This is a genomic window from Virgibacillus sp. 6R, from assembly GCF_001895305.1.
GTDB classification, from domain to species: domain Bacteria; phylum Bacillota; class Bacilli; order Bacillales; family Amphibacillaceae; genus Virgibacillus; species Virgibacillus pantothenticus.
Genome location: NZ_CP017762.1, coordinates 1,326,445 through 1,441,787, shown reverse-complemented (window position 1 = coordinate 1,441,787; position 115,343 = coordinate 1,326,445). Strand labels below are relative to the sequence as shown.

107 protein-coding genes, 8 pseudogenes and 2 riboswitches (1 of these 117 running past the window's edge) are annotated in these 115,343 nt (G+C 36.0%); of the genes and pseudogenes, 91 read left to right on the top strand and 24 right to left on the bottom strand.

Annotation, left to right across the window (positions count from 1 at the left end; all coding sequences use genetic code 11):
* A protein-coding gene (locus BKP57_RS06555; protein ID WP_072741206.1) for a type 1 glutamine amidotransferase family protein crosses the window boundary here: on the top strand, window positions 1–40 show its 3' portion. It extends 599 nt beyond the left edge of the window; only the last 40 of its 639 coding nucleotides appear in the window; the start codon falls outside the window, past its left edge; its stop codon occupies window positions 38–40.
* 69 nt (window positions 41–109) lie between these two features.
* Window positions 110–364, top strand: a complete 255-nt coding sequence (locus tag BKP57_RS06550; protein ID WP_072741205.1) for a hypothetical protein — start codon at window positions 110–112, stop codon at window positions 362–364.
* 218 nt (window positions 365–582) lie between these two features.
* Here BKP57_RS06550 and BKP57_RS06545 read toward each other — a convergent pair whose 3' ends face one another.
* Both BKP57_RS06545 and BKP57_RS06540 read right to left on the bottom strand, forming a co-directional pair.
* On the bottom strand, window positions 583–1,779 hold the full coding sequence (locus tag BKP57_RS06545; protein WP_072741204.1) for a serine hydrolase domain-containing protein: 1,197 nt from the start codon (window positions 1,777–1,779) through the stop codon (window positions 583–585).
* A gap of 53 nt (window positions 1,780–1,832) precedes the next feature.
* Window positions 1,833–2,267 carry a MarR family winged helix-turn-helix transcriptional regulator gene (locus BKP57_RS06540; protein WP_050351773.1) on the bottom strand — a complete coding sequence of 145 codons (435 nt, stop codon included), beginning with the start codon at window positions 2,265–2,267 and terminating at the stop codon, window positions 1,833–1,835.
* A gap of 153 nt (window positions 2,268–2,420) precedes the next feature.
* Between BKP57_RS06540 and BKP57_RS21650 the strand changes: the two genes are divergently transcribed.
* The 4 genes and pseudogenes from BKP57_RS21650 to tnpA (BKP57_RS06530) all read left to right on the top strand — a co-directional run bounded on the left by BKP57_RS21650 (window position 2,421) and on the right by tnpA (BKP57_RS06530) (window position 3,569).
* Complete coding sequence (locus BKP57_RS21650) at window positions 2,421–2,522, top strand: MerR family DNA-binding transcriptional regulator (protein WP_082240923.1); 102 nt, start codon at window positions 2,421–2,423, stop codon at window positions 2,520–2,522.
* A gap of 52 nt (window positions 2,523–2,574) precedes the next feature.
* Complete coding sequence (locus tag BKP57_RS21645) at window positions 2,575–2,796, top strand: hypothetical protein (RefSeq protein ID WP_156875287.1); 222 nt, start codon at window positions 2,575–2,577, stop codon at window positions 2,794–2,796.
* A complete protein-coding gene (locus tag BKP57_RS21970; RefSeq protein WP_156875286.1) occupies window positions 2,793–2,939 on the top strand; it encodes a hypothetical protein in 147 nt (48 codons plus the stop codon). The genes BKP57_RS21645 and BKP57_RS21970 overlap by 4 nt, the downstream gene beginning before the upstream one ends.
* 160 nt (window positions 2,940–3,099) lie before the next feature.
* Window positions 3,100–3,569: pseudogene (tnpA, locus tag BKP57_RS06530) on the top strand (IS200/IS605 family transposase).
* A gap of 365 nt (window positions 3,570–3,934) precedes the next feature.
* On the opposite strand, the gene BKP57_RS06525 reads toward tnpA (BKP57_RS06530), so the two are convergent.
* Window positions 3,935–4,969: a YheC/YheD family endospore coat-associated protein gene (locus tag BKP57_RS06525; protein WP_050351771.1), complete on the bottom strand. Its 1,035-nt coding sequence runs from the start codon at window positions 4,967–4,969 to the stop codon at window positions 3,935–3,937.
* Window positions 4,938–6,182 carry an ATP-grasp domain-containing protein gene (locus BKP57_RS06520; RefSeq protein ID WP_050351770.1) on the bottom strand — a complete coding sequence of 415 codons (1,245 nt, stop codon included), beginning with the start codon at window positions 6,180–6,182 and terminating at the stop codon, window positions 4,938–4,940. Before BKP57_RS06520 ends, BKP57_RS06525 begins: the two co-directional genes overlap by 32 nt.
* Before the next feature lie 318 nt (window positions 6,183–6,500).
* Between BKP57_RS06520 and BKP57_RS23300 the strand changes: the two are divergent.
* From BKP57_RS23300 to tnpA (BKP57_RS06480), 10 genes and pseudogenes are all read left to right on the top strand, one after another.
* Window positions 6,501–7,017: pseudogene (locus BKP57_RS23300) on the top strand (MerR family transcriptional regulator); the annotation flags it as partial.
* A 166-nt stretch (window positions 7,018–7,183) separates the two neighbouring features.
* Entirely contained in the window at window positions 7,184–7,321 is a 138-nt protein-coding gene (locus BKP57_RS23295) for a hypothetical protein (RefSeq protein WP_156875285.1), read from the top strand.
* Window positions 7,322–7,351: 30 nt separating this feature from the next.
* Window positions 7,352–7,840: pseudogene (locus BKP57_RS23290) on the top strand (ABC transporter permease); the annotation flags it as partial.
* Window positions 7,841–8,473: 633 nt separating this feature from the next.
* Window positions 8,474–9,796, top strand: a complete 1,323-nt coding sequence (locus BKP57_RS06505) for a 6-phospho-beta-glucosidase (protein WP_072741202.1) — start codon at window positions 8,474–8,476, stop codon at window positions 9,794–9,796.
* A 127-nt stretch (window positions 9,797–9,923) separates the two neighbouring features.
* The gene (gene licT / locus BKP57_RS06500) at window positions 9,924–10,763 is read left to right on the top strand and encodes a BglG family transcription antiterminator LicT (RefSeq protein WP_072741201.1); all 840 of its coding nucleotides are present in this window, start codon (window positions 9,924–9,926) and stop codon (window positions 10,761–10,763) included.
* Between the two features lie 203 nt (window positions 10,764–10,966).
* Window positions 10,967–12,880 carry a beta-glucoside-specific PTS transporter subunit IIABC gene (locus BKP57_RS06495; protein WP_072741200.1) on the top strand — a complete coding sequence of 638 codons (1,914 nt, stop codon included), beginning with the start codon at window positions 10,967–10,969 and terminating at the stop codon, window positions 12,878–12,880.
* Window positions 12,881–13,095: 215 nt separating this feature from the next.
* Window positions 13,096–13,248: a hypothetical protein gene (locus tag BKP57_RS21960; protein ID WP_156875284.1), complete on the top strand. Its 153-nt coding sequence runs from the start codon at window positions 13,096–13,098 to the stop codon at window positions 13,246–13,248.
* A 111-nt stretch (window positions 13,249–13,359) separates the two neighbouring features.
* A complete protein-coding gene (locus tag BKP57_RS06490) occupies window positions 13,360–14,799 on the top strand; it encodes a glycoside hydrolase family 1 protein (RefSeq protein WP_072741199.1) in 1,440 nt (479 codons plus the stop codon).
* Between the two features lie 120 nt (window positions 14,800–14,919).
* The gene (locus BKP57_RS06485) at window positions 14,920–15,756 is read left to right on the top strand and encodes a Cof-type HAD-IIB family hydrolase (RefSeq protein WP_232231340.1); all 837 of its coding nucleotides are present in this window, start codon (window positions 14,920–14,922) and stop codon (window positions 15,754–15,756) included.
* A gap of 144 nt (window positions 15,757–15,900) precedes the next feature.
* Window positions 15,901–16,181: pseudogene (gene tnpA, locus BKP57_RS06480) on the top strand (IS200/IS605 family transposase); the annotation flags it as partial.
* Window positions 16,182–16,583: 402 nt separating this feature from the next.
* Here the strand turns inward: tnpA (BKP57_RS06480) and BKP57_RS06475 are convergent.
* Window positions 16,584–17,216 carry a CatA-like O-acetyltransferase gene (locus tag BKP57_RS06475; protein WP_072741198.1) on the bottom strand — a complete coding sequence of 211 codons (633 nt, stop codon included), beginning with the start codon at window positions 17,214–17,216 and terminating at the stop codon, window positions 16,584–16,586.
* A 217-nt stretch (window positions 17,217–17,433) separates the two neighbouring features.
* Window positions 17,434–18,072: a pentapeptide repeat-containing protein gene (locus BKP57_RS06470; RefSeq protein ID WP_072741197.1), complete on the bottom strand. Its 639-nt coding sequence runs from the start codon at window positions 18,070–18,072 to the stop codon at window positions 17,434–17,436.
* Window positions 18,073–18,646: 574 nt separating this feature from the next.
* On the opposite strand from BKP57_RS06470, the gene BKP57_RS06465 reads away from it, so the two are divergent.
* The 9 genes from BKP57_RS06465 (at window position 18,647) to BKP57_RS06425 (ending at window position 29,247) form a co-directional block, all read left to right on the top strand.
* A complete protein-coding gene (locus BKP57_RS06465) occupies window positions 18,647–18,952 on the top strand; it encodes a hypothetical protein (protein WP_072741196.1) in 306 nt (101 codons plus the stop codon).
* Window positions 18,953–19,251: 299 nt separating this feature from the next.
* A complete protein-coding gene (locus tag BKP57_RS21955; RefSeq protein WP_232231338.1) occupies window positions 19,252–19,431 on the top strand; it encodes a hypothetical protein in 180 nt (59 codons plus the stop codon).
* A 291-nt stretch (window positions 19,432–19,722) separates the two neighbouring features.
* On the top strand, window positions 19,723–20,553 hold the full coding sequence (locus BKP57_RS06455; RefSeq protein WP_072741194.1) for a PRD domain-containing protein: 831 nt from the start codon (window positions 19,723–19,725) through the stop codon (window positions 20,551–20,553).
* Between the two features lie 105 nt (window positions 20,554–20,658).
* Window positions 20,659–22,581 carry a beta-glucoside-specific PTS transporter subunit IIABC gene (locus tag BKP57_RS06450; RefSeq protein ID WP_072741193.1) on the top strand — a complete coding sequence of 641 codons (1,923 nt, stop codon included), beginning with the start codon at window positions 20,659–20,661 and terminating at the stop codon, window positions 22,579–22,581.
* A gap of 693 nt (window positions 22,582–23,274) precedes the next feature.
* A complete protein-coding gene (locus tag BKP57_RS06445) occupies window positions 23,275–24,741 on the top strand; it encodes a sulfatase (RefSeq protein ID WP_072741192.1) in 1,467 nt (488 codons plus the stop codon).
* 264 nt (window positions 24,742–25,005) lie between these two features.
* Window positions 25,006–26,451, top strand: a complete 1,446-nt coding sequence (locus BKP57_RS06440) for a glycoside hydrolase family 1 protein (RefSeq protein ID WP_198035029.1) — start codon at window positions 25,006–25,008, stop codon at window positions 26,449–26,451.
* Between the two features lie 15 nt (window positions 26,452–26,466).
* The gene (locus tag BKP57_RS06435; RefSeq protein ID WP_072741190.1) at window positions 26,467–27,588 is read left to right on the top strand and encodes a radical SAM/SPASM domain-containing protein; all 1,122 of its coding nucleotides are present in this window, start codon (window positions 26,467–26,469) and stop codon (window positions 27,586–27,588) included.
* Complete coding sequence (locus BKP57_RS06430; RefSeq protein WP_072741189.1) at window positions 27,588–28,361, top strand: sulfite exporter TauE/SafE family protein; 774 nt, start codon at window positions 27,588–27,590, stop codon at window positions 28,359–28,361. The genes BKP57_RS06435 and BKP57_RS06430 overlap by 1 nt, the downstream gene beginning before the upstream one ends.
* 16 nt (window positions 28,362–28,377) lie before the next feature.
* Window positions 28,378–29,247 (top strand): formylglycine-generating enzyme family protein, encoded by an 870-nt coding sequence (locus tag BKP57_RS06425; protein ID WP_072741188.1) that lies wholly within the window; start codon window positions 28,378–28,380, stop codon window positions 29,245–29,247.
* 898 nt (window positions 29,248–30,145) lie between these two features.
* Here BKP57_RS06425 and BKP57_RS23415 read toward each other — a convergent pair.
* The 6 genes from BKP57_RS23415 to BKP57_RS06395 form a co-directional block, all read right to left on the bottom strand.
* The gene (locus BKP57_RS23415) at window positions 30,146–30,379 is read right to left on the bottom strand and encodes a CPBP family intramembrane glutamic endopeptidase (RefSeq protein ID WP_072741186.1); all 234 of its coding nucleotides are present in this window, start codon (window positions 30,377–30,379) and stop codon (window positions 30,146–30,148) included.
* A gap of 8 nt (window positions 30,380–30,387) precedes the next feature.
* Window positions 30,388–30,666, bottom strand: a complete 279-nt coding sequence (locus tag BKP57_RS22470) for a hypothetical protein (protein ID WP_198035028.1) — start codon at window positions 30,664–30,666, stop codon at window positions 30,388–30,390.
* 969 nt (window positions 30,667–31,635) lie between these two features.
* A complete protein-coding gene (locus BKP57_RS22465) occupies window positions 31,636–31,779 on the bottom strand; it encodes a type II toxin-antitoxin system RelE/ParE family toxin (RefSeq protein WP_198035027.1) in 144 nt (47 codons plus the stop codon).
* 23 nt (window positions 31,780–31,802) lie between these two features.
* Window positions 31,803–32,861 carry a methyltransferase domain-containing protein gene (locus BKP57_RS06405; protein WP_072741184.1) on the bottom strand — a complete coding sequence of 353 codons (1,059 nt, stop codon included), beginning with the start codon at window positions 32,859–32,861 and terminating at the stop codon, window positions 31,803–31,805.
* Window positions 32,862–32,879: 18 nt separating this feature from the next.
* A complete protein-coding gene (locus tag BKP57_RS06400) occupies window positions 32,880–33,764 on the bottom strand; it encodes a permease (RefSeq protein WP_072741183.1) in 885 nt (294 codons plus the stop codon).
* Between the two features lie 89 nt (window positions 33,765–33,853).
* Window positions 33,854–34,174, bottom strand: a complete 321-nt coding sequence (locus BKP57_RS06395; protein ID WP_072741182.1) for an ArsR/SmtB family transcription factor — start codon at window positions 34,172–34,174, stop codon at window positions 33,854–33,856.
* A 518-nt stretch (window positions 34,175–34,692) separates the two neighbouring features.
* On the opposite strand from BKP57_RS06395, the gene BKP57_RS06390 reads away from it, so the two are divergent.
* The 19 genes and pseudogenes from BKP57_RS06390 to BKP57_RS06300 all read left to right on the top strand — a co-directional run bounded on the left by BKP57_RS06390 (window position 34,693) and on the right by BKP57_RS06300 (window position 50,977).
* Window positions 34,693–35,013, top strand: coding sequence for an ArsR/SmtB family transcription factor (locus BKP57_RS06390; protein ID WP_072741181.1), 321 nt, complete (start codon window positions 34,693–34,695; stop codon window positions 35,011–35,013).
* Window positions 35,010–36,299 (top strand): arsenite efflux transporter membrane subunit ArsB, encoded by a 1,290-nt coding sequence (gene arsB / locus BKP57_RS06385; protein ID WP_072741180.1) that lies wholly within the window; start codon window positions 35,010–35,012, stop codon window positions 36,297–36,299. Before BKP57_RS06390 ends, arsB begins: the two co-directional genes overlap by 4 nt.
* 19 nt (window positions 36,300–36,318) lie before the next feature.
* Complete coding sequence (gene arsC, locus BKP57_RS06380; RefSeq protein WP_072741179.1) at window positions 36,319–36,720, top strand: arsenate reductase (thioredoxin); 402 nt, start codon at window positions 36,319–36,321, stop codon at window positions 36,718–36,720.
* Between the two features lie 1,062 nt (window positions 36,721–37,782).
* Window positions 37,783–38,235 (top strand): RNA polymerase sigma factor, encoded by a 453-nt coding sequence (locus tag BKP57_RS06375; RefSeq protein ID WP_198035026.1) that lies wholly within the window; start codon window positions 37,783–37,785, stop codon window positions 38,233–38,235.
* On the top strand, window positions 38,228–38,968 hold the full coding sequence (locus tag BKP57_RS06370) for a hypothetical protein (RefSeq protein ID WP_083547206.1): 741 nt from the start codon (window positions 38,228–38,230) through the stop codon (window positions 38,966–38,968). Before BKP57_RS06375 ends, BKP57_RS06370 begins: the two co-directional genes overlap by 8 nt.
* Complete coding sequence (locus BKP57_RS23090; protein WP_443089116.1) at window positions 38,950–39,270, top strand: ATP-binding cassette domain-containing protein; 321 nt, start codon at window positions 38,950–38,952, stop codon at window positions 39,268–39,270. The genes BKP57_RS06370 and BKP57_RS23090 overlap by 19 nt, the downstream gene beginning before the upstream one ends.
* The gene (locus BKP57_RS06365; protein ID WP_250637877.1) at window positions 39,152–39,838 is read left to right on the top strand and encodes an ATP-binding cassette domain-containing protein; all 687 of its coding nucleotides are present in this window, start codon (window positions 39,152–39,154) and stop codon (window positions 39,836–39,838) included. Before BKP57_RS23090 ends, BKP57_RS06365 begins: the two co-directional genes overlap by 119 nt.
* Window positions 39,835–40,977, top strand: coding sequence for an ABC transporter permease subunit (locus BKP57_RS06360; protein ID WP_072741178.1), 1,143 nt, complete (start codon window positions 39,835–39,837; stop codon window positions 40,975–40,977). The genes BKP57_RS06365 and BKP57_RS06360 overlap by 4 nt, the downstream gene beginning before the upstream one ends.
* 884 nt (window positions 40,978–41,861) lie before the next feature.
* A complete protein-coding gene (locus BKP57_RS06355) occupies window positions 41,862–42,734 on the top strand; it encodes an ABC transporter ATP-binding protein (protein ID WP_050351750.1) in 873 nt (290 codons plus the stop codon).
* Window positions 42,731–44,848, top strand: a complete 2,118-nt coding sequence (locus tag BKP57_RS06350; RefSeq protein WP_072741177.1) for an ABC transporter permease — start codon at window positions 42,731–42,733, stop codon at window positions 44,846–44,848. The genes BKP57_RS06355 and BKP57_RS06350 overlap by 4 nt, the downstream gene beginning before the upstream one ends.
* Window positions 44,845–45,537, top strand: a complete 693-nt coding sequence (locus BKP57_RS06345) for a hypothetical protein (RefSeq protein ID WP_072741176.1) — start codon at window positions 44,845–44,847, stop codon at window positions 45,535–45,537. The genes BKP57_RS06350 and BKP57_RS06345 overlap by 4 nt, the downstream gene beginning before the upstream one ends.
* Window positions 45,527–46,078, top strand: a complete 552-nt coding sequence (locus BKP57_RS06340; RefSeq protein ID WP_050351747.1) for an RNA polymerase sigma factor — start codon at window positions 45,527–45,529, stop codon at window positions 46,076–46,078. The genes BKP57_RS06345 and BKP57_RS06340 overlap by 11 nt, the downstream gene beginning before the upstream one ends.
* Window positions 46,062–46,865, top strand: a complete 804-nt coding sequence (locus BKP57_RS06335) for a hypothetical protein (protein WP_072741174.1) — start codon at window positions 46,062–46,064, stop codon at window positions 46,863–46,865. The genes BKP57_RS06340 and BKP57_RS06335 overlap by 17 nt, the downstream gene beginning before the upstream one ends.
* A gap of 29 nt (window positions 46,866–46,894) precedes the next feature.
* Complete coding sequence (locus tag BKP57_RS06330; RefSeq protein ID WP_072741163.1) at window positions 46,895–47,584, top strand: ATP-binding cassette domain-containing protein; 690 nt, start codon at window positions 46,895–46,897, stop codon at window positions 47,582–47,584.
* A 294-nt stretch (window positions 47,585–47,878) separates the two neighbouring features.
* Window positions 47,879–48,559, top strand: coding sequence for a hypothetical protein (locus BKP57_RS06325; RefSeq protein WP_072741172.1), 681 nt, complete (start codon window positions 47,879–47,881; stop codon window positions 48,557–48,559).
* Between the two features lie 503 nt (window positions 48,560–49,062).
* Window positions 49,063–49,293 carry a DNA cytosine methyltransferase gene (locus BKP57_RS21950; protein ID WP_072741170.1) on the top strand — a complete coding sequence of 77 codons (231 nt, stop codon included), beginning with the start codon at window positions 49,063–49,065 and terminating at the stop codon, window positions 49,291–49,293.
* 196 nt (window positions 49,294–49,489) lie between these two features.
* Window positions 49,490–49,615 (top strand): helix-turn-helix domain-containing protein, encoded by a 126-nt coding sequence (locus BKP57_RS23410; protein ID WP_082240922.1) that lies wholly within the window; start codon window positions 49,490–49,492, stop codon window positions 49,613–49,615.
* Window positions 49,616–49,745: 130 nt separating this feature from the next.
* Window positions 49,746–50,046: pseudogene (locus BKP57_RS23405) on the top strand (transposase); the annotation flags it as partial.
* 655 nt (window positions 50,047–50,701) lie between these two features.
* A complete protein-coding gene (locus BKP57_RS06300) occupies window positions 50,702–50,977 on the top strand; it encodes a ThiF family adenylyltransferase (protein WP_050351741.1) in 276 nt (91 codons plus the stop codon).
* Between the two features lie 116 nt (window positions 50,978–51,093).
* Here the strand turns inward: BKP57_RS06300 and BKP57_RS23285 are convergent, their stop codons facing one another.
* Window positions 51,094–51,441 carry a Y-family DNA polymerase gene (locus tag BKP57_RS23285; protein ID WP_311997918.1) on the bottom strand — a complete coding sequence of 116 codons (348 nt, stop codon included), beginning with the start codon at window positions 51,439–51,441 and terminating at the stop codon, window positions 51,094–51,096.
* A gap of 40 nt (window positions 51,442–51,481) precedes the next feature.
* Window positions 51,482–51,676, bottom strand: coding sequence for a hypothetical protein (locus BKP57_RS23280; RefSeq protein ID WP_050351739.1), 195 nt, complete (start codon window positions 51,674–51,676; stop codon window positions 51,482–51,484).
* Window positions 51,677–52,129: 453 nt separating this feature from the next.
* On the opposite strand from BKP57_RS23280, the gene BKP57_RS06285 reads away from it, so the two are divergent.
* From BKP57_RS06285 to BKP57_RS06275, 3 genes are read left to right on the top strand one after another with little or no spacing between them, the layout of a single operon-like run.
* A complete protein-coding gene (locus BKP57_RS06285; RefSeq protein ID WP_050351738.1) occupies window positions 52,130–52,696 on the top strand; it encodes a bifunctional transcriptional activator/DNA repair enzyme AdaA in 567 nt (188 codons plus the stop codon).
* A gap of 27 nt (window positions 52,697–52,723) precedes the next feature.
* Window positions 52,724–53,992, top strand: coding sequence for an ATP-grasp domain-containing protein (locus BKP57_RS06280; RefSeq protein ID WP_072741168.1), 1,269 nt, complete (start codon window positions 52,724–52,726; stop codon window positions 53,990–53,992).
* Complete coding sequence (locus BKP57_RS06275; protein WP_050351736.1) at window positions 53,985–55,142, top strand: MFS transporter; 1,158 nt, start codon at window positions 53,985–53,987, stop codon at window positions 55,140–55,142. The genes BKP57_RS06280 and BKP57_RS06275 overlap by 8 nt, the downstream gene beginning before the upstream one ends.
* A gap of 26 nt (window positions 55,143–55,168) precedes the next feature.
* Here the strand turns inward: BKP57_RS06275 and BKP57_RS23400 are convergent.
* A pseudogene (locus BKP57_RS23400) lies at window positions 55,169–55,369 on the bottom strand (formyltetrahydrofolate deformylase); the annotation flags it as partial.
* Between the two features lie 169 nt (window positions 55,370–55,538).
* Window positions 55,539–55,886 carry a hypothetical protein gene (locus BKP57_RS06265; protein ID WP_050351735.1) on the bottom strand — a complete coding sequence of 116 codons (348 nt, stop codon included), beginning with the start codon at window positions 55,884–55,886 and terminating at the stop codon, window positions 55,539–55,541.
* 196 nt (window positions 55,887–56,082) lie between these two features.
* On the opposite strand from BKP57_RS06265, the gene BKP57_RS06260 reads away from it, so the two are divergent.
* The 9 genes from BKP57_RS06260 to BKP57_RS06220 are packed head-to-tail and all read left to right on the top strand — an operon-like array spanning window position 56,083 to window position 66,075.
* Window positions 56,083–56,745 (top strand): helix-turn-helix domain-containing protein, encoded by a 663-nt coding sequence (locus tag BKP57_RS06260; protein WP_050351734.1) that lies wholly within the window; start codon window positions 56,083–56,085, stop codon window positions 56,743–56,745.
* Window positions 56,738–58,042: a SidA/IucD/PvdA family monooxygenase gene (locus tag BKP57_RS06255; protein WP_050351733.1), complete on the top strand. Its 1,305-nt coding sequence runs from the start codon at window positions 56,738–56,740 to the stop codon at window positions 58,040–58,042. The genes BKP57_RS06260 and BKP57_RS06255 overlap by 8 nt, the downstream gene beginning before the upstream one ends.
* Window positions 58,039–59,325, top strand: coding sequence for an aspartate aminotransferase family protein (locus BKP57_RS06250; RefSeq protein ID WP_050351732.1), 1,287 nt, complete (start codon window positions 58,039–58,041; stop codon window positions 59,323–59,325). Before BKP57_RS06255 ends, BKP57_RS06250 begins: the two co-directional genes overlap by 4 nt.
* Window positions 59,315–60,475, top strand: coding sequence for an NAD(P)/FAD-dependent oxidoreductase (locus BKP57_RS06245; RefSeq protein ID WP_072741167.1), 1,161 nt, complete (start codon window positions 59,315–59,317; stop codon window positions 60,473–60,475). Before BKP57_RS06250 ends, BKP57_RS06245 begins: the two co-directional genes overlap by 11 nt.
* Before the next feature lie 53 nt (window positions 60,476–60,528).
* Entirely contained in the window at window positions 60,529–61,587 is a 1,059-nt protein-coding gene (locus BKP57_RS06240) for an SIS domain-containing protein (RefSeq protein ID WP_198035025.1), read from the top strand.
* Complete coding sequence (locus BKP57_RS06235) at window positions 61,580–62,662, top strand: ABC transporter substrate-binding protein (RefSeq protein WP_050351729.1); 1,083 nt, start codon at window positions 61,580–61,582, stop codon at window positions 62,660–62,662. The genes BKP57_RS06240 and BKP57_RS06235 overlap by 8 nt, the downstream gene beginning before the upstream one ends.
* Window positions 62,662–63,477, top strand: a complete 816-nt coding sequence (locus BKP57_RS21625; protein WP_050351728.1) for a cupin domain-containing protein — start codon at window positions 62,662–62,664, stop codon at window positions 63,475–63,477. Before BKP57_RS06235 ends, BKP57_RS21625 begins: the two co-directional genes overlap by 1 nt.
* Window positions 63,478–63,490: 13 nt before the next feature.
* Complete coding sequence (locus tag BKP57_RS06225; RefSeq protein WP_128743403.1) at window positions 63,491–65,095, top strand: class I tRNA ligase family protein; 1,605 nt, start codon at window positions 63,491–63,493, stop codon at window positions 65,093–65,095.
* Complete coding sequence (locus BKP57_RS06220; RefSeq protein ID WP_050351726.1) at window positions 65,092–66,075, top strand: amino acid kinase family protein; 984 nt, start codon at window positions 65,092–65,094, stop codon at window positions 66,073–66,075. Before BKP57_RS06225 ends, BKP57_RS06220 begins: the two co-directional genes overlap by 4 nt.
* Before the next feature lie 89 nt (window positions 66,076–66,164).
* Here the strand turns inward: BKP57_RS06220 and BKP57_RS06215 are convergent, their stop codons facing one another.
* Window positions 66,165–67,058, bottom strand: coding sequence for a DNA-3-methyladenine glycosylase family protein (locus BKP57_RS06215; protein ID WP_072741165.1), 894 nt, complete (start codon window positions 67,056–67,058; stop codon window positions 66,165–66,167).
* Window positions 67,059–67,496: 438 nt separating this feature from the next.
* Between BKP57_RS06215 and BKP57_RS22715 the strand changes: the two genes are divergently transcribed.
* Window positions 67,497–67,718: a methylated-DNA--[protein]-cysteine S-methyltransferase gene (locus tag BKP57_RS22715; protein WP_128743528.1), complete on the top strand. Its 222-nt coding sequence runs from the start codon at window positions 67,497–67,499 to the stop codon at window positions 67,716–67,718.
* A 240-nt stretch (window positions 67,719–67,958) separates the two neighbouring features.
* Window positions 67,959–68,456 (top strand): annotated as a pseudogene (locus tag BKP57_RS06205) (IS30 family transposase); the annotation flags it as partial.
* Here the strand turns inward: BKP57_RS06205 and BKP57_RS23395 are convergent.
* Window positions 68,416–68,721, bottom strand: coding sequence for a helix-turn-helix domain-containing protein (locus BKP57_RS23395; protein ID WP_072741164.1), 306 nt, complete (start codon window positions 68,719–68,721; stop codon window positions 68,416–68,418). The pseudogene BKP57_RS06205 and the gene BKP57_RS23395 overlap by 41 nt on opposite strands.
* A 204-nt stretch (window positions 68,722–68,925) precedes the next feature.
* Between BKP57_RS23395 and BKP57_RS23105 the strand changes: the two genes are divergently transcribed.
* The 7 genes from BKP57_RS23105 (at window position 68,926) to BKP57_RS06170 (ending at window position 75,264) form a co-directional block, all read left to right on the top strand.
* The gene (locus BKP57_RS23105; RefSeq protein ID WP_257786701.1) at window positions 68,926–69,060 is read left to right on the top strand and encodes a hypothetical protein; all 135 of its coding nucleotides are present in this window, start codon (window positions 68,926–68,928) and stop codon (window positions 69,058–69,060) included.
* Entirely contained in the window at window positions 69,060–69,323 is a 264-nt protein-coding gene (locus BKP57_RS06195; RefSeq protein ID WP_050351723.1) for a hypothetical protein, read from the top strand. The genes BKP57_RS23105 and BKP57_RS06195 overlap by 1 nt, the downstream gene beginning before the upstream one ends.
* A 17-nt stretch (window positions 69,324–69,340) precedes the next feature.
* Window positions 69,341–69,601, top strand: a complete 261-nt coding sequence (locus BKP57_RS06190) for a hypothetical protein (RefSeq protein WP_050351722.1) — start codon at window positions 69,341–69,343, stop codon at window positions 69,599–69,601.
* A gap of 28 nt (window positions 69,602–69,629) precedes the next feature.
* Entirely contained in the window at window positions 69,630–70,319 is a 690-nt protein-coding gene (locus BKP57_RS06185) for an ATP-binding cassette domain-containing protein (protein ID WP_072741163.1), read from the top strand.
* Window positions 70,320–71,076: 757 nt separating this feature from the next.
* Window positions 71,077–72,210, top strand: a complete 1,134-nt coding sequence (locus BKP57_RS06180; protein WP_072741162.1) for a flagellin N-terminal helical domain-containing protein — start codon at window positions 71,077–71,079, stop codon at window positions 72,208–72,210.
* 421 nt (window positions 72,211–72,631) lie between these two features.
* Window positions 72,632–73,387 (top strand): class I SAM-dependent methyltransferase, encoded by a 756-nt coding sequence (locus BKP57_RS06175; protein ID WP_072741161.1) that lies wholly within the window; start codon window positions 72,632–72,634, stop codon window positions 73,385–73,387.
* Between the two features lie 192 nt (window positions 73,388–73,579).
* Window positions 73,580–73,679: riboswitch (purine riboswitch) on the top strand.
* 250 nt (window positions 73,680–73,929) lie between these two features.
* Window positions 73,930–75,264: an NCS2 family permease gene (locus BKP57_RS06170; protein ID WP_050351717.1), complete on the top strand. Its 1,335-nt coding sequence runs from the start codon at window positions 73,930–73,932 to the stop codon at window positions 75,262–75,264.
* Between the two features lie 555 nt (window positions 75,265–75,819).
* Here the strand turns inward: BKP57_RS06170 and BKP57_RS06165 are convergent.
* From BKP57_RS06165 to msrA, 3 genes are all read right to left on the bottom strand, one after another.
* Window positions 75,820–77,520 (bottom strand): methyl-accepting chemotaxis protein, encoded by a 1,701-nt coding sequence (locus BKP57_RS06165; protein ID WP_050351716.1) that lies wholly within the window; start codon window positions 77,518–77,520, stop codon window positions 75,820–75,822.
* Between the two features lie 409 nt (window positions 77,521–77,929).
* The gene (locus BKP57_RS06160; RefSeq protein ID WP_050351715.1) at window positions 77,930–79,105 is read right to left on the bottom strand and encodes an MFS transporter; all 1,176 of its coding nucleotides are present in this window, start codon (window positions 79,103–79,105) and stop codon (window positions 77,930–77,932) included.
* A gap of 516 nt (window positions 79,106–79,621) precedes the next feature.
* Window positions 79,622–80,149: a peptide-methionine (S)-S-oxide reductase MsrA gene (msrA, locus tag BKP57_RS06155; RefSeq protein ID WP_050351714.1), complete on the bottom strand. Its 528-nt coding sequence runs from the start codon at window positions 80,147–80,149 to the stop codon at window positions 79,622–79,624.
* Window positions 80,150–80,320: 171 nt separating this feature from the next.
* Here msrA and BKP57_RS06150 point away from each other — a divergent pair, with 171 nt between their 5' ends.
* A complete protein-coding gene (locus BKP57_RS06150) occupies window positions 80,321–81,100 on the top strand; it encodes an MOSC domain-containing protein (RefSeq protein WP_050351713.1) in 780 nt (259 codons plus the stop codon).
* A 469-nt stretch (window positions 81,101–81,569) separates the two neighbouring features.
* Here BKP57_RS06150 and BKP57_RS06145 read toward each other — a convergent pair whose 3' ends face one another.
* Window positions 81,570–82,034 (bottom strand): Hsp20/alpha crystallin family protein, encoded by a 465-nt coding sequence (locus tag BKP57_RS06145; protein ID WP_232231337.1) that lies wholly within the window; start codon window positions 82,032–82,034, stop codon window positions 81,570–81,572.
* Between the two features lie 447 nt (window positions 82,035–82,481).
* On the opposite strand from BKP57_RS06145, the gene BKP57_RS06140 reads away from it, so the two are divergent.
* From BKP57_RS06140 to purD, 13 genes are all read left to right on the top strand, one after another.
* A complete protein-coding gene (locus BKP57_RS06140; protein ID WP_050351712.1) occupies window positions 82,482–83,093 on the top strand; it encodes a DUF2179 domain-containing protein in 612 nt (203 codons plus the stop codon).
* A gap of 136 nt (window positions 83,094–83,229) precedes the next feature.
* Window positions 83,230–83,330, top strand: a riboswitch (purine riboswitch).
* A gap of 638 nt (window positions 83,331–83,968) precedes the next feature.
* Window positions 83,969–84,454, top strand: coding sequence for a 5-(carboxyamino)imidazole ribonucleotide mutase (gene purE / locus BKP57_RS06135; protein WP_050351711.1), 486 nt, complete (start codon window positions 83,969–83,971; stop codon window positions 84,452–84,454).
* The gene (gene purK / locus BKP57_RS06130) at window positions 84,441–85,568 is read left to right on the top strand and encodes a 5-(carboxyamino)imidazole ribonucleotide synthase (protein WP_050351710.1); all 1,128 of its coding nucleotides are present in this window, start codon (window positions 84,441–84,443) and stop codon (window positions 85,566–85,568) included. Before purE ends, purK begins: the two co-directional genes overlap by 14 nt.
* Window positions 85,568–86,863: an adenylosuccinate lyase gene (purB, locus tag BKP57_RS06125; protein WP_050351709.1), complete on the top strand. Its 1,296-nt coding sequence runs from the start codon at window positions 85,568–85,570 to the stop codon at window positions 86,861–86,863. Before purK ends, purB begins: the two co-directional genes overlap by 1 nt.
* 10 nt (window positions 86,864–86,873) lie before the next feature.
* Window positions 86,874–87,587, top strand: a complete 714-nt coding sequence (gene purC, locus BKP57_RS06120) for a phosphoribosylaminoimidazolesuccinocarboxamide synthase (protein WP_050351708.1) — start codon at window positions 86,874–86,876, stop codon at window positions 87,585–87,587.
* A complete protein-coding gene (gene purS, locus BKP57_RS06115) occupies window positions 87,584–87,832 on the top strand; it encodes a phosphoribosylformylglycinamidine synthase subunit PurS (protein ID WP_050351707.1) in 249 nt (82 codons plus the stop codon). The genes purC and purS overlap by 4 nt, the downstream gene beginning before the upstream one ends.
* The gene (gene purQ, locus BKP57_RS06110) at window positions 87,832–88,515 is read left to right on the top strand and encodes a phosphoribosylformylglycinamidine synthase subunit PurQ (protein ID WP_050351706.1); all 684 of its coding nucleotides are present in this window, start codon (window positions 87,832–87,834) and stop codon (window positions 88,513–88,515) included. The genes purS and purQ overlap by 1 nt, the downstream gene beginning before the upstream one ends.
* Window positions 88,499–90,727, top strand: coding sequence for a phosphoribosylformylglycinamidine synthase subunit PurL (gene purL, locus BKP57_RS06105; protein WP_050351705.1), 2,229 nt, complete (start codon window positions 88,499–88,501; stop codon window positions 90,725–90,727). The genes purQ and purL overlap by 17 nt, the downstream gene beginning before the upstream one ends.
* Entirely contained in the window at window positions 90,703–92,121 is a 1,419-nt protein-coding gene (gene purF / locus BKP57_RS06100; protein WP_050351704.1) for an amidophosphoribosyltransferase, read from the top strand. Before purL ends, purF begins: the two co-directional genes overlap by 25 nt.
* Window positions 92,122–92,303: 182 nt before the next feature.
* Window positions 92,304–93,323, top strand: a complete 1,020-nt coding sequence (gene purM / locus BKP57_RS06095; RefSeq protein WP_050351703.1) for a phosphoribosylformylglycinamidine cyclo-ligase — start codon at window positions 92,304–92,306, stop codon at window positions 93,321–93,323.
* The gene (gene purN, locus BKP57_RS06090; protein WP_050351702.1) at window positions 93,320–93,895 is read left to right on the top strand and encodes a phosphoribosylglycinamide formyltransferase; all 576 of its coding nucleotides are present in this window, start codon (window positions 93,320–93,322) and stop codon (window positions 93,893–93,895) included. Before purM ends, purN begins: the two co-directional genes overlap by 4 nt.
* Entirely contained in the window at window positions 93,892–95,424 is a 1,533-nt protein-coding gene (gene purH / locus BKP57_RS06085; RefSeq protein ID WP_050351701.1) for a bifunctional phosphoribosylaminoimidazolecarboxamide formyltransferase/IMP cyclohydrolase, read from the top strand. Before purN ends, purH begins: the two co-directional genes overlap by 4 nt.
* Window positions 95,425–95,442: 18 nt before the next feature.
* Window positions 95,443–96,735, top strand: coding sequence for a phosphoribosylamine--glycine ligase (gene purD / locus BKP57_RS06080; RefSeq protein WP_050351700.1), 1,293 nt, complete (start codon window positions 95,443–95,445; stop codon window positions 96,733–96,735).
* Between the two features lie 430 nt (window positions 96,736–97,165).
* On the opposite strand, the gene BKP57_RS21940 is transcribed toward purD, so the two are convergent.
* Window positions 97,166–97,327 carry a hypothetical protein gene (locus BKP57_RS21940; RefSeq protein WP_156875283.1) on the bottom strand — a complete coding sequence of 54 codons (162 nt, stop codon included), beginning with the start codon at window positions 97,325–97,327 and terminating at the stop codon, window positions 97,166–97,168.
* Window positions 97,328–97,897: 570 nt separating this feature from the next.
* Between BKP57_RS21940 and BKP57_RS23390 the strand changes: the two are divergent.
* The 9 genes and pseudogenes from BKP57_RS23390 to BKP57_RS06040 form a co-directional block, all read left to right on the top strand.
* A pseudogene (locus BKP57_RS23390) lies at window positions 97,898–98,106 on the top strand (transposase zinc-binding domain-containing protein); the annotation flags it as partial.
* 64 nt (window positions 98,107–98,170) lie between these two features.
* Complete coding sequence (locus BKP57_RS06075; protein WP_072742377.1) at window positions 98,171–99,409, top strand: MFS transporter; 1,239 nt, start codon at window positions 98,171–98,173, stop codon at window positions 99,407–99,409.
* A gap of 1,210 nt (window positions 99,410–100,619) precedes the next feature.
* Entirely contained in the window at window positions 100,620–102,404 is a 1,785-nt protein-coding gene (locus BKP57_RS06070; RefSeq protein ID WP_232231333.1) for an adenine deaminase C-terminal domain-containing protein, read from the top strand.
* Between the two features lie 210 nt (window positions 102,405–102,614).
* The gene (locus tag BKP57_RS06065) at window positions 102,615–103,634 is read left to right on the top strand and encodes a DUF3048 domain-containing protein (protein WP_050351698.1); all 1,020 of its coding nucleotides are present in this window, start codon (window positions 102,615–102,617) and stop codon (window positions 103,632–103,634) included.
* Window positions 103,635–103,652: 18 nt separating this feature from the next.
* Window positions 103,653–103,949, top strand: coding sequence for a YerC/YecD family TrpR-related protein (locus tag BKP57_RS06060; RefSeq protein WP_050351697.1), 297 nt, complete (start codon window positions 103,653–103,655; stop codon window positions 103,947–103,949).
* A 496-nt stretch (window positions 103,950–104,445) separates the two neighbouring features.
* The gene (locus BKP57_RS06055) at window positions 104,446–105,132 is read left to right on the top strand and encodes a heptaprenylglyceryl phosphate synthase (RefSeq protein WP_072741160.1); all 687 of its coding nucleotides are present in this window, start codon (window positions 104,446–104,448) and stop codon (window positions 105,130–105,132) included.
* A gap of 19 nt (window positions 105,133–105,151) precedes the next feature.
* Entirely contained in the window at window positions 105,152–107,371 is a 2,220-nt protein-coding gene (gene pcrA / locus BKP57_RS06050) for a DNA helicase PcrA (RefSeq protein WP_050351696.1), read from the top strand.
* Window positions 107,372–107,383: 12 nt separating this feature from the next.
* Window positions 107,384–109,402 (top strand): NAD-dependent DNA ligase LigA, encoded by a 2,019-nt coding sequence (gene ligA, locus BKP57_RS06045; protein WP_050351695.1) that lies wholly within the window; start codon window positions 107,384–107,386, stop codon window positions 109,400–109,402.
* Complete coding sequence (locus tag BKP57_RS06040) at window positions 109,399–110,508, top strand: CamS family sex pheromone protein (RefSeq protein WP_050351694.1); 1,110 nt, start codon at window positions 109,399–109,401, stop codon at window positions 110,506–110,508. The genes ligA and BKP57_RS06040 overlap by 4 nt, the downstream gene beginning before the upstream one ends.
* A gap of 229 nt (window positions 110,509–110,737) precedes the next feature.
* Here BKP57_RS06040 and BKP57_RS21935 read toward each other — a convergent pair whose 3' ends face one another.
* On the bottom strand, window positions 110,738–110,875 hold the full coding sequence (locus BKP57_RS21935) for a hypothetical protein (protein WP_156875282.1): 138 nt from the start codon (window positions 110,873–110,875) through the stop codon (window positions 110,738–110,740).
* 491 nt (window positions 110,876–111,366) lie between these two features.
* On the opposite strand from BKP57_RS21935, the gene BKP57_RS06035 reads away from it, so the two are divergent.
* The 3 genes from BKP57_RS06035 (at window position 111,367) to putP (ending at window position 114,992) form a co-directional block, all read left to right on the top strand.
* On the top strand, window positions 111,367–112,635 hold the full coding sequence (locus BKP57_RS06035) for a helix-turn-helix domain-containing protein (protein WP_072741159.1): 1,269 nt from the start codon (window positions 111,367–111,369) through the stop codon (window positions 112,633–112,635).
* 23 nt (window positions 112,636–112,658) lie between these two features.
* The gene (locus BKP57_RS23100) at window positions 112,659–112,793 is read left to right on the top strand and encodes a hypothetical protein (RefSeq protein ID WP_257786700.1); all 135 of its coding nucleotides are present in this window, start codon (window positions 112,659–112,661) and stop codon (window positions 112,791–112,793) included.
* Window positions 112,794–113,474: 681 nt separating this feature from the next.
* On the top strand, window positions 113,475–114,992 hold the full coding sequence (putP, locus tag BKP57_RS06030) for a sodium/proline symporter PutP (protein WP_072741158.1): 1,518 nt from the start codon (window positions 113,475–113,477) through the stop codon (window positions 114,990–114,992).
* The last annotated feature ends 351 nt before the right edge of the window (window positions 114,993–115,343 follow it).

The following is a 115,343-nucleotide window of genomic DNA, read 5'->3' as shown; positions in this document are numbered from 1 at the left end:
TGAACTTATGCAAACTCTACCATCTAACAATAAAAATTAAACTATTTTTGTTATTATCAAAACCTTAAAAAGAGATTACTAAATGTGCTAATCTCTTTTTGATATTTTTATGTCCAGTAAATTAATTAATGAGTTTAATACTGATGTATTAGTTGTATCACGCAGATTAGGGCATAGCTCACCATTAAAACATTATGCGCACTTATGGAGTAGAAATGATGAACCACTTGCAGAAAAAATGAAAGGGAATATTAAACTTAATTTTTCTAAGGAAACTTATATTGATTTCAATGGAAATCAAGACATTAGAATGGAATTGGTTCCCTACCAAAAACCCTACCATATGGGAGAGGAATTAAGCTAAAAGCAGTGGTAGCAAGGCTTCTAATTAGTCTATCTACAGTTAATGTTGGAATAAGACTACAACTTAATTTGAAGAGAGAACTCCTATTTAACAGCATTTGTCCTAAGCTGAAATGGACAAAATAAGATGAAAATAAGATAGTTCCCTACCAAAAACCCTACCAAGAATAATTTTTGGTAGGGAATTTTGTTTTAATATTAAATTTTGTAGGGAACATCTCAATTAACTTTTTGATAAGGTACTTCAACACCTTCATCGATAAATAATTGATTCTTAACATCTACATAACTCATCGTATTGCGTACCCAATAATACGATTCATCTATTTTAAAGAGTTGCACACATAACTGATGTTCAAATGCAATCATAAATTGTCTATCCTTTATGATTGCAAACCTTGTGCCAAGTTCATCTGCTAATTCATATTGACCTGTAATATCATCCTTATTAGAGAGTGGTGAAATTTCTATATGTTTTGGCGCTTCTACAGAATATTGTAATCCCATTAAGTAATTCATAATTTCCTGTTCATATTGCGGAAACACTTCTTGATTCGTTGCTAAAACAACAATATCCTTTGTGGATGTATTAATAAAAGCTTGTGCTGAACATCCAAACCATCCTCCTGTATGACCAACCCAGTCATCTTGAATGATAAAACCATAACTATAATACTCGGCTAATTTTGTTGGCGTTATCATGGATAGCACAATCTCTTTGCTATTGTACTGACCTTGCAAAAATGCTTTTAAAAACTTTGCTACCTCCGACACTGTTGCATAAATACCACCGTCACCATATTCATTATTATATTTTTCATTTTTGTTTAAATATGAGTCATTATTTTCCTTTTTATATCGTTGTTCTTCATAATCATATGTATGACCTTGTGCTTTGTATTGTTTTTTAGGCTGTGTTGTTGTATTAGTAAGATTTAATGGTCTTGCAATATATTGTTGTAAATATGTTTCATACGATAAGCCACTTACTTCCTCAATGATTTTTGCAAGTAAAACATAATTCGTATTGCTATAAGACCAATGTTCATTCGGCTTATGTTGTGGTAGCGCAATTTCGGCAAATGTTTCAACACTGATTGTAGAATTTTCTGCAATATACTCAGGTATACCAGATGTGTGTGTAAGTAATTGTGCAACTGTCACATTTGTAAAATGAGGGACGTTAAACCAATTTGTAATTTTATCGTTTAACCGTAACTGTCCTTTTTCGATTAGTTGAAATATCATTACTGCTGTATACATTTTACTTAACGAAGCAAGATTAAATTGTGTATTTTTAGTAATAAGGTATTGCTTTGAGATATCTTGATAGCCATGATAATACTGTTTGATTTGTCCATTTTTCTTATAATATACTGCACCATTAAATGATATAGTTTTAAGTAAACTTTCCATTTATTAACCTCCTAAATAAATTAGATAACTAACATATTAGGTATGAAGAAATTTTATAATTCCTTCATCGCAATCTCCTTTAATTTTTCAACAATGTGTTCTAATGCGTCTAACTCATTTGATGAAAGATTGCTGTAAATTTTATCTGCGATTTGTTTTTCAACATAATCTTGTTTCGAAAAATACTTCAATCCATTTTCATCTAACGTTATAAATACTTCACGTCGGTTTTCTAGATTAATTTCCCGTTTAATATATTTTTTCTTTTCTAACTTTGCTATTAATTGGCTTACTGCACTAGAACTAATATCCATTTCAATCGCAATTTCACCGACTGTAATCCGTTTTGCTAAGTATACAATATCTAATACAACTGCTTGTTGTGTTGTAATGCCGTTATTTAAATAATGCTTATAATGTTTATATATCAAGCGGTTTATTGTATATTCTGCTTCATTAATACGCTTAACCTGTTCATACAAACTCAAAAAATCACCTACTAATATGTTAGATGTCTAATATATTATCAAGTGACTTGTCAAACGTCAATCTTATATAATTCAATTTATTTTGCAAGGTTGACCCTAACATGGTGTCATGGTTTATGATAGTGCTACAGCAAAAGGTTAAGGGGAGCGAAAATGAAAATCGGAGAATTGTCAAAGGAAACGGGAGTAAGTATTCGTTCGTTACGATATTACGAACAGAAGAATCTGATTAGAAAATGGATATCGGGAATTTGAGAAATCTGATATTGAAAAAGTAAAAGCTGTTCAATTGTTTTTTAAAATAGGAATGAATACAGATGAGATTTATCATGTATTATCTTGTGATGTTTTCCATCTCACTGAAAATAATGGGTGTGCTCGTATTGCTGTAGAGCTTTACTCTGAGCGGTTAACAAATGTACGTCAGCAGATAAATTACTTGCAAAAGATTGAACACCAGCTAGAAAACCTTGTGGACTATTGGGAAACGGTGAAAGAGAGAGAAAAATTAGAAAGTAAAATTAAATGAATTATCGACTTCTTATCTTAGTACTTGGGACATTCATCATAGGGACAGATGATTTTGTTATTGCAGGTTTATTACCTCATATTGCTGATGATATGAGTGTTACAATAGTCGCAGCTGGCAATTGGTTACTGCATTTGCCATAGCTTATGCTGTAGGGGCACCTCTTTATAATGGTTTCGAAAACCCCTGGCTATGCCAGGGGTTCCGTAAAGCTTTCAGCGTGGGTTAAATAAAAATGCCTCCCTTGTAAGATAAGGTTGGTTTCCCGACCACCAAATTTCACCGTAGAAGGGGGCATGTCCCATGAAGGACAAGAATAGTTTAGCACATACAACATGGAATTGTAAGTATCACATCGTTTTTGCACCAAAGTATAGAAGACAGATTATTTACGGAAAGTATAAAAGAGTATTGGGCAGATTATTCGAGATCTATGTGAACGAAAAGGTGTAGTTATTCATGAAGCCAATGCTTGTTCCGATCACATCCATATGTTAGTTAGTATACCACCTAAATTAAGTGTATCCCAATTTATGGGGTATTTAAAAGGAAAAAGTAGCCTCATGATTTTCGACCGCCACTCCAACCTAAAATATAGATATGGAAATCGGAAATTTTGGTGTAGAGGATTCTATGTTGATACAGTGGGAAGAAATAAAAAACAAATTCAAGAATATATCAGGAATCAGCTCAAGGAAGATTATATGAGTGACCAATTAACATTATTTGAAGAGTTCGATCCATTTACAGGACAAAAAAATAAGAAGAAATAAGAGATTTTTTTAGAATTAGCGAGTGAATGTGGTGCAAGAGGGAAACTCGATCGGTGAGCCTTTAAGGCCGATGCCGGTAATAAAGGCTTTCAGCCGCAGAGCAAACCACCAGTTCACACTGGTGGTTTTGATTTAGATAAAATGAAGATAATTTCGTTAAAATTTTTAAAATAGTTAATATATTATATGTTAATTTGTGAAATATTGTACTTAAACTAACTGAGCAGGATAGCTGAAGATGGATAGTACTCCAAGTCACTCCTAAGAGCCTGTTTATATAAAAAACAGGCTCAATTAATAATAGCTTATTAAAACAGATTCCCCAGTTTACGTTTACATGTTTTTGGATATTAGTTAAATTTCTTTCAACTCTGCATTAATCGCGCTTTTTGGAGTTGTAAATAGCATGCATAGCGAATCATACGTTTGGTAACATCTTGTTCTAGACTAAACAGTATAGGGGGGCCTGGTCGCCAATTGACTTCGAAAATCCAAATTTTTCGGTTAGCATCTATTCCAATATCAATCCCCAATTCATCAAGTGGTTCATTATACAAACCGTCAAAATGAGTAGAAAAATGAACGGCAAAATGCTCCAAGGTTCTTTTGACATCATAAAATTTTTCTTCAAATTCATGTTTTAAAAAACTTTCGAATATGGCTGAATAGCCGCCACCGCTCAAGTTCGCAACAACCCCTTCCCCAGCAATTCTTGGATAAATAGTTGTCAATGTCCACTGTCCTTCACCATCTTTTTGAGTGTGCAACCTAAAATCGTAGGATAACCCGTTATTCGTTTTACTTTGTATAAAGGGCTGAGATAGGAAGGCATCATTCTTTATAATATTTTCTATGAACTGCTTGAGTTCTATTTTGGTTAGAACTTGTTTTAACTGATTTTGATAAATAGTGTACTGATCATCTTCTTGTTGGATATAAACAATACCTATTCCTTTTGCACCTGACGCAGGTTTAACAATGATCTCTTGATATTCATTTAAAAGATCGTTTACAACATCGAATTTAGTAATATCTACTGAGGGGATCAAATAGTTTGAAAAGGTTCCATCTTTTTTAATTCGATTGTAGACACTCATTTTGTCGCCAATGGGGTTACTCGTAAAAGGAATATCTTGACGCAATGCTTCAACAATTACTTCCTGCTTCTCGGTTATTGGTGGACTTGAATTGTAAATGACGTCTGGAAAAGGGACAGTTTTTTCTATCCATTCTCCCATTACGTAAACCCATCCAAGGATTGTTTTTTCTTTGAGATTAACTCTCCCAGGGGAAAAGAAGAAAAATTCAACCCCCTCCATCTTTGCAGCTGCTGCATAAGCATAAGACTTAAAGACAGTTTTTGGATCATTACGGTGAGAAAGCATTCCGATTGTTGTCATGTTTTTCCTCCTCTAAATGAAAATGCAGTTCTTTTGCTGCGGTTTGAGCGTTTATTTTTGCTTGTTCTGACGTATCACCTTTTGCTATTACATAGGCATATCGTTTTCCCATAGAAACAGGCGGGGCAATCATCGTACCTTTTCTTGGTTTCACATAAACTTGCTCCACCCCTTGGCACCTTGCAGCTCTATTACGCCCTGTTACCTTTAATAATTTCCCTGACTTGTTGACGGTTACATAGTGAGTGTAAATATTTGTTTTCCATTGACTAGTCAATTCAGGTGTTTGTCCTAAATAAAGCCGTATCGTTTGCTCAACTAGGTTGATTCCATAGGCTTTTTCAATCATAGCATTCATGGCTCCTCCGGAAATCCGTGGATTGATTTCTATGAGTTTCCATTTCCCATAAACAAACCTTAATTCTAAATGACATGCACCCTTTGTAAAATTAAACGCTCGAATAATGGAAGTGACATTTTCATATAATCCTTCATAAAAGTCTTCTTCGAGATCTGTTTGAATAGAATATCCTGTGACAACAAAAGGATTAATCTCAGAGAATGATTGTTTTATGACTGCGACAATATGGACAGTCCCAAAGTTGATTAATGCCTCCACTAAATATTGTGGACCATCCAAATATTTCTCAACTAATATAGGTTGACCGTGACGCTTATTAGATAAATGTTGAATTGCCTGTTTTAACGCTTTTTGGCCATCAGCTAGAATGACGTCTTTTGAACCAGTAGAATTTGGAGGTTTAACAATCCATTTTCCTACCTTATGGCGATTTAAAAACTTAGGTAGTGAATCTAATGGGTGAAAAACTTCAAATTGTGGTGAAGTGATTCCTTTAAGCACATGATGTGTTTCGATTTTGTTTTCCATTTTTCGCATAGCTTCTATTGAAAATGAAGAAATGCCCCACTCATCCGATAATTCACATGCTAGACACACATAAGATTCAAGAAAACTTAGAATACCGGCAATTTCTTTCCCTTGATTCTCCAGTTCAAGAATACATTGAATCAAATGTTCTTTAGTGAATACACTAAACATCATTTCGTGAACATCAGGAAACTCCGTTCTTTGCAGCAAGAATTTACTTCGATTTGTTAGGAGTACGGTTAAATAACCCATGCGTTCAGCCGCCTTAATGGCCTCTCGGCTTGAACCTGATTTATTTGCTCCTATAAAAACTATTGTTTTCACACTGCGCCCCTCCTGTTATTGATTTAAAGAGCACCTAGATCATATATCTATGCATGTTCTTACTTCTATTCAATGCAGAAAAATCCTTAAAGCTTGTATGTTTGTGGATTTTTGTAAAAACAGGCAAAACACCTTATCTTGCCAATGGTTGAACTGGGAACTAAATGGTCGCATGAACTTATTCATCTCCGATGGGTAGATATTCTGTAACCAAAACATTATATTTCTTAAGAGAAGATAACTTAAAGTATGTCTCGTGTCGGTAGATGTATTGAAGGATAGCGTTTTTAATTCCGGTAATTTTTGTTGTGCCGATACTATAAAAAACGTCTTCTAAAGAAGATAAAATCAGTCAAGGAGGACTGCTTTAAAACAAAGGAATATCTAGGTGAATTCGTAGTTAAAGAGATGAAGCCATTAGAAGTAACAGGTGAAATTGCAGAATATGCTGCCTACGAAGAGTATGAAACGATAAGAAATAGTACCGGGAGTTTAAAAAAAGCTGTAACATTAGCGAGTGCGAGACGTGTAATCAATTTTGATGAAGATGGGATGAAAGGGGAGAGATTTATCGTTGTAAGAGAATTAGAAGATACCGACAAAAATCCTAAAGGGAATCCTTTCACATCCAAAATGTATTTATACTGTGATAGAAGATGGTAGATTTGTTAATGGAGAAAAGAGCATAGATTATGAAGTAGGAGAAAGTCTTTTAAGAATAGCCCAAGAAAATGGATATGAATTAATAGGTACGGCTTACATTAATATATTATTGACAATATACGAAGAAGGTCTAGAACGTGTGTTTTTAGAAATGTATGCACCAATAAAGTGAAACTTCAATCAGTGGGGTCTTGCTGCCAATTTAATGCGGGATAAAATAATTGAAAAAGACATTCGGTTATTAAGCAAACCTGTTCCTTACCAAACTTTAACTTGGCCATTTCATTTTATACCTTATTTCCACCGATTAGCATTTCCATTGTTTTTGGGGTAATAGCATGTTTTTTAGTGGAAAAAGTATATTAAAGGAACGAGCAGCACAGGCATTACGTTCAAAACCGCCAAAGAAAATGAAGAAAACGTTAGTGGAGAGAATTACCAGTGTATGGAATAAATTTTCATATGGAATAAGTTAATCCTAAGAAATATTTTTCTAAACTCAAGAAAAGAACTATTTTGAAGAGGGCCCTTCTGTAGATACGATTTCTTACCGGGTTGACATAAAAAAAGCGGTGGACAATATGATTCAACAAAATAATCCTGTCTTTATCATGTTTATTATTTGTGCGGTTATATTATCTTTTGGTGCCATGTTTACCATATCCTCCATTAATATATATGAGCGCACACGTGAACTTGCCACATTAAAGGTGTTAGGCTACCAGAAAAATAAGATAAACAGAATTATTTTTGTTGAAAATATCATACTAACGACATTTGCAGTAATTGTTGCGTGGCCAATAAGTGGTTATATGTTCAGTCTAGTTGTCGAAGCATTATCCAGTACCAATCAACAGATTCCTGATAGACTGAGATTCAGTACAATAGGCTTGGCAATCGTACTTACATTTGTATTGACGATTATATCGAATTTATTGCTTAGAAGAAAAGTAAATAGAATCGATATGATTGAATCGTTAAAGAGTGTGGAATAGGATTATTTTAAAAAGCTTACTCCAAGTGATAATGTATCGCTTGGGATAGATACTTTATTCTTAAATCACCTTTTCCTTGCAGACGAAATATTTTCAAATAAATGGACAACTACGTGAATAAGCTTGTACCGCCAAAAGAAAGGAACCGGAGAATTATGGAACCAGAAACTACTCTAAAACAGGGCGACCCTGTTGATTCCAATGATTGAACAGGTCCTTTATCAATTTCTTCAATTCGCTCTGAGAAAAACCGTGGAAAACCAATTACAGCAGCTTTAAAAGGATGGCGAGGGATTAAAAAAGGAAAAGGGATATAGACGTTGATAACGTCACAAAATAACAGATAAAATCAATATAAAATATAAGAAAACTCCCACAAGTACTTGGTTCAACCTTTTTTAATATAAACGTTGACACTAATCAAAAAATGTGATAACTTAAAGCTATAATTAAATAAGTTAACCTTAAAATTTAAGGAATGTAACCTTAATTGGGCATAACCTGAATTGATTTGAAAACGCTATACGTGCGTTTTCAAACAGTTCGGGTTTTTTTATTGCTCACCGCTATCCATGCATGAGGAATCGATTTTCAAAGGAAAAATGAGAGTTTTTAGTATAGGAGGTCATTTTAATGAGTAAAGACGTTAAAATTGTCACAATTGGTGGGGGTTCAAGCTATACTCCGGAATTAGTCGAGGGCTTTATAAAAAGATATGATAGTTTACCAGTCCGTGAGCTTTGGTTAGTTGATATCCCAGAAGGACAAGAAAAACTGGAAATCGTTGGTGGCTTAGCTAAGCGAATGATTAAAGAAGCTGGCTTGCCAATTGATGTACATCTTACATTAGACCGCCGGGAAGCATTGAAAGATGCAGACTTTGTAACGACTCAGTTACGTGTCGGTTTACTGGAAGCACGGGCAAAAGATGAACGTATTCCTTTAAAATATGGCGTCATTGGTCAGGAGACAAATGGACCGGGTGGACTTTTCAAAGGTTTGAGGACAATTCCAGTTATCTTAGATATCGTTAAAGATATGGAAGAATTATGTCCTAACGCATGGTTGATTAACTTCACCAACCCTGCAGGAATGGTGACAGAAGCAGTCCTCCGCCATAGTGATTGGAAGAAAATCATTGGTCTATGTAATGTCCCGGTCGGAATGAAAATGGGGATTGCAGATCAATTAGGTGTTGATCCTGAGCGGATTCAAATTGATTTTGCAGGATTGAACCATATGATTTACGGATTAAATGTCTATCTGGATGGGGAAATTTATACCGATCAATATATTGAAAAGATTGCTTCAGGTGACGTGTCAAGTGGAACGATGAGAAATATTGTCGACTTAAAATGGGAACCAGACTTCCTAAAAGCACTTCAAGCGATTCCTTGTCCTTATCACCGTTACTACTACAAGACAAGTGAGATGTTTGAGGAAGAAAGTAAAGCAGCGGCGGAAGAAGGAACTCGAGCTGAAGTAGTTCAAAAACTAGAAAAAGATTTATTTGAGTTATATAAAGATGAAGACTTAACGATCAAGCCTCCACAATTAGAGGAAAGAGGTGGTGCTTACTATAGTGATGCAGCATGTAGCCTAATTGATTCTATCTATAATGATCGCAGAGATATTCAGCCTGTTAATACAATTAATAATGGAGCAATTGCAAGCATTCCAGATGACTCAGCTGTTGAAATCAATTCTGTTATTACAAAAGATGGCCCAAAACCAATCGCTATTGGTGATTTACCTGTAGCAACAAGAGGCCTTGTACAGCAAATCAAATCATTTGAAAGAGTGGCAGCAGAGGCTGCTGTAACCGGTAATTATCAAACAGCACTTCTAGCAATGACAATCAATCCACTCGTTCCATCTGACACCATAGCGAAAGAAATTCTGGATGAAATGCTTGAAGCTCATCAAGAATATCTACCACAGTTTCAGAATAATTAATGACAGATAAGAAATAGTAATAGAATAGTCAAAAGGAGTTGGGCAAAGAGCCGGTTTTCGTACTTTGCCCGCCTCATACACTGATTGTATATCAGATTTCCTAAAATATAATTCAGGTGTGGGTAATATGAAAATCAAAAAAATATTAAACAATAATGTAGCATTGACTTATAATGAGCAGCATCAAGAAGTTGTCGTTATGGGCTTAGGCTTGGCGTTTCAGAAAAAAGAAGGCGATTCCATCGATCCAGAAAAGATAGAAAAGACCTTTATACTGGAGCATAAAGGTGTATCTAATAAGATTGCCGAACTATTAAAAGAAATACCAGAGATTTATTTGGAATTAGCCCATCAAATTATTGAACTGGCCAAGTCTAGACTATCCTATCAATTAGATGATTATTTATATGTCGCTTTAATTGATCATTTGAGCTTTGCGGTGGAACGACATAAATTGGGATACGATTTGAAAAATGCATTGTTATGGGAAATTAGCAAGTATTACAAGCAAGAATACAAAATAGCGCTAGAAGCACTGGACATTATTAACCAAGAATTAAATATAGAATTGCCAGAAGACGAAGCGGCTTCCATCGCATTGCATTTTGTTAATAGTCAGCTTTCTGGTGAGAATATGTCAAAGACTATTCAAGTGACAGAAATGGTCAATGACATCTTAAATATCGTTAAATATTATTTTCAAATAGACTTAGATGAAGACTCAGTCAATTATGAGCGATTTTTGACACATTTGCGCTTTTTTGCCATGCGTTTTATTCGCAAAGAAAAATTGGAAGACACATATGATGAGTTTTTATATGAGCAGATTAAAGTGAAATATGATAAAGCATATCGATGTGCAGAACGCATTGCTTCGTATATTAAAAAGGACTATAATTGGTCCATTTCACATGATGAAATATTGTATTTAACTTTGCATATTCATCGGTTAACCAATCGAATTTAAGTAGGGTTATTTAAAAGCCCTTAATGAATAAACTTAAAAGCATTTCCCGAACGTTTTGGTAAAAGGGGTTTTGTACTTTACAGAGACTAAGAATAGTAACATTCTTGCTTGTGAAAGTACAAACAAACATAGTATGGAATCATGTTTGTAAAAGCATTCGGATTTTTATTTAAAAAAAACAGATTAGAATTGGAGGGTTTAAAATGAAATATGAGAAGCTAGCGAAAGCCATAATTGAAAATGTCGGCGGTAAGGAAAATGTTAACAGTGTTGTGCATTGTATTACCCGCTTACGCTTTAAACTAAAAGATGAAGGAAAAGCGAATACGGAAGTGCTGGAAAACATGGATGGCGTTGTTACGGTTAGACAAAGTGGCGGGCAGTATCAAGTTGTTATAGGAAACCACGTGCCTGACGTTTATAAAGCAGTTGTTGCTGAAGGCGGTTTCGAATCGAATAGACCAGTTGATGACCCGGATGATAAAAGTAATAAAGGTAGCTTATTGGACCGATTTATCGATATGATTTCTGGTATTTTCCAGCCAATCTTAGCTGTATTAGTAGCTTCAGGTATGATCAAAGGATTTAATGCGTTATTTATTGCGATGGGTTGGCTTAATGAAGCAAGCGGAACCTACCAAGTTTTAAATGCAATTGGAGATGCATTGTTCTACTTCCTGCCAATATTCCTAGGATATACAGCAATGAAAAAATTTGGCGGAACACCTTTCTTAGGAATGTTGATAGCGGGTGCACTAGTTTACCCAGCGCTTGATCCGGGTGCTCAAGCGGGAGAGCCTTTATACACATTATTTGCAGGTACCCTATTTGAATCACCCGTTCATATAGAATTCTTTGGTATTCCAATTATTTTAATGACGTATGCGATGTCGGTTATTCCAATTATTTTATCTACATTTTTCGCTGCAAAGCTTGAAAATTTTTTTGCGAGAATAGTACCAGACGTTGTAAAAACATTTGTCGTTCCGATGCTGACCGTGCTTATCATTGTCCCATTAACCTTTATTGTCATTGGTCCAATTGCTACATGGGCAAGTCAGTTGCTCGGAGCAGGAACCATTTGGTTATATGAGTTAAGTCCTGTGATTGCTGGAGCGGCTATAGGCGCTTTCTGGTTAGTATTTGTTATGTTTGGACTGCACTGGGGACTTGTCCCAATTGCGATCAACAACTTTTCTAGTCAAGGATGGGACCCGATCTTAGCATTAATGTTTGTCCATTCCTTTGCACTAGCTGGTGCTCTTACAGCAATCTGGATGAGAACGAAAAAACAGAAGTTGAAAACACTAACCCCGCCCGCTATCTTATCAGCCATCTTTGGGGTAACAGAGCCTGGTATGTACGGGATTGCTTTACCACTTAAAAAACCATTCATCTTCACACTAATTGCATCAGGAATTGGCGGTGCATTATTAGGACTGTTTGGTACGGTTGGCTATGCGATGGGGGGACTTGGAATATTCCAGTTACCTAGCTTTATCCAACCAAAAGAAGGCATAAATGTTGCATTCATTGGTGCTCTTATCGCAGCTGCCGTTGGAACAGTGTTAGCATTTGTACTAACATACTTCTTTAGTGGTGCAAATAAAGAAACTGAAGAACCAGCTCCACAAGCAGAAGATAACACGAAACAAAATGTAACAAGTGAAGTAATAGAAAGTCCGTTAAATGGGGAAGTGATCAAGTTAGCTGACATTTCCGATTCCGCTTTTGCATCAGGTGCGTTAGGGAAAGGTGTCGCAATCAAACCTTCAGAAGGGAAGTTAATTTCACCTGTAGCTGGTACGGTTTCTGCTTTATTTGATACACAACATGCGATTGGTATTGTAACAGAGCATGGCGCAGAATTATTAGTTCATATTGGAATGGATACGGTTCAATTAGAAGGAAAGTTCTTTAACGCACATGTTGCTCAGGGAGACAAAATAGAAAAAGGACAATTGCTCATTGAGTTTGATATAGAGGCAATTGAAAAAGCTGGCTATGATATTTTTACTCCCGTTGTTATTACAAACTTTGATCAATATACGTCCATTGAAACTGCAGAAGAGGGAACGATTCAGGTTGGAAAGCCAATTATATTTTTAGATAAATAGATTATAACCTTCTATGGAAATGCAAGAAAAGATGCAACACTAAAAGAGTAAACTTGTCAGAAAAACAGAATGGTGCTGGCGAAGGGGGGGTAATCACATACGTTTCAAAGTAAGTTTGCGGTTTTCCAAGGTGACAATTATGAGGATCATCTAAATATAGTCACAGGCGGGGGATTAAACCTAACTGGTAAAAAACAGAAGAGCCCGCATCTGTCATGACTACCTATTCTAGTCAAGTAGATGGTGAGGGAAATGTGTTATTTGGTGATAAATATATTGCTTCCGCATATAACGCTGACATCATCTCTTGCGGAAAGATAATGATTATGATGGTATCATTGACGATGAAAGAACAGAATGCTTTGTAGAGTAAGTTACGAAAGAAAAGTTAGGTTAATACTTGAATGAAAAATGTTATCCAAGCGTTTACTCATAAAAACACTGCTTGGATAGCATTACAAAATGAAGGAGGTCATTACATGACAAAAAATACGAGATTTCCAAAAGGATTTTTATGGGGCGGAGCAACGGCTGCGAACCAGTTAGAAGGTGGCTTTGGTGAAGGTAATAAAGGATTGAATATTGCCGATGTCTTACCAGGTGGTAAAGAAAGGCTTAAAGTATTAAGTGAACCTGGGTTTGACTGGGAGATTGACAAAGATAAATATTACTACCCGAATCATTTAGGTATTGATTTTTATCACCGGTATAAAGAAGATATCGCTCTATTCGCCGAAATGGGATTCAAAACCTATCGCTTATCCATTGCATGGTCTAGAATTTTTCCTAATGGAGATGAACTGGAGCCAAACGAAGAAGGCCTGGCATTCTATGATCGTGTCTTTGATGAATTGGCAAAGTATGATATTGAACCTGTTGTTACTTTATCGCACTATGAAATGCCATTAAACTTAGTGAAAAATTATGGCGGCTGGAGAAATCGTGAGTTGATTACATTTTTCGAAAGATATGTTGAAACGGTATTAAACCGCTATAAAGATAAGGTAAAATATTGGTTGACATTTAACGAAATAAATAGTGGATTTATGATGCCAATCATGGGACTTGGATTTGCGATTCAAAAAGAAGAAGATAGGTACCAACCAACATTTCAAGCCCTGCATCATCAATTTGTCGCAAGTGCACTTGCTGTTAATGCAGCACATCGAATTATCCCGGGATCTCAAGTAGGCTGTATGATTATTTATGCCCCAGTCTATTCCTATGATTCCAATCCTGAAAACGTCATGTATGCACATGAAGAAAGTCGTTTATTTAATAATTTCTGTACAGATGTTCAAGTCCGTGGGAAATATCCTACTTTCATTAATCGCTATTTCAAGGAACATGACATTAATATCGAAATGGAAGATGGCGACTTAGAATTGATTAAAGAAGGTACTGTTGACTTTATTTCTTTAAGTTACTATATGTCTCGTACAGAAAGAAAAGAAAAAACTACAGATGAAATCGGTCAAGGTAACATGGTCGGTGGTGTTAAAAATCCATTTCTTAAAGCAAGTGACTGGGGATGGGAAATTGACCCAACAGGTCTTCGTATTACACTTAATGAACTTTATGATCGGTATGAAGTACCGTTATTTGTAGTGGAAAATGGTTTAGGTGCTTATGACAAAGTAGAAGAGGATGGCAGCATCCAGGACGACTACCGTATCGAATATTTAAGAGAACATATTAATGCGGTCGGAGAGGCTATTGAAGATGGTGTAGAAGTGATGGGCTATACTTCTTGGGGATGTATCGACCTTGTCAGTGCATCAACAGGAGAAATGTCCAAGCGTTATGGCTTTATCTATGTAGACCTAGATGATGAAGGTAATGGTACATTAGAACGTAAAAAGAAAAAATCATTCTGTTGGTATAAAGACGTAATCGCTACGAATGGAGAAAAGCTATAATCTCTCGGAGAACCCTAAACAAATTTAATTTGTTACTTCCAATTGTCAAGTACACTGAATAATTGAAGGTTATTTATTCATCATTGATGTAAGATAAATGTAGTACAGGAGTTGGATAGGTTGAAAAAAATTATTTTTATGGATATCGATGGGACACTCGTCAATGATAATGGAGTGGTCCCTGAATCAGCAAAGTCTGCGGTGCAAAAAGCGAGAGAGAACGGTCATCTTATTTTTATCAGTACAGGACGGTCGAAAGCAGAACTATATGAGGATATACTGGACATAGGATTCGATGGCATTATTGGCGCAGCTGGAGCATATATTGAAGTTGGGCAAGAAGTCATTTTACATGAAACCGTGGACCCTGAAGATGTCCAGCATCTGGTTGATTATTTTAGTCAGCATGGTATTGATTTTTATTTAGAGTCAAATGGTGGGTTATTTGCTAGTAAATACTGCAAAAAACATATACGCTCCATCATTGATAAAGTAATCAAGGAAAATCACGAGGCGAAGGAGGAAATTGAAAAAGGAATCCTTCCATTCCATGATGCGCTGATTGAAGGTAGAAATTTGATACGAGACGACATTAACAAGATCTCCTTTTTAGGATCAGACTTACCTATCGAAAAGATAAGTGAAGAGTTTGGAACAAAATTCAATATTATTTCTAGCACCGTACCTATCTTCGGGGAAAATAGTGGAGAATTATCCGTTCCAGGTATCCATAAAGCGACAGCTATTGTAAAGGTGTTAGAACATTTGAATATAAATAGAAAGAACTCATTTGGTTATGGTGATGGGATGAATGATTTGGAAATGATTCAATATGTTCACCGTGGAATTGCTATGGGAAACGCTAAAGAAGCTCTGAAGCTAGCGGCTGATGATATTACTGATACTCCTGATGAAGATGGTATATTTAATAGTTTTGTAAAGTACGGGTTAATATAAAAATTGGAGCCTGTCACTCGCTGAATTTTGTGATATTGTCGAAAGTGAAACCCCATCTGAATGAAGGTGGGGTTTTTCGGTGTTTGTATAATTCTGGATTTTAAACTTCCAAACTACATTGATGGAAGCATTAGTGATATTAAAGATTTCATCTATATGTTAGTTAGTATACCACCATAATGAAGCGTATCTCAATTTATGAGCTATTTAAAAGGAAGAAGCAGCCTCATGATTCATATAGATGTGGAAATCGGAAATTTTGGTGTAGAGGATTTTATGTTGATACAGTGGGAAGAAATAAAAAACAAATTCAAGAATATATCAGGAATCAGCTCAAGGAAGATTATAGGAGTGATCAATTAACATTATTTGAAGAGTTCGATCTATTTACAGGACAAAAAATAAGAAGAAATATCAACGAGTAAATGCAGTGCAAGAGGGAAACCCGATCGTTGGGGTTAAAGTTGAGATCGGTAATAAAGGCTTTCAGCCGCAGAGCAAACCACCAGTTCACACTGGTGGTTTTGATTTAGTGTGCCAAGCATGCGCACATTCTTTAGGGTTGAAGTTCTGAGCCAAGAAGGCAGTAGTGATTAGCTTAAGTCAAGGGTGCTTAGGGTGACCAAGAATCTGAAGGAAGTCGCGGCAAACAACATGAATGTTATAATCTAAGTCACAATGGAAATTATGTTGTATGCTTGGGTTGATGCCCGCATTCCCAAACAAATTTTTAATCAATTCCTCTTCCTTGTTTCATCATCACGATATAATTAAATCCCTGAATCAGTTTATTTGCGCGATTGTTTTCCTTCCTATTCTCCTAAAAGTTAACGATTCATTTCACGTTGCAGTGTTTCAAAAAATAACGTCACATGATAGCCATCTACTGTTGCGTGATGAACCTTAATATTCACTGGCATTAGTAACTTTGAACCAACTTTTTCGTACTTTCCACTGGTAATCATTGGTGTTAAATTATTTTTGTTAGCTGCTGCTTGAGATGAAAAATGTTCAAAATGCATCCAAGGAATTGATGAAATATTTACCACGTTGGGTGGAACATCTCCCATTGGTGCGATATCTGTTGTGTTTGCATACTCTTTTATAAGCTTTTTGTACTCACGGTCAACGGATTTATAATCTGTTAATCCTTCCAACCATAAACTATAAAATAACTCTTTTTCTTGATTAAAGTGCGTAAACGTTGGCACTAATTCTTGCCATTCTACTAATTGATTATCTATGTGGGCATATCTTAAATTCGGAATCGCGTTAACCGATTTAGTCAAATTAAAAATGGAATAAGCATAAAAACTTATAGATTCGTCTTTGCATTTTTTAACTGCTCGAGTAACATCAATTTTTGCTGTCACTTCAAACGTTGTGTCTGTCGCCATAAAATACTCATAATAGTTTCTTCTTGGAAAACTTTCTAAATCAATGACTTGATAAGTTGTCATCTACTTCAACCTCTCATTGAATATATTCAATTATTATAATATCAATACATTGTCAGTAAGACAGCATTTTTGTGCTGCCTTACCGTCTACAGTATATATAAAACTTTGCATAAATATTATCAAAATTTAATTTTGCCTTTTTTGATAAATAAAGTCTTCATACGTCATTTTATGCCTCTTAAAATCAAAGTACAAAGTTAAAGAGGATTAAACGGTATCAATTTTGTCGAATTTTTAGACCTAATAACGAAGCAAATTGTATTGCTTGAGACGTTGATACTATACATCCTTTTAAGTCCTCCATTGATACAGTTAAAGAATCAAAATCAGATGAGCTTATATCAATTCCTTTTAAAGGTGTCTCTTCAAAGCTCGCGCCATTAAGATTGCATGAAAGAAATTCTACTTTTTTAAGCTTACAGTCAAAAAGGTCGGCGCGTTCTAACGCAGCATCATCAAAAATCACCTTTTCCAGTTTTGAGTTACCGAACGTAACCATATTAAGAATGGTTTCCCTAAATCTTGTATTACCGATATAAGACTCTGTTAAGTTGCTGCCAAGTAACTTACAATTAAGAAACTCAACTCGATTCATGGAGGCATTCCCCAAATTAGCATTGGATAAATCACAATTCTCAAAGCGCACATCGGTAAGATCAATTCGGCTAAAATCCGTATTTGTGAAATTACAATTCCTAATCACTGTTTTATATAATCGCACTCGATCAAGTGCTTCGTCGGCAAATTCTGAATCGTTAACTATACACATTTCAAATTCCGGATCTTCTTCGTAAAAAATATCTGTAAATATTCTTGGCGTGAGATCTTCAGGGATTTTGGGTATGTCAATCTTCACTGTATACCTACCTACTTTCAAATAAATTTAATTCATTTATAAATTCTTTAGATACAAATATAAGGGAACGAACGTTCTTTTACAAGGCTTGACTTTTATGCATTTTCTGCTACATCGGATTCATAAAGGAGATATATTAACTGAAATTGTTTTGAGTTCTAAGAAAATCCCCTTATTAAATGAAATGGCCCGTTTGTTGAATAAATAATTCTAATCTTTCACATGGTACTAAGTGGTAATAAAAAGCTAACTTAATTTGCCTATTTGACAGCATTTATCCTAGACTAAAATGGTTAAAAAACATAAAAAATGATATAGTTCCCTACCAAAATTGTTTGAAAGGGAATTTTTAATAAAAGTATGTGTTTTTGGTAGGGGATTATATAGTGTTTACATTTGTTAATTTTAGGGAAAAATTTATGCTGAAATTTTGAATGGATTGAAATATATTTCATTAATTAAATGCAAAATAACCTTTTACTAAATCTATCAAAGATTGGGATTATTTGTTGTATGTTAAAATTGGTTATGTTACGCTTTAATTGAAATAACTACTTTAAGAAGAAATTATTACATGAAAAAAGTTTTAGTTTCAGGGTTATGTGCAAGTCTTCTTGTTGCAAATTTTGCTGGTACATCAGCACTTGCTGCAACAAAAGAGCATTCAACGCAAACAGAAGTTACTACAAGCGTTAACAAAGAAGGCGATGTTGAAGTACCTGAAGGCTATAGTATATCAGTAGTGACTAATCCAGTGACTAATCAATCTTTTTATAGAATCAATCCTGTAGTACAGACTTATGGTATTCTAAAATCATTTTTAAATACTGGTATGTTTGAGGATAAGATAACTTCCATTTTAGAAAGCTATGAATCTTAGTTTTGTTAAAAATACTCTTCTTATTCCGAATTAGAATAAGTTAAGATTGTTTTATTTTGGCTCTATACCTAAATGTGGTGGTACTCCTTATTGTATCAATGCGTAGAAAGAGGCAAAAAATTACACCCATTCCTCTCTCTTTTGATAACCTTGAGTTGCTGAGACAAAAGGTAAAGGAGAGGGAAAGAGTGCAATATCATCTTATTATAGATTTATTGGGGAAAAGATAAGCAAGTAGAAGTATGGGATATAAAAGAAAAATTCACGAAAAGTGCGCCGAGAAGTTCAAAGGGACAGCAGTGGATAAATTTCAAGATGAAATAATCAAACAATTTTTCAAGTGGATGAACCGCAGAAGTCAGCGTAATTCATTCACATGGGAGAAGTTTCGGTTGTTTTTGCGTAAATATCCACTTCCGAAACCGAAGATAAAGGTAAACATTTACGAATTAAGGGAGCATATTAGCTATATTTTGTGAAAGATGTTGGTGAGGAGCCGTGTGCGTTAATTGCGCCCGCACGGATCTGTGAGGGGACGGAACACAATCCCAATTGCACCTATATTTATCCTTACTTTATAGTGTAATTCAATTTTTTTGATAAGAATAAAAAAGCGCTTGCAATCCCTTTTTTATTGTGATATATTTAATGTATAATTTAATTAGGATAGTTACTGAACAAGAAGTAATCAGGCTATACCTTGACGTGGCGAAAGACTAGGTTTTCTTTGGCCAAGTTAAGGTATTTTTATTTTTAGAGGGTGTTATAACATGGCGGTTATAAAAAAAATCTTAAATAATAATGCAGTTTTGGTAAGAGATGAAAATGGAGAAGATTTTATTTGGATTGGCTCAGGCTTGGGCTTTCAAAAAAGAACGGGTGATGTAGCAGATCCAAATAAAATTGAGAAAAAGTTTGTTCTTCAAAGAAAACAAATGACAGAGAAGTTTGCATCATTACTAGAAAATATACCTACGCAATATGTCTCTCTTACTGACGATATTATTTCATATGCAAAAAGTGAAATTCCATATGAATTAAGTGACGCCTTATATATTTCTTTAACAGACCATATTGCTAATACCATTAGGTTGTACAATGACGGTATTGTCAATATAAATGAACTTTCCTGGGAAGTAAAGAAATTTTATCCGAAAGAATTCGCGGTTGGCAATAAAGCAATAGAGTTAATTTCCGAAAAAACAGGGATAGAATTTACAGAAGCTGAAGCAGGAAATATTGCTTTGCATATTATTAATGCTGAAATAAATTCTAATATCGGACAAATCGAAAATACAGCTAAAACGGCTAAAATGATTAGAGATATTTTATCTATTGTAAGATTTAAAAATAAGGTCGAACTTAATGAAGAATCTTTGGCTTATGATCGATTTGTAACACATTTGCGTTTTTTCTTTAAAAGGCTTGATAACCGAAAAGAAACATCTGTGGAAAATATGTTGCTAAAGCAAGTTAAAGATAAATACCATGGTGCTTATGAAACGATGAAATTAATAGAGAAATATTTAGATATACACTTAAATGAAGATGAGCAGCTTTACTTAATTCTTCATATCGAAAAGTTAATAAATCGTAATTAAAATAGGGTTGTTACTGGTAATGCAGGCAAGACCGAATTAGAATGTCCATTAACCTTCTAATTTTGTCTTGTCTTTTTTTTATACTATATAAAGGAGTAAAAAATTATGAAATATAAAGAACTAGTAAAAACAATATTAGTTGGTGTAGGCGGAAAATCCAATATAGGTGATTTAAAGCATTGCATCACCAGGTTACGTTTTAATTTGAAGGACGAATCACTGGCAAATCCTGAAATGTTAAAGCACACAGAAGGGATTATTACGGTAATTAAGAATGGGGGGCAATTTCAAGTTGTAATCGGTAACCATGTTCCAGATGTTTATGCTGAATTTGTAGCGTTTTCTGGTTTATCGATAGAATCGGAAAACAAACACAATCCAGAAGTAAAAGGGTTATTTAATAAGTTTATCGATATTATTTCAGGAATATTTACACCGGTTCTCGGGGTGTTAGCTGCAACGGGTATGATAAAAGGGCTTAATGCATTGTTTGTAGCTATCGGACTAATCTCGCTTGAATCTGGGACTTATAAAATTTTACAGGCTGCCGGAGATAGTTTCTTTTATTTCTTTCCAGTTTTCCTGGGTTATACTGCAGCTAAAAAGTTTAATGTAAGGCCTTTTGTTGGTATGGTTATAGGTGCATCATTAGTGTATCCTTTGATAACAGGAATAACAACGAGTGGAGAGCCTTTATATACATTATTTGAAGGAACTATTTTTGAGGCACCAGTGTATATTACGTTTTTAGGTATACCGGTTATTATGATGAATTATGCTTCAAGTGTTATCCCGATCATCATTTCCGTATACTTTGCTTCCAAAGTAGAGAGATTCTTAGGGAAAATTACGCCTAATGTTGTCAAGAACTTTTTAGTGCCGTTTCTAACGGTGATCATTGTAGTACCAGTTACATTTTTAGTTATTGGGCCTATTGCAACTTGGATTGGAAATCTTTTAGGAGCGTTAACATTGGCGTTTTACAATTTTAGTCCTATTGTAGCAGGAGGGATAGTTGGAGGTTTTTGGCAAGTATTTGTAATGTTCGGAATGCATTGGGGGTTAATCCCTATTGCTTTGAATAATCTTTCTGTATTGGGATATGACTCAATTATTGTTTTAGGGATGGCAACACCTTTTGCTACTGCCGGTGTTGTATTAGCAATAATTATAAAAACCAGAAATAACAAAGTGAAAAGTTTAGGAATTCCTGCTTTCATATCCAGTCTTTTTGGAGTGTCTGAGCCTTCTATCTATGGTCTTACTTTACCAAGAAAAAAACCATTTTATGCAACATTACTGGCTTCTTCGATCGGTGGAATCATTATAGGTATAGCTAATTCAAAAAGTTATATTATAGGTGGCATGGGGCTTTTTGGAATTCCAAACTATATTAGTCCTGACACAGGTTTGGATGCAGGATTTTATGGGTTTCTAATTGCTATAGCCGTTTCTTTCGTTTTAGGTTTTATTTTCACGTTAACTTTTGGCTACAATGCTAATATGGATGATGAAAATAATGAGTCTGTGGATTTACCAAAAGACGGAACAATAGATTCTGAAAAGATTTTATCTGAAATCGTAGTTACTACGCCTATCGAAGGAAAAGTTCTTTCTCTTACTCAAATTGAAGATAAAGCTTTTTCAGAAGGGCTCTTGGGAAAGGGAGTAGCAATTAACCCTACAAATAATGAAGTTGTGGCTTTCGATGAAGGAACGGTAACGAGTCTTTTTCCAACTAATCATGCTATAGGCATAACTTATGATAATGGTGTGGAAATGTTAATTCATATAGGTATGGACACTGTTAATTTAAACGGAGAGCATTTTCAATCACATGTTAAGCAAGGGGATAAGATAACAAAAGGCCAACGTTTGATTACTTTTGATTTAGAAGAAATTAAAAAAAAGGGTTATTCACTCATTACTCCTATTGTTGTGACTAACTCGAATGAATTTCTAGATGTAGTAGAAACAACAAATGATTATGTATCGATTGGTGAAGAATTACTAACAGTTGTAAATTAAATTTACTATAGGAGTATTCCTGTAATGAAGAAATTTAAGGTTTGAACAAAAAAGAATCTCTCTGGTATAGCGCTGGGTGTCGATGCATTGACCCCGAAATTAATAAAAACCAAGGAAAGGGCTCACCATGAATTGTAATCAAATCACAAAATATCGCAAATCACACCAAAAACATAATTGTAGGAATTGACATTGCTAAGGACAAACACGCCGCACGTGCACGAGATGACGTTAGCAAGTTATTGAAGGGATCCTCAAACCGAATCGTTACAGGCAGCTTAAGTTTTATAAACAAAATGTAAGAATAAATGAACTTGGATTTCTGGAATCAACAATCACTAATAATGCAGAGTCGAGCTTATTTTTTCCATTCGGGCATACGACCCAGTATAGGAGCTTTTCCGACCTCCACCTTGTGGATACGCAGAACGAAGGAATGTATAGGATTAATATTTCGTGATACATGGGAGGGTGAACGACCATGAGTAGTGTGGAGTAATAGAGCATGGTTATATCAATTTTTAACCAAATGCTAACAATTTGATCGTTAGGATGGATAGGGTGGTGTAAGAATATTATGTGTCCCTATACTTGACCACTTCCCCTGTAATATTCCTAAATAGGTGTATGAGATTTCTAAGAAAACAAGAGTATTTTGAAGATATTTTAATTATATAGAGGGAGGATTTAAAAATGCGAGCAGTTATGATTATGTTCGATACATTGACTAGAGATTTTTTGCCTAATTTTGGAAATGATTGGGTTCATGCTCCAAATTTCAAAAGGTTACAAAATAAAACCGTAACCTTTGATAATTTTTATGGTGGAAGTATGCCTTGTATGCCAGCTAGAAGAGAATTACAGACAGGGCGCTATAATTTTTTACATCGAAGCTGGGGGCCGTTGGAAAGTTTTGATAACTCTGTATTTGAACGCCTCCAAGAAAGTGGAGTATATTGTCATCTTGTTACTGATCATTCTCATTACTTTGAAGATGGTGGAGCAACATATCACAATAGATATTCAACCTGGGAAGGGTTTCGAGGACAGGAAGGAGACAGGTGGATACCTCGAAACCAAGCCTTAGAAAATAATAATAAGAATAGTTTGAATAAAACGGGTTTATCAGTAACTCAGCATTATGCTAATAGAACCAAACAAATTAATGAAGAGGACATGTCTAGTGTCAAAACAATTAACGCAGGTTTAGATTTTTTAGAGCATCACCGTGATTTGGACAATTGGTTCCTGCAAATTGAATGTTTCGATCCACATGAACCATTTTATGTACCTGAAAAGTATAGAAAAATGTATGATTGTATTGATGTTGATAATGTACCTTATTGGCCGGCTTATCAATATAATGAAAATATTTCAGAAGAAGACTTAACAAATATGAGAAAAGAGTATGCAGCACTATTATCTATGTGTGATTTTCACCTTGGTAGAATTTTAGACTATTTAGATGAACATAATATGTGGAAAGACACTTTGGTAATTGTCAACACGGATCACGGTTTTTTGTTAGGGGAACATCACTGGTTAGGTAAAAATATTGCTCCGATGTATGATGAAATCATACATGTACCTTTCTTTATGCATGTACCTCAATTAGAAGAAAATAATGGTCAAGTGATTCATTCTGTAGCTCAAACGATTGATATTCCATCAACACTGCTAGACTATTTCAAAGTAGAAGATAATTATGAACGTGATGGAAAATCGTTAATTCCTTTAGTCGGTACTGCTGAACAAAATCACGATACCATTATATTCGGTACAAATGGAGGACATGTATGCATTTATGATGGTCGTTATATTTACATGAGAGCATCTGCAAATAAGGATAATAAACCACTTACCAATCAAACACTTGCAGTTACAATGATGAGAGGCTTTTTTAATAAAAAATCTTTAGAAAATATTCGCCTAATAGAAGGAAATAGATTTTCAGACAATATGCCAATATTAGAAATAGAATTAGATAATTATATTGATTCATATTCATTGGGAAATTTATTATTTGATATGACCAATGATCCAGGACAATTGCACTCTATTAATGATATAGAGATGGAAAATAAAATGATACAAAAATTAAAAGATAAGCTAATTTATTTAGAAGCGCCAAAAAGTTTATTTGAACGTTTAAATTTATAGCATGTGTAAGCTACCGGTAAGACTTTTTAAACTAAAGATTTGACAAAGAAGCCTCATAGAAAAAACGGCAGGTAAATCTCAAATTGGTTCGGGAATACAAAAGGTAGGGCTCGGATTCCCCTTCAGTCTCTTGTACGAATGAAAAACGGTCTTTTCCCAGGCAGTTTGCTACAACAGGATGCCTGAAATTATAATTTTTGTTCTACTTTTATTTAGTAATACTGAATGAAATTAATATTGGAAGTTAAATTGAGAGGAGAATGGATGATGACTTTTACAGATGATTTTCTTTGGGGTGGAGCAACAGCTGCAAACCAATGTGAGGGAGCATACAATATTGATGGGAAAGGGCTATCTATAGCTGATGCCTTACCAGGTGGTAAAGAGCGTTTTGCTATTGCAGCTAGTTCAGAATTTGATTGGACAATTGATGAAAGTAAATATACGTATCCTAATCACAAAGCTATTGACCATTATCAACATATGGAAGAAGATATTGCTTTATTTGCTGAGATGGGATTTAAATGCTATCGTTTTTCAATTGCTTGGTCTCGAATTTTTCCATTAGGAACTGAAACAGAACCAAATGAAAAAGGATTAGCTTTTTATGAAAAAATGATTAATACTTGTTTAAAATATAATATAGAGCCAGTGATTACAATTTCCCATTATGAAATGCCTCTCCATTTAGCAAAAGAATATGGAGGGTGGGCTAATCGTTCTTTAGTAGATTACTATGAACGGTTTGCTAAAGTTGTCTTAACTCGATTTGGTGAAAAAGTAAAATATTGGATGACTTTTAATGAAATTAATGGTGCGCTACATTTTCCGGTTATGAGTCAAGGATTAATTGAAAAAACAGGGGCAACAGATAAACAAGTAATATTTCAAGCGTTCCATCATCAATTTGTGGCAAGTAGTAAAGCAGTTAAAATTGCCAAGGAATTAAGTCCCAATATTAACATGGGGTGTATGATCATTTATGCTACAACTTATGCTTGGGATTGCAATCCGGTTAATCAGCAAGCATGTTTAGAGTTTAATCAGGAAATGAATTTTTTCTGTACCGATGTTCAGGTTCGTGGAAAATACCCTTCGTATACCCAACGTATTTTTAATAAGTATGGCATTCAACCTCTTGAAATAAAAGATGGAGATTTGCAGTTATTGAAAGAAAACCCAACAACTTATATAGGATTTAGCTATTATATGTCATCAGTTGTTGATGTGGTGAATCAGTCCAAAAACAAAACATCTGGGAATATGTTTGGCGGTGTAAAGAATCCATTCTTAGAATCAAGTGAATGGGGCTGGCAAATCGACCCGCTTGGTTTGCGGATTGCCTTGAATGAATTATACAACCGTTACCAAGTTCCATTGTTTATTGTAGAAAATGGCCTTGGAGCAGTCGATAAGCCAGATGAAAACTTTGTAATTGGAGACGATTATCGTATTGACTATTTACGTAGTCATATTGAAGAAATGGAAAAAGCTATTTCTGATGGTGTTGATTTGATCGGGTATACACCGTGGGGGTGTATTGATTTAGTAAGTGCTTCTACAGGTGAAATGTCAAAACGTTACGGCTTTATTTATGTGGATTTAGATGACGAGATGAAAGGTACTGGCAAACGTTATAAAAAGAAATCTTTTGATTGGTATAAACAAGTAATTGCTTCTAATGGTTCTGATTTAGATATCAACGATTAGAGATAGGAGAAACACATGAAACATATTTCAGTATTAATCAAACCAGCTTCTTCTTCATGCAACATTCGTTGTTCTTATTGCTTTTACAATGATATTAGTTCACTAAGAGAAGTGAAAACACATGGGAAAATGAAATCGGATTTAGTAGAAAGAATGATTAAAAATATCTTTTGTGACTTAGAGGATGGAGATGAACTTACTCTGACTTTTCAGGGAGGAGAACCTACTTTGGCAGGTCTAAAATACTTTGAATATCTCGTTTCAATAGTCGCTCACCAGCCAAAAAAAGTTGAGGTTCATTATGCGATTCAAACCAATGGAACAATTATTAACGAAGCCTGGTGCCAATTTTTTAAAGAACATCATTTTTTAGTTGGTCTGTCCATTGATGGACCGGCTCCTTATCATGATATGACTAGATTAGATAGAAGACAAAGAGGAACTTTTGATCGAGTAATCCGAACGAAAGAACTGTTGGATAAGTTTAATATTGAATACAATGTGTTGTGTGTATTGACTAACCAATTAGCGAAAGAACCGGAAAAAACATTCCGGTTCCTTCAAGAACAACAAATAAACTACATTCAATTTATACCTTGTTTAGATGATTTTGAAACAACAGGAAATGGTTATGCGTTAACTCCGGAAAACTTTTCATTCTTTTACAAGAAGATGTTTGAACTATGGCTAAACGAGTTAGAAAATGGCTCTTATATTAGTATTAAACTATTTGATGATATTTTTAACTTATTCGTTCACCGTGAACTTTCAGCATGTGGCATTGTCGGGCAGTGTCAGGTTCAATATGTAATTGAAGCAGATGGAAGTGTTTATCCATGTGATTTCTTTGTTCTTGATCAATTTCGAATAGGTTATATTCAAGATCAGACCTTGAAAGAATTATTTGACCAAGGAACACATAGAGAATTCTTGTGTAATAAACCACCATTACCCGCATATTGTTATACTTGTCCATATATCCGTGCTTGTAACGGCGGGTGTAAGCGAATGAAAGATGCTATGTATGTATCTAAGTCAAACGATCATTGTGGTTACCAAGATTTATTAAAAACCTACATCCCAAAAATAGATACCATTTTTTCTGCAATTAGGCAGATGAAAAAGATAGAGATATAATGGGCTGGCTATATTTTTGTATTATTATTTTTGCTAATACGTTAGGAGCCATTTCAGGGATGGGTGGTGGCGTTATTATTAAGCCGCTCTTAGATACAATTGGTATACATCCAGTTTATGCAATTTCATTTTATTCTAGTGTTGCTGTATTAACGATGTCAGTAGCTTCAACCATTAAGCAAATTAAAAATGGAATTGCTCTACAATTGAATTTTGCCCTACTCATTTCTGTAGGGTCTATTTTAGGTGGCATTTTAGGAGATAACACCTTTGAAAAAATACTGGATGTGTATCCAAGTGGGAAAGAAGTGCTTTTAGTTCAAATCAGTTTGACCGTTCTAAGCCTTATTTTTTCTTGGGTGTATAGTATATACCCTTTTAAAAAATTTTGCTTTACTTCTACTTGGCTTAAAATAGGTGTTGGCTTGATTTTAGGTTTTTTGGCTAGTTTATTAGGTATTGGTGGAGGGCCTATTAATGTGGCAGTACTGATGTGCTTTTTTAATTTGTCTATTAAAGAATCTACAGTTTATTCTATCGTTACTATCTTCTTCTCACAACTGTCCAAAGTTTCAACCATAGCTATCAGTACTGGTTTTTCACGTTATGATTTATCTCTACTAATGTACATTATTCCAGCGGCAATACTCGGTGGTTTTATTGGAGCAATGTTAAGTGGTAGGTTGGGGTCCAAGTATGTGACGAGAGTATATCAGATAGTGATTATCGCTGTTTTAATAATCAACTTATTTAACGCATGGCAAATAATTTAGTGAAAGGGAGTAAATAATGATCAGAATACTCGGTGGTATAAATGAAATTGGTACGAATGAAAAGCATGGATTTTCAGATGATAAAGAAGGTCCATCTACTATGGTAAATGTCAATGATTTTTATATAGATGAAACGACGGTTACTAATGAAGCGTTTCAAGAATTTGTAAATGAAACCGGATATATTACAGAGGCTGAAAAATTTGGTTGGTCCTTTGTCTTTCATTACTTTTTAACAGATGAACAAAAAAGTCAATCTAAAAAAGTCAAGAGTATATCTGGGTGGTTAGCTGTCAAAGATGCATATTGGAAATCACCAGAAGGATTTAGCTCAACTATAGATGATAGATTAGATCATCCAGTGGTTCATATTTCTCGTAATGATGCTATTGCTTACTGTAAATGGTCAGGTAAGAGGCTTCCTACCGAGGCTGAGTGGGAAATAGCTGCTAAAGGGAATATTAAAAGTGAATTATATCCATGGGGAGATGAGTTATTAAAAGAAGGGAAAATCAACTGTAACATTTGGCAAGGTAATTTTCCATTTCAGAACACACTAGAGGATGGTTATGCGGGAACTGCCCCCGTAAAAACTTTTACTCCTAATGAATTTGGATTATATCAGATGATTGGTAATGTGTGGGAATGGTGTGTAAACCCAAAAGGTATTCCTTTGAGTGAATTTAATTACTTTGATGGACAAGATTATTGGAAAGCGTATCAAAATATTGACGATGAAAAATATGCTATAAAAGGTGGATCGTTTTTATGTCATCAATCGTATTGTAAAAGGTATCGAATAGCGGCACGAAATGGAAATACAGGTAGATCCACTAGTAATAATTTAGGGTTCAGATGTGTGAAAGATATTGATTTACCTCATTAAGTGAGTGTCGCAGGCCCCTTACTTGTTTAGGGAAAGAATTAAATCGCAATGCAAATGCACCACAAGAAGGCTATTAATCGGTAAGAGCTCAAAAAACTATCTATTTAACCAGAGGAAATATGTTGAAATATATTCTTACGCAAATCACTGTTTATATAGTAACAGGGGTCATAATCGGTATTATTATTGGAGTATTATTTACATTATTTGTTAATATGGTTGATGTTGGTTTACCATCATTTAACATAAGTGTTATTACAGTGATAGTATTGATACTTTTTATGGTATCTTATGTAGTCATCATAATTGTATTACAGCGTATTTCTAAATTGAATTTATCGGAAGAAATAAACAAGGATATAACTTGAAAGGTCAGAAGGCTGAGGGAGTAGAATTCTACAATTATCTGTTAACTTGCAAATGGCTATCTCGATCTACTTTTTTAATATTCTAATAGCATTATTACATTCGCTTTTATCGCCATAAATGACTACAAAAAGGCTAGAAACACTAAATGTCATGAGGCGAAAGAAAACTCGATTCTGATTCTGCGGAAATTGATAATGCACATAACGCCCCATCTGCAGGCTACAAATTATGTAAAGCAGAATTTGAGATTTAACCAAGCTCGCAATCTGGATTTGATGTGATATCTACGATCATTCACACACTATTAAGGAATAACTGAATTAAGCAAATTTATGCATTTTTTATTTCGATCTTGTTTTCTTCACATTTTTGATCACTTTCTGATAAAGCTAAAATAATCGCCTCGATCTTTTTTTAAAATATTTTATGCTTCTGTTAATATCCAAAGTTGATTTTAGCCAAAGAAATAGAACTTCCATAAAATTGGAAGTTCTATGTTAATCATTTACTCATTGAAATAACGAATCAGTTAGTAGAAGAGTGATACTAATAAATTATATAAAGAGTGAACAATTATTGCTGACCAAAGAGAGTTGCTTTTTTTATATACTAAGCCAAATATAATCCCCAACACAAAAGCTGTTATTGTGGAACTTAGCATATAAGGGAATGAAAGACCCTTATAAAACCAAATAGGGAAATGAATCGATGCAAAGAGTAATGCTGTAATTATATTTGCTATCCAAAATCTAACAGAATCCATCAGTTTTCTTAATAAAAAACCCCCCTAAAGACAATTTCCTCGGTTATCCCAACTAATAGAATAGTATTAAGCCATTCGTTAAATCCTATTCGAAAATCGATATTATTATCTAAAATAATGAAATTTAAAACTACAAAATAGGATATGAAGGCTAAGGATACCCAACTTGTCCATTTTAAACCTCTTTTAAAGTTATGACGTAATCCTAAATAGGAAAACGGAACACTTTTTTCCATGATTTTAACTAATAACATGACTGGAATGACCCAAATAACTATTTTAATCATGGCTGATGTTATGGCTCTCGGAACAGAATCCATCAATTCTAAATATGGAACGAACCATAATTCTCTGATACTCCATATGGCATAAAATAGTATGAAATATACCCAAATATAATTTTTATTTACTTATAAATCTATCAAAAACTCCCCCTTTTCTTCTTTGTTTATGACATTTAATAAATGCAGCTTTTGGCAATTAAGAGTATACTTCATATAATGCATAACTACAGCTTTACATGGAGAGGTGGTCATGCTAGGCTTCCGTATCAGGCAAGTCGTGGGCTTGCCACATTGCCTTATTTCATAATCACAGAGGTCCCGTGTCAAGCTCGTGATGTATGAATAAAAATACAGACCAGTGTATCACCTTAATTGCCATTCCATACAAAAAATGCCAAATACATTCTTCAATAACACTATCCCTTTATCGATATTATATATCATCTTTCTTATACCATCCAAACCTCCTTCAACTTAAAACGCCATTTGTCGTTTAATACTGTTCAAATCATTTGTCGAGCTAGCACCCAAATATTCAAAAATCAATCCTTTTGTAAAAAGCATAATGTGATACAAGTGACATTTATTAGGAAAGGTTGACATTTCATTCACACAAAATTAATGACAGTAATATCTGTGAAATACATATAGATATATACAAATTTTTTGTTGTGTTATTTATGGAACTTATTTTGTCGGGGCAACAATTGCCACATTGTTTATTTTTTAATGATTTAGGAACAACGAAAATTTCCTGGCAGTGCCAGCGTTCGGTGAGCACAAAAGAGAATATGGAAACAGCTTAAATCATCATTCCATTAACATATATTCAAATTCACCCTGCTACTCGAAACAGTCTTTATTTAAATTCAGTATTTATTATTTAGGGTTAGGTATACATTTTTTATTGGAGCATTACCATATTGATAATAAAATAGGAAGCATAAAAGTTATGCTTCCTTGAATTGCTAATTAGCAACAACTGTTATTATCTTGCTCTTTTTTAGCTTCTAATTCTTGCTTATTTTCTTTAATGTCTTCAATTTGCACAGAGCAACATTCTTGTTGTTTCGGCTTTAATTTAGAAATAGCCTTTTTAAAGCGACTTTTTTCCAATCTTATCACCTCCTTTAAAGAAATTAACAATTACATGTAGGGGTACAACATTCATCATCATTGCTAATTTGATGTTCATCTTCATCTATAAAGTCAAAAAGTTGTGAGTATGGTTCCTTTTTCAATATATTAAAAGTTTTTTCACATACATAAGTTCTTTCTCCTCTTTGATAAATGTGATCATCGTCATCTTCGATATGTTTAAATGGCCCTTTATAGATGACAGATTGCCCTTTATCAATACAAGGCCCTTCTTTTCCTTTGTATGCTATAACTGTCATGCTTCTAAAATCTATGTCTTTAATTGTTGTCCATGTTTCCTCGCGTTTATCAATATTAATACCATAAAACCCTGCATTTTCGAATGCATTTATAAATTCTTTTTCTTCCATTGCTCCCGAATAACAACCACTCCATAGATTTTCATCATTTCTCATTTCCTGAGGGATATCCGTATTTGAGACAATATCTGATATGACAGCTTTACCATCATTCTTTAAAACTCTATATATTTCATTAAATAATTGCTCTTTTTCTTTAGTTGAAACAAGGTTTAATACACAATTAGAAATAACAACATCTATGCTATTATCTTCAATCATTGGAAGGCTTTCTTCTAAATAAAGGATATAATCGTTAATTGAATTAAAATCAGTTAGGCTTGCGGCTGGATTTTCTTTTATATACTTATCTAACTTATCTAAGTCTAATTTTAAGTTTTGAATTTTTCCTTTATGAAAAATCACATTGTCATAACCTAAAGCATTAATTATTTCCCGTTGATACTTTTTAGCAAGGGAAAGCATATCATCATTCATATCTACACCAATGACTTTTCCTGTTTTCCCAACAATTTGAGATACGATATAAGGAACTTTTCCACCACCACTACCTAAATCTAAAACTGTGTCCCCCTCTTTAATTTTCCCCAAAGGATCTCCACAACCATAGTCTTTTTCTATAATTTCCTCCGGTATAATTTTAAGATACTTAGTTTCGTATTCCACAGGACAGCAAAGGTTTTGTTCATGTTTAATAGCAGCATTACCATAACGTTTAATGACTGAGGATTCCATACTCATATAATTATCACCTTTTCTTTAAAAAATTAAATTAACAATGAGACCAGTTGCAATAGCTACAATTAAAATAGCTGATATAAATGCAACTAAGAATTTCTTTTTAAATAACTTAGATAATAGGGCAACTTCTGGGATGCTAGCCCCTGCACCCCCAATAACTAAAGCAATTACTGTACCTATTGACATTCCTTTTGAAACAAGAGCTTCTGCTATAGGTAACATGGTTTCTGGTCTGATATACATTGGTATGCCAATAACTGAGGCAATGAGAACAGAGAAAATACCGTCACCACTTGCATATTTTGTAATGAACTCTGTTGGTATAAATCCATAAATAAAGGCACCTATGAAAACACCAATGAATAGATAAGGAAGCATTGGGTAAAGAAATGCCCATGCGTCATTTAATGCTTGCTTTATTCTAGACCCTTGTTTATTGCTAAAGAATCCATCGCCTTTTACTGTTACCCCTTTATATGATTCTAATAAATTTAATTTTGAAAATACAAAGCCAGTTAATATGCTAAAAATACTTAGAACAACCATATACACTATTGTAATTTCCCAGCCCAAAAGTACCCATAACATAAATACAACTACTGGATTCATTAAAGGGGACGCGATAAGGAAACTCATGGCAGGTCCAAATGGAACTCTTGAATTTAATAATCCTGCAAGAATAGGTATCGTTGAACATGAACAAAACGGTGTTATTGCGCCAAAGAATGTTCCTAAAAAGTAATTAACGGCTTTGTTCGGGCGGTTTAAAAATCTTCTGATTTTTTCTTCTGATATTACTTGTTGGATTAAGCTAACAATAAAACTAACAACGATAAATAATGCAAGCAATTCAAAAAATAGCATGAAAAATGTTTTTATAAACTCTAAAATTGTATCTGACATTAGATTAACTCCTTGGTTCTTATTAATCAACTTTTTTTGATATATTGATCAATAAAAGTTGATCAATGAGATGAATAAGAAGACCCTTGTTAAAAAATCTTGCAACAAGTATCTTCGGTTAAAACAAGCTGTACTTGATCTTCGTTAATTCTGTAATAATTCCAGGTTCCATGCTTTTCTGATATCAGTATGTTGGCATTTACTAATTTTTTTAGGTGATAAGAAAGTTTAGATTGTTTTAAATTTAATTTTTTTTCTAAATCACAAACGCATAAATTTTTATGTGGACTTTTATTAATTTCACTTAAAATCTTAAGTCTTATTTTATCAGCTAATGCGTTAAACATAGTCTCATAAAAGTCGAGAGCCTCATCATCGCTTAATTCTCTTACATTTTTAATTAGTTTCATACATTTCACCTCCGTCAATACATCAATTTTTTTTGATGTATAAAATGTAAATCAAAGTTATAAATTTGTCAATACATAATGCTTAATTATTATTATTTATCCCATATATAAGGTACTGTAAGACTTCACCTTCAGGAGTTGGATAACCGTACTGCAACAAGTCTAAGTGGAGCTAACAGCACCTAAATGCCCTATTTCGTAAGCGGCCTTTATGTCATACCATTGCGGTACTAACAAGCGTGGGGATGAAAGAAATCCCCCACTATGAAGATTCACTATATAAAATCTAAGGAGTGTCTCAGTTCATATTCAAGCCAGTTAAATTCATAATAAAAATTCTTCTCTTTTAAAAAATGATGTTTATATTTTTGAAAAGAGGAAAGGTTGAAATTTTGTTTACGCAAAATTAATGACGCACTCCAAATTCATTACCAAGTTCGTAAACAAATATAAATATAGACATATATCTATATAGATGATAATCTATGTACATGAAAATTTTTAAACAGGAGGATTTTATGACATATAAAGAATTATCTAGCATATTAAAGACTTTAGCTGATCCTAGTCGATTAGAAATAATAGACATATTATCTTGTGGTGAATTATGTGCATGTGATTTATTAGAGCATTTTCAATTCTCACAGCCAACTTTAAGCCATCATATGAAATCCTTAGTGCAAAACCAACTTGTTATTTCTCGCAGGGATGGTACAAAGACAATGTATAGACTTAATCATGATGTTATCGCTGATATTACAGGGCAACTTTCTTTATTAGGTTCTAACCATAAACCGTGTATATGCGAAAATATACAAAAAGGTGAGTGTGAATCATGACAGTATTAGCCGTTCTGATATTTTTATTAACGTTAACATTTGTAATTTGGCAGCCTAAAGGACTAGATATAGGTGTAACAGCTATACTTGGCGCTATTCTTGCCATCATTACAGGTGTTGTTTCGTTTTCTGATGTAATAGACGTGACAAGTATTGTATGGAATGCAACCCTCACCTTTGTTGCTATAATTATGATTTCATTGATTTTAGATGAAATTGGATTTTTTGAATGGTCAGCAAGACACATGGTTTTAGCTTCAAAAGGAAATGGCGTAAAAATGTTTGTTTATATTTCTTTATTAGGTGCTATTGTTGCGGCATTTTTTGCTAATGACGGTGCGGCGTTGATTCTAACACCTATCGTTCTAGCCATGGTTAGAAACTTAAATTTTGAAGAAAAAATAATCTTTCCATTTGTGATTGCAAGTGGTTTTATTGCAGATACGACGTCCCTTCCTCTTATTGTTAGTAATCTGGTTAATATTGTATCAGCAGATTACTTTACTATTGGATTTTTAGAATATTTTAGCCGGATGATTATACCTAACCTATTTTCACTTGTAGCAAGCATTTTAGTTTTATGGTTATACTTTAGAAAATCTATACCGAAGCATTTCGATGATAAAGAACTGCAAGCTCCAGTAGAAGCAATAAAAGATACAAGGCTCTTTAAATATTCATGGTTTGTTTTGGGAATATTATTTGTGGGTTACTTAGCAAGTGAATTTTTGGCTATCCCTGTGTCCATCATTGCAGGTATTATTGCTATTGTATTTTTACTATTAGCTAGAAAATCAAAAGCGGTAAATACTCGTCAAGTCATATTAGGTGCACCTTGGAATATTGTCATTTTCTCCATTGGTATGTATCTCGTTGTATTTGGGCTGAAAAATGTCGGTATTACAACAATTTTAGCAAGTATGCTGACTTCATTAGGTGATAATGGATTATTTACAGGTATTATGGGGATGGGATTTATTTCAGCTTTCTTATCTTCCGTTATGAATAACATGCCAACAGTATTAATTGACGCTATCGCTATTGATCAGACAAATGTTACTGGTTTATTAAAAGAAGGTTTAGTATATGCCAATGTTATCGGATCTGACTTGGGTCCAAAGATTACACCTATTGGCTCCCTTGCTACGCTTTTATGGCTACATGTCTTGTCTCAAAAAGGGATGAAAATTTCTTGGGGGACTTATTTTAAAACAGGTATTGTGATAACTATTCCTGTGTTATTCATTACACTGATAGGATTGTATCTAACATTATTAATATTTTAAAGGAATGAGGTGCGTTTATATGGCAAACAAGATTATTTATTTTATTTGTACTGGCAACTCTTGCAGAAGTCAAATGGCAGAAGGATGGGCTAAAAAAATTTTAGGGACAGAATGGGACGTTTATTCTGCGGGTATAGAGGCACATGGTGTTAATCCCAATGCCATTGCAGCTATGAAAGAAGTGAATATTGATATCTCTAATCAAACTTCCGATGTTATAAATCCAGAGATTATAAAGCAATCATCTCTAGTTGTAACGTTATGTAGTGACGCTGATAATAATTGTCCGATATTACCTTCTAATGTAACCAAAGAACATTGGGGATTTGATGATCCTGCCGGTAAAGAATGGTCGGAATTTCAAAGAGTGCGAGATGAAATAGGAAAAAGAATTCAAGAGTTTAAAAACACAGGAAAGTAAATCCAAAAGCCCTTATTAATTTTGATGGCTTTTTGTAAAGTATAATTGTGAGAAAGGGCTGTGTACGCATTCTTACTTACGGTTCGCATCATGCAAACTTACAAACAAAAAGTTAAGCATAATTTTCGAGAAGATCTCTGGAAAAATGCTATGCTGTGCGTCTAGGAAAAATATCAAGTATACCGTTTTTACCATCTGTTCCTACAAGAATTTTTAAAAATAAATTATATCTCATTTATTTATCATTAAAGTACCCTTTCAAGTTTTGATTCATGAAGATTGACTATAAAAACCGAAATGATAGGTCATTTCAGCTTTAAAATCTGTGGCACACTTAATATCAATTTGCATATTTTTATTGTTTTAGATATTTCCTAAAAACCTTTCATATCAACGTTACACATATGGTAGTATTGAGTGGGAGTAATACAAAACAGTAGGCATTTGGTTAATACAGTAATATCAAGGTTTTGTTAATTGGATGGTAGAGGGAACGACTATTAACCTATAACGATTATAATTATAAAATAAGCATTCTTTTATCACAATTATCAGTGGTGAAAGAAGGCTTTTTTTGGGGTTAAAATTATGAAGCTGAATGATGATTTTAAAAATGGATCAGCAAATAAAAGGAAGGGAAAGAGAGTACGTTACCTTTTGGCAAGAGAAACCTCTTGCATCCACGCATAAACTCTTTAAATACGTCATGTTCGCTTTGTAGAATTACCTAAAGGTAAAGAACTACAACTATTCTTTTGAAGATTTCATTATTTTTGCTGTATTTTTGTGTCCACTTTTGTAATAGCCCTTCATATCTATTCTAGTCAAACATTTCAAAAGAAACTACATTGGTCCATGAATAAATTTATACTAACATCAAAAATATATCAATAAAGTTAAATGATTTTTAGAAGTACTTTGTTAATCTAGAGTGAAGAGCATTTTTGTTATGAAACAGGTGAGTACAATCGAAGACCACATCTTAATTCGAAAAATAAAATCGGGCAATACAGAGGCTTGGGAGAGATTAGTAAATAAATACTATCATCAAATCTACTCTTATTGTGTACGAAGATGTTTGGGAGATCGGGTTTTTTAGCGGCAGACTTAACGCAGGATATCTTTCTAAGGATCATTGAAAACATCGATAAATACAAATTTAGTGGGAAGTTCTTTAATTACTTATTTACCATTACTGTGAATGTCTGTAACAACTACTACAACAAAAAGAAATTCAACCAGTCTGAACTAGATGAGAAAGCTGTAAATGTTGGCTCTGAGGCGATTGTGACTAATTTAATTACGCAAGAAAATATGAATCAAATCCAGGTTGCGCTAAATACGCTTCCAGATATGCAAAGAGAAGCTTTAATTTTGAAATACTACCATGATTTAAAGGTTAAAGATATTGCCAAAATTACAGGGACAAGCGTTGCTACATCTCAATCAAGGATTCATCAAGGCTTAGAAAAACTAAGTAAATTGTTGAATAGAGAGGAGTTTATGAATGGATAATGAAACAGTTAAAAAAATGAAAGCCTATGAAATTAAAATGGATGACTTCAAGAAACAAGAGCTTATTCATTTAGTAAATCAAAAAATGTTGAAGCATCAGCTTTACAAACATTCACTGCTTGACTTTTTTCTATCGTCTATCCGATTTACCAGAATCCACACTTGGCTGATTCAATTCTCTATTCTTGTCTTGACCGCTTTCTTAATTACGAGAGTGATAAACGATGAGTTACCCATATTCATCATTCAAAGCTTAACAATTGCAGTCATTTTTTCTGCTATTTTCTTTATCGATGAATTATTTCGCAGTTTTACATCTGGAATGTGGGAATTAGAGCAAACTTTAAAATATGATTTGCGGCAACATACGATCATAAAATTACTTATTTTTGGATTAACCGATTTATTATTAATTATTATTTTAGCCTTTATTTGCCATGGCGTGATGGCTATTTCTTTTTGGAAAATCATCCTATATTTACTCGTTCCTTTTAATATTACTTGTATCGTCCTGTTTTCTCTGTTTACGATGTGGAGAAATACGCTCTCTTCTGTTATTTTTTGGATGGGTTCAGGGATCGTTCTGATGTGTGTCATGATTTTAGCTAATGTATTCCATATTTATGAGCTTACAACAATGCATTGGGTAGCAGGATATATTTTATCCATCCTATTTTTAGGGATTATTGTTATGAATATGCTTAAAGTTAAGAAATGGGAGGCGCTTTGCTAATGCTATTAGAGCTTGATAATATTACAAAAAACTATGACGAGACTACTGTTCTTCGCAATATTTCCTTTCGTTTAGAACCAGGTGTTTATGGTCTTTTAGGTTCAAACGGATCAGGGAAAACAACGTTATTTAGAATTATTTGCGGCTTGACGAAACAAACTGCGGGCACCATCAACTATAATCATGGATATGTACACCAATCCAGATGCTTTTCGTTCAGTTTTAGGCTTTTTACCACAAGATTTCAGTTATTATCCAGACTTTACAGCGATGAAGTTCATGTTATATATCGCTGCTCTTAAAGGGATCAATAAAAAGTTTGCAAAAAATAGATGTCTCGAACTTTTAAAGCTAGTTGGCTTAGAAGATGTAAAGCATAAAAAAATCAAAAAATACTCTGGAGGAATGAAACAACGGTTAGGAATCGCCCAAGCAATGATTAATGATCCAGAAGTATTGATTTTGGATGAGCCGACAGTTGGTTTAGATCCCAAAGAACGAGTTCGTTTTCGGAATTTAATTAGTTCTTTTTCTGAAAATAAAATAGTTATCTTTTCCACTCATATCGTTTCAGATGTGGAGTATATTGCCGATGAAATACTTGTTTTGAATCAAGGAAAGCTTGAAAACAGGGGTGCTTCCTCTGAATTAGTAAATACGATTAATGGCTATGTCTGGGAGACGATGGTTGAAACAAATCAACTTGATGAGATGCTAGCAAAACATATCATTAGCAATCAAAAACATGAAGACAAAGGGACGGTATCAAGAATTATTTCAAAAGAAAAACCAACTCATACTGCACAACAAGTTCAACCGACATTGGAAGATTTATATTTATACTATTTCAGAGAGGACGCTAGAAAATGACAACAATGGTGAAGTATGAAATAGAAAAAATACGAAAAAACAAAACGTTTATTGGAGCAATGGTCGTCTCATTATTTGTGTTAGCAGGTATATTGCTTGTTGGTTTTCATTATTCACAACTACAGGGAATAAATGGGGAAGGGATGGAACGTTATCATCAGGTTGTTAAGGAAAGCACTGGAGAATTTTCCGATCAAAAAGTAAGAGAAATTCTTGCAAATTACATGGATAGATACCAAAGTACGGATGAGGATAACAGAACTTTTGATTTGTTCTCTTGGGAAATTGCAGAGACTTTTTTTCAAAAGGACAAAAGTGTCTTTGACAAAATGAATAATGCGATGGAACAGAATGAAAAAATAACCATTGATCAAATTAAACTTAAAACGATAGAAGAAATCGGGTTTACCCAATTTCAAAAGCCGTTGAAAATTGGCGGATATGTTACATGGACGGACTTTTTTAAAGTGACAGGCCATTTATTTATCCTAACGAGCATTCTTGTCATTTTAGTATGTTCGCTTGTTTTCTCCAGCGATACGTCAAGAAATATGAACCAGTTATTATTGTCTACAAAGTTTGGCAGAAATAAATTAACTATCTCAAAAATCATCGCAGCAACGCTGATTTCCATTTTTGTATTTCTCTTCATTCAAGTTATATCACTGGGAGCATTTTATATGTATAATAGTGGTTTTAGCGGTTGGGACACGAGCATTCAAACAAATTTCTCATTAAAGCTATTTAGCTTTCCAGTTGAAATGAATCATGTCCAAGTGTTCTTTTTAGCTTTAGCTTTGCATTTTATAAGTTTGCTGGCGATCGTAGGTGTTACCATATATGTTTCATCTATAGCGAATTCACCGTTCAGTGCTTTAGCCATATCATTAGGGCTATTCCTTTTGCCAAAAGCATTCGTTCAACTATTTAAAAGGGGCATCGTATATAAGCTATTAAACTTGTTTCCAATAAACAACTATCAGATTGAGGATTTTTTAACTTTTATGAGTTCAAAACAAGAGTATATTCTTAGCTTCTTTATACAAAATATGGTGTCTACCATGATTATCCTACTCATTATTAAAGTTGTTTTAGATGGCACCGTTTATTTACGAATGAAACGGTACCAAGTCTCATGAACCTTTAGAGTAGAATATGAAATATTAAAGTATTCTTAATTAACCTGAAGCAATACTTAGAATTAAAATAGTCAATGTATTGCTAGATGGAATAAGTGTATTTGGATTGTCTTCACAGGTGTTCAAAAGAAATAGAAATCGAGTTAAGCTTACTTTAGGATATGGCCTTCTATTCATTGAAAATTGCCACAAAATTGCAGAGGGCTTAGAAGGAATGATTTTTAATACATTTGACAATTGCAGTAAATACATGCTAATTTTTTTGAAATTTTATCCAATTACTTCGTTACTAATTTACAAACAAACAGTATCTAATAGGGTGTTTAAAATACTTAGCATGCTGATGATTAACTGGTTTTTGTATTTTACAGTGATTTTTTCCAAAAAACTGCTACTATATTTTATCATTTTAATGGTAAATTAACCTACCTTGCTCTGTGGCATTACCAATAATCTTTATCCCGCATATAAGTTGCCGTAAGACTCCCATTTCAAGAATTGGAGAACCATACTGCAAAAAGTCTAAGTAGAGAGACAACAACACCTAAATGCCCTATTTCGTAAGAGGCGTTTAGGTCATACCCTTGGGCTACTAACAAGTAGTTGGGGATGTATGAAAATGCTGATGATTGAAGATTCGGTCTATTTAAATATTAGTTCAATAGTTCTTCTACCCATAGTTAAGGAGAACAGTCCCTATGTTAACTCCTGCACATACGTTGTGAGATGAACACTTCATTGCGTGAAAATCTCACTTTGAGCCCTCGATAAAAACAAGTATTTTCCAATTAACAACGGAATCCTTGAAAAAATTTCTATCGTGAAACAATTTTATTCTTCTCTACGTGTAAGAATGAGAAAGGTATTTTTGGAGGGGAAACAGATTGTCCATTAAAATCGAAGGATTACAAAAATCATATCGTTCATTTCAAGCATTAAAAAATATTAATTTACAAATTGAAACGGGATTGTTTGGGCTCCTTGGCCCGAATGGAGCAGGGAAATCAACACTAATGAAGATTTTGAGTACGATTCTTCCTTTTCAAGAAGGGAAGGTATCTATATATGGTCATGATTTAGTCAGTGAAGGGGATAAGGTACGACAACTGCTCGGGTATTTGCCGCAGCATTTTAACGTGCCAAGCCAATTTACGGGTAGGGAGTTCCTACATTATGTAGCATCCTTAAAAGGTGTGTCGAATCTACAGGAAAGAAAAAACCAGGTAGAAAAGACTCTCGAAGACGTGAACCTTATTGAACAAGCTAATAAAAAGATAAAGGGCTACTCGGGAGGAATGAAGCGGCGGCTTGGGGTTGCGCAGGCGCTTATCGGAAACCCGAAATTCATCATTCTTGATGAACCGACTGCAGGACTTGACCCTTCAGAAAGGATTCGTTTTCGAAATGTAATGGAAAGGTTGAGTAAAGATCATTCGATTATTTTATCAACTCATATCATAAATGATATTGAATCTAGTTGTAAAAATGTTGCGGTCATTCATCGCGGTGAGGTTCTTTTTCAAGGATTCACTGAATTATTAGCTGATAAAGCGAAAAATGTCGCATGGGAGTTATCGGTTCCCTTTTCTCAATATGACAAAATTGAAAAAGAATATGTCATTATTTCTAGCCGTAAGGAAAAAGATCAGGCTGTTTTTCGAATTATTTCCAAAGAACAACCACAAGGTAATGTAAGACCTGTACAACCAACGGTCGAGGATGGCTATATGGCAGTTATAAGCAGGGTGATGTCATGAGCGTAATGAAATCCGTTTTTCAAAATGAATGGCTGCTTTTACTTCGAAATAAATTCTTAGCTGTCCCAGTATTAGCAAATATATTGTATTGGGGGTATGTCATCATCGCTTATGAAATCCAGCCAATCCATTATGAAGAACGTGCTGCCGTATTTTACCAAAGCTTCATCTGGTTACTGTTACTCAATTTGTTCATCATTGGGCTCTTTGCCGTTTATATGGCGAGCAAAGATCGGGATAGTTATTTTGAACAATTAGTCGTAACGTACGAAGTGAAAAACGGGGAATGGATTGTAGGGAAATGGCTGATTACCCAATTATATGGAATTTGTATTACGATGATAACAGTCGTCGTGCAAGCATTATGGTTTATAGTAACACCCACGCCGATAGGAGATTGGTTTAAAAATATATTTTACGTATTCATGCAAATGGAAGGGGCATTTTTTCTTCTCATTTCTATCGGTTTTTTATTTGCACACCTCATTAAGTCAATGCTTGCGTATTTGGCTATTCCAGCTATTTTAGTGCTAAGCTTCTTTCTGCCCTTTGACTATGCTGGAACTGCTGAAAGTTGGGATAATCCAAAGTTTCATTTATTGACTCCTTTTGATTTTATGTTCGTTGAAACTCCTTATGATGGGATATGGGGGATTTATCATCTGTTTAAAAATGCCATGTTGCACCAAAGTGCTATCATTTTATTGAGCGTTGTGGTTATTGGATTAGCTCTGTTATTTTTTCAGCGTAAGCGCAGGAGTCATAAAGAAAAAAAGCTGATCCCTATTCTCATTACGATCTTTCTTATTCCAACGGCTGTGTTAAGTGGCGCGCGGTTCATGCAATATGATCAGGCGCTTCATCAATACATTGCAACGGGGAAGAAATATGCTGAGTCGTTTGATGGAGAGGGCGACTATAACGAATGGATGAATTCCTTTTATGAAGAGCATAAAGACGATCAGCCATATGAATTTTCAATGGAAAAAACAAATATAAGTGTGGAATTGCAAGCGGAGGATTATATAAACGTTCAAAGTAACTTAAAAATAAAACATAACGGGAACGAGTCAATAGATGAAGTTTTTTTAACTTTGTATCACGGCTTAAACATAAAGGAATGCACGAGCGAAAGGACCGTTTCTTGTTCACGGAGTGGAGATTTTATTAAACTTCATTTAGAACAACCAATGAAGCCCAATGATACATTGCACCTCAGTCTTCAATATGAAGGAAATGTATTGCAATATCGCGAGGATGGCTATGTGGAACAAGCGTTTATAAAGAATGATCGCGTGTATCTTCCGAAAGAAGCAGGATGGTATCCTTTAATTGGAAAACGTAATCTAGTTATCGCTCGGGAGCATGATAACTTATATGCAGGATTTGAATTAAGAAACGCTCGGCTTGTGGAGGATTTCCCTACAGAATTTACCGTGAACATGAAGCAAGATCAAAAACTTCCGCTTGCATTGACGATACCAGAAATTAGTAAAGGAACGTTTCAAGGGAATTCTCAATACGGTCTTTCTTTAATAGGTGGAAAATTCAAGGAAGACAAGGTTGGTGAAATTCGCGTTGTTGCTCATCCTGAATCTGTTAACGGTATGAAAGAAGTGATTGGACGCTATCAACAATCTTGGAGCTTTATTGAGGATTGGTTAGAAGTTCAAATGAGCCCCTCGGTTATCTATATATTGAGTGATAACTATTATTATCTTACACGTGATGGCGTAAATCATGATTTTTTTGTAATGAGAAATGAGTATGTGGATGATGTAGAAATTGCCCATGAACTCCTAAATGAGTTGACTCGGGAAAATCCTTTCGATGGCTCCCAAGATTTTTCTGTTTTTTACGATGCGTTGGTGTGGATATTGCTCGATAATCTCCACGAACAAGATGGTTTTTTGGAATGGTATAAAACCAATGTGTCAGATGAGGGTGAAATACTTACAAGAGTAAAGTTATTACAAGACTACGCGGAAAAAGGAACAGAACCATTTAAAGCTGTCCTACAGTATCTTTTTAACTATTGGGCAGGGCTAGACCACAAGCAGGAATTTGATTTGGAAGCGGCTTTAAAACAATACGAAGGGAAATCGAAACAATGAAAGGGTGCTTGGTTCGGTTTCGGCTCTTTTTAAAGCTATGGTTTACTTCTTTGTATTTTTATATTTCCATTTTACTCATCCCAATCATTGCAATGATTGTTTACAACTCTGGGATATATGAGGTAGGAGATCTTTCTAGCCTTATTTATGAAAAAACGGCGTCAATATGGTACGTTTTTATCATTCAATGGTGTTTTTCAATTGATTTAGATTCTAAATTTTATCATCAGCTTATAACGTACCCTGTTGTTAAATGGAAATTTCTATTGGAGCGGGCGTTATTTTCCGTAATTATTTTTTGCGGGTTAATGAGTATCGTTATCATTCCTTTAGTATGTATATATGGAAAGTTTTTGTGGCAGGGCTTCGTTTTTACCATTCCTGTGTACTTGGCTCTAGGAGGTTTCGCCATTTTAGGACTGATGATTGGTAAGCATTCACTTGGAGGAATCATAGCAGGAGTCCTTTTTTGGATGATGACCTTATTTGGCGGATCGTTATTACAGGAATTAAATGCCATTTTACTGGTTTATGGAAGTGTGGAACGTTTCGTGAGCGGAGAAACTGGAATTTTCTTAGCGGAAAATCGCTGGCTGCTCTATAATCGATTGTTTTATATCGGACTAGGAGTAGTATGTATGGTAGGAGCGATATTAAAAATGAAGCGGAGGGATGGGAATGCAAGATGAAGAATATATGCGGCAATTATCACTTGGAATAGATTCAGCGTTCGATATTCTAGTTTTCCGATATCATAAACCTCTGTTTGGATATGTATATCGATTATTGAACGATGAAAAATTAGCCGAAGATATTGTACAAGAAACATTTCTAAAAATCTATCAACAAGGTCAAAAGGGATTCATTCCCGATCAATTTAAACCGTGGATGTATAAAATCGCGACGAATACTTGTAAGGATTATTGGCGAAAACCAGTCTCGCGGCTTGAATATGTAACAGATAAAGATTTGAAAGCAAAGGAGCAAGTTTACCAAATTATTGATCATCAGCTGGAGCGGCAATGGATGGTAGAATCACTAAACAAATTATCTATGGATTATCGAACGGTATTATATTTACGTTTTTATCAGGACTTGAAATACACGGAAATAGCTTTGGCGTTGGATATTTCGATCAACACTGTAAAAACTCGAATTGCACGTGGGTTAAAACAGCTTGGTAACATATTAGCTGAAGATGAACGGAAAGGGGTTGAGGAAAATAAGTAAAAATCAAGAATTAACCAAATTAGAAAGCGAGTGGAAGGCTCATTTTGATCGATTTACCGCCCCTAAGCCATCAAGGGAAAAGACACTCGATTTAATCGAAAAAATCAAAAGTATGGAACAGGAGCAAAGTCCAGTTGATTTACGTAAAGAGCTAGAAACGACGCAAGATAATCTTTCGACTAGATCCAAAATAGTCAATATGTTTTTATCACAATGGAATTTTTATGGTACGGTTAGTTGGCTAATGACAGGATTACTCATGATTGTTATCACTTTTACCATTAGTGAAAATTATGGTGCTGCTGGAGCTGGCTTTTTAAGTTGGATGAAGTGGATAACACTTCTTGTTATTGCAGTTATTGGCTATTCGTTTCGCCCTAAAAACGAAGGAAATGAGATTATTGAAATGTTAAGCTATTACCCAATTATTCAACAAATATTCACCCGTTTTATCATTGTAATGGGTTTTCAAGTCGCTCTGACCCTGCCGTTAAGTTTTATTGTTATAGGAAAAGAAAGTACGACATTGTATTTAGTTAGCTCCGTTATACCTGTTTTCTTTTTTGGTGTAATCGGTTTTGTGACAATATTATGGTTAGGACAAAAATTAGGTTTAGCTTTAACATTGTTTATATGGTTCAGTCAAGTGTTCACGAAGAAAAAGCTTTTGTTTCAAACTCCAGGCGATGATTACTTTCTAGTCATCCATATGATAATTTTTGGAGTTTCTATCCTTTTATTAAGCAGTGTGTTATTGAAAAGACGTTTTTCGGTGAATACGAAATGAGGATAACGGTAAGCAATGTAGCATATACAATGGATAATACGAAGATTTTAAATGGTATTTCGTGCTCATTTTCAAAAGGAATAACGTATGTAGTTGGAAATAATGGGGCGGGGAAAACGACACTTTTAAAGCTGCTCGCTACTGCACTGCAACCAGAATATGGGGAAATCAACTATTCGTTCTTAGTTCGAGACAAGCAGATTGGGACGTATAGAAAGAATTTAGATATTGAAGAAATTAGGAAAATCATTGGTTTTCTTCCACAACATTTTACAGGTCATCTTGATATGACGGTGGGAAGGTATGTAAAATATATCGCCTATCATAAGGGAGTGCCTCGAGAATTTGTAAAAAAAACGGTGGCACACTGGTTGAAGGAGAGCGAATTAACTCAATTAAAGCGGAGGAAGATAAAGCATCTATCAGGGGGGCAACGGCAAAAAGTTGGTTTAATCCAAGCGCTAATAAATCTTCCGCGAATTTGTATATTGGACGAGCCGTTTGAGGGATTAGATATGAAGGAGCGGAGCTATTTTCAATCTATACTCCAGCGACTAGCTTATCATAGTATTGTAATCATTAGTACTCATTTGATTGATGAGCTTCAGCAATCTAGTGAAGATACATTACTTTATTTAAACGAAGGAAAAGTTACCTATTTTGGAGACCTGAGAGTACTTGATACTATAAAAAAGGAATTGCGGAAAACAGGAATTTGACTAAGCTCTAATTTGAAACCATTCCATTCCAAATTCCTTAAGCAAATGAAGTTGAATACGTAGTGATAAATATATTTAAGACTACTCAAACGCCATTTGAACGGCATCCTCCGTCAGATGGCGTTTTTAAGTGAAAATGAGTTAATTAAAGAATTGAGTGGTTATAGTTCAAATGTAGAAATCGCTTTGGAGATAATAAAACTACCCTTCGTCTTCCTTTAAACTGTATATAGAAAAATTACAAAATTTTAGTATACAGTGATACAATGAACAAAACTGGGAGGTTTAGGTACTATGGGGAAAAAGATGAAAGTAGCTAAATTGAACGGAAATATTATCTCCATTAATGATTACAGCCAAGAGAAAATGCCAGGAGATTTACAATGTAGATATTGTGAGGCCTCTTTAAGTTATGTTAAGAAACACTCAAGAGATTTAGGCGATAAAAGGATTATTGTTGGTCATTATTTCAGATTAAAGCCACGTATTAGACATGATGAAGGCTGTATAAATTCAGTTGATGGTAGTCTAAAAAATATTTATGCTAAACATGCGGATAATGAAATAATGACGATAGAGGATGAAACATACAAAGTTAGAATTTTACTTGTTGATAATAATCCAACTTTTCAAAGTAGTTCTTATCAAAAAGATGCTATAAATAATAAAAAAAGAAGAAATTCAAATTATATCCCGGCTGAAAAAAAGATCGCTTACTTATCTACGATTAAAAGTATTATGAAATTACGTTCTGAATTAGATGATAATACAGAAATACAAAATAAATTAACTCTTGAAATTTCATCTAATACTGGTGATAAAATCAATGTACGTTGGGGGAATTTTTACTTTGATTCAGCTAAAGATGAAGCTTATAGAAAGATGTTAAATTATCTTAAGCGAAAACATGATCCCTCAATTTGTGTGGATGGTTATATTAAAGAAATTAAACCTATTAACGAGGGCTTTTTTTAAAAATCTATTACCTCAAAACTTTTCACTTGAAGATAAAATAAATAAGGTATCAATAGGTTACTACGTGGAAAATCAGGATATAATTGAAAGATTAGAGAATCACATAAACAAGCGAATTGTTGTATATGCACAATGTAAATTTCAAAAAAAGACGTCTTTTATTCCACCCAACAACAGAAAAAATGAGTCTATTACTTTTTATTATCATAATGTTAAAGGGAATATTTATGATGAAAATCAAATTTTATTAATAGATGATTAATTTTATAACACCTTATATATGAATAATTACCAAAGCTGAAGTGAGAAATCATTTCAGTTTTTTATATTTCTTGTTCTACAATTTTATTGCATAAACGCACAATGTTGCAAACAAGTTAACAATAAAAAGTTTGCCAGTCAAAAGAGATTAAACATATCTATAATCATACTAAAACGTCTTTTAAACGGTAGTTTACCGACAAATGGCGTTTTTAAGTGTTCTGAGTGTGAGGTGAAAAAATATGGAAGAAAAACATGATACAGGATTAAAAATAGGAAGTTTATTTGATGGAATCGGGGTATTTCCTCTCGCTGCTCCCCGTTATGGAATTATACCTACATGGGCAAGCGAAATAGAGAAAGCACCTGTTTCTATTACAAAACGTCATTTTCCAACTATGCTTCATCTTGGAGATATTACAAAAATAGATGGTGGAGAGATACCACCTGTTCATATTATTACATTGAGTTAACTTCCAAAGAAAAAATGAAGTTAGAAATGCATCGTATCGCAAAGGAGAACGAACGTTTACGCGCAGAGAATTTATTTTTAAAAAAGTTAGAGGAGATCGAAAGGAGGCGAAAATAAGCCAAATCCGGTTTGAAGATAAGTACATTGCTATTCAAGAGCTTCATCCAGAGAAATACTGAATAAAGAAATCATCAGAGATGGAAACTCTCCATGAAAAAGTAGATGGTATATTTGGTTATCGTCAAATGACCCTTCACATGAATAAGAAGTTTGAGGAGAAACTCAATCATAAAAGAACCTATCGGTTGATGAAAGTGGCTTGATTACAACTCCGTCATTCGTGTCAAAAAGAAGTAATATAAACGCTCTACCTCTCAACATGTGGCAGACAATATTTTAAATTGTTGTATTCGAGACACTTGGCCAAGCCACAGCACTATTGAATGGAGAACACCTCTTATCCATAGTGACCGTGGATTTCAATACACCTCTAAAGGGTTCAAACGTAACATAGATGCCGCAGAAATGAAATGACACAAAGCATATCATGAGTGGGGGTCGGTGTATTGATAATGGACCAATGGAGTCTTTTTTTGGGACACTGAAATGTGAGAAGTATTATTTACATACATATAAAACATTTGAGGAACTTACTAATGCAATAAATGAGTACATCCATTTTTATAATTATGAAAGGTATCAAAAAAGATTAAACGGCCTTAGCCCTATGGAATATAGAGCTAAAGCCGCTTAATCTTTTTTATTATTTCCACTGTCTACTTGACAGGGGGCAGTTCACTTTTTGTATATTGTTATCTAGTAGATATTGGTACAACACCAATAGTGAGGAAGAGAGATTTGAAACTGTCTGTCATTTGGCGAAAAAAGGTATAGAAGTTTTATCCTTGCATAAAGAGCGATTCACAAAATATGGATTGATTTTGAAAGAAAAGGCAAGTAAGTATGGAGGCGATGTTTATGTTTGAAGTAAGACCAGGTACTGTATTACTTCCAGCTGATGATTGTCTCTATGTATTTGATCGTTTCAAAAAAAATTCAAATTTGATAAAAATATAAACATCAATAATTTAGAAAAATTTAAATTGAATGAACCTATAAAATCAGAAGCGTTAAGAAACAATCAATTATATCATTTTAAGTCGGTTTGACATGGAGCCTCGGCGGGCATGATTTATGAGCCAAGCAGCTAATATGAAAAGGATATTGGCTCACACATAGAAAATGATATCATGCCCGACACTCCACGTAAAACCTGACGAATTTCTTATTAAACATTCAAGCTTGGATAATGAAATGTATGAGAGGATTTATAGACATATTGGATTAATGGAAGGCTATGAGATAGAAAATCGGGAGATGTCATATAAAAAAATGAAAACGCCACCATAATGATTGTGGGTCTTGGTGGCTTGGGAACATGGGTGTTACAATCTTTGATTATGATCGGCTTCCAATCGTTTATACTAGTGGATAAAGATAAGGTGGAAAAATCTAATTTGAACAGACAATTATTTTTTGGAATAGCAGATGAAGGATTATCAAGGGTAGAGGTAATGAAGAATGAGATGAATAAAAAATACCCTCGTATTCCTGCCTTACGTGCCCTACTACATGCTTCTTTGCATAAATCAAGAATACAAGTAGTCACATCTTCTTTGGAATAATCACGCAAGAGTGCTATTCCATGCCCGAAGCCCCCTTTTGTTTATGTTTGGTGAAGTCGCTAAAAACAGGGTTAAATCGATTTCTCATGCGGTGTAAGTTTTTCATCATACGGTACCTATCCCCCAAATATCTTGCCCCGGGGATGGCCACAATTTCTCTGGTACATCCTCGTATCTGCATTCAGCGATTCCTTGCTTTTTCCCGTCCATAACGACTTTTGCAAGAAATTTATTACACCAATTCCAATAGAGGAGGTGACCCCAAACTGATTTAATATGTCTCGCTGTATCTTTCGAGCAATCTCCCAGGGACCGCCGTAAAGCCTTTTTAACCCGTCAATCGTAACCCAACTTTCGTCCACACTGTAAACGTGTATAGCCTCAAATGGAGCATAGTTCTGTAATAGTTTTGTTATTTTAACCGATACCTTTAAATAATCCTCCATATGGGCAGGAACAACAATAATATCAGGATCGTTTGGCAGTTCGTAATAACGACTTACGTTACTGATGCCATACCGTTTTTTTAAGAGCAGGAAACGCAGCTAGTACAATACTCCCCGGGTTACTCATGTCACCAACAACAGCAAGCATTACTTTCATAGGGTCTTTGCCCAATTTTACCGCCTCGATGCTGGCATAAAAAGAACGTTGATCGATACAAAGTACATCATTACGTGGATAATTCGAATAATCCACTTTGATTCACCTCATATTTTTCGGCTTTGGAACATTTGTTCTTGTTATATGCAAGAAAATGTAATTTATCAATGGCAATAAATAACAGTATAAAGTCTATTATTTCCCCTATTCCTTTTAAAGAACGCTGTTATACTGTCCAAGATTTATATTTTTTCTATAAAGATTGGTGCGGGAGCATGCTGTATATTTAGGTCAATAGAGAGGACATTTTCTACTCCTAATAATTCTTTTTCTCATTTTTTGCTGATTTTGATATGTATAAAAATAGTCTGCTTTATGTTTTGTATCGGAAAAAAAATTAAATATTAATAACAGTTGAATGTGTTAGAAGTGGTGAATTGCACTATACTAAGGACAAAAATTCTTTTGAAATCTTGCTTTCTCATCAAAAAAATATAAAATAGTTTTAGAATTATCTTATAATATGACTAAGGAGGTGTAGAAAAAGCTATGGATAACTACCCAATCCAAAATATCCCTCCCGAATATTGGACTGCAATTTCAAATAACGATAGTAGCTTCGATAATCAATTTTACTACGGGGTTAAAACAACCAAGATTTTCTGTAGACCTTCATGTAAATCTAGGGTCCCTAATAAAGACAATGTATTTATATTCGAAAATGCACAAGCTGCTTTACAAATTGGATTCAGGCCATGTAAAAGGTGCAAACCAGATAATATTTTATTACCGAATGAACAATGGATTGAATTGATATGTGAATGGATAGAAAGAAATTATCATGAAAATATTTCTTTAAATATATTGGCGGATACTTTCCATTCAAGTCCTTTTCATCTACAAAGAACTTTTAATAAAATAAAAGGGGAAAGCCCTTTGAATTATCTCCAACGAATTAGGGTAAATAATGCTGCAAAAAAATTACAAGAAACTGATCAATCAATACAATTTATATCTTCTTCCGTAGGGTTTCCAAATAACTCTTATTTCAGTACAGTTTTTAAGAAACATTACAATTTAACTCCAAATAATTACCGGAAAAAATTCAAAACCTAATATCACAGAAAAAGGAGCGAATAATCAATGGTATATAAAAATTATGTTTTACTTTTAGGTGCTGATCAATATTTAAGAGAAAGAGCTTTAGCAGGCATAAGGGAATTAACTCAATATCCAATTTGGACCGCTTCAGTAGAAGCAAAATACAAAAAAAATAGATATTTTGAATATAACTTGGAAGCTGATCCACAAGATGAAATAAGTTTATTAGAAGCGATTGAAAGACAAAAATTAAAAGGATGGTCACCTAAAGCAATAATACCTTTAAACGATTGGACGCTTAAAGTAGCACATAAGCTAAACAAGAAATTAGGTCTTACTAGCATGCCTGAAAAAGTAATAGAATTATCTAGAAATAAAGATATAATGAAAAATGCATTTTTAGAAAACGGTCTTCCGACAGCCCCGTTCAGATTAATAAATAACGAAAAAGAGTTACTCCTAGCATCTGAAGAGGTAGGTTATCCAGCAATAATTAAGCCTTTTGATTTTGGGGGTAGTGGTGGTGTATATCTTGCTAACAATATCTCAGAAGCAATTGAGTGTTTAAAGAAGTCGAAGAAAGTAGTAAGTAAATACGCAAATGACTTTGGGATAGATGGTAGTAGTTTTATATTTGAGAAGTACATTAAAAGTGAAGAAGAGATTTCAATAGAAGTTGTTTGTTATGACGGGGAATATAAAGTATTAGCTGTCACTGAAAAATATCTAACACCCGAGCCCAGATTTGCCGAAATAGGACACTTAGTACCAAGCCATAGGACAGAGGATGAAAATTTAAAAGAAATTGCTTGTAAAGCTTGCGGTTCATTAGGAATTACAATGGGGTTAGCGCACGTAGAAGTAAAAATACAAAATAATAAACCATGGATTATTGAAGTAGGGGCTAGACCAGCTGGGGATGGAATAATGGACTTAATAGAAAGAGTGTTTGATATTAATCCTTACAAATTACATGCTGCGTCTTATTTGAATATTAACCCTTTTGAATTTTTTTCAACATCTCTAGAACCAAATGGAACAGCAGCAATAGCTTTCTTAAAAGCAGAACCAGGAGTTATTAGTAATATTAAGCAACCAATTAACCTTCCTGAAGAAGTAGAGTCGTTATGGATCCATGCACAAATTGGTAATTATTCAGAAGAAGCCAAATGCTGGAAAGATAGAGAAGGTGTTATCGAATTATTTTGGGATCAAACTTTTGACTACAAACCAACTAAACCTTTACTTATATCAGAATATTTATCATCAGAAATATTTACGGTCAAGGAAGTTGTAAAATATCATGATTAAATATATTTTGTTATCCGGTATATATAGATTCTTTTGCGGCGCAATAATCTTAGCAATTAACTGGAATTTAGCTATCGGGGACAATAGCAACTTTATATCATTAGCTATAGCTGTTCTTTTTTCATTTATTCCAGCAATATTTGTTCCGGTATTATTTAGACAATTGTTTAATAGATATCAAGGGCCGTTTCTAACATCAGTATCATTAATTGGTGTAGTAATTAGTTGTATTTTATTGAGTAGTTTTTACACATCAAATACTCTACTAATTATTATCAATTTCCTAATATGGATTTTCTTTTTTATGATGGAAACAACTTGGGAGACATGGTTTGTTGATTTGTCAAAAAATTATTCAGAAAAAGCCGTTTCTAAATATAGTTCGATATCCATGACCGTTAATCAAGTCGCCTTGATGTCTGGGCCATTAGCTGCGCCATTTATAATTGATAATTTATCTTATGAATTATTTTTTTACTTGATGGCTTTAACATTCTTCTCAGTCTCAGTTATGTCATATTTTCAAAAGGTACCAAACAATGGGAATAAGGTTACTAATATTGAGGGTGATACTAAAAAAATAAACTTATATTTATTTTTTTCATTAGTTCTGGTATGGCCAACCCTGGGAAGCATTAACTTTATGTTACCAGTATATGTGACAATTAATAACGGTAATATGTTAAATGTTGGAATATTAGATGCATGTATTAGTATTGGTATGGCACTAATCGGTATTGTTTTCTCCACACTAAAAGTGAATGACCTACGAATAAGAACGGTACTATCATTTACATCTATTTTAGCTGGATTTACTACATGGTGGTTCAGTGGATATTCAATAGTTGGTAACGCCATTGGTATTTTATTACTAGGATTCGGTTTCGGTGGATTAAGAATCATGATAAGGTATGTATTGGCAAGAAATTATACCCCTCAAGATGTAGCAAAATTAGTATCGAGGGCTAACGCTCTATCATTACCGGTATTAGGGATTGTATTAGCATCTGTCATGATTTCTATAAGACATACTTGGACGGCACCTTTTATTCTATCAATAATTATGTGTATGTTTCTGACATTAGGCTTAATGTTTGAGCAGAAAAGAAAAGAGCAGAATCAATATCAGGAATCAAACTTAGCGAAATAAAAAAATGACCACATTAGGTCATTTTTTTATTGTTTTATTATAATGGTTTTATTTTCATATACAAAAACCCGGTCATCGATGTGGTATTTTATTGCGTCTAGCAGAGTCTCTGATTCAATACTTTTTCCATGTTTTTGGTACTCATTCAGTGTTAATCCTTCAGGTATATGAATCGATTTTTGTGTTAATATAGGTCCGTCATCTAATTTTTCAGTGGCATAATGCGCTGTTGATCCAAGGCGATAATATTTGCATGTACCCTTGCTAAGACTACAAAATCTATGTTTTTTTCTTTTAAAAGTTTAAATGCAATGTGATCGTTTTGTTTATTATTAGCTGTTAATTTTAATTGATAAAAGGTATCCCATATGATTCTACATATTCCATAATCACTAATTACAATCGGAATGTTACATAATAGTTCCCCTTTAAGTTCCCCTTTACTCCATTTCGATAACTCCTTTTAAACAGTGATCGTGTTTGGATACAAAAACCGCCATATTTTTTTAGTAACTTTCTATAGGATACTTGTCCTTTTATAGCTGATAAGAGTGAGTTAAGTTCTTCTATACCAGAACTAATTTGTAGTTCTATTCTTAAAAATATTAGATTCTCTGTTTTTATTTGGTGTTCATTTAAAGAGACTATAGTAATAAAAGGTTGCTTGATTATATTGACTAATTTTATGAGCATTGAGTATTTAAAACGACCATATAATTTTAATCTATAATTGTTAACATTCATAATCCATCCCCCTCATTTATTTAACCATATTAATTTGAAACCACAGAAAATTCTGCGTGTTTTTCAGAATATGTAGAATAAACAACAAAAATGCCAAAAAAAACCAAAGCATTACAATTCTGACTTCCTTACTATTAAGACATGGGTAGTTATTGCAACATATCTTTTGGTGTATGTTTTTAAAGGGGGATGAAATTTGAATGAAAAATACACCTTGCTTTATGATACAAAGGATATATTTGATGAGAGAGAAAAATTTCTATTAAGAAAGCTAAAGGTCGTTTTAATGAGTGATTTAAAATTACTTGAAAGAAAAGATCTAGAAAAATATAACATGCTAATTATATTAGAATCCGACAATCTATCGAAAGGGGAAAATATTAATCAGAAAGGATTTGATAGAGCCCATATTTCAATTATTAGAATAAGTCAAGTACCTAAAGCAGATGTCTTTGAGTTAATTATCAACATTATCAATACACAAATAGACTTCAATGAATTAACCCACATAAGTAATGAGAAAATAATTGAAGCATTACTTTACATTGACAATAATCTACAAAATTCTGACCTCAACTTAAAGAGTGTATCAAACTATGTATACTTAAATACTTCATATTTTTCTAGGTTCTTTAAAGGATCCATGGGAATTGGATTTAATGACTATATAATACAGCTTAGAATATCAAAAGCTAAACAAATGCTTACAAATGGACATTTAGTTACAGATGTATGTATGGCAATTGGTTATACTAATGTGTCTTACTTTTCCCAAATATTTAAAAAGAGGGTTGGAGTAACCCCTTCAAAATTTAGAAAGCGTTATTATTCAATAAATAAGGAGGAAAATAATGTATAGAAATTATTATGATCTTGTTGGTGTAGGATTTGGCCCAGCTGGAATTGCCTTAGAAACTGCAATTAGAGATTCAGAGGAAAGTAGTGGGGAGGAAGTTTACAAAAGAGTCTTTTTAGAAAAAAACAGTGACTCTGCATGGATGCCTGAGATGTTATTACCTGGTACAGATATTCAGCATCACTTTTTAAGGGATTTTGCAACACCTCGAAATCCAAGGAGTCAATATACATTTTCAAATTATCTATTTGAAAAAGAAAGATTGTTCACTTTTGGTTTGTTAGGTCACCCAAGTCGTACTGAATGGTCTGATTATGTTCAATGGGTGTCTATGAAAATCGATAATAAAGCTCAATTTAACGAAGAAGTTAAGCTTGTTGAACCAATAGTTGTAGAGAATTATGTAGAAGGCCTTAAGGTGCACACCATAAATAATTTAAACAATAAGAAAAATATTTATCATACTAAAAGTCTTATCTTGAATTCCGGTAGAAAACCCTATATACCTAGCTTGTTTAAAAATAAACAAGGTGACAAGGTTTTCCATGCAAGTAAGTTTAAAAGTTCAATACAGAATATTAGTAGTGATAATAACCCTACCTTTACAGTAATTGGTTCTGGGCAGAATTCTGTAGAAATAATTCTTTATCTAGCAAATAAGTTCCCAAACTCAAAAATTAATTCGGTTATTAGACATACAGGTTTTCGACTATATGAACTAGGTCATTTCACAAATGAAGTTTTTTTCCCTGACTTTACAAATTATTTTTACTCCTTAACACAAAAGGATCGAGATAAACTCTTCGAGCAAATCAAGCATACAAACTATTCAGCAGTCGACGATGATGTCAGCGAGTCCTTATATTGGAAAATGTATGAGGATAAGATTAGAGGTGAAGAACAGATAGAATTACATCGTTGTAAAGAAATAATCGATTTATCGGGACATAAAGGTAATTACTTATTAAATATCAAAGACATATATAACAAGGAAGAAAGTTACATTAATACAGATTACATTATTCTGTGCACTGGTTTTTTTGAGGAGGAGTATCCTGAAATTCTTCAACCAATGAAAGAGCACCTTAATTATAACAAAGATAATAGTATTCAAGTTTCCAAGGATTATAAAGTAAATACTAAATCTAATGTTAGAGCAAATATTTACCTTAATGGGTTAACAGAAAGGACTCATGGAATTGGAGATGCGGCTTCTTTTACTATGATGGCTACAAAAGCACAAAGAATACTTGATTCAATAGATAAAAACAATTTGATAAAAGAAGGTGATTTATTTTGAAAGTACAGTACTCGGATAAAGTCTCGCAAGTATGGCCACTGTTTACTAACGTCGATATAGACTATGGGAAAGATGTCCATTTATATGACCGTTTAGGTAGGAAATTTATTGATTTTACATCAGGAATCGGGGTTACTAATACTGGTCATTGTCACCCTAGAATAGTTAATGCAATCAAAGAACAATCCGAAAAGTTATTACATGGACAAACAACAATCCTATATAACTCAATGGTGGATCAACTATCGTACTCTCTTCAAAAGATTTTACCAGAAGAATTGAATTGCTTCTTTTTTTCTAATAGTGGAAGTGAGGCAGTAGAAAGTGCTATCAAATTAGTACGTCATGCGACTGGAAAGCCTAATATTATTTGTTTTCAGGGAGGTTATCATGGTCGTTCTATCGGAGCTCTATCATTAACCACTGCCAAATCAGTATATCGATCGGGTTATCAACCTCTTATGCCGGGTGTATTCGTTAGCCCTCATCCTTATTTCAAACAATATCAAGGAGAGGATACAGAAAAGAGGACAAAACAATGTTTAGATGAACTGGAACATTTGCTAAACTCTCAATCTTCACCAAGTGAAACAGCAGCTATGATAATTGAACCAGTATTAGGAGAAGGAGGGTATGTATCGCCTTCCAAAGAATTTATTAAGGGGGTAAGAGAACTATGTAATAAGCATGATATACTCTTAATTTTTGATGAAATACAAACTGGATTTGGAAGAACTGGGGAATATTTTGCATTTAAACATTTTGATGTTGTACCAGACATACTTGTTGTTGCAAAAGGAATAGCTTCTGGATTACCTCTAAGTGGGATAGTTGCAAATAAAAAGCTTATGGATAAATGGATTCCTGGTTCGCATGGTGGCACATATGGACCTAATCCTCTATCTATGGCTGCAGCTATTGAAACTATCAAAGTATTAGAAGAAGAAGATCTTATAAATAATTCTAAGCAGATGGGTAGTTATCTATTGTCTGGATTAGAAAAATTTAAAAATGAATATACCGAAATCGTTGATGTACGCGGAAAAGGTCTAATGGTTGGTTGTGAATTTGTTAATGAAAATGGCAGTCCTGGGACTTTAATAGCTGAAGAAGTCAGAAAAGAAAATCTATCACAAGGATTAATATTATTGACGTGTGGGCCATACAATCAAGTGATTAGATGGATACCCCCACTGACAGTAAAGAAAAGCGACATTGATAGAGCTTTAACTATTTTCGGTTCGGCTTTGAAGAATAGTTTAGGTAGAAAAAATGAACTATGATGTAATAGTTGTTGGGGGAGGAATAGTAGGAGCAAGTATTGCTTTTTATCTTACTAAAACTAAAAGTATTAATGTCTTATTATGCGAAAAAGGGAAACCGCCAGGTGATGGTGCAACTAGTATTTCTGGAGGGTTAATAAGAGTACATCATACGAATAAAGCAAATCAATATTTGTCTTTTAGAAGTTTACAAATATATAGGGAGCTTATGAAAAACAGAAAAATGGATTTTGGTTATAATCCAATCGGTTTTTCATTAATTGTTAGTCCCGAATACGTTAAAAATCTAAACAACAATGTACAGTATATGAACAAATTAAAGCTACCAACAATAATTTATTCTCCACAAGATTATAGTTTAAGGGAAAAATTTATTAACGTGGAGAATATAGGCGCTATATCTTACGAACCACTTGGAGGATATGGTGACCCAGCAAAATCGAGTATAACTTTCTTAAATGAGGCATTAAAGCAAGGGCTTAATTTAATGGAAGGAACAGAAGCCGAAAAGTTATTAATTAAGAAAGATAAAGTAGTTGGTGTGAAGACGAATTTTGCAAACATCTATTCTAAACAAGTAATAATCGCTTCAAATTTTTGGAGCAAAAAGCTTACGAAACAACTAGAATTTAACATACCCTTATATACCAAACGATTAGGTGTTGTATTTGCACATACACACAATTATAATGTTCTTTCTCATTCTTATATCGATGATACTTCTGATACGTACATGAGACCACTTCCCGACGGAAGAATTCTAATAGGAATAAAGTCTTCTGATTGTAATACGAATATTGACCATTTAAGCAAAAAAATCCATTATAACGAGGCTGAAGAAGCTCTATTTAGGGCTTCTAAAAGGTTTCCAGTTCTAAGTAAAGCAAAACTTTTAGGTGGACGTATTGGATTTGATAGCTATACCCCTGATCAATATCCTATTATTGGACAATCGGAAATAGAAGGGTTGTATCTATCAATAGGTTTTAGTGGAGGAGGCTACAAAATTGCTCCTGCAGTTGGTGAATTTATAGCTGAAGAAATAACTGGAAATAAAAAAACTAATGAACTTAAGTATTACGGACTGGAACGATTTAAGGATTATAATAACACCTATTTTCAAACAAGTAACATGTATAAATATATGTAATTTATCAAGAAAGGAGAGTTGTTATGGAGTTGAGAACTAGTCATCCGTATTATATGTATGATGAAATTGTGTTACAACCAGAATATTTAAAGAAACTCTTTCTATCCTTTAAATTTCAAAATCACGATAAAATTTTTAGTGTCTTAAAAGATAGTAATAGAATTTTTCTTGTTGGATGTGGAACTTCTTATAACGCAGCTTTGTCCAGTTTTAGTATCAGTCAAATTATTTTTAAAAAAGAAAATAAGTTTAGAGCAATACCAGCTCGAGAATTAATGTCTCCAGACATTTCCCTAAACAATAAGGATGTAGTAATTGCTTTCTCTCATTCCGGTGACACAAAAGCTACGTTTGATTGTATAGAAATGGCGAATCAGAACAACTGCAAAACCATATTGGTTACTGGTAATACTGATAGTAGATGTGCAAATATATCCGATTTTGTCTTTACGTATGGGTACCAAAAAGATAAGTCTCTTGCACATACAATCACCTATACACTAAGTGTTTTCCTCATGTTACTAATTATGGGAATATTATCAAGGAGGATGGGGGGTGTTGCTATAGACGATAGAATTAATTCTATAGCTATTCAGTTACCTTCTCTTTTCGAGAATATTATTAACCGTAGAAAAGAAATTAAAAAAATCGCAGAAAGTCTAAAAAGTAAATTTTATGTTATTTGTGGCAATGAAAGCACCATCGGTGTAGCTCATGAAGCAGCATTGAAGTTTGGGGAAGTTCACTATACTCCTACAATTAGTATGGATATAGAACAAATATTCCATGGACCATTAGTAATGTGTAATAAAGATACTACAATATTAGTAACCGCTAGCAATATTAATATAGACAGTAGAATATCTGATCTATTTAAGGCAAGTAGGATTATTGGTAGTACATCAGTACTTTTTACAACCGAAAAAAGCAGTGTGACTAATTCTAATTATGTGTTTCATATGCCAGATTGCCATGAACTCTTAGTTCCATTACTGTACACTTTACCAATGCAACTGATTAGCTATTATATCTCAATAAACAAAAAACTAAACCCAGATTACATCCGTAGAGATCAGTTAGCCTATAAAGAAGCGCGTGAAGCCTATGAATAAAAAACTTGTAGCAAAAACTGTTAACCCTCATGGGGTAATTGATAGGATAAAATCTCAAAATGCCGATAAAGAAGTTTTTAGAATCGGTATTAGCGCTAATTTAGGTGGGCATACAAGAGAATTGTATTCAGGGGTAGGGCTTGCAGTTCAAGAATATTTAAACGAAGAAGAGAGAGCTTATAACATTGAATTATTATGGGAAGAGAGCTCATTCGAACAGGGTTCTACAAGAAGGGCAGCAAACCTGTTAGTAAATAGAGGGGCTGAAGCTATAATTGGCCATTTGAGCGCAAATCAATCACTTGTAGCAGCTAGTATATATTCAGATATAGGCATTCCCTTTCTTGCTCCCGGCACTACACACCCTCTGTTAACTGAACAAGGGTACGATAATATCCTTAGAGTCTGTGGTAGAGATGAGAATATGGCTTCTGAAATGGTCAAGTTTGCGAAAAAATTGGTCTGTAATAATCAATTACAAATCGTTTATCAGCAAAATAATTATGGTGAACAGTTATCAATGTTACTTAAGAGATCAATAAAAGAAAAAGGTCTTCATGTTAAAAAATCCTTAATAATTAGTGAAAATGTGATAGCAGATATTGACAATGAAGATACCATATTATTTGCAGGCACTTATGAAGGAGCAGTATTATTAACGGAGCAAATAAAAAAATCTAATTTTAGGGGTGCGGTTATATTTGGTGATGATATTTTTGTTGCTGACTTCCCAATTCTTATAAATGATAGCAAACAACTTTATACGGTTTCGACAAAGAAAGAACTCTATAGCGTTAATTATGAGGAATTCTCTAAAAAGTATAGCGAATTAGCCTGTATGAATCCTGCCGCTTATTCGGTTACAAGTTATCTTGCAGCAAAGATTCTACTAAAAAATATCGAAATATTGAAAAAAGAGGGTTATAAAAAGCTAGTAAACAGGTTAAAAAGTGGTGTTTTAATAGGGAACAAGGAAATTTCTTTTTCACCAAATGGAGATGTTTTAGATTTTGAGTGGGATATTTACAGAATAAAAAACAAAGGATTCTTAAATGTGAATAGGAGTGATTTATAATGCCAGTTTTATTTTCATTCGGATTAACTTGTAATTTAGATACTGCAAAGAAAGATTTAGGTAATTGGAAAAAATATTCTAAAGCAGTTTTAAAAGATCATATCTATACATTTTCAGGGTTCCACCCGGACTTCAATGGAGGAACATCAACTGTAATTCATAAGGACGGTGGAGAAGTATTAGGAATTGCATTTGAAATCAATGAAAATCAAGTTAATCTCCTTACGGATAATGACTATGGTTATGAATTAAAGGAAAAAGAGATACTTATTTCAGATAAAAAAGTAAAAGCTTATATTATGGAACCTACAATTGTTGAAGAATTAAGAGAGCCTTCTTTGACTTACTACGAAAGTGTTAAATCTGCTTTAAATCAGCACTATCCAAAAGAAATTGTAGATCGTTATTTGGAGAGGGCGCTTAAAAGAACAAAGAAGCAAGGGGTGAATATCCAACGGTATAATCCTGATAGTTACAAGCATGAGTATGGTTCGTTACTAAGAAGAATATATCCTTGGGATAAGAGCCGTAAATCACCATTTGGTTCGGGATTTATAATAGTACAACCTGGAGAAACAACACAACCCCACAATCACGATGAGGAAGAAACTTTTATCATCCTTGAAGGAGAAGGTGTTATAAATGTTGATGGAGAAACACAAAAAGTATACCCAGAAGATGTTATTTACTTCGAGCCTTTCTCTGTCCATTCACTTCATAATACAGGGAATAAGGAACTAAAATTTTTGGCAGTTTGGTGGGGAGCTGTTGGAGTTGAACAGTATCAATTGGAAAATAAAAATTGGAAACAATAAGGAGGGTAAAAAAATGAGTAAAATGTTTGTTACAGCAACACCACCTACACCTAATGGTGACCTTCATATCGGTCATTTAGCAGGACCTTATCTGGGAGCAGATGTTTATTCACGTTTCAAAAAACTACAAGGTAACGACGTTTCTTATATAACTTATGGCGACGATAACCAAAGTTATGTATCTACGACTGCTAATAATAAAAAGATAGATCCAGTTGCAATGGTTGAAAACAATAACACTACTATAATGTCTACATTAAGGGCAGCTAATATTGAAGTGGATTTATATAAAACACCACTAGGTAATAACAAACATACAAATTATGTTTTAACATTCTTTTTAGAACTATATAATAGTGGGAAATTAAAAAAGAAAACTAAGGATATTTTATACTGTGAGGATTGTAATTTATATTTGTATGAGTCATTTGTTAAAGGATTGTGTCCCTATTGTAAAAATGAATCATCTGGTAACTTATGTGAAGCTTGTGGCCAAATAAATGATCCAATTGAATTAGAACACCCAACTTGTACTATTTGTGGAACAACGCCTAAAACAACTCAATATACTGGACTTTTTTTTCCGATCAATGAGTATAAAGATAAGTTAAAAAAATTTTATTCATCTAGAACTACTTGGAGAGCTCAATTGACGGAATACTGTAATTATATCGTTTCAAAAGATATTCCAGACTATCCAGTAACCTATCCTTCAAGTTGGGGAATTCCAGTTCCTATTGAAGAGTTCAAGGGACAAGTAATAAATGTGTGGTTTGAAATGTATCCAGGGATTTTAGAAAGTATTGAATCAGATAATATATATTCCGATAATTATACAACTAACAGTACCTTAATACAATTTCTCGGCTTTGATAACAGTTTCTTTAATTCTGTATTGCATATCGCTAGTGCATTTGCTATAGATAGAGATGAGTTATTACCTGAGCATATTATTACTAATTATTTTTATTTGCTTGATGAAAAAAAATTTTCTACTAGCAAAGGACATGCTCTTTGGGGTAGTAAAATCTTACAGAATATTCCATCAGATAACCTAAGATTTTATTTGTCTTTAACCAATCCTGAACATATGCAAACTAATTTCTCTTTAGACAATTTTTTTAAAGCTAACAAGAAAATGACTAATAAATGGGAAGAAGCAATAAATAGATATGTTGATATAGTTAATCAAGATTTTAAGGGAACGATACCAAAAACTGATTCGATACACTACCAAGCTACCAGCCTGATACAGAGAACAAAAAATAATTTAGAAAGATATTATGATTTACAACAATTTAGTTTACGAAAAGCCGCTCATGAATTAGAAGATTATATGGATTCTATAAAAGACTATTTGGATAGGATAGTTATACCTTTGAAAGATAAAGATGTTCATATGTATAAACGACATGTAGCTAACTTTAGTTATATACTAAGTTCTCTAGCTATCTTCTCTTTCCCCATAATGCCGAATTTCTCGAGAAAATTATATAGAAACTTAGGGGCAAAAGATTCCGACTTAAAATGGGAAAACCTATATAATATCGATACATTTACCGAAGTTGGAAATGAAAAGCAATTTTTTTTCTCCGTCATATCTAGGAGAAAATCATGAAAAAGATAAAAGTTCTCAAATTTGGTGGGAATTCTTTGCGAACAATTTCAGACCGCAAAAATATTGTTAAGACTATTAGTAAGGAAAGAGATAATGGGTTTAATTTAATTATAGTTGTATCTGCAATAGGGAGATTGGGGGATCCTTATGCAACTGATACACTATTAAGACACATTAAATATAATGTATTATCTCCAAGAGAAGCAGCGCAAATTACTTCTTGCGGTGAAATTATTTCGAGTATTGTATTGAGTTCACACTTAAATTCCTTAGGTATAAAGGCATCTGCTTTGACAGGGGCAAGAGCTGGAATGAAAACATCTAATGATTATTTAAATGCAAGGATAATATCTATAGATAAAAAAAATATAGATAACCTAATTAATGAGGGTATAATTCCAATAGTAGCTGGATTCCAAGGGCAAAATAGCTATGGTGAAACAACCCTACTTAGTAGGGGAGGAAGCGATGTAACTGCAGCAGCCATATCCCAAACTTTCGATGCTTGCCAGTTGGATATTTATACTGATGTACCTGGAATCATGACTACAGATCCTAAAATAACAAATTCTGCAAAAACATTAAAACACCTAAATTATGACCAAGCCTTAAAGATTGCTACTAGTGGTGGTAAAGTAATTCATCCAGAAGCAATTAGATGGGCTAAAGAAAATAATATAGAGATTAAGATTAAATCTTTATATAGTACACAAGAAACTACTATTACTGAAAATACAAATTATAATCAAACGCGAGGTAGTATCATTTGCCTTACAACAAATTCAATGGATGACAAAAAAGGAAAAATAACGATTATAGGCGATAGATTAAATAAGAATCAAGATATTCATAGTTATATTTTATACGACGACCTGAATATTCAATCATTTTCTTTTTTGCATGATAAAATCGAGTTAATATTACCAAAACATAATGTCAACAATTGGGTAAAAGTGTTTCATGAAAATTTTATTGAATGATTTATAAAAAATTAATAGACAACTCATGCCTATTGGTACGGAGTTGTTTATTAATTAATGTGTTATAAAACAATTCCAATATAGTTTTATCAGTATATTAACCTCCACAAGAAAAAGGTCGCATACGATTCATACCCTTTCCAAGATGAGGCAATTTTTTTAATTTCATTAATTGATGGTTTTTTATCTAAACCTCCAACTAATTTTATAGCATTATGTAGACCCACATCGTTTATAGGAAAGGCATCAAGATATCTTACACACCTTAATAAGACATAGTTTGCGGTCCATGGACCAATTCCTTTTATTTCAGTTAGAGTATTAACAGCTTCATCAATATTAGATAGTTGCAATAATTTCTCTTTTGATACTTTTTGGTTATCAATAGCACGTGCAATTTCTTTAATGTATTCACATTTTCTTCTTGACATTCCTAATTTAAATAATTCATCAATGCTTTCAGAAGCTATTATGCTTGCGGTAGGAAATAACCAATAATCCTCATTATCATAGTTAATTTTTTTGCCATATTTTTTAATAAATCTATCTTTTAACGTAGAGGCAAAAGTTAAATTTATCTGCTGACCTAAAATAGCCCATACAAAGGCCTCGAAAATGTCAGGTATTCCTATATTTCTCAAACCATAAAATTTTGATAATGGGAGCTGAAGGTACTCGTCATTCTTAGCAATGTCGTAGAAAGTTGTTAGATTTGTATCTAAATCAAGCCAGTCTCTAACATACAATATAATCTTATTTTCCGTTATTTCGTTGAACTTTTGATTAAAATCCTCAATATCAATAACTAGTTCATTAGAATATTCATAAACCTTTAAAAAAAATGGATTTTCATCTATGACAATAAATCGTTTTACACTTTTATGATCAGTATGAAATAATCCATCTTCTGTACTTTTTAAATAGTTCAGATTCATATTAAAAGAAAAATCCTTGGGGTAAGATATGCTCTTTTTTATTAACATTATGAAAACTCCTTTGGAACATAATAATTATAAAGTTAGCACAAATACACATAGCATAATGTTGTTATCTTGCTTTCATATTCTTATTTACTTGTAAAATTAAAACGGATGAAATAAACTGAATTCTAAATTAAAAATGAAAGGAAAATAGTTTATGTCCCAAATATATTGGACCTACTGGAGTTTAAATAATCAAAAGGGTATTATGGCGTGTTCAGATAAAGGTTTAGTTTATCTAGGTTCGCCTAACGAGACATACAATCATTAAGGATTGGTTAAAATACTCTAATCTGACAAATATATTTCATGATGAAGCTAAATTTAGTACCTATAACTTACAATTAACAGAGTATTTTACAGGAAAAAGGGAATTTTTTCATTAAACATGACCTCAAAGGGACCAAATTTCAAATTGAATTTTGGGAAACATTAAAATAAATTCCATTCGGAGATACTATTAGTTATTCAGAAATAGCTGAAAGATTAGGTAAGCCAAAGTCATATAGAGCAGTAGCTTCAGCAATTGCAAAAAATCCACTATTAATTATTATTCCTTATCAGCGAGTTGTGAATAAAAATGGTAAAAATACTGGTTATAGAGGAGGAATAGATTTCAAACTCAAATTAATTCAATTCGAAAGAGATTTAACACAACAATAGGTTACAGGAAGCTCTACTATATAATGACCATTTTTGATTTAAAATAGACTTTTCTTATTGGATAGAGGTGTTTGTTTTGTTTCAATAATAACAAATTTAAAAATGGACTTATATCTATTTGTGTATAACGCATTGTAATATTAAGTGCAACACCTAAAAATGTGGCTAGAACAAAACAGCCCACAACAGTTTCGTGTAAGATGTAAGTAACCACACCAACACGTACACGGGGGTACTGTTATGAGCTACAAACATCTTACCACATTTGAAAGAGCACGTATAGAAACATGAAATGATCAAGGAATGTCTATACGTACAATTGCTAAAAAACGTAATCGATCACCATCCACCATCTCAAGGGAATTAAAACGTAATATACAGGAAGGTTCTTATCCATCTGAAGATGCCCATGAGAACTATAACAAGCGTAGACTAAATTGTGGACGTATTGGTAAATGGTCTCCAGAACTAGCGAACATCATGAATGAAAAATTGAAGCTTACCTGGTCACCAGAACAAATTGTCGGACGCTTATTTCAGGGGGCGATTAGCTTCAAAACCATTTATCGTTGGATATATCAAGGATGGTTAAACAAAAACTTGAGTGTTCTACGTCATAAAGGAAAGCGGCAGAAACCCCAAGAAACAAGGGGACGCTTTAATGTTAGAACATCTATTACCAAACGGCCAAAAGAAATTAGAAAGCGAGAAACCTTTGGTCATTGGGAGCTTGATAGCAAATGACATCAAGTTGAGAATACTCCCCTGATATATAATCTTTTACAGCTGCTTGTATTAAAGCTTTAGAATATGATTTCCATGTCCTTGAGTTCTCCAATCCATTGAGACCGTATTTCTCATATTTCTCAGCCCAATCATACAGAGTTACATCCGCAATTCTGCATTTTGAACATAATTCTTTTATGGTATAATCTTCATTCTTATATGCCTTTAACACTTCATACTTAAACTGGCTAGAGTAAAATTTGTATTTACCGGACATAAAAAACTCCCTGTGATAACAGATTTTTATTTTTTAATCTGCCTACCTTAAGGGGAGCATATCAAACGGAAAGGGGTTGAGGAAAATCAGTGGAAATCAAGAATTAACAAAATTGGAAAGCGAGTGGAAGCCCCATTTTGATCGACTTACCGCCCTGAGCCGTCAAGGGAAAAGACACTCGATTTAATCGAAAAAATCAAAAGTATGGAACAGGAGCAAAGTCCAGTTGATTTGCGTAAAGAGCTAGAAACGACGCAAGATAATCTTTCGACTAGATCCAAAATAGTCAATATGTTTTTATCACAATGGAATTTTTATGGTACGGTTAGTTGGGGCTAATGACAGGATTACTCATGATTGTTATCACTTTTACCATTAGTGAAAATTATGGTGCTGCTGGAGCTGGCTTTTTAAGTTGGATGAAGTGGATATCACTTCTTGTTATTGCAGTTATTGGCTATTCGTTTCGCCCTAAAAACGAAGGAAATGAGATTATTGAAATGTTAAGCTATTACCCAATTATTCAACAAATATTCACCCGTTTTATCATTGTAATGGGTTTTCAAGTCGCTCTGACCCTGCCGTTAGTTTTATTGTTATAGGAAAAGAAAGTACGACATTGTATTTAGTTAGCTCCGTTATACCTGTTTTCTTTTTTGGTGTAATCGGTTTTGTGACAATATTATGGTTAGGACAAAAATTAGGTTTAGCTTTAACATTGTTTATATGGTTCAGTCAAGTGTTCATGAAGAAAAAGCTTTTGTTTCAAACTCCAGGCGATGATTACTTTCTAGTCATCCATATGATGATTTTTGGAGTTTCTATCCTTTTATTAAGCAGTGTGTTATTGAAAAGACGTTTTTCGGTGAATACGAAATGAGGATAACGGTAAGCAATGTAGCATATACATGGATAATACGAAGATTTTAAATGGTATTTCGTGCTCATTTTCAAAAGGAATAACGTATGTAGTTGGAAATAATGGGGCGGGGAAAACGACACTTTTAAAGCTGCTCGCTACTGCACTGCAACCAGAATATGGGGAAATCAACTATTCGTTCTTAGTTCGAGACAAGCAGATTGGGACGTATAGAAAGAATTTAGATATTGAAGAAATTAGGAAAATCATTGGTTTTCTTCCACAACATTTTACAGGTCATCTTGATATGACGGTGGGAAGGTATGTAAAATATATCGCCTATCATAAGGGAGTGCCTCGAGAATTTGTAAAAAAAACGGTGGCACACTGGTTGAAGGAGAGCGAATTAACTCAATTAAAGCGGAGGAAGATAAAGCATCTATCAGGGGGGCAACGGCAAAAAGTTGGTTTAATCCAAGCGCTAATAAATCTTCCGCGAATTTGTATATTGGACGAGCCGTTTGAGGGATTAGATATGAAGGAGCGGAGCTATTTTCAATCTATACTCCAGCGACTAGCTTATCATAGTATTGTAATCATTAGTACTCATTTGATTGATGAGCTTCAGCAATCTAGTGAAGATACATTACTTTATTTAAACGAAGGAAAAGTTACCTATTTTGGAGACCTGAGAGTACTTGATACTATAAAAAAGGAATTGCGGAAAACAGGAATTTGACTAAGCTCTAATTTGAAACAAATTCCTTAAGCAAATGAAGCTAAGTAGTGATAAATATATTTAAGACCACCAAAACGTCATCCTCCGTCAGATGGCGTTTTAAGCTGTGAGATGAATGTGTTTCGTGACTAAACCTTCCTCCCTAACATGTTCTATCTCTTGGTGACGATTGCTTACAGTTTACATCCATTTCGGAAGCATAGTCTCCTAACTGTACCTTCAGATTAATGAAAGTCTGGTAGCAATGTATAATGGACGATTTCTCCGTAGGAACCCGTTATGGATTTTTTTCTTTCAGGATGGAGGTGGTTTTATGCACCGAAAGATAGCGAAGATGATAACAAATCATGCCTGTTTTTTCCTTAACAACACAGTGTTAATGTGTTTTACCTTCATTAACGAGATATCTTAGGTAGAAATTTAAATTTCTATAAAAAATCGTACATTTAACTATAAACAATAGAAAATAGCTACCGATATAAATAATGCATCACCAAAAAAATAGTTTATCTAACTTTAGAAGAAGCGTTGGACAAAAATTATCCTTATGGATGAGCAAGGATTCAAGGCAACATGGAAGTACAAAAAAATCTCTGGAAGAAAAGGACTAAGTACAATTCCAGAAGATTTTAAAATGATGCCCGAATAAATTCATCTCGATAATAACTCCTATTATCAGGAGATTATTATAAATCAAACTAGCATTTCACAAGGATGGGTCTTGCTAGTAAAACAAACACATGGAGGTAGAAAAGGTATGATTATTAATCACAACATTGCAGCGTTAAACACACATCGTCAACTTTCTAACAACAACAACGCTGTGCAAAGCTCACTGGAGAAGCTTTCTTCAGGACTAAAGATCAACAAAGCAGGAGATGACGCAGCAGGTTTAGCAATCTCTGAAAAAATGCGTGGTCAAATTCGCGGGTTGGAAATGGCACAAAAGAACGCCCAAGACGGTATTTCTTTAATCCAAACAGCTGAAGGTGCGATGAATGAAACTCACGCAATCCTTCAACGTATGCGTGAATTGGCAAACCAATCTTCTAACGATACAAATACGGATCAAGACCGTGCTGAGCTACAAAAAGAAGTAGATCAATTAGCGAATGCATTAAATGATATTTCTGAGGACACAGAATTTAACACGAAAAAATTACTTGATGGAACGTTAAAAGATGCAACATTCCATGTTGGAGCAAATGAAGGCCAAAACTTAAAAGTTTCCATTAGTAATATGAGTGGTACTGAGTTGAAAGTAGCTGAAACTTATAATGTTGACGATTTAACGTATCAGGATGCTACACAAGACGTCGATTATACAGTTGGTACTAATGGCGATGAAATTACCTATGGTGGTAAAACTGCAACTTGGCAGGCTGCAGATCCTGATCCTGCTGGAGATGGTTCACTACCTGGTACACCTGCTGGTTATTACGAAGGTGGAAATCTAGTCCTTGAAGCAGATACAAAATTAACTGATGGAGAAACTGGAACAATTAAAGGTAAAGCTGGCGGTTACTACGATGGTGATAAACTAGTAATCGAAGCAGAAGAAGATAATTTGAGCGGAGAAGTAACAGTCGGTATCAACATTTCCTCTCAAGAAAGTGCAGATAAAGCCATTTCGACAATTCAAACAGCTATCGACAACGTATCTGCAGAGCGTTCTAAAATCGGTGCGGTACAAAACCGTTTACAACACACGATTAACAACCTAGGTACTTCTGCAGAAAACCTAACTGCTGCTGAATCTCGTATCCGTGACGTAGATATGGCTAAAGAAATGATGGCATTTACGAAAAACAACATCCTTACTCAAGCAGCTCAATCCATGCTTGCGCAAGCTAACCAACAGCCACAAGGTGTACTTCAATTACTTCGTTAATAAGTAAATGGAGAATAATTATATAAGATCGAAGCCTGCTCGTTATGAGCGGGCTTTTATCTATTTAGAGCAAGCAAAACAAACGTTACTTTATAAATAAATTTATGTTCCAAGGTAAAACTTAGTGAAGTAATACAGGCTTTTTAACATTATCTGATTTTGATGTACATTTAACCCGCTTGTCATTATAATGGAGAAGAAAATAAAAGCTAATAAGATATAATCAAATAATGCTTACACCGTAAGTTTTATTGAAATAGTAATTAAATACAGCATTTTTAGTAGCTTTCACCCTCTTTTCTTCGATGCGTAGTTTAAAACTACATCTCTTAGCGTCCCCATCTAAAAAACCTGCTACCCATCTTAGAATAGCTCAAGCAAAAATTTTAACATAATCTTAGGTATGGAAAGGAGTAAAGAAATGGCTAGTTTTTATGGAAAGCTGTCTGCAGAGGTTTATGATCTTGATAAGTATATCGGTAAATCTTACGGTGATGTGGAGTATTACTACGATCGGTTAAAAAACGTAAAAGGGAAAATTTTAGAACCGGCTGTTGGGAATGGGCGCATCTTGATTCCATTATTAGAACAAGGATTGGATGTAGATGGATTTGATCTTTCAGATGATATGCTAGATTTATGTAAGAAAAATAGTGACCAAGCAGGTTTTAAACCGAATATATATAAATATAACATGGCAAATTTCTCGTTGACTCAAAAATACGCAGCTATTATTGTGCCAACTGGTTCCTTTTTACTCTTGCATAAGCGGGAAGAGTCCGTAGCTGCACTCCAATGCTTTTTTGATCACCTAGAGACTGGTGGAAAATTGATTGTAGACATTTTTCTACCAGATACGTTTAAAGAAGGATATGTATCAAAACGAACCATGCATAATCCAGAAGGTGACATGATTACGTTGGAAGAAACGTTAGTAAAAGTGGAACCAATTCATCAGTTCTCTATTTTTCATAATAAATATGAAAAATGGAGCGAAGATAAACTCATAGATTCAGAGCTCGAGATATTTCCGCTAAAATGGTATGGAGTTGAAGAATTTCGTTTAACTTTAGAAAAAATCGGTTTTAAGAACATCATTGTTTCTTCCGATTATAAGTATAATCAATATCCTACTAAAGCAGATGATATTATTACGTTTGAAGCGATTCGACCGTAAAAGAGTTAGATAGTTAGTAATTATAAACACAATTAGAGATCCAAACCTTTGCAGGAGGAAAAAAGCATATGCTTTTGTGAATAAAAAATGGGTTGTTCTGTAATTTTTAAAGTTATTTTCGAACAAAAAACTAAATTAATTTAATAATGTTCGTGTTTAGTTGACATTTATGTTGGAAAATCGTATGATTATCCTGTGTTAATTAAATAGACGCGTATAATTTGGGGATAGGGCTCAAAGTTTCTACCAGACTGCCGTAAATAGTCTGACTACGCAAGAGATACTGATTGCAGGATGATCAAATGACTGGTTTTTTTTGGGATATCCTTATGAATCAACAAGCTCTTGGGTGCAGACCTGAGAGCTTTTTTCGTTCTTGCGTCTTTTTTCGCTAAAATTCACCAAAAAGTAGCTCATAGCACAAAAGAAACCTTGTGAAAACTGTATCCAACTACGTCCTAAAGAAAGTATCAATTTTGAAAAAAATGCCAGTCCATCAGATAGCTGGCAATAAAAGCTTGCAAAATGAGAGGAGAAACATCATGAAAAAGTATTTTCGTTTTGACGAACTTGGAACAAATTATCGGACCGAGTTTATGGCGGGATTAACGACCTTTTTAGCAATGGCTTATGTTTTATTTGTTAATCCATCTACATTAGCGTTAGTAGGTATTGAGGACCTTCCTAGTGGCGTTACGCGTATGGATCAGGACGCTGTATTTGCAGCTACAGCTATTGCTGCAGCGGTCGGTTCTCTATTTATGGGACTCATTGCGAAATACCCGATCGCATTAGCTCCGGGAATGGGTTTAAATGCATTTTTTGCTTATACGGTCGTATTAGGATATGGCATACCTTGGGAAACAGCGCTTAGTGGTGTACTAGCTTCTGGACTGATCTTTGTTGTTCTAACACTAACTGGGCTGCGTGAAAAAATTATTAATGCGATTCCGGCCAATTTAAAAATGGCGGTAGGTGCAGGAATTGGCTTTTTCATTGCCTTCATTGGTTTCCAAAATTCCGGCATTATTGTTGCAAATGAAGCGACATTACTCGGATTAGGGGATCTTACAACGCCGACAGTGCTTTTGGCTATTTTTGGCTTAGTGGTATCGATTATTTTAATGACGATTGGAATTCGTGGTGGCATTTTTTACGGAATGATTATTACAGCTATTGCTGGTATGGTGACTGGATTAATTACACCGCCATCAGGCTTAGACGGAGTTGTCAGCAGTGTTCCTAGCTTGGCGCCTACATTTGGACAGGCGTTTGTAAACTTTGGAGATATTTTTACACTGCAAATGTTGGTCGTCATTTTGACCTTTTTATTTGTTGACTTCTTTGATACGGCAGGTACATTAGTAGCCGTTGCTAATCAAGCAGGGTTAATGAAGGATAATAAGCTGCCACGTGCTGGAAAAGCATTGTTTGCTGATTCTGCAGCTACCGTTGTAGGTGCTACACTAGGTACATCAACGACAACGGCTTATGTGGAATCAACTGCTGGGGTTGGAGCTGGTGGACGTACTGGTTTTACAGCTGTTGTTACAGCGATGTTTTTCTTACTTGCATTATTCTTTTCCCCTTTATTAAGTGTTGTCACACCAGAAGTAACTGCCCCTGCATTAATCATTGTAGGTGTATTAATGTCTTCGGCTTTAAAAAATATTGAATGGGATCAATTTGAAATAGCTGTTCCAGCGTTTCTAATTGTGATTGCTATGCCGTTAACATACAGCATTGCAACAGGGATTGCGATTGGATTTATTTTCTATCCCATTACGATGGTGCTAAAAGGGCGAGCCAAAGAAATTCACCCGGTGATGTATTTCTTATTTGTTATTTTCATTTTGTATTTTGTCTTTTTAAGCTAAAAATTTGGACGAATAAAATGACTTTTCCCAAGTCTTCTTGGGAAAGGTCTTTTGTTTATGATTATAAAGCACTACGTTATTAGCATGTAGCCGATAGTAAGATTTTCCTTTCCACCTTGCGAAGTAATAACGAGGAAGAAACATTCCACCTGCAGGCACCTACTGCCTGATTTTATCCAAAGTAATTAAGTTATATCTTGGAGATATCAATCAAGCCCACTGAAAAATTGTAAAGTGAATTTTCCATCAGTAGGGGGGTATTTCTCCTCACTGAATACCGTAATGGTATGACCTAAAGGCTGCTTACGAAATAGGGTATTTAGGAGCTGTTTGCTCCCACTTCAACTTGTTGCTGTACAGGTTATCCAACTCCTGAAGTAGGAGTCTTACCGCACCTTAGATAAAATCAGAAAAACAGATAAACTAAATATCACCATTTGCAGTGAAGGATTCGACTACTATTTATATATATCTGTTGGAAATGTATTATTATAAAGATCAACTCTATCAGTGGTCTCGCCCCAATCTAGTGTAAAAAGACGAGACCCCTTCACTTTATATTTCCTTTTCTAATTGTGTTAGGAGATGCAATACTTCATCAGATGCTGTTTGTAGCTGGGCAAAATAGCTTTTTGTCTCTGCGCGTTTCCTTTGTTCATAGCTTTGGACGGCTAGCTTCGCATAATGATGTACTTGACGATGTGGTTCTTCCAGTTGCAGGAATACAGGGTTGTCTTTTATATGGGACGGTAAATCGCCATAATACCATTTACCGAGTCGGCATGCTTGATGAGAAGCGACTTGCTGGGAATCAATCGTCTCCAAATCAAGCAACATATTGTATACGCGCCATTTCCATAGCATATGGTCAGTTTTCGCTGCTTCGATAATATCTTTTGCTTGAAAACGGATATTATCAAAGAACGTTAATCGATATGCATCCATTTGCTTGCTTAATTGCAGAATTGTTTTGGCTGTCTCTATTGCAACCTCTTGTGTAGTCTGACCCATTTCGAACATCATGGCGTTTCGATCAGCAATTTCTGTTACTGCCGATGTTTGTTCTTCTGTCATGGCAGCTATTTGTGAGGTAGAACCATTAATTGCTTGTATCGCTGCGATGATATCTTGTAGTGCTTTTTCGCCATCTTGGGAATCGGATATAGCACCTTGAATAAGCGCATCCGTATTGTCCATTTCTGTTGTGACGAGGCTGGCAACTTGATATAGAGCGTCCATATTTCGTTTGATTTGTATGGTTTGTTCTTTTGTATGTTCTGCTAGATTTCGAACCTCTTGAGCGACAACCGAAAATCCTTTTCCATGTTCACCTGCTCGGGCCGCTTCAATACTGGCATTTAAGGCTAGCAAATGGGTTTGGTCGGTAATATCTTCAATCACGTTAACAATATGTTGGGTTTGTTTGATTTCATCATTTAAGCTGTTCATTTGCTTTTCAATCTTATTATATACTTGCCCCATTTTATTCATATCTTCAAGTGCTCCATGAACCACTTGTTTGCTTTTTTCTACAGAAGAAACTGCTTCTTCTGTTTCTTCAGCGACTTTTGTAGCGTGTTCGGCTACTTCATTGACTGAGGCACTGACTTCCTCTGTAGCAGATGTTACATTATGGCTTTCTTCCACAATGTTTTCCATCTGATTAATTAACTGCTCTGTCGTATCTAACTTAGTTACGCCATGAAGTAAATCTGAAATATTGGATAGGAATGATTTAAAAGTTTCTTCTATATGCGCTTGCACCATTAGCTGTTGATCAAAACCTGCCCGTTTTTGAATAGCGAGGGACATAGAAATCATTTGTTTTTGCTTACGTCTTGACTGTTTGAGTAATAAAGAGGTCATATGTTGGATGAGTAGGTTATGTGCCCCAATGAATTGATCGACAGTTATACGGAAATGGCTAAGTTGATTTCCCATTTCCATCCGCGAACGTATATACCTGACGTCAATATTTGCATTAAAGAAATCCTCTACATATGTATCGATGAGATTTTCTAATTGGTCCTTTGGGACATGTTGCTTTATGGTCCCATTTTGTTCAGTAACGGAAGCAAGATAATTGTAAAAAACTTCTACATATTCTTTTTTATAAGGAATTAGAATAGCTGCCGCTTGTTGTACGAACTCTAGTGTTTCTTGAGTTACTCCCATCAGCGCTAATTTTTTAGTCATATTTTCTTTGTCATTTGTTTGATCCAATGAGTCAGGTTTGGTTGCCATTATATTTTCCAATGCTGTCTCCCCCTATTAGTGTGAATAGAAAAGTTGTCCCTTAATAGTAATAAGGTTGTTTCTAACATTACATTCTACCGGGAACATTCCCTGCAGATCGCGCAATTAATAAAAGCGGTTTCAAAATACACGGATTGAAAATTCCTGTTATGTGGGATGAAATCGACACTTCCATCAACTACAAGCAAATCACTTTCTTGGCTGTTCAGTGAGCATAGACTTAAAAGAATGATAGTTCTTTTTAACTAATAAGTCAATAAAAACAGGTATAAAGAATCATTTATGAAGTGCGAGAAAAATAAAAAAGACCAAACACTACAGTTGAAGATAATGACCCTACGAAGTTAGATTTTTAACGCTAACCTTCGGGGGGCAGTATCCAGTGCTTGGTCTCTACATAAAGAGCAGCTTATTTACTTTTTTCATGTATATAAGCTTCTTTTCCATAAGGCAGCAAATGATAAATGGTAATTAAAATGGTTCCGACTAAAGCTATTCCGCCCATAGCAGCATATAATGTACCGCCACCGTAAGAATCTATCATTGCGCCGCCAAGTAAGGAGCCTATAATTCCTGAAACACCAAAGAACGTTGCAAAAAATACAAGATGACCGGTAGATTGCAATAATTTAGGCACGAGACGGGATATATAGTTAAAGGAAGCTAAATAGAAAGTCCCGAATGTTAACCCGTGCATGAATTGTAGGCTAATAATATGCCAAGGACTGTCTGCTGAGCCATAAATAAACCAGCGGATACTATATAAAACACCAGCAATAATGACAAACACAAGTGGATGATACTTTCTAAACCAATATCCTGCAGTAGCAAAAACGATGGCTTCCGTAAGTACGCCGACAAACCAAGCCACACCGACTAAGCCTTCACTTCCTCCTAACTGTTCAATATATAAGCCAATAAAACTATCATTGGCACGATGCGTCACGCTTAAAAACATAATAAAAAATAAAAATATAAGAAAAGGTTTACTTTTTATAAGCAAGCTGACATCCTTTAGTTTGACAGGGTCTGATTCTACTTTTACATCTACGAGCTTGAAGCTGACGATAAATGCCAGTACTCCGAAAAACAAGTAAGGAATAATCATATATTGAATCCCGGCTCTTGTAAGAATTTCGCCGATTACTAGCGAGGAAACTGCAAAGCCAATGGAACCCCATAAACGAATGGTTCCAAATGAAACGCCAAGATCATGAGATCTTCGCTGTGCGAGGCTATCTCCTAATGCACCAATAGGTGTTACGAAAAAATAAAATATAGCGCCGACAGTAAGAATAGGCAGCAGTGTGTCCATTTGAAAAAAGACCACACTCATAACTAATAAACCGATGAGGCATACTTGGATGACGCGCTTTACTGTTTTAAATTTATCACTCATGTATCCCCAAAACGGCTGAGCGATGATGGAAGCCATAGGACCAACTGCCAGAACATAGCCGATTTCTGTACCATCTAATCCTTTGTACTTTAAATATAAAGGTAAGTAGCTAAGGATAATGGTATTGGTAGCATGAAATGCAAATAATAACATTTTTAGTGGTGTTAACGATGCATGTTTAGACAAATCTCTCTCTCCTGACTTGAATGAAGTGAAACTTTATTTAGCAGTATTTTTAACCTGATAACCTATTACATGTTATACTGAAAGGTCATTGAACCAATCGGGGTTTTGGTGCCGTTACACCCGCATAGTTCTTTGTATCATTATTCCCACTAAATAAAGTAAGAGTCTTACGGCACCTTATATGCAGGAAAACGAATGGAATTCCACACAAATAGAAACTTCCAAAAGCAAAAAGGAAGTTTTACGGCAACTACAGACCAAGTGTGTTTATAATAGATGGAGGATGGAATGACAAGTAACGATAGCGTTTAAAATTAATTTTTAAAGAAACGGTTTAAAAAGAAAATGAATCCCGATTGTATGGTTCGTTTATTTATGAAGATCGCCTGTACATCATGATAAATCCATCTGCTGCCATTGTAACGAACTTCTTCCACTGTTTGGGAAGTATATGGCAGGCAGGCTTCACATATGATCTAAAAATTGATGAGCTAGTGTTTAAGATGAATGGACTACCTACGTATGCCATAATCGATGGATAAATGCATCTCTTCCTGATTTAGCTCGGTCTGCTTGGTAAGCCGCTTTATTTTTTTGATAGAAATCTTGATGATATTCTTCTGCTGGATAAAAAGTTGTAGCTGGCAATATCTTCGTAACAATTGGCTTCGAGAACTTTCCACTTTGTTCTAGCAGCCGCTTCGATGCTTCTGCTAAGGATTTTTGATCTTCATCATGGAAAAAAATAGCAGTTCGGTAAGCATCTCCACGATCATGGAATTGTCCACCATCATCGGTCGGATCGATTTGCTGCCAAAAGATATGAAGAATGGTTTGGTATGATATAATGTTAGGATCAAAGGCTATTTCTACTGCTTCATAGTGTCCCGTGTTGCCCCGTTTTACTTCTTCATATGTTGGGTTTTCCAAGTGACCTCCTGTGTAACCAGAAATCACATGCTTTACTCCTTCCCATTGGTCAAATGGTTTTACCATACACCAAAAGCATCCGCCGGCAAAGGTTGCTCGCTGTATTTCAGTCATACGTATCCCTCGCTTTTTATCTCGTAAGGTGCTGTAAGATTCTCGCTTCAGAAGTTGGATAATCTGTACTGCAACAAGTCTAAGTCGGGAGATAACAGCACCTAAATATCCTATTTCGTAAGAGACCATTAGGGTCATACCATTACGGTACTAACAATCAGTGGGGGATGAATGAAAACTCCCACTGTTGAAGATGCACTTTATCCATGTGTGTTTGCAAGCTGCATTATTTTTATTAGAATAAAGATACTATATCATATTTTACAAGCGGGTGACAGAATGGTAGAACCATATATTCATAAATTGTTTAAGATGAAGGAATTATATGATCAAAATACAGCAAAAATTGAGGATGGGGATCCCAAGTACTTCGTAAATGAAGAAGTTCAAGGATCGATTTATTTAACGAAACAAGGGCTGTCTCTCTCAGAGGATGTTGATAAAGCGTTGTTTACGTATCCATGGAAGCATTATTACGATTGGGCTGATGTGTACCAATTAGACACGATTCAAATCGGAGATATCGGTGAAAACGTGTCTGTTTTAGAAATGGATGAATACTCCGTGTTTCTAGGGGATACGTATCAAGTAGGGGAGGCTGTCATTCAGGTGAGCCAACCTTATTTACCAACATGGAGGCTAGCAAAGCATTTACAGATGGAGGATTTTGCCTTGCAAATGCAACAGAGTGGACGTACGGGGTGGTATTTCCGGGTGCTTCAAGAGGGGGACATACAAGCAGAGCAAGATATGGAATTACTTGACCGACCATATCCACAGTGGTCATTAGCTGCATGTAATGAGGTTATGCACCGATTTAGGGAAGATTTGCGCTTAGCAGATGATTTATTGCAATGTGACGTACTAGGGAAAACATGGAAAACCTTGTTAAAAAAACGTTTGCGGGGGATACCGTTACGAACGAAAAGTCGTCTATTCGGACCAAAGTAAAAGTAATCTCGATTTTTGGACATACGAGAAGACGTAGCTTACAGCTTTAGGCGTTAAAAAATAGAACTATAGAGAATGGAATAGTTAATTACAACCAGTAATGACGCGTATGCATGTAAACAGAGCCCCTATCCGAGGCGAAAAGGATGGAGGCTTATATGGCATTTATAATCACCTCTCATAGGCTCCATATATAACCATTCAGGGTGCTGGGATATAAATCGAATATAAACTTGACAGATGAATAACGTACTAATATAGCTTCAGAAATATACGTAGACGCTGCGCGGAAGGAAAAGCATTGGAAAGACCTCGTAGTTCACTGGCGCGAAGAGGCTCACGAGCTGCATGTGAAAAAGCGAAGTATATTTCTGGAGCGTGTTATTTGCGCTATCCAGCATTTCTAGATAGTTCGTATTTTACTTTGATAAAAACTTTAATTAGTAAAAGATCCTAGCCTCTATCTTCATTAGTTATCTTCTAAAACATGGACATGAATACGATTTTTTCTGCTCGTTTCTGAAATAAGGCGATGTAATTGAATATAGACAAGTCCATGTTTATAAGTCGCTTTTATTTTATCGGCACGAACAGGAAATGGCAGGGTTATTTTTCTTTCGAATACGCCATAAAGAATTTCTTCTTTCACTACTGTTCCATGTGAATGGTCGATATCAATCGAGCCTCTTAATTCTAAGGTAGCGTAGTCTACATATATATCGAGCTTATCTAAGTCATGTAAACCAGGAATATTTACGATACAAAACAATTCATGGTCCGTTTGATAGATGTTAATTTGTGGTATTGTAGGTTTAATGAGACCTTCAAATTCATTCCAAAAGCTGTCACCGAAGAAATGATCCATGTTCTTTTTCCAATCCGCCATCTGCTGAAATGGATCCACACTATCACCTCGTTTTCTTTTACTAAGCATTTGGTATGTAACTGGGAGTAAAACGTGTCCTTCCTTCCTAAAGTTAAAACATAGGAGGGAAAAGTAACGATCCAGCTGCAAGTAAAATGCCCATTCGATTTACTAACAATTCATGGGAAAAAATGATACTTGAAGTTTTCCTCTATAGCCTATGCTGCAATATATTCCATTGTGCATGGCGATAGTACGCAAGCAAATAATAAAATTTTGTAAAACAATCATGAACAAAAAATTATTTCATATGAATGGAAAATGGGGTATGCTTAGAAAGCGAATTGAAAAAAAGGAATGAATAAGTTCGAGTTTACACCGTTTAATGACCGGTCATGATTTGTCTGCAGATGTTGGATGTAATATTCCTAAAAGCAAGCAGAGCGATGAATGCTATGTGTTTAAAACATCGGACTTTTGAACATCCTCTTAACTTAAGATATGGGAGGGCTTGATGTGTTAAGTAATGCAATTGTGATGGTAACCATCATTTTAGTAATTAATATCGTCTACGTTTCACTATCAACTGTACGGATGATTTTAACACTAAAGGGACGGCGTTATATAGCTTCCTTCGTTAGTATGTTTGAAATTGTTATTTATGTACTGGGACTTGGGCTTGTATTAGATAATCTTAATGAAATTCAGAATTTAATCGCTTATGCCATTGGTTTTGGAATAGGTGTCATTTGTGGTTCGATGATTGAAGAGAAGTTGGCGCTGGGATATATTACGGTGAATGTAATCTCTTCTAATCCAGACATTTCCTTTACGAAACAGTTGCGTGATAAAGGATATGGAGTGACAAGCTGGTATGCATATGGCATGGAGGGCGATAGGCTTTCCATGCAAATTTTAACCCCACGTAAGTATGAGCTCAGACTTTATGAAACGATTAAACAAATCGATCCGAAAGCTTTTATTATTGCTTATGAACCGAAGCAAATCCATGGAGGGTTTTGGGTTAAACAAGTACGTAAAGGCCGCTTAATGAACCCGAAGAAAAAGGCGGAAGCAGAACTGAAGCAGCAACAGGTTAAAACGAGTGAACAAAAAGGACAGAAATAAAGAAAGTACTGTTTTTCAAACGTATAGTACAGTATTAATCGAATTAATCATTAAAAACCGAACATTATTTTTTGTTAATGAAAATAATGTTCGTTCTTTTATTGACAGTTGTGCAATATCTTGTTATTCTTGAATCGACAATAAAACATCGGCTCCTCATATAAAACTGAGAATATGGCTCAGAAGTTTCTACCCAGCACCGTAAATGACTGGACTATGAGGGAAGTAGGATCGTGTGGCAGGCACGTCTGTTTCGTTGTACACAGAAACAGGTCTATTCTCTTCTCTCATCGATATGAGGGTAGCAGGATAGACCTGTTTCTTAATCTTGTAGAATAAGAAAGTATAAACTTAGGTGCTTGGAGATAACGAAATAACCGAATAGTCACGTCCGGCGCATGAGCCCAGCAACGATGCGACTTTAGAAATGCGCCCTCCGATAAGGCCTCATCGGTTCGTCACTAAGAGGAAGGCCGACTAAAAACGGGCTTGCCGCTCAGGCGTTGGCATACCCCTGTTTTTAGTGGCATGATTCCTTTATCCCGTAAAAAGGCGTTGGGGTAACAGCACCTAAATCCCCGATTCGTTCAACTAACAATCAGCGGGGATGGAAGAACCCCCCCCGCTGATGGAAGGTTCACTTTATCTTTAGTTGATTCGTTCCATTCGCTACGTTGCTAAACGGGCGCCCCGCGCCTTTGTTCCACTATACAAAAGTATAAGATTTTTTGGTTTATAGTATAAGAAAACAAAGGCTTCCGCCATAAGACTTGGCGACAAGCCAAGTTTTTCTAAATAGAAGCAAGCGTATCTGTAGTCATTCGCAACTTATTTTCACATGCTATTAAAATAAAAATAATAAGGTGGTCAAAACAATGATTGGGGTAATCATGGGCAGTATTTCTGATTGGGATACGATGAAGCATACTTGCGATGTATTGGAGCAGTTGCAACTGCCATATGAAAAAGAAATTATGTCAGCACACCGTACGCCAGACGATATGTTTACATATGCGAAGTCTGCAAGAGAGCGTGGAATCAAAGTGATTATTGCTGGTGCTGGTGGGGCAGCTCATTTGCCAGGGATGGTAGCATCACAAACCAATCTTCCAGTAATCGGTGTACCCGTGGAGAGCAAGACGTTACAAGGACTGGATTCGCTATTATCGATCGTACAAATGCCTGCTGGTGTACCAACTGCTACCGTTGCCATTGGCAAAGCAGGTGCAAAGAACGCTGCGATTCTGGCAGGGCAAATTGTAGGTACATTTGATGAAAAAGTAGCAAGGCAGCTGGACGATTATCGAAATAAGATAAAGGCAGACGTTGCAGAAATGAGGGACGCACTTGCAAAGAAATAATGGTATCTTACCTCCTAAAACGATTGGAATTATTGGCGGCGGACAGCTTGGTCGGATGATGGCGATCGCAGCTAAATATATGGGTTACCGGATTGCAGTTCTTGACCCAACTGCCGATTGCCCGACAGCGCAAGTTGCGGACCATTCGATCGTTGCTGCATACGACGATATGGAAGCTGTAAAAAAATTAGCTGAAGTATCAGATGTGATTACGTACGAGTTTGAAAATGTAAATTTACCAGCAGCGGCTTTTTTAGAACAGCAAGGCAAGCTCCCACAAGGTGCTTACGCATTAGAAGTAACACAAAATCGCGAAAAAGAGAAAACAGTCATGCAAGAGCTCGGTTTACCCGTAGCGCCCTTTGCGATTGTTCGAAGTGCAGAAGAATGTGAACAGGTATTCCACAATTTCCCGCTTCCTGCTGTAATAAAGACGTGCAGGGGGGGATATGATGGCAAAGGTCAGCTAAAAATAGAGGATGCGTCGCAGATTGCCGCGGCTTGTGCGTTTGCAGAAGAACACTGCCATTGTATTATAGAGCAGTGGCTATCTTTTGATAAAGAGGTATCCGTCATTTTTACACGTTCTCAGATTGGTGAGATTACCTTTTTTCCCATTGCGGAAAATGAGCATCGGAATCATATTTTATATCAGACATCGGTACCTGCTGCGATTCCGAAAGTGGTAGAGAGGCGTGCGATGAAAGCAGTAGAAAAGCTGGCGCATCATATGAATATTGTCGGTACATTTGCTGTGGAGCTATTTATACAAGGAGAGGCAATTTATATGAATGAAATGGCACCACGCCCACATAATTCTGGACACTATACGATCGAAGCATGTACGGTTTCCCAATTTATGCAGCATATCCGAGCGATTTGTCAGTTACCGTTGCTTGAGGTTAGTCTTCTACAGTCAGCGATAATGGTCAATGTTTTAGGTGCAGAGTTGGAAGAAGTTGTTCAGCTTTTACCGAAAGCATATGCAGGCTTTGTTCATTTATATGGAAAAAAATCAGCGAAACCAAATAGAAAAATGGGGCATATTACCTTTATTGGCGATACAATAGAGAACGTGCAACAACAAATGAAGACATTTTGGGAGGCAAAATAATGATTGGACGTTATACAAGAGAAGAAATGGGAGCTATTTGGACGGAAGAAAATAAATTTAAAGCATGGCTTGAAGTTGAAATTTTAGCTTGTGAAGCTTGGAGCGAATTGGGTGTCATTCCCAAAGAAGATGTACAAAAATTGCGTGCCAACGCCTCATTTCATATCGATCGTATTTATGAAATTGAGCAAGAAACGCGTCATGATGTCGTTGCTTTTACAAGGGCGGTTTCGGAAACGCTAGGTGAAGAAAAGAAATGGGTACATTATGGGTTAACTTCTACAGATGTTGTAGATACCGCACTTTCCTATTTAATCAAACAAGCAAACAACATTATTCGTCAAGATTTACATCGGTTTATTAAGATTTTGAAAGAAAAGGCAATGGAGCATAAACATACCGTAATGATGGGAAGAACGCATGGAGTCCATGCAGAGCCGACTACCTTTGGATTAAAGCTGGCACTTTGGTACGAGGAAATGAAACGGAATCTGGAACGATTTGAAGCAGCCGCAACATCCATTGAGTTTGGAAAGCTATCTGGTGCTGTTGGTACGTATGCAAATATTGATCCTTATGTGGAGCAATACGTGTGCGATAAATTAGGATTAACACCAGCACCTGTATCTACACAAACCCTTCAGCGTGATCGTCATGCAGCTTATATTGCTACATTAGCTTTAATCGCAACGTCGATTGAAAAATTTGCAACCGAAATTCGCGGACTGCAAAAAACGGAAACGCGAGAAGTAGAAGAGCGTTTCGCTAAAGGACAAAAAGGTTCTTCTGCTATGCCGCATAAACGGAATCCAATCGGTTCAGAAAATATGACTGGTATGGCAAGAGTGCTGCGTGGTTACGTAACAACAGCTTATGAAAATGTCGCACTATGGCATGAACGGGACATATCCCATTCCTCGGCGGAAAGAATAATTTTGCCAGATGCGACCATCGCACTTGATTATATGCTGAACCGCTTTAGTAACATTGTAAAGAATTTAACGGTCTTCCCAGAAAATATGAAGCGAAACATTGATAAAACACATGGAGTTATTTTCTCACAACGTGTGCTGCTCGCTTTAATCGACAAAGGGATGAGTCGTGAGGCAGCGTACGACACGGTACAGCCAAAAGCGATGCAAGCATGGGAAACAGGAACCCATTTTAAACAGCTTGTCGAAGAAGATGAAGTGATTACAGCCCATTTATCTAATGCAGAAATTGAGGATTGCTTTGATTATACGTACCACTTAAAAAATGTCGATCAGATTTTTGAAAAAATCGGATTAATATGAGGTGAATGAAATGAAGGGTGCCTTACTTTATGAAGGAAAGGCGAAGCAAGTGTTTAAAGCAAACGGGGAAGCAGGGAAGCTTGTTCTTTCCTATAAAAATGATGCTACCGCCTTTAACGGGGAAAAGAAATCGGTTTTCCCAGGTAAAGGGCGCTTAAATAACGAAATAGCTTCACATATTTTTTCCATTCTGCAGGGCAAAGGAGTAGAGACACACTTTATTGAGCGTTTAAACGAAACAGAACAGCTTGTTCAACAAACAGAAATTATTCCCTTAGAGGTCGTCGTTCGTAATGTTGCCGCTGGCAGCATTACCAAACGCCTCGGAATTGAAGAAAGAATGTGCTTTGAATCACCGATAGTAGAGCTGTTTTACAAAGATGATGCCCTTGGAGATCCATTCATTAATGATGAACATGCATTATTTTTAACAAATGTTACACGAACGGATTTAAAGGAAATCAAAACGAAGGCGTTAGAGATTAACAGACATTTACAGACCATTTTTCAAGCTATACGTATTCTATTAGTTGATTTTAAACTAGAGTTCGGCCGATTAGCATGTGGATCGATTGTGCTTGCTGATGAAATTTCGCCGGATACTTGCAGACTTTGGGATGTCGAAACATTTGAAAAACTCGACAAAGATGTCTTTCGTCACGGGACTGGTGATTTGTTGACTGTTTACCAAGAAATTTTAAATCGACTGGAGGAGCAGAAATGAAAAAAGTAATGGTGCATATTACGCTCAAAGCAGGTGTGCTTGATCCACAAGGGAAAGCAATTCAACATTCTTTGCATGCTTTAGGCTATACAGAGGTAGAAGATGCGCGAGTTGGAAAAATGATTGAATTACAAGTTGAGGAAGGTCCAGAATTAGAAACTCGCATAACGGAAATGTGCGATAAACTATTAGCTAATCCTGTGATTGAAAACTATCAATTTACGATAGAGGAGGCTGTTTGCTAGTGAAATTTGCCGTGGTTACCTTTCCAGGTTCTAACTGTGATAAAGATATGTATGAAGCGGTGAAAAACATATTAAAAGCAGATGCTGATCTATTATGGTATGAACATGCGAATCTGGAAAACTATGATGCCATTCTATTGCCAGGTGGATTTTCATATGGCGATTATTTACGCACAGGGGCGATTGCAGCTACTTCGAATGTGATGCAGCAAGTGAAGCAACATGCAGCACAAGGAAAGCCTGTACTAGGTGTATGTAATGGATTTCAAATTCTAACTGAATCAGGATTGTTGCCTGGTGCATTATTGCGTAATAAAAATCTATCCTTTATGTGCCATCAAGAGACTCTTATCGTTGAGAACAATCAAACGATATTTACAACTACGTATACCAAGGGTGAAAGAATTCAATTGCCAGTTGCCCATGGTGAGGGGAACTATTACTGTGATGAAGTTACGTTGCGAGAATTAACGGCAAATGAACAAATTGTTTTCACCTATCAGAATAATCCGAATGGATCGGTAGCAAACATTGCCGGGATTGTGAATAAACAGGGAAATGTACTCGGAATGATGCCGCATCCTGAACGAGCTGTAGAACAATTGCTAGGTAGTGTGGACGGCTTACGATTATTTCAGTCATTGATTCATAATTGGAGGGAAATTTATGTTGCAAACGCATGAAATAAGTCCGGAAGAAATTGAAAATAATGCGCTTTATCGCGATATGGGGTTAAGTGATGAAGAATATCAAATGGTGAAAACGATTTTACAGCGCAGACCGAATTATACGGAAACAGGGATCTTTTCGGTGATGTGGTCGGAGCATTGCAGCTATAAATCTTCCAAGCCACTATTGAAAAAATTCCCAACCAAAGCGCCACATGTACTGCAAGGTCCGGGAGAAGGGGCAGGTATTATTGATATTGGCGATCAGCAGGCAGTTGTTTTTAAAGTAGAAAGCCATAATCATCCTTCTGCTGTTGAGCCATACCAAGGTGCTGCTACAGGGGTTGGCGGAATTATTCGTGATGTTTTTTCCATGGGGGCACGCCCCATTGCACTGCTAAATTCATTGCGCTTTGGTCCACTGACGTATGAACGGACGAAATATTTATTTACAGGTGTGGTTGATGGGATAGCTGGTTATGGAAACTGCGTCGGCGTTCCAACGGTAGGAGGGGAAGTGCAATTCGATGATTGTTATCAGGAAAATCCATTAGTGAATGCGATGTGTGTCGGTCTCATCGATCATGACGACATCCAAAAAGGAGTTGCGGCTGGGGTAGGTAATACGGTTATTTATGCAGGAGCTCCAACAGGGCGTGACGGCATTCACGGGGCCACCTTTGCTTCGGATGATTTAGCAGAGGACTCGCTAAAAGATCGTCCAGCGGTGCAAGTTGGTGACCCATTTATGGAAAAGCTGTTAATTGAAGCATGCTTAGAGGTCATTCAGTCAGATGCAGTCATTGGCATGCAAGATATGGGAGCAGCTGGATTAACTTCCTCTGCCAGCGAAATGGCAAGTAAAGCCGGCACAGGGCTGGAAATGAATTTAGACTTTGTTCCGCAACGAGAACAAAACATGTCGGCATATGAATTAATGCTGTCTGAATCTCAAGAACGGATGTTACTCGTAGTTAAAAAAGGGCGTGAACAAGAAATTATCGAAGTATTCCAAAAGCACGGCTTGCAAGCTGTAGCAGTTGGAAAAGTCATTGAAGAAAAGGCATTTCGAATTTTTCAGCATGACAAGTTGATGGCTGATATTCCGGTAGATGCTTTAGCGGAAGAAGCTCCGGTCTATCATTTGCCTGCAAAAGAGGCAACCTATTTTCAAGCTTTTCAACAAATGGAAGACACCGTCCCAGCTGTTGGCGATCATGCACATATATTGAAGCAATTATTGCAGCAGCCAACGATTGCTTCTAAAGAATGGGTCTATGATCAATATGATTCCATGGTACAAACCAATACTGTCGTTACCCCAGGATCTGATGCAGCGGTAGTGCGTATTAAAGGGACAGATAAGGCATTAGCTATGACAACGGACTGTAATTCCCGTTATATTTACTTAGATCCGGAGACAGGTGGGAAAATTGCCGTCGCAGAAGCAGCACGAAACATCGTTTGTTCAGGTGCGAAGCCATTAGGTTTGACAGATGGGCTGAATTTCGGAAATCCAACCAATCCAGAAGTATTCTGGCAGATGGAAAAAAGTGTTGAAGGAATGGCAGCAGCTTGTGACGTATTAGCCACACCAGTGGTTAGCGGAAACGTATCGCTATACAACCAATCAGGAGGAAAAGCAGTATTTCCAACGCCGGTTGTTGGGATGGTTGGTTTACATGAATCACTAGAGCATATTACGCCAAGTTTCTTCCAGCATGCTGGTGATACGATTTATGTGATTGGAGAAACGGATTGTGCTTTTGGAGGCAGCGAGTTACAGCTATTGCTTCATGGAAAATATGAAGGAAAAGCCCCGCAGATTGATTTACAAGTAGAGAAAAGGCGGCAGGATCAACTATTAGCTGCTATTCAACAAGGAATTGTTACATCAGCACATGATATTGCAGAAGGTGGTTTAGCGGTTGCCTTAGCGGAGAGTTTATTTGCCGATCAAAAGCTTGGAGCAGCTGTACAACTAAATGGAGATCCAACGACTATATTGTTTAGCGAAACGCAGTCTCGTTTTATCGTAACCGTTCGTGAAGATCAGAAAGAAAGCTTTAAGAATGTGGTGGAAGATGCTATAGAGATTGGAAAAGTTACAAATAATGAAATGCTTCATATTTCTATCAATGGAGAGAAACTGGTTTCTGAATCTGTGCCTTCATTACAAGAACAATGGAAAGGAGCCATTCCATGCATGCTGAAGACAAAGGCATAAATGAAGAGTGTGGTGTATTTGGTATATGGGGTCATGAAAAAGCGGCTGAACTTACGTATTATGGATTGCATTCCATGCAGCATCGTGGTCAAGAGGGGGCTGGTATCGTCGTTAGTGATGGCAGTCAATTAAAAGCTCATAAAGGCTTAGGATTAGTGAATGACGTTTTTAAGCATGCGAACTTTTCCACATTGCAGGGTGATGTAGCTATCGGGCATGTGCGTTACTCGACACAAGGCGCAAAGACGTTAGAAAATGTACAACCATTATTGTTTCATTCACAAAAAGGGAGTATGGCACTCGCACACAATGGTAATTTAGTTAATGCGTATGCATTACGATCAGACTTAGAAGAAGAAGGAAGTATTTTACAAACATCATCTGACACAGAAGTATTGGCACATTTAATAAAGCGTAATGGGAATGAAGTATCAGAAGAAACCATCACAGAAGCTCTAAACCAAGTGACAGGTGCTTATGCGTATTTAATTTTAACGGAAAATCAGATGTTTGTTGCCCTCGACCCGCATGGTATCAGACCTTTATCAATTGGCAGGCTTGGAGATGCATATGTCGTTGCCTCTGAGACTTGTGCCTTTGGACAAATTGGTGCAGTGTTTGAGCGAGAGGTATTACCTGGGGAACTCATTATGATTGATCATGGTGGTCTTATATCGACAAGATTTGCGATGCGGGAACAGCGGAAAATGTGTGCCATGGAGTATGTCTATCTATCACGCCCCGATAGCGATGTCAATCATGTTAATGTTCATGCGTCGCGGAAAAACATGGGGAAGGAGCTTGCAAAAGAGGCTCCTTCTAACGCTGATATTGTCGTTGGCGTCCCTGATTCCAGTACATCTGCAGCCATTGGCTATGCAGAAGAGAGCGGGCTTCCGTATGAAATGGGGATTATTAAGAATCGCTATGTTGGGAGAACATTCATCCAACCTTCACAAGAATTGCGGGAGCAAGGGGTAAAAATGAAGCTGTCACCCGTACGAAGCATCATTGAAGGAAAGCGCATTGTCATGATTGATGATTCGATTGTTCGGGGGACAACGAGTAAGCGGATTGTGCAGATGCTTAAAAAGGCGGGTGCAAAAGAGGTGCATGTCCGAATCGCTTCGCCGGCTATTCAGCATCCTTGCTATTATGGGATTGATATGTCGACAAGAGAAGAGTTAATCGCAGCCAATTATGAACTAGAAGAAATAAGCAACCTTATTGGGGCAGATAGTCTTGCGTATTTGTCAGAGGCAGGAATGGAAAAAGCCATTTTAATAGATAAGACGATCCATCAAGGCATCTGTACAGCTTGTATGACTGGTAAGTACCCTTTGCCAGTTGACGGTCCCAAAAAGCCCTTTTATCCCGCATGCGAGGTGCTGTAGGATTACCGCTTCAAGATTTGGAGGTAAAAACAAACAAATCGATGAGAGATAACAGCATAAAAAGCCCAATTTGTTCACGGGTCTTTTGTAGTACGAACCATTCAGTAGAAGATGGAGGATAACTCCTCCTGAATAAAGTTTCACTTTATGAGCTGTTTACTATAGGAAAAGGAGAAGTGACAATGGCAGCTGACTTATATAAACAAGCTGGCGTAGATGTAGAAAAAGGCTACGAGGCTGTGGAACGGATGAAAAAGCATATTCAGCGGACGAATAAAAAGGAAGTGCTTGGAGGGATTGGTGCATTTGCAGGTCTGTTTGATCTCTCGGGGTTCTCTTATAAGGAACCTGTATTAGTTTCGGGTACAGATGGAGTAGGAACGAAGCTAAAGCTTGCGTTTACCATGAACCGACATCATACAGTTGGGATTGATTTAGTAGCTATGTGCGTTAATGATATTGTTGCACAAGGTGCAAAGCCACTCTTTTTCCTAGATTATATTGCTTGTGGCAAAAACGATCCTACTCAAATCGAACAAATTGTTGCAGGAGTTGTCGAAGGATGCATCCAGGCAGATGTGGCTTTAGTCGGTGGTGAAACAGCAGAAATGCCTGGGATGTATCAGGCTGGAGAATATGATTTAGCTGGTTTTACTGTGGGAATTGCCGAGAAGAAGGAGCTTATTACTGGAGAAAGTATTCGAGCAGGAGATGTGGTGATTGGTTTATCGTCAAGTGGAATTCATTCCAATGGTTACTCACTCGTTCGAAAAATAACTGCTGAGCTCTCCTTTAATCAATCATACGGTCTAAGCCAAACACTAGGTGAAACGCTCCTTACTCCTACGCGAATCTATGCCAAACCGATGCAAATCCTCATAGAAACGGGATATATAAAAGGGGCTGCTCATATTACAGGTGGAGGTTTTTATGAAAATCTGCCTCGTATGTTACCTGAGGAATTAGGTGTAGAAATCAATACACAAACATGGGAAGTGCCAGAAATCTTTCCGTTTTTACAGCAACAAGGAAATATTCCAATGCAGGAAATGTTCGGTGTATTTAATATGGGCATTGGGATGGCTATCGTCGTTTGTAAGCAGCATGTGTCCCAAATAATGGAACGATTAACAACAGAAGGGGAAGATGTTTCCATTATCGGTTCAGTGGTTGAACAAGAAGGAGTGCACATACGTTTATGAGTCGAGTAAAAGCAGCTGTGTTTGCTTCAGGAACAGGCAGTAATTTTCAAGCGATGCTTGAAGAGCGGGATCTGGCATGCGAGATCGTCTTATTAGTATGCGACAGACCTGGTGCAGCAGTGATTGAAAAGGCAAAGCAAAACCGGATTCCTGTATATACGTTTGAACCAAAACGTTATGCAACGAAAGAAGCATATGAAAAAGAAATACTGACCGTATTACAACAAGCTGGTATATCGTGGATTTTCCTTGCGGGATATATGCGCATTATTGGTCCGTGCTTGCTACATGCATATCAAGGGAAGATTGTTAATATTCACCCTTCTTTATTACCTGCTTTCCCAGGGAAAGACGCGATTAAACAGGCTTTTAACACAAGGGCAGAAAAAACAGGAGTAACTGTTCACTTTATTGATGAAGGAATTGATACGGGACCAATCATCGCCCAACAGGTAGTAGATATTTACCCATCCGACACGATCGATTTATTAACGAAACGAATTCAAAAAGTAGAGCACCAGCTATATCCAAGTGTGATTAAACAATTAATACAAAATGAGGGAGATTTATGAAAAAACGTGCATTAATTAGTGTATATGACAAGCAAGGAATTACTTCGTTTGCTGAAAAACTAGTCGAAGCAGGCTATGAGATTATTTCAACCGGTGGAACGCTACACACATTACAGGAAGCAGGTATTCCTGCGCTCGCCGTTGAAGATATTACTACTTTTCCGGAAATTTTGGGTGGTCGAGTTAAAACATTGCATCCCATGATTCATGGCGGATTACTCGCAAAACGAGACAACAGCGAACATCTGCAGCAACTTCAAGTCAATGATATTACGCCAATTGATCTCGTAGTTGTCAATCTTTATCCATTTAAGGAAACCGTGACAAAAGAAGCTGCTTCCCACGAAGAAATTATTGAAAATATTGACATTGGTGGTCCTTCTATGCTGCGAGCTGCTGCCAAAAACTATCAGGCGGTAACCGTTATTGTGGACCCGGCAGATTATGAGTGTGTATTACAAGAGATTCAACATGGAGCAGTAACGATGGAAAAGCGGAAACAATTCGCTGCAAAGGTATTTCAACATACAGCAGCGTATGATGCGCTTATTGCAGCATATTTTACGAAAGAAATTGGGGAAGCATTTCCAGATCACTACACGATTACATATGAAAAAGTACAGACGCTTCGTTATGGGGAAAATCCGCATCAGGCAGCGGCTTTTTACAAACAGCCAATTACAAAGCAAGCTGGTCTTGCTGCGGGCGAACAATTACACGGTAAAGAACTTTCTTACAATAATATTCAAGACGCTAATGCAGCCTTAGATATTTTGGCAGAATATAACGAGCCAACTGCCGTTGCTGTCAAGCATATGAACCCATGTGGCATTGGTACAGCAAGTTCCATCTCTAAAGCATTTGCGCATGCATATGAGGCAGACCCTGTTTCGATATTTGGTGGAATCGTTGCTTGCAATCAAGCAGTGGATAAAGAAACAGCGGTACTATTAAGTAAGATCTTTTTAGAAATGGTCATTGCACCAGGGTTTACTGCAGAAGCACTTCAGTTATTAACGGAAAAGAAGAACATTCGCCTTATTAAACTAGATGTGCAAGCTGATAAAGTAATCGAAAACAAATATACTTCTGTTTCTGGCGGGATGTTAATTCAAACGAAAGATCAGGAAAAAGTAACTGCTTCAGATGTTACTGTTGTTACGGAACGGGAACCATCCGAAGAAGAGTATCAGCAATTACTGTTCGCTTGGAAGGCGGTAAAACATGTAAAGTCGAACGCGATTGTACTGGCAAAGGGAAATCGGACTGTAGGTATTGGTGCAGGGCAAATGAATCGGGTTGGCGCTGCAAACATTGCTATTGAGCAAGCTGCGGAGCACGCACAAGGGGCCGTTATGGCATCCGATGCGTTTTTCCCCATGCCGGATACGGTGGAAGCAGCTGCTAAGGCAGGCATTACAGCCATTATTCAGCCAGGAGGTTCAAAGCGCGACCAAGATTCGATTGATGTCTGTAATCAATACGGGATAGCGATGGTTTATACAGGTGTACGTCATTTCAAACATTAATTCGAGAGGGGACGTTTCATGAATATTTTAGTCGTTGGTCGCGGTGGCAGAGAACATAGTATCATAATGAAATTAACAGAAAGTAATCTGGTAGCTAATCTTTATGCTGCACCAGGAAATGGCGGGATGAGAGAGCAGGCAACTTGTGTCCCGATTGATGAAATGAACACACAAGGGCTAATTGCCTTTGCCAAAGCAAAGGCGATTGACTTAACCATTGTCGGTCCGGAAAATCCATTAAATGCAGGCATTGCTAATGCTTTTCTAGCAGCAGGCTTACGTATCTTTGCTCCTACTAAAGAAGCGGCTCTGTTGGAGGGTAGTAAGCAATTTGCTAAACAGTTTATGGACAAGTACGACATACCTACTGCCGCTTATCGAACATTTACAGATGTAGAGGAAGCGAAAGCTTATATAGAATCACAAGGTGTACCTATCGTCATTAAAGCAGATGGACTTGCTGCTGGAAAAGGTGTTATCGTAGCTACAACGAAGCAAGAAGCCTTTGCAGCCGTGGAAGAAATGCTCGTCGAAAAAGCATTTGCAGAAGCAGGAGCGACGATTGTAATGGAAGAATTTTTACAGGGAAAAGAGTTCACGTTAATGGCCTTTATTCACAACGATCAAGTATATCCAATGGTACCTGCTCGTGATCATAAACGAGCATTTGACAATGACCAAGGACCAAATACTGGCGGGATGGGGGCGTTTGCACCAGTTCCAGATGTAACACAAGAAGATCTGGACTACGCTTGTGAGCATATTTTACAAAAAACGGTGAATGGACTTATGGAAGAAGGAAGGCCGTTTACTGGGATTCTTTATGCGGGACTCATGAAAACGGAAAACGGTCCAAAAGTAATTGAATTTAACACGCGTTTTGGTGACCCAGAAACACAAGTTGTTTTGCCGTTGTTAAAGAATGATCTTGTGCAAGTCGTTTTAGATGTTATAGACGGAGTGGATCCTCAGCTTGAGTGGGAGCAAAAAGCTTGTGTAGGCGTAGTCATAGCTGCTAGTGGCTATCCAGGTGAATATGAAAAAGGCCTAGAACTGCCTGTTCTACCTGATACAAAAGCAATGATCGTTCATGCAGGAACAAAAGAGGTCGGCGAACGCATAGTTACAACTGGAGGCCGTGTTTTGGTGTCAGCAGCAATTGCAGCAACGTTGGATGAAGCTGCCTTCGCTGCTTATGAACCACTCCATGTATTCGAGAATCGGAAGGATTTCTTTTATCGTACCGATATTGCGAGTCAGGAACTGAAACATAAGCAAATAGTACATAATAAAGAGGTTGGGAATAAGTAAAAATGCAATTCTAAAGCTGAACAAAGGTTTTCTAAAACTTCGGAAATATACGTTGACTCCAGCGGATGAAAAGGCATCTGAAACTTCACAGAGCGACAACACCAACCGCCTGTGGAAAGCAAAGTATATTTCCGAGCGAATTAGGCGACTGTAATAACTAGTTGTTCGATTTTCATTTGATAAAACAATTATGTCCCTGCTTTTGGTTGTATTAAAAAAATTCCTATCATCGTTCTGTCAAATTTTTCGTTTTCCTAAGGGATCTTTAGCTGCTGTTGTTCCTGGAGTCTACATACGATAAAGAGGAAAAATTCTTGGGTTCTGCTAAATAATTTCTTTAGCTTTTGTTTCTCGAACTGCCCGACTCTTGTACTTACAGATAACTTTTCAAAAATATTAGATATATAATAGTTCCAATAGAATAATTTAGTTATAATGCAATCTCTTTATTTGTATATTCATTGCAAATTAAATTAAGTATTTCCTTGGTTCTAGATGTATCTCCCGGAAGAATGGTTATTATTGATAATAGATTTACATTACAATCTAGCCATGCTTTTACTTCATCCATTGATAAAGATGAGTATCTCATGAGGTGGGGCCAAAGAATATTAGTATCTCCAAATTTATCGAATCATCGGATATTGCCTAAAACCGATCACCGTTTTTTAAGACCGATATTTCTATGAAATATATCGTTCAATATACTGTGGTCGTATCACTAATAAAGTGTTACGGTTTTTTTATTGTATAGTCAACTATAAAATTAGGTACTTGGGGATAACGAAATAACCGAATAGCCACGTCCGGCTCCATCGCCCAGCAACTACTTTAGAAATGCGCCCTACGATAAGACCTCATCGGTTCGCCTCTAACGAGGAAGGCCGACTAAAAACGGGCTTGCCGCCCAGACGTCGGCATACCCCTGTTGCAGTGGCATGATTCCTTTATCTTTAGTTGATTCGTTTCAATCGCTACGTTGCTAAACGGGCGCCCCGCGCCTTTGTTCCACTATAGGAAAGTATAAGATTTTTTTGGTTTATAGTATAAGAAAAACAAAGGCTTCCGCCATAAGACTTGGCGACAAGCCAAGTTTTTCTAAAAAGAATTAAGAAGGTATAAAATTTGGCTCTACCACAGTGATTGCAACTGTAGTATTTTAGTGTATAAAAAAATTATAAAACGAATCTTTTTTGATGAGCGTCAACATTGGGAAGCATTTAAAAAGAAATATAGAGAACGAATCCGTCCAATTTATTAAGAGGTGGAAAAATTTTGAAACTGTGGAGATCCAAAAATGGATTTAAACTCTATGTTTGTGAAGCATGTCATGACGTTCGACATGTGCCTTTTCGCTGTAAAGGACGTTTTTGAACGACGTGTTCTGTTGGGGAAGCGAAGAACGGAGTCGTGTACTGACAAACGGGGGGATGGAATGAATAGTAGCAAAAGTTATAAATGGATAGTTCTTGTTATCGCCACATTAGCACAGACTTGTGCTACATTTGTGACCTATGGAGTTGGTCCACTTGCAACTTTTTATCAACAATCACTAGATCTTTCTCAATTTGAAACAGGTTTGATTGTATCCGCAGTGAATATTGGACCTATTTTTTCAATGATTATTTTTGGGGATTTAATGGATCGGTATGGAGAAAAATGGAGCATAGGTGTTGGGGCGATCTTACTTGGTCTCAGTATGTCATTAGCTATATTTGCCAATGATTTTTATTTCTTATTATTTATTCTGTTATTAGTTGGTGTTTGGTATGGAACAGCTCAACCAGGAGGAAGTAGCATAATTGTGAAATGGTTTCCAAAAAGAAGAAGAGGGCTTGCCATGGGAATTAGACAAATGGGCATTCCCTTAGGGGGAGCGTTGGCTTCCATTATATTACCATTTATGTACTTTACATTTAATTTAAATGGAGCCATTATCACTCAAAGTATAGTGGTTATAACAGGAGGAATATTATTCTTACTTATTTATAAAGACATTCCATTTTCTTTCAATCATCAAAAAGAGCAACAAATCAAATTAATGGAAAAGATAAATGCAGTAAGAAAAAATAAATCCTTATATCCAATATTTTATATAGGCTGCAGCATGATATCTGTTCAATTAATTATAGTCGCTCACTTAATGAGTTATTTTAATAATGAACTTGATAAAGAACTAAATGTGGCAGGAATGTTTTTAAGTATAGCCTTAGTTGGAGGTTTAATTGGTAGGGTTGCTATATCCTGGATAAGTGATTCATTGTATCAAGGAAATCGAGAAACACCGTTGCAAATAACGATACTTTTAACCAGCATAGTTATGGTTTTATTGGTCTTATTACCTGAAAATACAACAAATTTCCTTTTTGCTGTGGTTACTTTCCTATTTGGTTTTCTTGGTATGGGGTGGTTTAGTTTATTCATTGTTTTACTTTCTGAACGGGCCCGCCCAGAATTAATATCTCTTACAGTAAGTTTTGGTCTAACACTAAATCAACTTTTCATTGTTTTTTCTCCAGCTGCTTTTGGTTTCATCGTTGACATGACAGGGAATTATGTTTTTCCTTTTATCCTTTTAGCAATTGTTGTCTTGATTGGTCCGGTATGGCTAGGGAAGAGCAGTAAGGATAACTTAAATGCTCAACATCCTAAGATGAAATCTCGTTTATTTTAAAAGATAAGAAAGCATAAAATTAGGTGCTTGGAGATAACGAAATAATCGATTAGCCGGGTCTTGCGCATGAGCCCAGCAACGGATGCGACTTCACGAAATCCCAGGCGATAAGGCCTCATCGGTTCGCCTCTAAGAGGAAGGCCGACTAAAACGGGCTTGCCACCTAGACGTCGGCATCCCCCTGTTGCATGGGCATGATTCCTTTATCTTTCGTTGATTCGTGCCCTTCGCTACGTTGCTAAACGGGCGCCCCGTGCCTTTGTTGATGTTAAGTTAGCTGCTTTCTGTAAAGCAATTCCATGTTTTGGTATCAAAAAATCTGCTGAAATTTATATGAATTTTTATTGTAGTAGAGGGCTAAGAGGTGGTCTGTACCGTTTAAAAAGAGTCTAAACATAATTGCACGATACTGCATTCTGTCTCAATCATGATAAAATCTTAAATTACTTAAAGGACATTTTCCCGTTAATTCTCCAGGATTTGCACTCTATTAATTTCGTTATAAGCTGAGAAAAAGTAGCCTTTAAAGTTACGGAGTCTGGTACTAGAAACCCAAAGTTCAACTTAAAAGCAATATTATCATCAAGGTGTTTCACAAAAGCCTTGTTGTTGTTCCAAGCATCTATTTTCTTTTTAAGTTGTATCGTTGCCCGACTTGAGAGCGTTAATAGGAGGATTGCCTTTTGACGAGTTATGAATTCAGAATGCGGGTTACCTCACAATAACGAAGGAGAGATATTTTAGAGGGAGTACTTGGGCTAAGGATGGTGTTGGATAATTATTCTAATTTGGTTGATTTAACTAATTAGGCTCCCTTGGTAAACAAGACAACGTCTCATTTTTTTGTATCTCTCCAATAAATCCAAACATGTAGTAGTTTATTAAAACAAATAATAATGAACGTTTACAAAATTGAAACAATATAATGGGCAAAAATATGGTAGAATGAAATAACACCATTATCTTATGGGATTTTTTTCCTTTTCACTTGTTCCTTTGAACGTTACATGTTAATGTACAAGGAAGCGGATGAAAAATTTTGTAAAATGGAAGAATCTATTCCGTACAAATATATCTGAAACACAAAAAAGCATGTAAAACAACTTAAGTATGATCTATGAAGAAATTAACGGGTATTGCGTTTGCCGATTCCATGAAATGGTTGGTATTCTATGAATGGCAACACTTCCGCAATGATACCTAAATATAAATGTTTGATGAAATGAAATATATTGGAGAGATGCTAATGTTACGAAACGGATTTTATTGGAGAAATCGAGAGATGCGTCAGCATGTCCGGGTCATTGATGGGGAAGTGGCTCCGACAATCGTGCTGAAGAATGCAACATATCTGAACACGTATACCAAACAATGGTTAAAAGCTGTTATTTGGATTTACGAAGATCGAATTGTTTATGTTGGAAATCAAATGCCAGCTAACTTGCACAATGCAGAGATTGTAGACTGTAAAGGGAAATATATTGTTCCAGGTTATGTGGAACCACATGCCCACCCTTTTCAATTGTATAATCCGGAACAACTAGCTTTACATGCAGCTAAGACAGGTACAACAACATTGATCAATGATAACTTATTGTGGTTATTTATGTTAGATAAAAAGAAAGCGTTTTCTATATTGGAGGAATTTAGTAAGCACCCGGTATCAATGTATTGGTGGGCTCGCTTTGATCCGCAGACAGAGTTGCAGGGAGAAAAAGAACTTGATTTGTTTCAAACAGAGGACGTTTTAGCATGGATTAAACATCCTGCGGTTCTCCAAGGTGGGGAACTTACGTCGTGGCCGGATTTATTAGCGGGTGATGATATTTTATTATATTGGATTCAGGAAACGAAAAATCAGCGTAAACCTGTGGAAGGACACTTCCCTGGCGCTTCTGAACGGACATTGACAAAAATGAAACTGCTTGGGGTTAATGCAGATCATGAATCAATTTCTGGAGAGGAAGTCATGCGACGTCTTCGACTGGGCTACCATGTTGGCTTGCGGCATTCATCGATACGCCCTGATTTGCCAAAGCTTATCGAAGAGATACTGGCAGCTGGCTTGACGACTTTTGAAAATGTGTCATTTACGACAGACGGAGCGACGCCTTCCTTTTACGAAGCTGGTCTCATCAATCAGTGTATAGAAATTGCGATAGAAAAAGGAATACCAGTGGAAGAAGCGTATTTAATGGGGAGTTATTACGCAGCTAAACATTTGCGGATGGAAGAACAGCTTGGCAGTATTGCTCCTGGGCGATTTGCACATATAAATATTTTACCTGAAAAGCACATCCCGAAGCCTGAAAGTGTCTTGGCAAAAGGAAAATGGATCGTCAAAGGCGGAGAGCAGCAAAAAATTAAACCTCATATCCAGTGGCAAGCTTACCAGATTAAGCCGCTGGATTTAGATTGGGAACTAAGTAATAAGGAATTACAATTTTCCGTTCCAATTGGCTTGGAAATGGCAAACGATGTCATTATGACCCCATATCCTATTGAAGTGGATATTACGGTAGAAGAGCTACCTGCAGAAACGACCGATGCTTTTTTACTTTTGCTTGACCGAAACGGAAAATGGCGTGTGAATACTACGTTAAGGGGTTTTACGAATCAGTTGGGTGCCATTGCTAGCTCCTATTCTGTTTCCGGGGATTTTATATTTATTGGAAAGAGAAAAAGTGATATCTTACTAGCTGGTAAAAGGTTAAAGGAATTAGGCGGAGGGATTGTTATCGTCCATCAAGGTAAAGTATTATTAGAAATTCCACTTGCGCTTGGTGGCATGATGTTTGCCGGAGAGATGGACGAACTAATTGGAAAAGAAAAAGAATTAAAGCAGATTCTTCAATCTTTCGGCTACCCTTTTTCCGATCCTGTTTATACAATATTTTTTCTGTCCTCCACTCATTTACCTTATATTCGTATTACACCACTGGGTTTAATGGATGTGAAGAAAAAGGAGTTATTATTTCCCGCGACAATGTGTTAGCTTATAATAAAGAGGAAATATTTTCTAGTGAATCTGTGAAAAGATGTATTGTAAAAATTACTCAAATATAAGATGTTCAAAAAGTCTATAGATCATAATTCTTCGGTTAGCACTGCAATTCGTTAGCTTAAAGCAGTGCTGATCAGAGTTTTTTTGTATACTTTCCTTTTTGAGCATACCATGTATGGAGTAATTTAAAGGAGGGGTATAGTGAAGAAAGTATTATTTGTGCTGTTCACCTTGATGCTTGTTTTTATGGCAGGATGCAAAGATGAAGTAAATAATAACCAAGACAAGCATTCCGAACTGTCTAAAGATCAGGATAGTACATATGCATTTACAGGTTTGCCTGCTGATGGACCGACAAATAACCGAATGGTTGCAGTGATGGTTAATAATCATGCTAAAGCAAGACCACAAACGGGCCTATCACAGGCAGATATCGTTTTCGAACTGTTAGCGGAAGGTAATATTACACGATTTTTAGCTCTTTATCAAAGTGAGCTTCCTTCTGTAATCGGACCTGTCCGCAGCGCTCGGGAATATTATTTTGATTTGGCACATGCATATGACGCGATTTACGTTTACCATGGAGCAGCTGACTTTATTGACCAAATGATTCAGGATAAAGGAATTGACCACTTGAATGGTTCGCTTTATGATAATGATGGTATCTTATTTAAACGTGAATCCTTTCGTAAGCCGCCGCACAATTCTTATCTGCAATTAAATGCTCTGTATGATAAAGCAGAGGAAAAAGGATATGATGTGACTGCCGCGTACGAAGCCTTGCCATTTGCAGAAGCCGGATCAGAAGTTACAGGTACTCCTGCGACATTGGCGAAGGTTGGTTATTCAAACAATCCTAGTGAAGTGGTACAATATACGTTTAGACAGGACAGCGGGAGCTATATCCGTAGTAATGGTCAGCAACAAACGATCGATATGGAAACGGAAGAGCCGATTGAAGTGAGCAACGTATTAATTATGGAAGCACACCATGAAGTGATTGATCAATCAGGACGTCGCGCAATCGACTTAGATTCTGGTGGTAAGGCTTATTTATTACAAAAAGGTGTCTTGCAGGAAGTTGAGTGGAAAAGACAAGCTGGAAGAATCATCCCCGTAAAAAATGGCAAGGAAGTTCCATTTGTTCCAGGAAAAACATGGATTAATGTGATTCCGAAACAACCTGGATTACAAGAGATTGTAACGATATCAAGTGAGTAATGGGGAGGAGGGCGTGATGTGCAAATTGATAAATTACGAGGAAAGCAATTGGATGAATTATTTGACGCAATTTTATCACTAAAAGATAGAGAAGAATGTTATCGTTTTTTTGATGATATAGCGACAATGTCTGAGATTCAATCATTATCTCAGCGATTGCAAGTAGCAAAAATGTTAACACAAGGCGCTACCTATAATGCTATAGAAGAAGAAACGAACGCTTCGACTGCTACCATTTCACGGGTTAGAAGATGCATTAATTATGGTAGTGATGGTTATCAGCTCGTCTTAGATCGAATAATGAAAGATAAATAGAAAAGCTTTATCAAACTCGTCGCCTTTTTGGCGGCGTTTTTTATAAGATAATAAAGCATAAAATTAGGTGCTTGGAGATAACGAAATAACCGAATAGCCACGTCTGGCGCATGAGCCCAGCAACGATGCGACTTCGCGAAATCGCCGAAGCTCACAGGGCGGTTGCTGGAATATACAGGAAATTAGCCGAAGTTCACTAGGAAGTCGCCGGAGTTCACAATTTACACAGCAGATAACTGGTAATAATCCATGCTCTCTATGCTAGTTGGATAAAATTGTGAGATTAAACAGCAAGTTAGAGCTCTGATGCTGAAAGGTCTATTCGTCTACTCGTGCTACTAACGATTAGGGAGCGTGGAAGAACTTCAATCAATAGAAGTTTCACTTTACCCCTTCCAAAATTTCCATCATAATAAAAACACCCCTTTTTCCTAAATTGTATGCGGGATTTTTGGTATAATGAACTAACGGATAAACACAATGGAGGATTTTAATCGTGAATACATTATTAAAGCAATGGAAACACATATTTAAGCTTGATCCGGCAAAAGAAATGACGGATGAGGATTTAGAAAAAATATGCGAGTCGGGTACCGACGCGATCATCGTTGGTGGAACAGACAACATTACCTTGGATGGTGTATTGGATTTACTATCTCGCATTCGCCGATATACTGTGCCTTGTATTTTGGAAATATCATCGATGGAAGCCATCACTCCTGGATTTGATTATTATTATATTCCGATGGTGCTTAATTCAAAAGAGAAAAAATGGATGATGGATATACAGCACCAGGCGATTAAGGAATATATCGATATGCTGGAGCTTAGTGAGGTGTTATTTGAAGGATATTGTATTTTAAACGAAGAAGCAAAAGCATTTACGTATACGAATAGCTATTTACCAGATGAAGAGGATGTCATGGCTTACGCATATATGACAGATAAAGTATTCCACTTACCTATTTTTTATATGGAATATAGTGGGAAATATGGCGACCCAGCTCTAGTGAAGAAGGTAAAAGCTCAATTACAGCACTCCACCCTCTTTTACGGTGGAGGAATAGAAACTGCTGCGCAAGCCAAAGAAATGAAACAGCATGCAGATGTGATCATCGTTGGCAATAGTATTTATACAGACATCAAGCAAGCTTTACAAACCGTTAGAGCGGTTAAAGAGTAATCAGTTAGGCGGTGATATTATGAGTCAAACGAAGGAAACGCTATTAAAAGGGTTAAATCAGCAACAACGAGAAGCGGTTATCCATACAGACGGTCCACTGCTCATAATGGCAGGTGCTGGGAGTGGGAAAACACGTGTATTAACACATCGGATTGCATATTTGTTAGCAGAAAAGGACGTTGCAGCACGCAATGTGCTAGCGATTACGTTTACGAATAAAGCTGCCCGAGAAATGAAAGAACGTGTAAGAAGATTGGTTGGTCCTGAGAGTGAATACATGTGGGTATCGACCTTTCACTCCATGTGTGTACGAATTTTACGAAGAGATATAGACCGAATTGGTTATAACAGTAATTTTACGATTTTAGATAGTAGCGATCAGCTGTCTGTCATTAAACAGGTACTTAAAAATTTGAATATTGACCCGAAAAAATTTGAGCCAAGAGCGATGCTTGGTCAAATCAGTGCGGCCAAAAATGAACTTATCACACCTGAAGAATATAATAAGCAAGTTGGCAATTTTTTTGAACGGCAAGTAGGACAGGTTTATGAGGCGTACCAAAAAATGATTGTAAAAAATCAGTCGCTTGATTTTGATGATTTAATTATGCAAACAATTCATTTATTTAAACGTGTGCCAGAAGTACTGGAATATTATCAGCGCCGCTTTCAATATATTCATGTGGATGAGTATCAGGATACCAACCACGCACAGTACTCTCTCGTTAAAATGCTAGCAAGCCGCTATCAGAATTTGTGTGTTGTTGGAGATTCGGATCAGTCGATTTATCGTTGGCGTGGTGCCGATATCGCCAATATCCTTACTTTTGAAAAAGACTATCCGGCGTCAAGAACCATTTTATTGGAACAAAATTACCGGTCAACGAAATCGATTTTAGCTGCCGCAAACCATGTAATTGCAAACAACACGGGTAGAAAACCAAAGAAGCTTTGGACAGAAAACGATGACGGAAAACAGATTCATTATTTTCAAGGTGCAACGGAGCAGGAAGAAGCTTTATTTGTCACGGAAAAAATTCAGCAATTAACCCGAGAAGAGGGATATTCTCCAAGCGATGTGGCGATACTGTATCGAACGAATGCGCAATCACGTGCGATTGAGGATACGTTGGTCAAGTCAAACATGCCATACCAAATGGTGGGCGGAACTAAATTCTACGAGCGAAAAGAAATAAAGGACATCATTGCTTACCTTCGTTTAATTGCCAATCCAGATGATGATTTGAGCTTTGAACGAGTGGTCAATGTCCCAAAACGAGGGATTGGGAAAACGTCGATCGAACGGTTGCGGGAATATGCTTCTATCCATGACATTTCATTCAACCAAGCGGTGAAGGAAGTCGACTTTACTGGTGTTTCTAAAAAAGCAGCTAATGCTCTGGCTGAATTTTCCAGCCTCATGCAATCTTTTGCTCAGCAACAGGAGTTTTTAACCGCAACAGATATGGTAGAAGCTGTTTTAGAACGAACTGGGTACGAGACGATGTTAAAAAATGAACGATCGCTTGAAGCGCAAAGCAGACTTGAAAACTTAGAAGAATTCATGACCGTTACCAAGGATTTTGAAGCAGTCAGTGAAGATAAATCGCTCGTCGCCTTTTTAACCGATTTAGCGTTAATTGCAGATATCGATCAAGTCGATGAAGCTGAAACGGAGGCAGAAGATAAAATCACGCTCATGACGCTGCATGCAGCGAAAGGCTTAGAATTTCCAGTTGTCTTTTTAATTGGTATGGAAGAGAATGTTTTCCCACATAGTCGTTCGATGTTTGATGAAGAAGAAATGGAAGAAGAACGCAGATTAGCATATGTTGGTATTACTCGTGCAGAAAAGGAACTATACCTTACGCATGCACGAATGCGAACCTTATTTGGACGTACAAATATGAATCCGATTAGCCGCTTTATTAATGAAATTCCGGAAGAGTTGATGGCAGGAATCGAGGTTGCTAACACTTCTATGTTTGGTGAAAGCAGAGAGTCAAATATAAGCAGGACGGCACCAATGAAGCGCAAAGCGCAGCATATGCCGAAAACTTCAGGTGCTGAAAACGAAACATGGTCCCCTGGTGACAAAGCCAAGCATAAAAAATGGGGTGTTGGGACTGTTGTAAGAGTAAATGGCGAAGGTGAAGCAATGGAGTTAGATATTGCATTCCCTGCACCTGTTGGCATTAAACGCGTGCTGGCAAAATTTGCACCAATTACGAAAGAGTAGGGAGGTGCTTGGATGGATAAACAACAAGCACAGACAAAAATAAAACAATTAACAGAAGCTTTAAATCAATACAACTATGAATATCATGTGCTCGATAAACCATCTGTGGAAGATGCTATTTATGACCAAAAGATGCAGGAACTCCGTAAGCTTGAAGAAGCATATCCTGAATTTAAATACCCAGATTCCCCTACACAGCGAGTTGGTGGGGAGCCAATGGAAGGGTTCCAAAAGGTGGAGCACCGTGTTCCTATGCTTAGTTTAGCGAACGCCTTTAATGAACAAGATATTCGCGATTTTGTCAGGAGAGCGAGTCAAGGAACAGAGGAGCCTATTAGCTTCGTTTGTGAATTAAAAATAGATGGGCTAGCCGTTTCATTAACATATGAAGATGGCAAATTCGTTCGTGGAGCAACACGTGGTGACGGAACGACTGGTGAGGATATTACAAGTAATTTACGAACCATACGCAGCATCCCTTTAACGATTAGAGAAAAAGAAACGTTGGAAATACGCGGAGAAGCGTTTATGCCTCACAAATCCTTTTTAGCTTTAAACGAAGAACGAAAAGCTAACGGTGAAGAACCTTTTGCCAATCCTCGAAACGCAGCCGCGGGTTCTTTACGCCAGCTTGATCCGAAAATTGCTGCGAAACGCAATCTGGATATCTTTTTGTATGGCGTTGGCGAGTGGGCCAATAGTAATTTAACGAAGCATAGTGAGCGATTAGAGCGTTTAAAAGAGTTAGGTCTAAAGACAAATCCGGAATGGAGGAAATGTCACTCCGTGGAAGAAGTCATGGAATATGTCGAATATTGGACAAAAGAACGTCCTCACCTCCATTACGAGATCGATGGGATCGTCATTAAAGTAGACGACCTTCGGCAACAGGAAGAGTTAGGCTATACAGCGAAAAGCCCCCGCTGGGCGATTGCTTATAAATTTCCGGCTGAGGAAGCAATCACGAAATTAATAGATATTGAGTTAAGTGTTGGAAGAACTGGTGTTATCACACCAACAGCCATTTTAAACCCGGTAAAAGTGGCTGGGACGACTGTCCAACGCGCCTCCCTTCATAATGAAGATTTAATCCGCGAACAAGATATACGGATTGGAGATACGGTCGTGATTAAAAAAGCAGGAGATATTATTCCGAAAGTTGTACGGGCGATGGTAGAAGAACGTACGGGTGAGGAAAAAGAATTCCATATGCCAAAAGATTGCCCTGCATGCGGCAGTGAACTTGTCCGCCTGGAAGAAGAGGTCGCCTTACGTTGTATTAATCCAAATTGTCCTGCACAATTAAAAGAAGGGCTTATTCATTTCGTATCTAGGAATGCCATGAATATTGACGGCCTTGGCGAAAAAGTGATTGCCCAATTATTCCAAGCTGATCTTGTAAAAACAATTGCTGATATTTATCGTTTGGAGAAAGCCGAGCTTTTGGAACTTGAACGCATGGGAGAAAAATCTGTAACGAACTTATTAGAAGCGATTGAAGCTTCGAAAGCTAATTCATTGGAACGTCTATTATTCGGACTTGGTATCCGTTTTGTTGGCGCAAAAGCAGCTAAGACGTTGGCAATGGAATTTGGAACGATGGAAAAGTTACAGCAAGCAACGTATGACGACTTGCTGGCCATTAATGAGATTGGTGAGAAAATGGCCGATTCCATTGTGCAATATTTCCAAGAGCAGCAAGTCATCGAGCTTTTAGATGAGTTACGAGCCCTTGGTGTTAACATGACCTATTTAGGTGCTAAACCTTCAGAGGCAGCAAAAACAAGTCCGTTTAATGGAAAAACCGTTGTCCTGACAGGAAAAATGGATATCTATACACGTACCGAAGCAAAGGAGTTAATTGAAAGCTTAGGTGGGAATGTCACGGGAAGTGTAAGTAAAAAGACGGATTTAGTAATTGCTGGTGAAGATGCAGGGTCCAAGCTGGAAAAAGCAGAGAAACTAGGGATTGACGTATGGAATGAATCCCAATTTCAGCAAGCCATGGAAAATGAGGGAGTGGAATCGTGAAAAAGATAAGTATTTGGTTTATTGGGGCGTTGTTACTACTCACGAGTTGCGCCCCCAATATGAATGATGAAGAGGTTGTGCAGAAAAAAGAGTCTAATTCAAAAGAAGAACAGGCAATTGTCCCTAGCTATCAGCTTTCTGCTGAAAACTATAAGATGATCCTTCCTTTTAAGCCTGGTAAAGCGAGAGGTGTCATCGTTGGTCAAGTAGCTAACCGACTTGATATCGATGAAATGGAGGAGGGCTTACGCAGACATTCGAAAGAAGTGTACGATCCCGACAAATATTTGTTTCAAGAGGGACAATATATCGACGAAGAAACAGTTATAAACTGGATTGATGCGTTAAACCCAAAAAAGAAAGAGAAGGCTTCTAAGGAATATCACGAAAAGAATCCACGCTATCTTTCCCATATATTAGAGCAAAACTATCTAGTGAAGAATGAGGAAAATACGGTATCCTTAGGTGGGGTTTCCATTGGGATTGCAATGAAATCAACGTATCAATTCAAAACGGAGGCAGGTGGACCGACATACGAAAGGAATATTAGCCAATCGGAGATGATGAAGCAAGCGAATAAAATCGCCGGTAAAATTCTAGAAAATTTGCGTGAAATTGAAGGTTTGGAAAATGTGCCAGTGATGATGGCGATTTATCGGGAGGAGGACGAAGCTTCCCCGGTTCCTGGAAACTTTGTGGCCAAAACAAATATTCCAGCAGATAGTTCTTCTGTTGGTGAATGGGAATCAATAGGAGAAAAATATGTATTATTCCCATCAGAGGAAGGAAAAGAAAAACACTTCGAAGATCACGAACTAGTTACCAATTTTGGTAAAGAAATCGCCAGTTATTTCCCGAACTATGTCGGAGTCATTGGCGAAGGCTTTTACGTAAATGATGAACTCCAAAAAATGTCAATTGAAATTCCGATTGAGTTTTATGGAAAAGGGGAAGTGGTCGGTTTTACCCAGTATGCATATGGTCTGATCCAGGAAATGTTCCCGGATCACTATGCTATAGAAGTAAAAATAACGTCCAGTGATAAACTGGAAAGCCTTATCTATCGAAAACCTGGTTCGAAAAAGCCGACGGTGCATATTTTATAATGTTTGATTAGAAGAATTTGAGAGTAGCCTGTGTAGAAAATGTTATTTCTAGGCAGGCTTTTTTCAGAATAAGAGAGTATAAACTTAGGTGCTTATGGATAATGAAATAACCGAATAGTCACGTCAGGCGCATGAGCCCAGCAACGATGCGACTTCACGAGATCACCCTGTGATAAGTCGTCATCAGTTCGTCGCTAATAGGAAGGCCGACTAAAAACGGGCTTGCCGCTCAGGCGTCGGCATATCCCGGTTTTAGTGGCATGACTCCTTTATCCCGTAAAAAGGCGTTGTAGACTCCCACTAGAAGATGCAAGCTGAACAAGTCTAAGTGGGAGGTAACAGCACCTAAATCCCCGATTCGTTCCATTCGCTACGTTGCTAAACGGGCGCCCCGTGCCTTTGTTCCACTATAGGGAAGTATAAGATTTTTTTGGTTTATAGTATAAGAAAAACACAGGCTTCCGCCATAAGACTTGGCTACAAGCCAAGTTTTGCTAAAGTTATGATGAACGACAAAACGATTTGAAAATGTAGGAAAAAAAAGAAAATAAAGTGTTGAATTTATTTATTAGTTATGTCTTATTTCCTAAGTGATTTAGTTTGAAATTAAACTATCGACCGACAATATTTTAATTTTTATTCAAAAAGTAATGCTTCGAAATACAGGTACTTTTGCAGTTTCAGCCAATTTATTCAGTGATTTTCCTTAATTAAGAAAGTAGGAAAGTTTTTTGAGGAGCTTTGCGTTGAAAATTAGATTAATAATCAAATTTTTTCCCAATATGAATTATCAGAATTTATGTTATAATGACATTATACAAAGTAAACCTAAATATTAAGGATGGTGGGTGGCGGAATTTGGTAGATATAGGACCGTTTATCAAATTGCAACGAACGAAGCGGCAAATGACACAAGGGGAATTGTCGGAAGGTATCGTTTCATTGTCTTATTTATCCAAAATCGAAAATAAAAAGACGAAGGCTAGCCCAGAAATCATTCAATTACTTTGTAAACGATTAGGGATTGAATTTGCAGAGGAAACGAATTCCCATATCGAGGAAAAATGCCAACAGTGGTATGAGATGCTCTTTGATCATTGTGATAAACAAGAAATGAAAGCAAGGTATGAAGAATTACAATCACTTATGGACCAGAGCATCAATGAGAACTTTATCATGTTTGAAATTCATAAAATACGTTACTATATTGTTTTGCGTGAATTGGATAAAGCATTGGCAAAAATGAATGAACTACGAGAACTGGTCGATTCATTTAATGTAAAACACGAATATTATTGGCACAAGTTCAGGGGGAATTATTATTCTTATTTGGATGAGCACGCTAAAGCAATGGAATTATTTAAGTTGGCACAAGAAAAAATACCGACTGCTAGTTTGGATGAGACGGAGGTTGCCGATTTAAAGTATGCTTTAGCTGTCACGCATAGTCAATTATGGGAGCAACTAGAATGTCTTGATTATACAAAGGAAGCAATGGAAGTGTTTCAACGTGAGTATAATTTTGTACGTTGTGGTCAATGCCATCTTTTATTTGGAATCTCTTACCAAAGATTTAAAATGTACGATAAAGCGATTAAAAACTTTCAATTAGCCAAACATTTGGGGATATTAAGTGATACTGAAAGTGTCATTCACTTAGCGAATCAAAATTTAGGATACTTGTTCTCAGCAATGGGTAATTCTGAAGCAGCTATTAATAATTTATTGCTTGCTATTGAAAATAAACAAATAGAAGCCGATTATTTATTAACTGCATATTCTTGTTTAATTGAAGAATACTATAATATTGGAGAATATAAAAAAGCAGAACAGTGCTTGGCGGAAGCAGAAAGTGTGCTAAACCGCGCTGGAAGATACAAAAGTTACCAACTCTATGACTATATTATACAAGTATATACTTATTTATTAAGTGGAGAATTAGATAAGTTTAAAACGGTATTAACAGATAACTTTATACCTTACTTACGGCAATCGGGGGAACACAGCGATTTGGTGTTTTATGCCAAATTACTGGCAAATCATTTGGAACAACAGGGTAAGTATAAAGAATCAGTTCAATATTATAAAATAGCCAGCTTAAGCTACGAAGAATTCGTGAACATGTAATCTAATAAAAAGGAGGGGATAATATGAAAAAAGGAATATTATCTATACTATGTGGCGTTTTATTAATTGGTGGATTTATCTTTACAGAGCAACAATTTTCAGATCATGCAGGCAAAAGCAGCCATCCAAAGGGGGCAAGTGAAAGTAGTCAGTTTTAATTCCATTTTTTATCTTTAAAGGATTTGGATTAGAAAATAGTAGTTTTATTAAAATAGGACGCTACAAGAATTTTGTTGCATTTATTTTAAAGGGGGTGAGGAGAAAAAACATATACGGCAAGACTATTCTTTGTTAATTATGCACTAGCAGATGTGCTGGTGGTCATCAACTAAGTGTCACACTTCAATTAAGCAAATACATTCTTTTCAATCTGTTTTAACTTTTTTACCCTATTTATGATAGAATTTTTCCCAGAGCGGCGTGGAACCCGTTCTGGGGCTTTTTTTGTTTCAAAGTATGAATTTCTGTAGACCTCTACAGTCTCCTTTTGACTGACCCCTTAAAGTGAATTTACCCATTAAAATTAATGATGCCTTTCCATTTTCTTCAAGTTATTCATAGGCACTTCGAATGGATTTTAGTATAACTATTTCATTTACAAATTATTAGTACTTCATCTGAAAGTATTTTAAAAATGTTTACGCTTTAAAAATAATACGTTATTGTTGTAATATTCTATTATAAAATAATATTGCATAAAGTGAAATACACCTAGGGAGGAGGAGAGCTATATGGAATACACCATTCAAGGGGCAACGTGGTTTTGGCTTTTTGTCCCAATGCCTATTGTGCTTATTTTATCATGCATTACTTTATTTACAGAGAGGAGGAAATAAACAATGACTACACCTACACTGGTCACCTTTATCGTTTTCTTAGTAGGAATGTTGACGATTGGTATTATTATGTATTATCGAACGAATAATTTATCCGATTATGTTTTAGGAGGCAGAGGGTTAGGTCCAGGCGTAGCTGCGCTTAGTGCTGGAGCTTCGGATATGAGCGGCTGGCTATTATTAGGATTACCCGGTGCAATTTATGCTTCAGGCCTGTCGGAAGCGTGGATGGGAATCGGGCTTGCAATTGGCGCCTATTTAAATTGGCAATTTGTTGCCAAAAGATTGCGTGTATATACGGAAGTAAGTAATAACTCGATTACCATTCCAGACTTCTTGGCAAATCGGTTTAAGGATACATCACATATTCTACGCGTGATTGCAGCATTAGTTATCTTATTATTCTTTACCTTTTATACATCTTCTGGCATGGTAGCCGGAGCAAAGCTATTTGAGGCGTCATTTGGGCTTTCTTATGAAGTCGCCCTTTGGATTGGTGGTATTATTGTTATTTCTTATACGCTATTAGGAGGCTTTTTAGCTGTTGCTTGGACAGATTTTGTCCAGGGCTTACTGATGTTTCTTGCGTTACTTGTAGTACCAGTTGTGGCATTAACGCAAATGGGCGGATGGGACGCAGCTGTTCAAGCAGTTGGAGAAATTAATCCTACTCACCTGAATATGGTTGAGGGTGTTGGGATGATGGCAATTATTTCTTCACTTGCATGGGGATTAGGGTATTTTGGTCAGCCTCATATCTTGGTCCGTTTTATGGCTTTACGTTCGCATAAAGATGTTCCAAAAGCAAGGTTTATTGGAACTACATGGATGGTTTTAGGATTGTACGGGGCGATTTTTACGGGGTTTGTTGGGCTGGCATTTATTAGTACCCAAGAGGTTTCGATCCTATCTGAATTTGGCATTCAAGTTGTAAATCAGAATGGGTTACAAGTACTGGCAGATTCGGAGAAAATTTTTATTGCCTTTTCACAAATTCTCTTTCACCCGGTTGTAGCAGGGGTATTATTAGCTGCCATTTTATCGGCAATTATGAGTACGATAGACTCGCAGTTACTTGTATCCTCCTCAGCGGTAGCAGAGGATTTATATAGAGCTATATTTCGTAAACAAGCAACAGATAAGGAACTGGTATGGGTAGGCAGGCTGGCAACTGTCATTATTGCCTTGATTGCACTTCTAATTGCCCTAAATCCAGACAGTTCCGTGTTGGATTTAGTTGGCTATGCATGGGCTGGATTTGGTGCAGCATTTGGTCCCATTATTTTGTTAGCTTTATTTTGGAGGCGGGTTACACGGAATGGCGCACTTGCAGGTATTGTAGTTGGTGCAGTGGCAGTTATTATTTGGGGTCCGGTACTGTCGGGCGGGATTTTTGATTTATATGAAATTGTTCCTGGTTTTTTCTTTAATTTATGCACAACGATTATCGTTAGTTTACTTGGTAAGCCTAATGAGGAGCTAATTGCAGATTATGATGAAACAGCAAGACGTCTTTATTGAAGAATCATTCATAAAGTAATACATGTGGTCAATATATTCCTTTTTAGTTGGTTTCGGATTTGTCGCAGTTGCTTATTTCTCGAATTCGTCGGAAGATGCCCGTACATTCCAGTAAATTTTTATGCGGGTACATCTTTCAGAACCTTCTTCACCTGATTTCAGTGTCGTGCGTTCTGCAACCATAGTCGAAATTATTAATAGATTTTCTCTAACCAGCATTATGATAAATACCGCATGTTTTTCCACAATGTTCAGAGCGCCGACTATCAAATTTACAACAAGAACCTCCTCATACAACTAAATGGAGCAACATCATTTCTATTAGGGGATCTTCGTGTCTCCAGCTATTGC

What these genes read in the sequence shown, in the direction of transcription:
- BKP57_RS06525 (WP_050351771.1), bottom strand. Translation starts at nt 4,969, where the DNA reads ATGACAACAATCGGAATGCTTTCTCACCGTAATGATCCAAAAACTGTC.
- purM (WP_050351703.1), top strand. Translation starts at nt 92,304, where the DNA reads ATGGCAGCTGACTTATATAAACAAGCTGGCGTAGATGTAGAAAAAGGC.
- BKP57_RS06235 (WP_050351729.1), top strand. Translation starts at nt 61,580, where the DNA reads ATGAATAAAAAACTTGTAGCAAAAACTGTTAACCCTCATGGGGTAATT.
- BKP57_RS06340 (WP_050351747.1), top strand. Translation starts at nt 45,527, where the DNA reads ATGCAAGATGAAGAATATATGCGGCAATTATCACTTGGAATAGATTCA.
- BKP57_RS06325 (WP_072741172.1), top strand. Translation starts at nt 47,879, where the DNA reads ATGGGGAAAAAGATGAAAGTAGCTAAATTGAACGGAAATATTATCTCC.
- BKP57_RS06265 (WP_050351735.1), bottom strand. Translation starts at nt 55,886, where the DNA reads ATGAATGTTAACAATTATAGATTAAAATTATATGGTCGTTTTAAATAC.
- BKP57_RS21940 (WP_156875283.1), bottom strand. Translation starts at nt 97,327, where the DNA reads ATGAGATACTCATCTTTATCAATGGATGAAGTAAAAGCATGGCTAGAT.
- BKP57_RS06475 (WP_072741198.1), bottom strand. Translation starts at nt 17,216, where the DNA reads ATGACAACTTATCAAGTCATTGATTTAGAAAGTTTTCCAAGAAGAAAC.
- BKP57_RS06445 (WP_072741192.1), top strand. Translation starts at nt 23,275, where the DNA reads ATGCGAGCAGTTATGATTATGTTCGATACATTGACTAGAGATTTTTTG.
- BKP57_RS06390 (WP_072741181.1), top strand. Translation starts at nt 34,693, where the DNA reads ATGACATATAAAGAATTATCTAGCATATTAAAGACTTTAGCTGATCCT.
- BKP57_RS06395 (WP_072741182.1), bottom strand. Translation starts at nt 34,174, where the DNA reads ATGAAACTAATTAAAAATGTAAGAGAATTAAGCGATGATGAGGCTCTC.
- purF (WP_050351704.1), top strand. Translation starts at nt 90,703, where the DNA reads ATGCATGCTGAAGACAAAGGCATAAATGAAGAGTGTGGTGTATTTGGT.
- msrA (WP_050351714.1), bottom strand. Translation starts at nt 80,149, where the DNA reads ATGACTGAAATACAGCGAGCAACCTTTGCCGGCGGATGCTTTTGGTGT.
- BKP57_RS06435 (WP_072741190.1), top strand. Translation starts at nt 26,467, where the DNA reads ATGAAACATATTTCAGTATTAATCAAACCAGCTTCTTCTTCATGCAAC.
- BKP57_RS06440 (WP_198035029.1), top strand. Translation starts at nt 25,006, where the DNA reads ATGATGACTTTTACAGATGATTTTCTTTGGGGTGGAGCAACAGCTGCA.
- BKP57_RS23105 (WP_257786701.1), top strand. Translation starts at nt 68,926, where the DNA reads ATGGAACAGGAGCAAAGTCCAGTTGATTTGCGTAAAGAGCTAGAAACG.
- BKP57_RS21935 (WP_156875282.1), bottom strand. Translation starts at nt 110,875, where the DNA reads ATGGAACGAATCGGGGATTTAGGTGCTGTTACCTCCCACTTAGACTTG.
- arsC (WP_072741179.1), top strand. Translation starts at nt 36,319, where the DNA reads ATGGCAAACAAGATTATTTATTTTATTTGTACTGGCAACTCTTGCAGA.
- BKP57_RS06505 (WP_072741202.1), top strand. Translation starts at nt 8,474, where the DNA reads ATGAGTAAAGACGTTAAAATTGTCACAATTGGTGGGGGTTCAAGCTAT.
- BKP57_RS06350 (WP_072741177.1), top strand. Translation starts at nt 42,731, where the DNA reads ATGAGCGTAATGAAATCCGTTTTTCAAAATGAATGGCTGCTTTTACTT.
- BKP57_RS06215 (WP_072741165.1), bottom strand. Translation starts at nt 67,058, where the DNA reads ATGTTAATAAAAAAGAGCATATCTTACCCCAAGGATTTTTCTTTTAAT.
- purC (WP_050351708.1), top strand. Translation starts at nt 86,874, where the DNA reads ATGAAGGGTGCCTTACTTTATGAAGGAAAGGCGAAGCAAGTGTTTAAA.
- BKP57_RS06495 (WP_072741200.1), top strand. Translation starts at nt 10,967, where the DNA reads ATGAAATATGAGAAGCTAGCGAAAGCCATAATTGAAAATGTCGGCGGT.
- BKP57_RS06330 (WP_072741163.1), top strand. Translation starts at nt 46,895, where the DNA reads ATGGATAATACGAAGATTTTAAATGGTATTTCGTGCTCATTTTCAAAA.
- arsB (WP_072741180.1), top strand. Translation starts at nt 35,010, where the DNA reads ATGACAGTATTAGCCGTTCTGATATTTTTATTAACGTTAACATTTGTA.
- ligA (WP_050351695.1), top strand. Translation starts at nt 107,384, where the DNA reads ATGGATAAACAACAAGCACAGACAAAAATAAAACAATTAACAGAAGCT.
- BKP57_RS06360 (WP_072741178.1), top strand. Translation starts at nt 39,835, where the DNA reads ATGACAACAATGGTGAAGTATGAAATAGAAAAAATACGAAAAAACAAA.
- BKP57_RS21625 (WP_050351728.1), top strand. Translation starts at nt 62,662, where the DNA reads ATGCCAGTTTTATTTTCATTCGGATTAACTTGTAATTTAGATACTGCA.
- BKP57_RS06170 (WP_050351717.1), top strand. Translation starts at nt 73,930, where the DNA reads ATGAAAAAGTATTTTCGTTTTGACGAACTTGGAACAAATTATCGGACC.
- BKP57_RS06345 (WP_072741176.1), top strand. Translation starts at nt 44,845, where the DNA reads ATGAAAGGGTGCTTGGTTCGGTTTCGGCTCTTTTTAAAGCTATGGTTT.
- BKP57_RS21645 (WP_156875287.1), top strand. Translation starts at nt 2,575, where the DNA reads ATGAATACAGATGAGATTTATCATGTATTATCTTGTGATGTTTTCCAT.
- BKP57_RS23090 (WP_443089116.1), top strand. Translation starts at nt 38,950, where the DNA reads ATGGGAGGCGCTTTGCTAATGCTATTAGAGCTTGATAATATTACAAAA.
- BKP57_RS06465 (WP_072741196.1), top strand. Translation starts at nt 18,647, where the DNA reads ATGAAAAAAGTTTTAGTTTCAGGGTTATGTGCAAGTCTTCTTGTTGCA.
- BKP57_RS06400 (WP_072741183.1), bottom strand. Translation starts at nt 33,764, where the DNA reads ATGTCAGATACAATTTTAGAGTTTATAAAAACATTTTTCATGCTATTT.
- BKP57_RS21960 (WP_156875284.1), top strand. Translation starts at nt 13,096, where the DNA reads ATGACTACCTATTCTAGTCAAGTAGATGGTGAGGGAAATGTGTTATTT.
- BKP57_RS06180 (WP_072741162.1), top strand. Translation starts at nt 71,077, where the DNA reads ATGATTATTAATCACAACATTGCAGCGTTAAACACACATCGTCAACTT.
- BKP57_RS06285 (WP_050351738.1), top strand. Translation starts at nt 52,130, where the DNA reads ATGGATAACTACCCAATCCAAAATATCCCTCCCGAATATTGGACTGCA.
- BKP57_RS06185 (WP_072741163.1), top strand. Translation starts at nt 69,630, where the DNA reads ATGGATAATACGAAGATTTTAAATGGTATTTCGTGCTCATTTTCAAAA.
- BKP57_RS06195 (WP_050351723.1), top strand. Translation starts at nt 69,060, where the DNA reads ATGACAGGATTACTCATGATTGTTATCACTTTTACCATTAGTGAAAAT.
- BKP57_RS06255 (WP_050351733.1), top strand. Translation starts at nt 56,738, where the DNA reads ATGTATAGAAATTATTATGATCTTGTTGGTGTAGGATTTGGCCCAGCT.
- BKP57_RS06425 (WP_072741188.1), top strand. Translation starts at nt 28,378, where the DNA reads ATGATCAGAATACTCGGTGGTATAAATGAAATTGGTACGAATGAAAAG.
- BKP57_RS21650 (WP_082240923.1), top strand. Translation starts at nt 2,421, where the DNA reads ATGAAAATCGGAGAATTGTCAAAGGAAACGGGAGTAAGTATTCGTTCG.
- purE (WP_050351711.1), top strand. Translation starts at nt 83,969, where the DNA reads ATGATTGGGGTAATCATGGGCAGTATTTCTGATTGGGATACGATGAAG.
- purH (WP_050351701.1), top strand. Translation starts at nt 93,892, where the DNA reads ATGAAAAAACGTGCATTAATTAGTGTATATGACAAGCAAGGAATTACT.
- BKP57_RS06240 (WP_198035025.1), top strand. Translation starts at nt 60,529, where the DNA reads ATGTATGATGAAATTGTGTTACAACCAGAATATTTAAAGAAACTCTTT.
- BKP57_RS06275 (WP_050351736.1), top strand. Translation starts at nt 53,985, where the DNA reads ATGATTAAATATATTTTGTTATCCGGTATATATAGATTCTTTTGCGGC.
- pcrA (WP_050351696.1), top strand. Translation starts at nt 105,152, where the DNA reads ATGAGTCAAACGAAGGAAACGCTATTAAAAGGGTTAAATCAGCAACAA.
- BKP57_RS06545 (WP_072741204.1), bottom strand. Translation starts at nt 1,779, where the DNA reads ATGGAAAGTTTACTTAAAACTATATCATTTAATGGTGCAGTATATTAT.
- BKP57_RS06370 (WP_083547206.1), top strand. Translation starts at nt 38,228, where the DNA reads ATGGATAATGAAACAGTTAAAAAAATGAAAGCCTATGAAATTAAAATG.
- licT (WP_072741201.1), top strand. Translation starts at nt 9,924, where the DNA reads ATGAAAATCAAAAAAATATTAAACAATAATGTAGCATTGACTTATAAT.
- BKP57_RS06145 (WP_232231337.1), bottom strand. Translation starts at nt 82,034, where the DNA reads ATGCTTAGTAAAAGAAAACGAGGTGATAGTGTGGATCCATTTCAGCAG.
- BKP57_RS06450 (WP_072741193.1), top strand. Translation starts at nt 20,659, where the DNA reads ATGAAATATAAAGAACTAGTAAAAACAATATTAGTTGGTGTAGGCGGA.
- putP (WP_072741158.1), top strand. Translation starts at nt 113,475, where the DNA reads ATGACTACACCTACACTGGTCACCTTTATCGTTTTCTTAGTAGGAATG.
- purD (WP_050351700.1), top strand. Translation starts at nt 95,443, where the DNA reads ATGAATATTTTAGTCGTTGGTCGCGGTGGCAGAGAACATAGTATCATA.
- BKP57_RS06225 (WP_128743403.1), top strand. Translation starts at nt 63,491, where the DNA reads ATGAGTAAAATGTTTGTTACAGCAACACCACCTACACCTAATGGTGAC.
- BKP57_RS06300 (WP_050351741.1), top strand. Translation starts at nt 50,702, where the DNA reads ATGATTGTGGGTCTTGGTGGCTTGGGAACATGGGTGTTACAATCTTTG.
- BKP57_RS06150 (WP_050351713.1), top strand. Translation starts at nt 80,321, where the DNA reads ATGAAAACTCCCACTGTTGAAGATGCACTTTATCCATGTGTGTTTGCA.
- BKP57_RS23395 (WP_072741164.1), bottom strand. Translation starts at nt 68,721, where the DNA reads ATGTCCGGTAAATACAAATTTTACTCTAGCCAGTTTAAGTATGAAGTG.
- BKP57_RS06280 (WP_072741168.1), top strand. Translation starts at nt 52,724, where the DNA reads ATGGTATATAAAAATTATGTTTTACTTTTAGGTGCTGATCAATATTTA.
- BKP57_RS06075 (WP_072742377.1), top strand. Translation starts at nt 98,171, where the DNA reads ATGAATAGTAGCAAAAGTTATAAATGGATAGTTCTTGTTATCGCCACA.
- purL (WP_050351705.1), top strand. Translation starts at nt 88,499, where the DNA reads ATGTTGCAAACGCATGAAATAAGTCCGGAAGAAATTGAAAATAATGCG.
- BKP57_RS23415 (WP_072741186.1), bottom strand. Translation starts at nt 30,379, where the DNA reads ATGGATTCTGTTAGATTTTGGATAGCAAATATAATTACAGCATTACTC.
- BKP57_RS06455 (WP_072741194.1), top strand. Translation starts at nt 19,723, where the DNA reads ATGGCGGTTATAAAAAAAATCTTAAATAATAATGCAGTTTTGGTAAGA.
- BKP57_RS23410 (WP_082240922.1), top strand. Translation starts at nt 49,490, where the DNA reads ATGGAAACTCTCCATGAAAAAGTAGATGGTATATTTGGTTATCGTCAA.
- BKP57_RS21950 (WP_072741170.1), top strand. Translation starts at nt 49,063, where the DNA reads ATGGAAGAAAAACATGATACAGGATTAAAAATAGGAAGTTTATTTGAT.
- BKP57_RS23295 (WP_156875285.1), top strand. Translation starts at nt 7,184, where the DNA reads ATGTTTTTTAGTGGAAAAAGTATATTAAAGGAACGAGCAGCACAGGCA.
- BKP57_RS06550 (WP_072741205.1), top strand. Translation starts at nt 110, where the DNA reads ATGTCCAGTAAATTAATTAATGAGTTTAATACTGATGTATTAGTTGTA.
- BKP57_RS06430 (WP_072741189.1), top strand. Translation starts at nt 27,588, where the DNA reads ATGGGCTGGCTATATTTTTGTATTATTATTTTTGCTAATACGTTAGGA.
- BKP57_RS06220 (WP_050351726.1), top strand. Translation starts at nt 65,092, where the DNA reads ATGAAAAAGATAAAAGTTCTCAAATTTGGTGGGAATTCTTTGCGAACA.
- BKP57_RS06490 (WP_072741199.1), top strand. Translation starts at nt 13,360, where the DNA reads ATGACAAAAAATACGAGATTTCCAAAAGGATTTTTATGGGGCGGAGCA.
- BKP57_RS06070 (WP_232231333.1), top strand. Translation starts at nt 100,620, where the DNA reads ATGTTTGATGAAATGAAATATATTGGAGAGATGCTAATGTTACGAAAC.
- BKP57_RS22470 (WP_198035028.1), bottom strand. Translation starts at nt 30,666, where the DNA reads ATGATTAAAATAGTTATTTGGGTCATTCCAGTCATGTTATTAGTTAAA.
- BKP57_RS21970 (WP_156875286.1), top strand. Translation starts at nt 2,793, where the DNA reads ATGAATTATCGACTTCTTATCTTAGTACTTGGGACATTCATCATAGGG.
- BKP57_RS06245 (WP_072741167.1), top strand. Translation starts at nt 59,315, where the DNA reads ATGAACTATGATGTAATAGTTGTTGGGGGAGGAATAGTAGGAGCAAGT.
- BKP57_RS06365 (WP_250637877.1), top strand. Translation starts at nt 39,152, where the DNA reads ATGGATATGTACACCAATCCAGATGCTTTTCGTTCAGTTTTAGGCTTT.
- purB (WP_050351709.1), top strand. Translation starts at nt 85,568, where the DNA reads ATGATTGGACGTTATACAAGAGAAGAAATGGGAGCTATTTGGACGGAA.
- purN (WP_050351702.1), top strand. Translation starts at nt 93,320, where the DNA reads ATGAGTCGAGTAAAAGCAGCTGTGTTTGCTTCAGGAACAGGCAGTAAT.
- purS (WP_050351707.1), top strand. Translation starts at nt 87,584, where the DNA reads ATGAAAAAAGTAATGGTGCATATTACGCTCAAAGCAGGTGTGCTTGAT.
- BKP57_RS23100 (WP_257786700.1), top strand. Translation starts at nt 112,659, where the DNA reads ATGAAAAAAGGAATATTATCTATACTATGTGGCGTTTTATTAATTGGT.
- BKP57_RS06175 (WP_072741161.1), top strand. Translation starts at nt 72,632, where the DNA reads ATGGCTAGTTTTTATGGAAAGCTGTCTGCAGAGGTTTATGATCTTGAT.
- BKP57_RS06405 (WP_072741184.1), bottom strand. Translation starts at nt 32,861, where the DNA reads ATGAGTATGGAATCCTCAGTCATTAAACGTTATGGTAATGCTGCTATT.